This is a genomic window from Telmatobacter bradus, assembly GCF_048629425.1.
In the GTDB taxonomy this organism is placed as follows: domain Bacteria; phylum Acidobacteriota; class Terriglobia; order Terriglobales; family Acidobacteriaceae; genus Telmatobacter; species Telmatobacter bradus.
The window spans coordinates 1321168-1436011 of the sequence record NZ_CP184532.1; the positions used below are offsets into that span (position 1 = coordinate 1321168).

Annotated in this window: 102 protein-coding genes, 3 tRNA genes and 1 pseudogene (2 of these 106 running past the window's edge); 49 read left to right on the plus strand and 57 right to left on the minus strand. The window is 59.0% G+C overall.

Annotation, left to right across the window (positions count from 1 at the left end; translation table 11 throughout):
* On the plus strand, positions 1-1422 hold the 3' portion of the coding sequence (gene uvrC / locus ACOBR2_RS05565; protein WP_420239057.1) for an excinuclease ABC subunit UvrC. 471 nt of this gene lie to the left of the window's left edge; the window shows 1422 of its 1893 coding nt (coding positions 472-1893); its start codon lies beyond the left edge, outside the window; it ends in the stop codon at positions 1420-1422.
* 87 nt (positions 1423-1509) lie between these two features.
* On the opposite strand, the gene ACOBR2_RS05570 is transcribed toward uvrC, so the two are convergent.
* Positions 1510-2070 (minus strand): hypothetical protein, encoded by a 561-nt coding sequence (locus ACOBR2_RS05570; protein WP_420239058.1) that lies wholly within the window; start codon positions 2068-2070, stop codon positions 1510-1512.
* Between the two features lie 69 nt (positions 2071-2139).
* Between ACOBR2_RS05570 and ACOBR2_RS05575 the strand changes: the two genes are divergently transcribed.
* The gene (locus ACOBR2_RS05575) at positions 2140-2520 is read left to right on the plus strand and encodes an RNA-binding S4 domain-containing protein (protein ID WP_420239059.1); all 381 of its coding nucleotides are present in this window, start codon (positions 2140-2142) and stop codon (positions 2518-2520) included.
* A gap of 100 nt (positions 2521-2620) precedes the next feature.
* Here ACOBR2_RS05575 and trxA read toward each other — a convergent pair whose 3' ends face one another.
* From trxA to ACOBR2_RS05595, 4 genes are all read right to left on the minus strand, one after another.
* Positions 2621-2953 carry a thioredoxin gene (gene trxA / locus ACOBR2_RS05580; RefSeq protein WP_420239060.1) on the minus strand — a complete coding sequence of 111 codons (333 nt, stop codon included), beginning with the start codon at positions 2951-2953 and terminating at the stop codon, positions 2621-2623.
* Between the two features lie 446 nt (positions 2954-3399).
* Positions 3400-4332, minus strand: a complete 933-nt coding sequence (gene thrB / locus ACOBR2_RS05585; RefSeq protein WP_420239061.1) for a homoserine kinase — start codon at positions 4330-4332, stop codon at positions 3400-3402.
* A complete protein-coding gene (gene thrC, locus ACOBR2_RS05590) occupies positions 4329-5684 on the minus strand; it encodes a threonine synthase (protein WP_420239062.1) in 1356 nt (451 codons plus the stop codon). The genes thrB and thrC overlap by 4 nt, the downstream gene beginning before the upstream one ends.
* Positions 5685-5987: 303 nt before the next feature.
* Entirely contained in the window at positions 5988-7040 is a 1053-nt protein-coding gene (locus tag ACOBR2_RS05595; RefSeq protein ID WP_420239063.1) for a UDP-N-acetylmuramate dehydrogenase, read from the minus strand.
* Between the two features lie 143 nt (positions 7041-7183).
* Here ACOBR2_RS05595 and ACOBR2_RS05600 point away from each other — a divergent pair, with 143 nt between their 5' ends.
* Together ACOBR2_RS05600 and ACOBR2_RS05605 are read left to right on the plus strand one after the other, a co-directional pair.
* Positions 7184-8335: an acyltransferase family protein gene (locus tag ACOBR2_RS05600; protein WP_420239064.1), complete on the plus strand. Its 1152-nt coding sequence runs from the start codon at positions 7184-7186 to the stop codon at positions 8333-8335.
* A 51-nt stretch (positions 8336-8386) separates the two neighbouring features.
* Positions 8387-8815, plus strand: a complete 429-nt coding sequence (locus tag ACOBR2_RS05605) for a BrxA/BrxB family bacilliredoxin (protein WP_420239065.1) — start codon at positions 8387-8389, stop codon at positions 8813-8815.
* Positions 8816-8880: 65 nt separating this feature from the next.
* Here ACOBR2_RS05605 and ACOBR2_RS05610 read toward each other — a convergent pair whose 3' ends face one another.
* From ACOBR2_RS05610 to ACOBR2_RS05630, 5 genes are all read right to left on the minus strand, one after another.
* Positions 8881-9069, minus strand: coding sequence for a hypothetical protein (locus ACOBR2_RS05610; RefSeq protein WP_420239066.1), 189 nt, complete (start codon positions 9067-9069; stop codon positions 8881-8883).
* Between the two features lie 223 nt (positions 9070-9292).
* A complete protein-coding gene (locus ACOBR2_RS05615; protein WP_420239067.1) occupies positions 9293-10813 on the minus strand; it encodes an amino acid permease in 1521 nt (506 codons plus the stop codon).
* 37 nt (positions 10814-10850) lie between these two features.
* Complete coding sequence (locus ACOBR2_RS05620; RefSeq protein WP_420239068.1) at positions 10851-12395, minus strand: APC family permease; 1545 nt, start codon at positions 12393-12395, stop codon at positions 10851-10853.
* A 165-nt stretch (positions 12396-12560) separates the two neighbouring features.
* Positions 12561-13031: a lysozyme gene (locus ACOBR2_RS05625; RefSeq protein WP_420239069.1), complete on the minus strand. Its 471-nt coding sequence runs from the start codon at positions 13029-13031 to the stop codon at positions 12561-12563.
* A gap of 240 nt (positions 13032-13271) precedes the next feature.
* Positions 13272-13348: transfer RNA gene (locus ACOBR2_RS05630), tRNA-Arg, on the minus strand.
* Positions 13349-13601: 253 nt separating this feature from the next.
* Between ACOBR2_RS05630 and ACOBR2_RS05635 the strand changes: the two genes are divergently transcribed.
* On the plus strand, positions 13602-15257 hold the full coding sequence (locus tag ACOBR2_RS05635) for a ribonuclease J (protein ID WP_420239070.1): 1656 nt from the start codon (positions 13602-13604) through the stop codon (positions 15255-15257).
* Positions 15258-15480: 223 nt separating this feature from the next.
* Entirely contained in the window at positions 15481-16479 is a 999-nt protein-coding gene (locus tag ACOBR2_RS05640) for a hypothetical protein (RefSeq protein ID WP_420239071.1), read from the plus strand.
* A gap of 196 nt (positions 16480-16675) precedes the next feature.
* Here the strand turns inward: ACOBR2_RS05640 and ACOBR2_RS05645 are convergent, their stop codons facing one another.
* The 4 genes from ACOBR2_RS05645 to ACOBR2_RS05660 all read right to left on the minus strand — a co-directional run bounded on the left by ACOBR2_RS05645 (position 16676) and on the right by ACOBR2_RS05660 (position 20483).
* Positions 16676-17170 (minus strand): hypothetical protein, encoded by a 495-nt coding sequence (locus ACOBR2_RS05645; RefSeq protein ID WP_420239072.1) that lies wholly within the window; start codon positions 17168-17170, stop codon positions 16676-16678.
* Between the two features lie 237 nt (positions 17171-17407).
* A complete protein-coding gene (locus ACOBR2_RS05650) occupies positions 17408-17755 on the minus strand; it encodes a hypothetical protein (RefSeq protein WP_420239073.1) in 348 nt (115 codons plus the stop codon).
* A gap of 604 nt (positions 17756-18359) precedes the next feature.
* Positions 18360-18587: an exodeoxyribonuclease VII small subunit gene (locus tag ACOBR2_RS05655; protein WP_420239074.1), complete on the minus strand. Its 228-nt coding sequence runs from the start codon at positions 18585-18587 to the stop codon at positions 18360-18362.
* A 6-nt stretch (positions 18588-18593) separates the two neighbouring features.
* Entirely contained in the window at positions 18594-20483 is a 1890-nt protein-coding gene (locus tag ACOBR2_RS05660) for a bifunctional homocysteine S-methyltransferase/methylenetetrahydrofolate reductase (RefSeq protein WP_420239075.1), read from the minus strand.
* Positions 20484-20799: 316 nt separating this feature from the next.
* Here ACOBR2_RS05660 and ACOBR2_RS05665 point away from each other — a divergent pair, with 316 nt between their 5' ends.
* Both ACOBR2_RS05665 and bshB1 read left to right on the plus strand, forming a co-directional pair.
* Positions 20800-22275, plus strand: coding sequence for a hypothetical protein (locus ACOBR2_RS05665; RefSeq protein ID WP_420239076.1), 1476 nt, complete (start codon positions 20800-20802; stop codon positions 22273-22275).
* An 18-nt stretch (positions 22276-22293) separates the two neighbouring features.
* Positions 22294-23010, plus strand: coding sequence for a bacillithiol biosynthesis deacetylase BshB1 (bshB1, locus tag ACOBR2_RS05670; RefSeq protein ID WP_420239077.1), 717 nt, complete (start codon positions 22294-22296; stop codon positions 23008-23010).
* 347 nt (positions 23011-23357) lie between these two features.
* On the opposite strand, the gene ACOBR2_RS05675 is transcribed toward bshB1, so the two are convergent.
* The 5 genes from ACOBR2_RS05675 to ACOBR2_RS05695 all read right to left on the minus strand — a co-directional run bounded on the left by ACOBR2_RS05675 (position 23358) and on the right by ACOBR2_RS05695 (position 28226).
* Positions 23358-24065 (minus strand): outer membrane protein, encoded by a 708-nt coding sequence (locus tag ACOBR2_RS05675; protein WP_420239078.1) that lies wholly within the window; start codon positions 24063-24065, stop codon positions 23358-23360.
* 180 nt (positions 24066-24245) lie between these two features.
* Positions 24246-24995, minus strand: coding sequence for a hypothetical protein (locus ACOBR2_RS05680; protein ID WP_420239079.1), 750 nt, complete (start codon positions 24993-24995; stop codon positions 24246-24248).
* A 209-nt stretch (positions 24996-25204) separates the two neighbouring features.
* Complete coding sequence (locus ACOBR2_RS05685) at positions 25205-26233, minus strand: glycosyltransferase family 4 protein (protein WP_420239080.1); 1029 nt, start codon at positions 26231-26233, stop codon at positions 25205-25207.
* A 236-nt stretch (positions 26234-26469) separates the two neighbouring features.
* Positions 26470-27561: a glycosyltransferase gene (locus tag ACOBR2_RS05690; protein ID WP_420239081.1), complete on the minus strand. Its 1092-nt coding sequence runs from the start codon at positions 27559-27561 to the stop codon at positions 26470-26472.
* Between the two features lie 128 nt (positions 27562-27689).
* Positions 27690-28226, minus strand: coding sequence for a shikimate kinase (locus ACOBR2_RS05695; protein ID WP_420239082.1), 537 nt, complete (start codon positions 28224-28226; stop codon positions 27690-27692).
* Positions 28227-28376: 150 nt separating this feature from the next.
* Here ACOBR2_RS05695 and ACOBR2_RS05700 point away from each other — a divergent pair, with 150 nt between their 5' ends.
* Positions 28377-29249, plus strand: a complete 873-nt coding sequence (locus ACOBR2_RS05700) for a GDSL-type esterase/lipase family protein (protein ID WP_420239083.1) — start codon at positions 28377-28379, stop codon at positions 29247-29249.
* A 46-nt stretch (positions 29250-29295) separates the two neighbouring features.
* Here ACOBR2_RS05700 and ACOBR2_RS05705 read toward each other — a convergent pair whose 3' ends face one another.
* Positions 29296-29730 (minus strand): EamA family transporter, encoded by a 435-nt coding sequence (locus ACOBR2_RS05705; RefSeq protein ID WP_420239084.1) that lies wholly within the window; start codon positions 29728-29730, stop codon positions 29296-29298.
* A 96-nt stretch (positions 29731-29826) separates the two neighbouring features.
* Between ACOBR2_RS05705 and ACOBR2_RS05710 the strand changes: the two genes are divergently transcribed.
* Positions 29827-30666, plus strand: a complete 840-nt coding sequence (locus ACOBR2_RS05710; protein WP_420239085.1) for a class I SAM-dependent methyltransferase — start codon at positions 29827-29829, stop codon at positions 30664-30666.
* Positions 30667-30889: 223 nt separating this feature from the next.
* Positions 30890-31912 carry a VWA domain-containing protein gene (locus tag ACOBR2_RS05715; RefSeq protein WP_420239981.1) on the plus strand — a complete coding sequence of 341 codons (1023 nt, stop codon included), beginning with the start codon at positions 30890-30892 and terminating at the stop codon, positions 31910-31912.
* A 67-nt stretch (positions 31913-31979) separates the two neighbouring features.
* Here ACOBR2_RS05715 and ACOBR2_RS05720 read toward each other — a convergent pair whose 3' ends face one another.
* The 3 genes from ACOBR2_RS05720 to ACOBR2_RS05730 form a co-directional block, all read right to left on the minus strand.
* Entirely contained in the window at positions 31980-33311 is a 1332-nt protein-coding gene (locus ACOBR2_RS05720; protein WP_420239086.1) for a DUF1015 domain-containing protein, read from the minus strand.
* Between the two features lie 210 nt (positions 33312-33521).
* Positions 33522-34733, minus strand: a complete 1212-nt coding sequence (locus tag ACOBR2_RS05725; protein ID WP_420239982.1) for a sensor histidine kinase — start codon at positions 34731-34733, stop codon at positions 33522-33524.
* Positions 34734-34888: 155 nt separating this feature from the next.
* Positions 34889-35596: a winged helix-turn-helix domain-containing protein gene (locus ACOBR2_RS05730; protein WP_420239087.1), complete on the minus strand. Its 708-nt coding sequence runs from the start codon at positions 35594-35596 to the stop codon at positions 34889-34891.
* 217 nt (positions 35597-35813) lie between these two features.
* Between ACOBR2_RS05730 and ACOBR2_RS05735 the strand changes: the two genes are divergently transcribed.
* The 3 genes from ACOBR2_RS05735 to secG all read left to right on the plus strand — a co-directional run bounded on the left by ACOBR2_RS05735 (position 35814) and on the right by secG (position 36826).
* The gene (locus ACOBR2_RS05735; protein WP_420239088.1) at positions 35814-36245 is read left to right on the plus strand and encodes a sulfite exporter TauE/SafE family protein; all 432 of its coding nucleotides are present in this window, start codon (positions 35814-35816) and stop codon (positions 36243-36245) included.
* Positions 36246-36379: 134 nt separating this feature from the next.
* Positions 36380-36464: transfer RNA gene (locus tag ACOBR2_RS05740), tRNA-Leu, on the plus strand.
* A 50-nt stretch (positions 36465-36514) separates the two neighbouring features.
* A complete protein-coding gene (secG, locus tag ACOBR2_RS05745) occupies positions 36515-36826 on the plus strand; it encodes a preprotein translocase subunit SecG (protein ID WP_420239089.1) in 312 nt (103 codons plus the stop codon).
* A gap of 689 nt (positions 36827-37515) precedes the next feature.
* Here secG and ACOBR2_RS05750 read toward each other — a convergent pair.
* A pseudogene (locus ACOBR2_RS05750) lies at positions 37516-38543 on the minus strand (IS630 family transposase).
* 680 nt (positions 38544-39223) lie between these two features.
* Here ACOBR2_RS05750 and ACOBR2_RS05755 point away from each other — a divergent pair.
* A complete protein-coding gene (locus ACOBR2_RS05755; protein WP_420239090.1) occupies positions 39224-39406 on the plus strand; it encodes a hypothetical protein in 183 nt (60 codons plus the stop codon).
* Positions 39407-39410: 4 nt separating this feature from the next.
* A complete protein-coding gene (locus tag ACOBR2_RS05760) occupies positions 39411-39929 on the plus strand; it encodes a 3-hydroxyacyl-CoA dehydrogenase NAD-binding domain-containing protein (RefSeq protein ID WP_420239091.1) in 519 nt (172 codons plus the stop codon).
* A gap of 77 nt (positions 39930-40006) precedes the next feature.
* On the opposite strand, the gene bshA is transcribed toward ACOBR2_RS05760, so the two are convergent.
* Both bshA and ACOBR2_RS05770 read right to left on the minus strand, forming a co-directional pair.
* Positions 40007-41152, minus strand: coding sequence for an N-acetyl-alpha-D-glucosaminyl L-malate synthase BshA (bshA, locus tag ACOBR2_RS05765; protein WP_420239092.1), 1146 nt, complete (start codon positions 41150-41152; stop codon positions 40007-40009).
* 93 nt (positions 41153-41245) lie between these two features.
* The gene (locus tag ACOBR2_RS05770; RefSeq protein WP_420239093.1) at positions 41246-42112 is read right to left on the minus strand and encodes a ChbG/HpnK family deacetylase; all 867 of its coding nucleotides are present in this window, start codon (positions 42110-42112) and stop codon (positions 41246-41248) included.
* Positions 42113-42254: 142 nt separating this feature from the next.
* Between ACOBR2_RS05770 and ACOBR2_RS05775 the strand changes: the two genes are divergently transcribed.
* A tRNA-Val gene (locus ACOBR2_RS05775) sits at positions 42255-42331 on the plus strand.
* A gap of 60 nt (positions 42332-42391) precedes the next feature.
* Here ACOBR2_RS05775 and hydE read toward each other — a convergent pair.
* Together hydE and hydG are read right to left on the minus strand one after the other, a co-directional pair.
* Positions 42392-43432, minus strand: coding sequence for a [FeFe] hydrogenase H-cluster radical SAM maturase HydE (gene hydE / locus ACOBR2_RS05780; protein WP_420239094.1), 1041 nt, complete (start codon positions 43430-43432; stop codon positions 42392-42394).
* Between the two features lie 12 nt (positions 43433-43444).
* Entirely contained in the window at positions 43445-44866 is a 1422-nt protein-coding gene (gene hydG, locus ACOBR2_RS05785; protein ID WP_420239095.1) for a [FeFe] hydrogenase H-cluster radical SAM maturase HydG, read from the minus strand.
* A gap of 182 nt (positions 44867-45048) precedes the next feature.
* Here hydG and ACOBR2_RS05790 point away from each other — a divergent pair, with 182 nt between their 5' ends.
* The gene (locus ACOBR2_RS05790) at positions 45049-46503 is read left to right on the plus strand and encodes an aspartate ammonia-lyase (protein WP_420239096.1); all 1455 of its coding nucleotides are present in this window, start codon (positions 45049-45051) and stop codon (positions 46501-46503) included.
* On the plus strand, positions 46500-47732 hold the full coding sequence (gene hydF / locus ACOBR2_RS05795) for a [FeFe] hydrogenase H-cluster maturation GTPase HydF (RefSeq protein ID WP_420239097.1): 1233 nt from the start codon (positions 46500-46502) through the stop codon (positions 47730-47732). The genes ACOBR2_RS05790 and hydF overlap by 4 nt, the downstream gene beginning before the upstream one ends.
* Before the next feature lie 312 nt (positions 47733-48044).
* Here hydF and ACOBR2_RS05800 read toward each other — a convergent pair whose 3' ends face one another.
* Positions 48045-49112, minus strand: coding sequence for a LacI family DNA-binding transcriptional regulator (locus ACOBR2_RS05800; RefSeq protein ID WP_420239098.1), 1068 nt, complete (start codon positions 49110-49112; stop codon positions 48045-48047).
* A gap of 281 nt (positions 49113-49393) precedes the next feature.
* Here ACOBR2_RS05800 and pstC point away from each other — a divergent pair, with 281 nt between their 5' ends.
* The 4 genes from pstC to phoU are packed head-to-tail and all read left to right on the plus strand — an operon-like array spanning position 49394 to position 52819.
* Positions 49394-50479 (plus strand): phosphate ABC transporter permease subunit PstC, encoded by a 1086-nt coding sequence (pstC, locus tag ACOBR2_RS05805; RefSeq protein ID WP_420239099.1) that lies wholly within the window; start codon positions 49394-49396, stop codon positions 50477-50479.
* 12 nt (positions 50480-50491) lie between these two features.
* Positions 50492-51361, plus strand: a complete 870-nt coding sequence (gene pstA, locus ACOBR2_RS05810) for a phosphate ABC transporter permease PstA (protein WP_420239100.1) — start codon at positions 50492-50494, stop codon at positions 51359-51361.
* Position 51362: 1 nt separating this feature from the next.
* Positions 51363-52121: a phosphate ABC transporter ATP-binding protein PstB gene (pstB, locus tag ACOBR2_RS05815; protein WP_420239101.1), complete on the plus strand. Its 759-nt coding sequence runs from the start codon at positions 51363-51365 to the stop codon at positions 52119-52121.
* Positions 52118-52819: a phosphate signaling complex protein PhoU gene (phoU, locus tag ACOBR2_RS05820; RefSeq protein ID WP_420239102.1), complete on the plus strand. Its 702-nt coding sequence runs from the start codon at positions 52118-52120 to the stop codon at positions 52817-52819. Before pstB ends, phoU begins: the two co-directional genes overlap by 4 nt.
* Positions 52820-52996: 177 nt before the next feature.
* Here phoU and ACOBR2_RS05825 read toward each other — a convergent pair whose 3' ends face one another.
* The 6 genes from ACOBR2_RS05825 to ACOBR2_RS05850 form a co-directional block, all read right to left on the minus strand.
* Positions 52997-53911: a tetratricopeptide repeat protein gene (locus ACOBR2_RS05825; RefSeq protein ID WP_420239103.1), complete on the minus strand. Its 915-nt coding sequence runs from the start codon at positions 53909-53911 to the stop codon at positions 52997-52999.
* Positions 53912-54047: 136 nt separating this feature from the next.
* Positions 54048-54785, minus strand: a complete 738-nt coding sequence (gene pal, locus ACOBR2_RS05830; RefSeq protein ID WP_420239104.1) for a peptidoglycan-associated lipoprotein Pal — start codon at positions 54783-54785, stop codon at positions 54048-54050.
* 229 nt (positions 54786-55014) lie between these two features.
* Complete coding sequence (gene tolB, locus ACOBR2_RS05835) at positions 55015-56361, minus strand: Tol-Pal system beta propeller repeat protein TolB (protein WP_420239105.1); 1347 nt, start codon at positions 56359-56361, stop codon at positions 55015-55017.
* 159 nt (positions 56362-56520) lie between these two features.
* Positions 56521-57366: a TonB family protein gene (locus ACOBR2_RS05840; protein ID WP_420239106.1), complete on the minus strand. Its 846-nt coding sequence runs from the start codon at positions 57364-57366 to the stop codon at positions 56521-56523.
* Positions 57367-57456: 90 nt separating this feature from the next.
* Positions 57457-57888, minus strand: a complete 432-nt coding sequence (locus tag ACOBR2_RS05845) for an ExbD/TolR family protein (RefSeq protein WP_420239107.1) — start codon at positions 57886-57888, stop codon at positions 57457-57459.
* Positions 57872-58669 carry a MotA/TolQ/ExbB proton channel family protein gene (locus ACOBR2_RS05850; RefSeq protein WP_420239108.1) on the minus strand — a complete coding sequence of 266 codons (798 nt, stop codon included), beginning with the start codon at positions 58667-58669 and terminating at the stop codon, positions 57872-57874. Before ACOBR2_RS05850 ends, ACOBR2_RS05845 begins: the two co-directional genes overlap by 17 nt.
* 218 nt (positions 58670-58887) lie before the next feature.
* Between ACOBR2_RS05850 and recN the strand changes: the two genes are divergently transcribed.
* Positions 58888-60567, plus strand: a complete 1680-nt coding sequence (gene recN, locus ACOBR2_RS05855) for a DNA repair protein RecN (RefSeq protein ID WP_420239109.1) — start codon at positions 58888-58890, stop codon at positions 60565-60567.
* A gap of 7 nt (positions 60568-60574) precedes the next feature.
* Here recN and ACOBR2_RS05860 read toward each other — a convergent pair whose 3' ends face one another.
* Complete coding sequence (locus tag ACOBR2_RS05860; protein WP_420239110.1) at positions 60575-63064, minus strand: alpha-L-rhamnosidase C-terminal domain-containing protein; 2490 nt, start codon at positions 63062-63064, stop codon at positions 60575-60577.
* Positions 63055-64653 (minus strand): alpha-L-fucosidase, encoded by a 1599-nt coding sequence (locus ACOBR2_RS05865; RefSeq protein ID WP_420239111.1) that lies wholly within the window; start codon positions 64651-64653, stop codon positions 63055-63057. Before ACOBR2_RS05865 ends, ACOBR2_RS05860 begins: the two co-directional genes overlap by 10 nt.
* A gap of 89 nt (positions 64654-64742) precedes the next feature.
* On the opposite strand from ACOBR2_RS05865, the gene ACOBR2_RS05870 reads away from it, so the two are divergent.
* Positions 64743-67199 (plus strand): family 78 glycoside hydrolase catalytic domain, encoded by a 2457-nt coding sequence (locus ACOBR2_RS05870; protein ID WP_420239112.1) that lies wholly within the window; start codon positions 64743-64745, stop codon positions 67197-67199.
* 127 nt (positions 67200-67326) lie between these two features.
* On the opposite strand, the gene ACOBR2_RS05875 is transcribed toward ACOBR2_RS05870, so the two are convergent.
* Positions 67327-68406 (minus strand): hypothetical protein, encoded by a 1080-nt coding sequence (locus tag ACOBR2_RS05875; RefSeq protein WP_420239113.1) that lies wholly within the window; start codon positions 68404-68406, stop codon positions 67327-67329.
* On the minus strand, positions 68403-70502 hold the full coding sequence (locus tag ACOBR2_RS05880) for a beta-galactosidase (protein WP_420239114.1): 2100 nt from the start codon (positions 70500-70502) through the stop codon (positions 68403-68405). Before ACOBR2_RS05880 ends, ACOBR2_RS05875 begins: the two co-directional genes overlap by 4 nt.
* 335 nt (positions 70503-70837) lie before the next feature.
* Between ACOBR2_RS05880 and ACOBR2_RS05885 the strand changes: the two genes are divergently transcribed.
* Together ACOBR2_RS05885 and ACOBR2_RS05890 are read left to right on the plus strand one after the other, a co-directional pair.
* The gene (locus ACOBR2_RS05885; protein WP_420239115.1) at positions 70838-71530 is read left to right on the plus strand and encodes an aspartate/glutamate racemase family protein; all 693 of its coding nucleotides are present in this window, start codon (positions 70838-70840) and stop codon (positions 71528-71530) included.
* Positions 71531-71540: 10 nt separating this feature from the next.
* Complete coding sequence (locus ACOBR2_RS05890) at positions 71541-72779, plus strand: MFS transporter (protein WP_420239116.1); 1239 nt, start codon at positions 71541-71543, stop codon at positions 72777-72779.
* A 121-nt stretch (positions 72780-72900) separates the two neighbouring features.
* Here ACOBR2_RS05890 and ACOBR2_RS05895 read toward each other — a convergent pair whose 3' ends face one another.
* The 5 genes from ACOBR2_RS05895 to ACOBR2_RS05915 form a co-directional block, all read right to left on the minus strand.
* Entirely contained in the window at positions 72901-74187 is a 1287-nt protein-coding gene (locus tag ACOBR2_RS05895) for a four-carbon acid sugar kinase family protein (RefSeq protein ID WP_420239117.1), read from the minus strand.
* Positions 74184-75464 carry a ribulose-bisphosphate carboxylase large subunit family protein gene (locus ACOBR2_RS05900; protein WP_420239118.1) on the minus strand — a complete coding sequence of 427 codons (1281 nt, stop codon included), beginning with the start codon at positions 75462-75464 and terminating at the stop codon, positions 74184-74186. Before ACOBR2_RS05900 ends, ACOBR2_RS05895 begins: the two co-directional genes overlap by 4 nt.
* A 140-nt stretch (positions 75465-75604) precedes the next feature.
* Positions 75605-77332 carry a beta-L-arabinofuranosidase domain-containing protein gene (locus tag ACOBR2_RS05905; protein WP_420239119.1) on the minus strand — a complete coding sequence of 576 codons (1728 nt, stop codon included), beginning with the start codon at positions 77330-77332 and terminating at the stop codon, positions 75605-75607.
* Positions 77333-77455: 123 nt separating this feature from the next.
* Positions 77456-78700 carry a substrate-binding domain-containing protein gene (locus ACOBR2_RS05910; protein ID WP_420239120.1) on the minus strand — a complete coding sequence of 415 codons (1245 nt, stop codon included), beginning with the start codon at positions 78698-78700 and terminating at the stop codon, positions 77456-77458.
* A gap of 410 nt (positions 78701-79110) precedes the next feature.
* Positions 79111-80760 (minus strand): hypothetical protein, encoded by a 1650-nt coding sequence (locus ACOBR2_RS05915; protein WP_420239121.1) that lies wholly within the window; start codon positions 80758-80760, stop codon positions 79111-79113.
* Positions 80761-80790: 30 nt separating this feature from the next.
* On the opposite strand from ACOBR2_RS05915, the gene ACOBR2_RS05920 reads away from it, so the two are divergent.
* A complete protein-coding gene (locus ACOBR2_RS05920) occupies positions 80791-81339 on the plus strand; it encodes a winged helix-turn-helix domain-containing protein (RefSeq protein ID WP_420236305.1) in 549 nt (182 codons plus the stop codon).
* A complete protein-coding gene (locus ACOBR2_RS05925) occupies positions 81252-81824 on the plus strand; it encodes an IS630 family transposase (RefSeq protein ID WP_420236306.1) in 573 nt (190 codons plus the stop codon). The genes ACOBR2_RS05920 and ACOBR2_RS05925 overlap by 88 nt, the downstream gene beginning before the upstream one ends.
* 9 nt (positions 81825-81833) lie before the next feature.
* On the opposite strand, the gene ACOBR2_RS05930 is transcribed toward ACOBR2_RS05925, so the two are convergent.
* From ACOBR2_RS05930 to ACOBR2_RS05945, 4 genes are all read right to left on the minus strand, one after another.
* Complete coding sequence (locus tag ACOBR2_RS05930) at positions 81834-84143, minus strand: carboxypeptidase regulatory-like domain-containing protein (protein WP_420239122.1); 2310 nt, start codon at positions 84141-84143, stop codon at positions 81834-81836.
* Positions 84144-84644: 501 nt separating this feature from the next.
* A complete protein-coding gene (locus tag ACOBR2_RS05935) occupies positions 84645-86030 on the minus strand; it encodes a glycoside hydrolase family 28 protein (protein ID WP_420239123.1) in 1386 nt (461 codons plus the stop codon).
* Between the two features lie 186 nt (positions 86031-86216).
* Entirely contained in the window at positions 86217-86357 is a 141-nt protein-coding gene (locus ACOBR2_RS05940; RefSeq protein WP_420239124.1) for a hypothetical protein, read from the minus strand.
* A gap of 60 nt (positions 86358-86417) precedes the next feature.
* Entirely contained in the window at positions 86418-87632 is a 1215-nt protein-coding gene (locus ACOBR2_RS05945) for a threonine ammonia-lyase (protein WP_420239125.1), read from the minus strand.
* Positions 87633-87787: 155 nt separating this feature from the next.
* Between ACOBR2_RS05945 and ACOBR2_RS05950 the strand changes: the two genes are divergently transcribed.
* From ACOBR2_RS05950 to ACOBR2_RS05965, 4 genes are all read left to right on the plus strand, one after another.
* Positions 87788-87922, plus strand: coding sequence for a hypothetical protein (locus tag ACOBR2_RS05950; RefSeq protein ID WP_420239126.1), 135 nt, complete (start codon positions 87788-87790; stop codon positions 87920-87922).
* 175 nt (positions 87923-88097) lie between these two features.
* Positions 88098-89108 carry a M48 family metallopeptidase gene (locus ACOBR2_RS05955; RefSeq protein WP_420239127.1) on the plus strand — a complete coding sequence of 337 codons (1011 nt, stop codon included), beginning with the start codon at positions 88098-88100 and terminating at the stop codon, positions 89106-89108.
* Between the two features lie 105 nt (positions 89109-89213).
* Positions 89214-89534 (plus strand): hypothetical protein, encoded by a 321-nt coding sequence (locus tag ACOBR2_RS05960; protein ID WP_420239128.1) that lies wholly within the window; start codon positions 89214-89216, stop codon positions 89532-89534.
* 297 nt (positions 89535-89831) lie between these two features.
* A complete protein-coding gene (locus ACOBR2_RS05965; RefSeq protein WP_420239129.1) occupies positions 89832-90089 on the plus strand; it encodes a helix-turn-helix domain-containing protein in 258 nt (85 codons plus the stop codon).
* A gap of 80 nt (positions 90090-90169) precedes the next feature.
* Here the strand turns inward: ACOBR2_RS05965 and ACOBR2_RS05970 are convergent, their stop codons facing one another.
* A complete protein-coding gene (locus tag ACOBR2_RS05970) occupies positions 90170-91093 on the minus strand; it encodes a LysR family transcriptional regulator (protein WP_420239130.1) in 924 nt (307 codons plus the stop codon).
* 199 nt (positions 91094-91292) lie between these two features.
* On the opposite strand from ACOBR2_RS05970, the gene ACOBR2_RS05975 reads away from it, so the two are divergent.
* The 10 genes from ACOBR2_RS05975 to ACOBR2_RS06020 all read left to right on the plus strand — a co-directional run bounded on the left by ACOBR2_RS05975 (position 91293) and on the right by ACOBR2_RS06020 (position 101189).
* Positions 91293-92495 (plus strand): 2-isopropylmalate synthase, encoded by a 1203-nt coding sequence (locus tag ACOBR2_RS05975; RefSeq protein WP_420239131.1) that lies wholly within the window; start codon positions 91293-91295, stop codon positions 92493-92495.
* Between the two features lie 157 nt (positions 92496-92652).
* Entirely contained in the window at positions 92653-93738 is a 1086-nt protein-coding gene (gene leuB, locus ACOBR2_RS05980; protein WP_420239132.1) for a 3-isopropylmalate dehydrogenase, read from the plus strand.
* Positions 93739-93903: 165 nt separating this feature from the next.
* Positions 93904-95325, plus strand: coding sequence for a 3-isopropylmalate dehydratase large subunit (gene leuC / locus ACOBR2_RS05985; RefSeq protein WP_420239133.1), 1422 nt, complete (start codon positions 93904-93906; stop codon positions 95323-95325).
* Complete coding sequence (leuD, locus tag ACOBR2_RS05990) at positions 95325-95936, plus strand: 3-isopropylmalate dehydratase small subunit (RefSeq protein WP_420239134.1); 612 nt, start codon at positions 95325-95327, stop codon at positions 95934-95936. Before leuC ends, leuD begins: the two co-directional genes overlap by 1 nt.
* A 124-nt stretch (positions 95937-96060) precedes the next feature.
* On the plus strand, positions 96061-97803 hold the full coding sequence (ilvB, locus tag ACOBR2_RS05995) for a biosynthetic-type acetolactate synthase large subunit (protein ID WP_420239135.1): 1743 nt from the start codon (positions 96061-96063) through the stop codon (positions 97801-97803).
* Between the two features lie 72 nt (positions 97804-97875).
* Positions 97876-98424 (plus strand): acetolactate synthase small subunit, encoded by a 549-nt coding sequence (gene ilvN / locus ACOBR2_RS06000; protein WP_420239136.1) that lies wholly within the window; start codon positions 97876-97878, stop codon positions 98422-98424.
* Positions 98425-98531: 107 nt separating this feature from the next.
* Positions 98532-99554, plus strand: coding sequence for a ketol-acid reductoisomerase (gene ilvC, locus ACOBR2_RS06005; protein ID WP_420239137.1), 1023 nt, complete (start codon positions 98532-98534; stop codon positions 99552-99554).
* 184 nt (positions 99555-99738) lie between these two features.
* Positions 99739-100176 (plus strand): DUF6978 family protein, encoded by a 438-nt coding sequence (locus ACOBR2_RS06010; RefSeq protein WP_420239138.1) that lies wholly within the window; start codon positions 99739-99741, stop codon positions 100174-100176.
* A complete protein-coding gene (locus tag ACOBR2_RS06015; protein ID WP_420239139.1) occupies positions 100173-100937 on the plus strand; it encodes a DUF1829 domain-containing protein in 765 nt (254 codons plus the stop codon). The genes ACOBR2_RS06010 and ACOBR2_RS06015 overlap by 4 nt, the downstream gene beginning before the upstream one ends.
* A gap of 33 nt (positions 100938-100970) precedes the next feature.
* Complete coding sequence (locus ACOBR2_RS06020; protein ID WP_420239140.1) at positions 100971-101189, plus strand: DUF4926 domain-containing protein; 219 nt, start codon at positions 100971-100973, stop codon at positions 101187-101189.
* A gap of 79 nt (positions 101190-101268) precedes the next feature.
* Here ACOBR2_RS06020 and ACOBR2_RS06025 read toward each other — a convergent pair whose 3' ends face one another.
* The 7 genes from ACOBR2_RS06025 to ACOBR2_RS06055 form a co-directional block, all read right to left on the minus strand.
* Positions 101269-101943 carry a uridine kinase family protein gene (locus tag ACOBR2_RS06025; protein ID WP_420239141.1) on the minus strand — a complete coding sequence of 225 codons (675 nt, stop codon included), beginning with the start codon at positions 101941-101943 and terminating at the stop codon, positions 101269-101271.
* Positions 101943-102800, minus strand: a complete 858-nt coding sequence (locus ACOBR2_RS06030; RefSeq protein ID WP_420239142.1) for a purine-nucleoside phosphorylase — start codon at positions 102798-102800, stop codon at positions 101943-101945. Before ACOBR2_RS06030 ends, ACOBR2_RS06025 begins: the two co-directional genes overlap by 1 nt.
* Before the next feature lie 183 nt (positions 102801-102983).
* A complete protein-coding gene (locus ACOBR2_RS06035; protein ID WP_420239143.1) occupies positions 102984-103823 on the minus strand; it encodes a CheR family methyltransferase in 840 nt (279 codons plus the stop codon).
* 2 nt (positions 103824-103825) lie between these two features.
* Positions 103826-104998, minus strand: a complete 1173-nt coding sequence (locus ACOBR2_RS06040; protein WP_420239144.1) for a protein-glutamate methylesterase/protein-glutamine glutaminase — start codon at positions 104996-104998, stop codon at positions 103826-103828.
* Positions 104999-105001: 3 nt separating this feature from the next.
* The gene (locus ACOBR2_RS06045) at positions 105002-105370 is read right to left on the minus strand and encodes a response regulator (RefSeq protein ID WP_420239145.1); all 369 of its coding nucleotides are present in this window, start codon (positions 105368-105370) and stop codon (positions 105002-105004) included.
* A gap of 37 nt (positions 105371-105407) precedes the next feature.
* A complete protein-coding gene (locus tag ACOBR2_RS06050) occupies positions 105408-105890 on the minus strand; it encodes a chemotaxis protein CheW (protein ID WP_420239146.1) in 483 nt (160 codons plus the stop codon).
* On the minus strand, positions 105887-108154 hold the full coding sequence (locus ACOBR2_RS06055) for a chemotaxis protein CheA (protein ID WP_420239147.1): 2268 nt from the start codon (positions 108152-108154) through the stop codon (positions 105887-105889). The genes ACOBR2_RS06050 and ACOBR2_RS06055 overlap by 4 nt, the downstream gene beginning before the upstream one ends.
* A gap of 307 nt (positions 108155-108461) precedes the next feature.
* Here ACOBR2_RS06055 and cdd point away from each other — a divergent pair, with 307 nt between their 5' ends.
* From cdd to ACOBR2_RS06070, 3 genes are all read left to right on the plus strand, one after another.
* Positions 108462-108890, plus strand: coding sequence for a cytidine deaminase (cdd, locus tag ACOBR2_RS06060; RefSeq protein ID WP_420239148.1), 429 nt, complete (start codon positions 108462-108464; stop codon positions 108888-108890).
* 145 nt (positions 108891-109035) lie between these two features.
* Positions 109036-110424, plus strand: a complete 1389-nt coding sequence (locus ACOBR2_RS06065) for a thymidine phosphorylase (RefSeq protein WP_420239149.1) — start codon at positions 109036-109038, stop codon at positions 110422-110424.
* Between the two features lie 157 nt (positions 110425-110581).
* On the plus strand, positions 110582-111844 hold the full coding sequence (locus tag ACOBR2_RS06070; protein ID WP_420239150.1) for a NupC/NupG family nucleoside CNT transporter: 1263 nt from the start codon (positions 110582-110584) through the stop codon (positions 111842-111844).
* Between the two features lie 90 nt (positions 111845-111934).
* On the opposite strand, the gene ACOBR2_RS06075 is transcribed toward ACOBR2_RS06070, so the two are convergent.
* Positions 111935-113041 (minus strand): Vps62-related protein, encoded by a 1107-nt coding sequence (locus ACOBR2_RS06075; RefSeq protein ID WP_420239151.1) that lies wholly within the window; start codon positions 113039-113041, stop codon positions 111935-111937.
* A gap of 308 nt (positions 113042-113349) precedes the next feature.
* Between ACOBR2_RS06075 and ACOBR2_RS06080 the strand changes: the two genes are divergently transcribed.
* The 3 genes from ACOBR2_RS06080 to mraY form a co-directional block, all read left to right on the plus strand.
* On the plus strand, positions 113350-113670 hold the full coding sequence (locus tag ACOBR2_RS06080) for a type II toxin-antitoxin system HigB family toxin (RefSeq protein WP_420239152.1): 321 nt from the start codon (positions 113350-113352) through the stop codon (positions 113668-113670).
* Positions 113652-114053, plus strand: a complete 402-nt coding sequence (locus ACOBR2_RS06085) for a helix-turn-helix domain-containing protein (protein ID WP_420239153.1) — start codon at positions 113652-113654, stop codon at positions 114051-114053. Before ACOBR2_RS06080 ends, ACOBR2_RS06085 begins: the two co-directional genes overlap by 19 nt.
* A gap of 156 nt (positions 114054-114209) precedes the next feature.
* A protein-coding gene (mraY, locus tag ACOBR2_RS06090) for a phospho-N-acetylmuramoyl-pentapeptide-transferase (RefSeq protein WP_420239154.1) crosses the window boundary here: on the plus strand, positions 114210-114844 show its 5' portion. 505 nt of this gene lie beyond the right edge of the window; only the first 635 of its 1140 coding nucleotides appear in the window; the start codon lies at positions 114210-114212; the stop codon falls past the right edge of the window.

Genomic DNA, 114844 nt, shown 5'->3' on the forward strand with positions numbered 1-114844 from the left:
CGCTATCATCCGCGGGCGTGCCTGGAGCACTATATTCACCGCTGCCTGGGCCCGTGCGTCGAGGGCCTCGTCGCGCCCGAGGCTTATCGAGAGGCGATCCGAGATGCGTCGATGCTGCTGGAGGGCCGTCATGGCGACCTGGAGCGCACCTTCACCGAGCGCATGATGGTTGCCGCCAGTGAAGAACATTTTGAAGCGGCAGCGCGGCTGCGCGATCAGCTGGTGACAATTCAGCAACTGCAAACCCGCCAGCGCGTGGATACCGCCGAGCTGAGCGACGAAGCCGACGTCTTCGGCTACTACTTTGCCGATGGCATGCTGGCCGTGAACCTCTTTCACGTACGCTCAGGCAAGATCGTTGATCGTCGCGAGTTTTTCTGGGAAGAGCTTGCGACCCTCATGGAGACCGACGACGAAGCCGAGGAAGGCGCGGAGATTTCTGAGGAGGGCAGGGAAGAAAAATTTCGTCCCGGCAAGATCTTCAGCGCCCTCGTCAAACAGCTCTACATTGAGCAGCCGTATGTGCCGCGCAGCATTCTGGTGCCTGTGGACTTTGACGACCGCGAGGTGCTGACGGAGTTGCTGAGCGCGCAATCCAAACACAAGGTGGAACTGGCCGTGCCGCAGCGTGGCGACAAGCGCGCGCTCATCGACTTGGTGGGTCAGAATGCCCACCAGTCGCATACCCAGCGCTTTCGCGTGTTGCAGCCCTCGCAGAAGGCCATTCAGGAGGCGCTGGCCGATGCGTTGCTGCTGCCTGAGCTTCCCAAACGCATCGAGTGCTTCGACATTTCGCATATTCAAGGCGCTGAGACGGTGGCTTCGCTGGTCGTCTGGGAAGACGGCAAGATGAACAAGCAGGCCTATCGCAAGTTCAAGGTGAAAACCGTGACCGGAGTGGACGATTTTGCCAGCATGAACGAGGTCGTCACACGCCGCTACAAGCGCCTGCAGGAAGAGAAGAAGGAGATGCCCTCGCTGGTGCTGATTGACGGCGGCCTGGGCCAGTTGCATGCGGTGGGCGAGGCGCTCTCGGCGCTGGGGCTGACGACGCAGCCGCTGGCCTCCATCGCCAAGCGCGAAGAGGTGATTTACGTATACGGCAACGAGGACGAGCCGGTGGTGCTCGACCGCCGTTCGCCGGTGCTGCACCTGATTCAGCTGATCCGTGACGAGAGCCACCGGTTTGCCATCGGCTACCACCGCCAGCGCCGCGCTATGCGCGACCGCGATTCGGAGCTGCTGGAGATTGAGGGTGTGGGCGCGCTCACACGCCAGCGCCTGCTCACCCACTTTGGCAGCCTGCGGGAGGTCAAACAGGCCTCGGCCGAGTCGCTGGCCGCCGTGGTGCAGCAAAAGACCGCGGAAAATATCTGGCGGCATTTTCATGCTGCAGGCAGCGTGGGGCAAGAGGAAAGCTAAAACCACCGCGCGGGATCCGTCCGAGTTTCCAGACAATAGAGGCCATTGCCGCAATTCGCTTGTTGCCGCACGCAGCCTGAACCGGTTTTATTGTGCAGGCTGCATGGCCTTGCGCAGTTGTTCCTCTACCAAGTGGTGGTTAGCCACGCGCTGGAGGATTCGCGCTACACAGCCATTCCCCTGAAAAGCGTTCTCCGGTAACGGACCGACAAAGCGCACAATTCCATCCTGATCGACAACAACGCCCAATGGAAAATCAATCGCCCCAAGATTGCGGGCGGCTTCAGCACCAACGACCAGCGTCGAAGTGCCTTCCAGATCCTTCCAATCTGTCTCGACGGGCTTGCTTTCAGGTACGCCAAAGTCGTCGTGAAAGACCAGAGCATAGGCGTGAATTTTTGTTTCAGTGTTTAAGCGAGCAAACTCAGTGAGCGTCTTTGTCTGTTCACTGCAGCTTTGGCACCAGTCGGGAAAAAGCATCAGTACGGTGGCCATTCCGTAGTCGGAATCAATGCGCGGTTTGGCGTCTGGCTTGAGCAGAGCGCGCTTTACATCGCTGCCGGGAAGTTTTTGCCCTAGCAAACGATAGGCTGTGCGTGCGCGGGCGATGATTGCAGCATCTTCAATGCTCAGTGAACCGGAATTCACCGCCGTATCCAGTGTATTGTTCCTGCCCGGAAGATGCGCAGCCTTTATCGGCTCCGCTACCATAGAAGCATGGAAGCAGTACGCATCGACAAATGGTTGTGGGCAGCGCGGTTCTTTAAAACCCGTGCGCTGGCCGGGCGATCCTGCGAACTCGGTCGTGTGCAGTTGCGCGGCGCCAAGGCCAAGCCTGCCCGCGACGTGCGACCGGGCGATCGGTTGAGGATTGAAAACGAGGGCGGCATCTTTGAAGTGGATGTGGTGGAGCTGAGCGAGATGCGTGGCCCTGCGGCCGTGGCCCAGACGCTCTACAAGGAAACCGAAGAAAGCCAGAAGGCAAGAATGGCTGCAGCCGAGATGCGCAAGGCCATGCAGCTGATTGCTCCGCTGCCGGAAAAGCGCCCCAGCAAACGCGACCGGCGCAGGATCATTCAGTTCCGGGGACGGGAGTAGAAAAGCAGCTTTCAGCCTCTAGCCTCTAGCTCCCAGCTTCTTTTCACAAAGAAAAACCCGGCCACAAGGCCGGGTTTTTACTTTAAGAGCAAGGCAGAAGCTAGGCGAGAACCTTGACGACCTTCTCTTCAATGGTTTCCTGGGGCACGAAGCCGACGATCTGGTCGGCAACCTTGCCATCCTTGAAGAAGAGCAGCGCGGGAATGCCACGGATGCCGAAGCGCGAGGGTGTGGCACCGTTCTGGTCCACGTTGACCTTGGCGACCTTCAGCTTGCCAGCGTACTTGCCGGCGATCTCATCGACGATGGGGCCGATGGCCTTGCAGGGACCGCACCAAACCGCCCAGAAATCGACCAGAACAGGCTGCTCGCTCTGCAGCACCTCCTGCTCGAACGTTGCATCGGTTACTTCCAAAACTCCAACTCCAGCCATGTTCCTCCTTGCGAAACGGCAACCGCTTCAGTATACCGGTGCCTGACAATTATGGGATGCGCGGAAAAGCAGGAAAGTCGCAGGGTTTACTGGAAAAGGCGGAAGGAAAAAAGGAAAATTTTTAATAATTACGAAATTGACGCTTTATTTTCTTAAATTTGCATTTCATTACTATGAAATCAAAGCGCCCGGATCCACAAGGGATCACGGGCGCTAGAGCAGCCCTCCCCCAGAACTGCTCACGCTGCGACTTTAGGTGTTCCGGGGAGGAATAGCAAGCAAACTTAGGTAACAAAAACAAGCTTAACTTTGGTAATTCAATCTGCTAGAAAATGGAATATTTCTGAATCAGTCACGCCTCGAAAAATAAGTTACTACTTGAGTAATAGGATGATTACTCCCGTAGGACGAGAGCCTCTGTGCTTCTCGTCCTACCAGGGGTGTTTCTATGGGATTGAGGTCGTTGCGGCACCGGTACTCGGGAAGCGGCTGGCAAGAATTTCGGTCTGCTGGTTGCAGCTCAAAGTGGATCGTACGGCCGCCTCGGCCTCTGCAAGCTTTCTCTCGCTTTCCACAATCACCAGCACTGAAGGGCCGGCACCGCTGAGCGAGGCGCTAAGGATGCCGTTCTTGCCTGCCAGTCCAAGCAGCGGATTGAGCAGGGGGCAGATGGCGGCGCGGTAAGGCTGATGGATGCGGTCACGTACGGCCAGACGCAGCAGATCTGCGTCCCCAGTGGCAAACGCCAGACCCAGCAGCGAGGCTGACTGGATGTTGGCCACCACGTCGGCGCGGTTGTAGCAATCGGGCAGCACGGCGCGAGCCTTTTGGGTAGAGAGCGGATCGGTGGGCAGTACGACGAGCGCACGCCACTCCTCGGGTGGTTCGACCTGGGCAGCGTAGATCCGGCTGTCCTCGCAGGCGCAGGTGACAAAGCCACCCAGCAGGCAGGCGGCTACATTGTCAGGATGGCCTTCCAGGGCGTAGGCCTCGTCGAGCATCTGGTTTTCATCCCAGTTCAGCTGGCCATAGTGGTTGGCCAACTGGATGGCAGCCACTAGACCGGCAGCCGAACTGCCGCAGCCCATTCCCAAGGGAATGTTGTTCTGCATGCGCAGGGCCAGCGGAACAAGGTTTTTTTGCTCGCGCTCAAGCAGGCGCTGGTAGGTTTCCAGAATCAGGTTGTTCTTGAGCTGGCCGCACTGCTCTACGTTGCGGCCGCTGGCGGCAATCGAGAAGGCTTCGGCCGGCGTGGCTTCGATCTCAAGAGCGAAGTCGAGGGCGATGGCGGCAGCGTCAAAGCCGGGTCCGAGGTTGGCAGAGGTGGCCGGAAGGCGCAGTTTCAGCGCTCCCGGCCTGAGCATGTGAGCTTCGCTCATTGGGTTGCTCCCTTGAGCGCGGCCAGAACGGCGGAGGCGCTGGCGTCGCAGACCACGGCATTGCGGCGGAGGGGGGCCAGCTCATTTTCGTAGCCCTTGCTCTCTTCTTCGTTCAGCAGGTTTCCGCGATGGAAGTCGATAGTGTAATCGGCATCCTTGAGGGTGTGGCCGGTAAGCACCAGCACGACCGTCTCACCGGAGCCGATGAAGCCTTCGGCGCGCAGCTTCTTCAAGCCAGCCAGGGTGACGGCGGAGGCGGGCTCGCAGCCCAGACCTTCGGTGCCCATTTCGGCCTTGGCGATGCTGATCTCCGCCTCGTTCACGTCGATGCAGCGGCCGCCGGTTTCCTGAATGGCGCGGGCAGCCTTGCGCCAGCTGGCCGGATTGCCGATGCGGATGGCGGTGGCGCGGGTATGCGCTTCCACCGGCGTCAGGTGCTCCACGTCGCCTGCTGCAAAGGCCCGTGCCAGCGGATTAGCGCCCTCGGCCTGAATCACGGAGATGCGCGGCAGGCGGGCCACCAGACCCAGTTCCTTGAGCTCGCGGAATCCCTTGCCCAAGGCTGAGCTGTTGCCCAGGTTGCCGCCCGGTACGATCACGTGGTCGGGCACATTCCAGTCAAAGGCCTCGGCAATCTCAAAGGCTGGCGTCTTCTGGCCCTCCAGACGGTAAGGGTTGACGGAGTTAAGCAGATAGATGGGCGATTCCTTGACGATGTTGGTCAGCAGGCTCAGGCAGCCGTCAAAGTCGGTGTTCAGTTGGCAGGTGACCGCGCCGTAATCCATGGCCTGGCTGAGCTTGCCCCAGGCGATTTTGCCTTCGGGAATCAGCACCAGGCTGCGCAGCCCGGCGCGGGCCGCATAGGCAGCCATGGCGGCCGAAGTGTTTCCCGTGGAGGCGCAGGCCACCCACTCGAAACCGCGTTCCTTGGCTACGCTCAGGGCGGCCGTCATGCCGGTGTCCTTGAAGGATCCGGTGGGGTTCATGCCCTGATGTTTGGCGTAGATCTGATCCACGCCCAGGCGCTTGGCGGCGCGGCGCAGATGGTAGAGCGGCGTATTGCCCTCGCGCAGGCTGACCACATCGCCAAAGCTGTCAAGAATCGGCAGCAGCTCGCGGAAGCGCCAGACGCCGGAGTGGTCGATCCACTCATGCGAAGAGCGGCGTTCGCGCCAGAGCCACTTCAGCGCGCCGGCGTTGGGACGATCCGGTCCCTTGCGCTCACTCCAGCCCGGGTACTCGACTTCAAACAGTTCTCCGCAGGCCACGCAGCGAAAGTCCGGCTGCGCCTCTGCGCCGCGGATGCGTGTGCCGCAACCGATACAGCGTAGCTGATGTAAATTCTCGTTCATACCTGATGAAAGCCAACCCAGCGCGAAGAGATTTTTGGCGGCGCGGAAGCCGAACCCCGACCCGAGGTTCACAGGTCCACCCCGACAAATTTTCCGCTGTCCTAGCCATTGTATGCGCTTGAAGTGCAGTTGGAACGCTTTGTCCGCCCGGAATCAGAGCCATTCCGCAGCAAACTGCCGGATCTGGCGTTTGCCGCGCTTCTCTGGGTGCCTCACCCTCGCCACGTCTTTGTTTTTGCGGCTAGGGTGGGAAAGCACGAAAACACTCTTTCTTCACCAGATCAAAGACTGTCGCAGCAGACCCTACGGCAGCGGTTCGCCCGGGAATCCCACCCGCACCGGTTCCATCTCCAGAGGAATGTGGAAGCGCTCCAGAACGCCCGCCTGAATGCTGGCGGCCAGCCGGAGCACTTCGGTAGCCGTGGCTCCGCCGCGATTCACCAGAGCCAGCGTATGACGTGAGTTGATGGCGGCGCGGCCCATCGTAAATCCCTTGGGAAACCCCGCCTGCTCAATCAGCCATGCGGCAGGAATCTTTTCTCTTCCATCCGCCGTGGGGTAGGTGCGCAGGGCCAGACCGTGGCTCTTGGCAAAGCTGCGTACCTGCTCGGCCACGGATGCTTCCACCGTGGGATTTTTGAAGAAGCTGCCGGCGCTCTGGCAATCGGTGTCGCCCTCGATCAGACTCATGGCCTTGGTGCGGCGAATGGCGCGCACGGCCTCGGCTACTTCAACGAGCGAGGGCTGACTGGCGCGGTCTGCAAAGTGCTTTTTCAGGTCGGCGTAATCCAGTTGTGGCGTACCTTGCGGAGTCAGGCGGTAATCGACGCGGGTGACAATGTAGCGGCCACGATCCACGGTGTTGAAACGGCTGCGACGATAGCTGAAGCCGCATTCTGCAGCGCTGAACTCGATGAAGGTGTTGGTTTCAAGATCGTAGGCCCGCACGGATTCAATTGCTGTGCCGACCTCTTGCCCGTAAGCGCCTACATTTTGCACTGGCGTTCCACCCACGGTGCCGGGAATGCCGGCCAAGCACTCAACTCCCGCAGAGCCACGGCTCACAGCCAAAGAAACAAACGCATCCCATTCCATGCCTGCCGCAGCGCGCAAGAGCGAACCCTGTTCTTCCACGCCCTCGAGGGCCATGCGCATCACCAGGCCGTCAAAGCCCGCATCGGAGACGAGCAGATTGCTGCCGCCGCCCAGCACAAAAAGTGGTAGCTGCCGCGCCCGCGCCCAGCTCACGGCCTCCACCAGTTCTTCTTCAGTGCGGATTGCGACCAGCCAACGTGCCGGACCGCCAATGCCGAAGGTGGTCAGCGTGGCAAGAAGGATGTTTTCCTCGATATTCACGTCTTTCAGAGTACACGTTCAGCGGTGGGCTTCAGGCGTGGTCAAAGATTTTCGCCATTCCCGCCCAGCATCTTCAGGCATAATGCTTCCAAGGTTTATTAAAAGTAAATTTCCAATATCGAAAGTCTTCCTATAGGAGCCCTATGAGAATCCGTGAATTGGATGGCTTGCGTGCCCTTGCAATTATGGCGGTCATTTATACGCATTACGTGCCCTGGTTTCCGGCGCTAGGTTCGCGTCTTGGCTGGCTGGGCGTAGACCTTTTTTTTGTACTCTCTGGATTTTTAATCACCAGCATCCTGCTGGAACTGCGCAATGAGCCCGGCTACTTCAGAACATTTTATTTGCGTCGTGCGCTCCGCATTTTTCCGCCCTATTTTCTGGTTTTGTTCTTTTTTATTGCAGCTTCTATCGCAGTGCATCATCCAGGAACAGTGGCCGAGTGGAGCCAATACATCTTCTATTATTCCAGCCTGCTGCCACGTTCTCTGGCTAGCCAGATCTTTGTGGATGCGCATCTGGTGGAACCTATTTCCATCGGTATATGCGTGCTGTGGTCCTTGTCGGTGGAAGAGGTTTATTACACGTTGTGGGCTCCGCTGATTCGTTTTACCAACCGGCGTGTTTTCCTGCTGATTTTGGGAGGAATGATTGTGGGTGCGGCAGGAGCACGCTGGGTTCTTTGCCCGCCCAATATTCTGTGGAACTTCAGTTTCTATACGCGGATGGATGGGTTGGCTTTAGGTTCTCTGTTGGCCATTACGGTGGAGCACTCCAACCGGCATACGGAGTGGTGGCAGAAAAGGAGCATGCTCCTGAATGTTGTTACTTGCTCTCTTTTGGCCGGATCGGCCGTGCTGTGGGCCAGTTATTACAATGCCCAGCAGAAGCCACTGGCTATTTCGGTTGGCCTGAGCATGGTAGACATTTCCTTTGCGCTGGTTGTTTTTGCGGCGATTCGTTACGCCGGGCAACCTGTCTGGTGGGCGCGCCTGCTGCGCACTCGTCTACTTAAACTCATCTCCGACACGAGCTATTCACTCTATCTGATTCACTATTTTGTCTTCGACTGCATACAGCATGCAGCTCCATATGTAGTGCCGTCGTTGCAGGCAGGCAAAAGAACCTCCGCAGTGCTTCAGTGTGTGAGCAGCTTTTTGATCAGTCTTGCCATCAGCATGGCGATGCGGCACTGGATTGAACAGCCGATTCTGCGTCTGAAGGATCGCTTTGCGCCGGTTAGAACAAGTTCCAAGAGCAGAGCCACAAAAAACGTTCCTGTCCTTTCAGCGTAGGGGATCTAACCGTAGAATGGCCTCAGGCAGTTCCCCCTGCCGGAGGTAAACATGTATCCAGAACTGATGACGATTCCCATGCGCGAAGAGTTGGTGCGCATCGGGATTGAAGAGGCCCGGACGGTTGATGCGGTGGATGCCGCTGTCAGCCAGCCCGGAACGACGCTGGTGGTGGTCAATTCGATCTGTGGTTGCGCGGCAGGCAAGATGCGTCCGGGCGTTCGCCTGGCGCTGAATGCTGCCGCTGGCCAGCCGGACCGCAAGATTACCGTCTTTGCCGGGCAGGATCGCGAGGCTACTGAACGGGCTCGCAGCTATTTTGCCGGCAATCCACCCTCATCGCCCTCGGTGGCGATTCTGCGCGATGGTCAACTGGCCTATCTGATGCAGCGCTCTGTTATTGAGCAGAGTACGGCGGAGCAGATTGCCGCCGAACTAGGCCGCGCCCTCGACGAGCACTGCGCTAAGGCTGAAGCATAAACCGCAAAAGAAACCGTGCAAGGCGGCTTTCGAGTATTTTTGGCCTGCAGCATTCCGAAAATACTTCAGTGGTCGCCTTCACCCAGTTCCATGCCAGCAATCTCATCCTCGGTCAGGGCTGTCAGCGAGGCCATCAGAACGCCGTCTACGCTGACCAGGAAGCGCTCACCCGGCGCAAGCTCGTTGATTAAATCTTCAAGCCGGGCCTCGGCTTCACGAATATCCACAATCCGCGTCTCTCGCACTTTGCTCATGCTTTGCCCTCCAGCCCTATTTTCGGCAGGATTGCGGCGTACGGTCTGGGAGTTTCTTGTGAAAAAGCATCTGTTTCCCGAAGCGTTTCACGGTAGTGGCTCCCGGGAACCTGCTTGAGGTGCGTTGGTTCCAGCGTCGGAAGGCTTTGCGAAGATGTTTTTTACGCCTGAAAAAGCGACCCTCCCGGTAGGGAAGGCCGCTCTTTTTTGGCTTTTTAACTGCTTATTTGTTGTTCAGTTGCTGAACCTTGCTGTGGCGCACTGAGTAACCAAAGTAGATGATGAGGCCAAAGGCCAGCCAGCCCAGCATGACTGCCCAGGTGATGAACGGCAGGCGGGTCATGATGAAGACAGCGCTCAGAATGCCGCAGATGGGAACCAGCGGTACCAGGGGCGTTTTGAAGGGACGCACCAGCTCCGGTTGGCGCACACGCAGCACCCAGACTCCGGCGCAGACGATGGTGAAGGCCAGCAGCGTGCCGATGTTCACCAAGTCGGAGAGGAAGTCGATGTCCTTGAAGGCTGGCATGATGGAGACAATCACACCCACCACGATGGTCGAGATCCAGGGCGTGCGGAACTTGGGATGGATGGCCGAGGCCCACTTGGGCAGCAGGCCGTCGCGGGACATGGAGAAGAAGACGCGCGACTGGCCAAGGAGCATGACCAGCATGACCGTGGCCAGACCAAAGACCGCGCCCAGCTTGACCAGGATCGAGCCCCAGCTAACGCCCGTGGCATCAATGCCCAGAGCCACCGGATCGCCCACGTTCAGTTGCGTGTAGTTCACCAGGCCGGTCAGCACGGTGGAAACCAGAATGTAGAGCAGGGTGCAGACCACCAGCGAACCGAGAATGCCGATGGGCATGTCGCGCTTGGGGTTCTTGGCCTCCTGCGCGGCGGTGGAAACGGCGTCAAAGCCGATGTAGGCAAAGAAGATGGACGAAGCGCCTGTGGCAATGCCCATCCAGCCATAGTGGCCATGCGCGTCCACTGGCGGAATGAACGGGTGCCAGTTGTGGAAGGCCAGCGAGGGGTGCTTGAGCAGGAAGAATCCGCCCACCAGCAGGAAGACGCCCACAATGCCCAGCTTGACGATGACGATGGCTGAGTTGAAGTTGGCCGATTCCTTGATGCCGATTACCAGAATGGTGGTGATCAGCAGTACACCGATCATGGCCACCAGGTTGCAGATGGCGGTCACGTGCGGCAGACCGGCCAGCGCCAGACCCTGCGGCAGAGCGTTCAGCGGTTGCCACTTTTCCTGATAGAAGTAGAGCTGAGTGCCCGGAACGGCGGTAAAACGCGGCGGCATATAAATGTGCAGCTGCTGCAGCAGGCTATTCAGGTAGCCGGACCATCCGGCGGCCACTGTGGCTGCGCCAAAGGCATATTCCAGTACCAGATCCCAGCCAATGATCCAGGCCACCAACTCGCCCAGGGTGGCGTAACCGTAGGTGTAGGCCGAGCCGGCGATGGGGATGATCGAGGCAAATTCGGCGTAGCACAAACCGGCAAAAGCGCAGACAATGCCTGCCAGCACAAAGCTCAAACAGACGGCGGGTCCGGCAAACAGGGCGGCAGCCTTGCCGGTCAGCACGAAGATGCCGGCGCCGATAATGGCTCCGATACCGAGCGTAATCAGGTTCAGTGCGCCGAGGGAACGTTTGAGGGTATGTTCGCCCTGGTCGGCGGCCTCCTCAGTCAGCATGGACATGGGTTTAATGCGCAGCAGTCTGGACATCAATCGGGAACTTCCTTCTCAAAAAAGAATCAAAAGCTTACTGGGCCTCGGGAAGAGGCGTTTTTGTCTGTTTGCGCTGCCAGAAGAGATACACGGGTATGCCCAGCAGCACCAGCACCAGGCCCGGCCACGTATATTGAGGCTTATAGCGCAATAATACGATACAGATCCATAAAGCCAGCAGGATGTAAATCGCTGGCAAAACGGGGTAGCCCAGGGCACGATAGGGCCGCGGCGCATCGGGTTTGCGCACACGGAGTACGAACAGCGCCACGATGGTCAGAATGTAGAAGACCAGCTCAGCGAAGATGATGTAGTCGAGCAACTGGTCGTAGGAACCGGAGATGCAGAGCACCACCGTCCACACCGCCTGCACCAGAAGACCGGCCACCGGAGTTTTGTACTTGGGATGCAATTTGCCGACGCTCTTGAAGAAGAGCCCGTCCTGGCTCATGGCATAGTAGACGCGGGCTCCGGCCAGCGTCATGCCGTTGGCGCAGCCGAAGGTGGAAACCAGAATGGCGGCGGCCATCACCCAGGCGCCAGCTGAGTGCAAAATCTGGCCGAGCGCGGCGGTAGCTACACGGTCTTCAGCCGCGTATTGAATGCCACGGGAGAGAATCGTCTGGCCGTTGGGGTCGCCGTGCATCGGCAGCACCAGCAAATACCCCACGGAAACCAGGAAATAAACCGTCAGCACAAAGCCGGTGCCCAGAATCAGCGAGAGCGGCAGGTTGCGCTTGGGATTCTTCACCTCACCGGCGGTGAAGGTGACGTTGTTCCAGGCGTCGGCGGAAAAGAGCGAACCCACCTGCACTACCGCCAGAATGACGAAGAAGTTGACCAGGACCAGCGGTCCGCCTACGCCCACCTGTACGCTGTGCAGATCGTGCCAGCCGCCGCCTGCCCAGAAATTTGCACCGAAGTTGGCGGCGAGAGCGGCCGGATTGCGGCCAAGGGTGAAGGCCAGCAGAATCAGCCCGGCCAGCGCGATGGCCTTGGCCGAGGTGAAGACGTTCTGGATCAGTGCACCCAGGCTTACGCCAAAGATGTTCACCACGGCCAGCAGAACCACGATCACAATGCCGGTCAGATTGGCCGTGCTTACGCCGATCTCCATGTTGCCCAGCACCATGGGGCCAAGCTTAAAGGCCGGAACGTGGGCAATATGCCAGAGCCAGTGGGTGGCGGAGATGGCCGGGAAGAAGACGCCCAGGAATTTGCCGAAGGCCACAGCCACGGCGGCAATGGTTCCAGTCTGAATGACCAGAAAGAGCGTCCAGCCGAAGAGAAAGCCCCACAGCGGACCGAGCGCCTCACGCAGGTAAACGTACTGCCCGCCGGCCTTGGGCATCATGGCAGCTAGTTCGCCGTAGCTGAGCGCGCCAATGATGGTCATCACGGCGGTCAGAATCCAGGCCGCCAGCAGCAGGGCGGGCGAACCCACGCCACGGGAAATGTCGGCGTCGACAATAAAGACGCCCGAGCCAACCATCGAACCGATGACGATGGCGGTCGAGCTGAACAGGCCGAGGCGCTGCTCAAGATGCGTTTCGGCTTCCGGATGCTTGGAGGCGGTCAAAACAGTATCCTGGGTTGGTTTTGTCTGCTGGAGGAAGAACCTTAGCGAGCGCGGATGCGCTCTTGCCAACTATACAAGGGTACAGCTTGGAAGATAAAAATCCCCTGAGGATTGCCAAATGGGCCGGGCAAGCCCAGCCCATCTATATAATCCGGCAGCTCCGGGCTATTGGCCGACCGTGGCAAGCTCCGAAGGATCGGCAGAGCTGTCGAATTCGCTTTGCTCAGCTTCCCGACGCCGCAAAAGCCCGGCCATTACCTGACCGCCGCATTTGTCCCACTTGTCAAACTCCTGCGCGGCAGCCTGCATATCGCCTTGATTGACGAGCGCCAGCAGGTGCGAATGGTCAAAGTTGCCGCAGCCGCAGTTGAAGGTGAAATCCACCAGTGCATCGAACTCGGGCTGTGTGAGCGGTACGGTGACAAGGCGATTGACCTCGGAGCCAGCCCAGGCCACATCCTCATCCAGCCAGGCCCCAGCCTGCGTTTGGGTGCAGACCATTCCGAGCTGCACGCCCTTCGTGTGTCCATAGCCGATGGTCGGCACGTTGTTGCTGTCTGGATACGCTGAGAGCTTGCAGCCCTCAAATTGCTCGGTTAAGTGCAGACCGCTTTGGCTGTATTGCATTTGATCCATTGAACTTTCTCCCTCTTTGCCCCCTGGCCAGCCGGTTTGCGGGCCTGTCCCTGAGGTGCCGATCGCTCGATCCTACCATCGGAAGAGATGCTTGCCCAACCATCCGCCATCCAGGATTCGATAGCCCGGGCGAGTCTGCTCTTTAGCAATATTTATAGGGGAGATGAAAAAGCGGAGGGAGAGACAGAGAGGACGAAAATGCGTCCTGCGGTTTTTAGTTTGCTTGTATCTTATTGATTATGGTGACCCCGGGTAGATTCGAACTACCGGCACGCAGTTTAGGAAACTGCTGCTCTATCCACCTGAGCTACGGGGCCACTTTGATCAGCAACGGCTTGCATGCATGATTTGCCAGGCTGCCTCATTTTAACCCATTTGCAAGTCTTCCGGGGAGGGGTCTGCCCGGCGAAAGGCTTGCAAGAGCTTTCCATGGAGTCGTCTGCAGGATCGGTGTCGCAGGAAGTGCGGGGTTTTCGTGGCGTCCTTTTGGGCCGTGTGAACGGGTCATGAACAAGCGCCTCCTATTTCCGGCGGAATTTCGTCCTCCCGGTGATAGCATCGAAGATGACAATGCAAACCAAGAAGCTGAAGATCATTCCCCTTGGCGGTCTGGGCGAGTTCGGCATGAACTGCATGGCGATCCGCTGGGAAGACGACATCATCGTGATCGATGCTGGCCTGATGTTCCCCGAATCGGAGCTGCTGGGCGTCGATGTGGTCGTTCCCGATATTACTTACCTGGTAGAAAACAAATCGCTTGTGCGAGGAATTATTCTCTCGCACGGCCACCAGGACCACATTGGCGGCCTACCCTGGCTGCTCAGCGAGCTGAAGGTTCCGGTCTACGGCACCGAATTCACGCTGGCCTACGTGGAGGGAGCGCTCGACGAAAACGGCCTGCTCGACGAGACCGAGCTGATCGAGATTGCGCCCAAGGAGCGTTTTAGCCTGGGCCCGTTCACCATTGAGCCGATCCGCGTGACCCACTCCATGGCCGATTGCGTGGCGCTGGCCATCGAAACGCCGGTGGGTGTCATCATCCACACCGGCGATTTCAAGATCGATCTTGCGCCGCTCGACGACAAGGCATTTGACCTGCATACTTTTGCCGAGTACGGCAAGCGCGGTGTGCTGGCCCTGCTGCAGGACTCCACCAACGTGGAGCGCCGCGGCTATACGCCGAGTGAGCGCAGCGTGATTCCGCGTCTGGACGAGGTCTTTTCGCACACCAAAAAGAAGCTCTTCTTCAGCTGCTTCTCCTCATCGGTCTATCGCATCAAGATTGCGTTGGAACTGGCCCGCAAGCACGGGCGCAAGGTGGCCGTCATTGGCCGCTCGATGAACGAGAGCACCGAGATTGCGCAGGATTTGGGCTATCTGGACATTCCGCCGGGCCTGATCATCAACACGGGGCAGATCCGCGACATTCCCGCCAACGAGCTGATGGTGCTGATTACCGGCACGCAGGGCGAGCCGATGAGCGCGCTCAGCCGTGCCGCGCTCGACAACCACAAGCATGCGCGCATTGAGGCGGGCGATACCGTCCTGCTCAGCTCGCGCGTGATTCCCGGCAACGAGAAGGCTATTTTTCGGGTAATTGATCACCTGAGCCGTCGCGATGCGCACGTGATCTACGATGACGGTTCGGCAGGCCCGATCCACGTCAGCGGTCACGGCAGCCAGGAAGAACTGCGGTTGCTCATCAGTCTGGTGCGGCCCAAGTACTTCATTCCGGTCCACGGCGACTATCGCTATCTGCGCAAGCATGCCGAAATCGCCATGGAAACCGGCGCGGTGGGGCAGACCATCATCATCGAAGACGGTGACGTGCTGGAACTGAGCAAGGACGATGCCCGCAAGACCGACAAGGTACAGGCCGGCCGCATCCTGATCGATTCCGGTTCCAATATCGATGTGGTGGAAGAGCTGATCATTCGTGATCGCCGTATTCTTTCGGAAGACGGCATTGTGATGGTCGTGATGGCCATTAACAAGCGTACCGGCAATATTGAGCAGGCCCCCGAGCTGGTGATGCGTGGCTTTGGTGCTGCGGATATTACCGAAGATGCTCGCATGGTCGTGCTCAAGACGCTGGACGGACTCAACTCCGAACAGAAGACCGATTACGGCCTGGTGAAGGAAAAGGTTCGCGCCGACCTGAAGCGGTATGTGCAAAAGACCACTGGCCGCCGACCCATGATCATGCCGGTGGTTCTGGAGATCTGATTCCGGTAACCTAAGCTAAGAACGAAACGGCCGACAGGGAGCAATCTGTCGGCCGTTTTGCATTTTGCTTGGGTTACTTTAGCAAGGTGAGCGGCCATGGTGTGAGCCGCTATAATCCCTCTATTCGAAGCAGAGTCAGAAGAGTAACAGTCCCCATTGCGCCGGATTGCACCGGCAGGTATTACTTTGAAGGGATACGACTTCTCTGGGTGAGGACGGTGGAATGCGTACAGCTCGCATGGAGCTGAGGACTGGATGGCTGCTGTTACTGGTCTGGAGCATGGTTGCAATGGCATGTGCTGCGCAGGGGCCGGGCATGGGGCCAGCGGGTGCTCTGGCAGGCAATCCCATGGGGGAAGGCCAGCACGATGAAGAGATTCTGAATGTGCTGTACTCGCTCGAGAGCAATGCGACGGAGACGCCGGCACAGGTCAAGGGCATGAACTTCAGCATGAGCCATGTGGCGCAGCACAACTCGGTCACTGGCTGGGCTTTTATTGTGACCCCCGTGCTTTCCTATCGTGTGAACCGGCATTTCTCTTTCGATTCCAGCCTGCCCTGGTACTGGACCGTAAAGAACTATGTACCGGTCACGGTCAAGAGCGTGACGACCAACCAGCTGAAGGAGGCGGAAGACATTATTGGCGACTTCCGCGCTGCCGGCCACGCGCAATTCAGTTTTGGCAACTTCGATTACATGCTGACTGCCTCTGGCGCCTTCCCGACTGGCAACAGCACCTTTGGCCTGAGCGCCAACTCCAATACATACAATCTAAGCAACCACCTGGAGTATGCACTGAGGTCATTCTGTCCGGACATTGAGGCTGGCTTTGGCGATTCGTCGAGCCTGGTTGGGCAGAATGTAAAGAAGACCTACACTGCCATCGGTCCGCTGGCGGACTTTCAGGCCGGATCCCTGGTCAACCTGCCTTTTAAAACCTCGCTGGAGATGGGAGCCTACGAAAACATGCCGGTAGGCGATCAGCGGGTGTGGGGTACGGTCACCACAAAAAACAAGAAGGGAAAGTATGTGACGACACAGGTGCTGGAGGGCTCAGGCGTCGCCGAAGATAATGGCTTCCAGAGCGAACTGGATATTCCACTGTTTTCGCATCTGGTGCTTTCGGGCAATTATGAGCGCAGCTTGCGGCAGAGGACCGATACTATGGGATTCATGCTGATCTGGGTGCTGCGTGCGCCGGGGAAACATGCGGCCAGGTAGGAGATTTTTTGCATAAAAATGCAAACGGCGGAGACGAGTGAACGTCTCCGCCGTTTTTCATCTTTGCGCGAGTTTTTCGGTTCTATCGCGGATTCTTTGTGAAGAGAAGGAAGTTGCTTTTCATGCGAAAACACTTCAAGGTATGCTCTCGGTCTAAAGAAATCCGAGGGGTTTTACGGAAGAGTCAGGCGCTGGCCTAAATGAGCTGCGCGACGGAGGCGGTTGCCAGCGGAGCGGGTTCGCTTTGGGGTCCGTGTGTAACGGCGTGCCGGGGCGAGATCTGCGGCACGGCGTGCCGGGCGATGAATACCTCGCCAAGGTCAATGCGTGCATTGCCCTTCATATCTACGTAAGCAATCCGGTTTTCACGGCAGAGCGACTGGCCTTCGGCCGAGAGAGCAGTGGCAATCAACACCGGCGTAGCGGTCGGATCCAGCATGGAAGCGCCGGTATACAGGTCAAAAATGGCGGAGTCAAGTCCTTCATCGAATGCACCTTGATGCATGGCGCAGACCAAGGTGCGGAGACGTCCCAGCACATGGATACGGGCCAATAGATGGATGCGTGGATCGGTGGTGGGAGCTTCCAGGGCGATGTCGCCTGGACGGATCCATGAAACCTGATGGAGCATGCTGATCAGTGCCTCGGAGGCCTGAGCCGTGAAGGCTGCGGTGGGGGTACGACTCTTCATCTCTGACTCCTTGTGAAATGCATGGTTTCACTCTGTTGAAATGCCAGGAAATAAAAACTCGTGTGCCGGTTCTGCGCCGGTCTGTGTACGTCAGCAGTAGGTGAATGCCGGGACTTAGAGCATTTTCGGAAATGCTCCAGGCTCGATCAGGGTGTGTTTGGGATGATTGCCCGACGATGGACGGAATAGAACGCCACCAGGGAGGCAAGGATCTTCCACAGCCACTCTGATTTCGCTTCAGGCCGAAGCCGTGGTCTGCGGCGTTGTGTTGATACTTCCCGCCAGACTGGAGGCCAGCGGCCCCAGACTGAAGGTGTTTTGCCCGGAGGGAACCATCTCCACCGGAATCGGCGTTTGAAAGCTTTTGTCGTAAAGGTGTTTGGACTTCAGCCATTCTCCCAGGCGCGAATCCTCGATCTCAGGTTTTCCGTCCCAGAATTGCGCCGTCAGGCGGCACTGAATGTGCAGATGGCCAAGATGTAGCTCAACAACTTGAGCGCTGCGAGAAAAATAGCGATCCACGTTGCTGGTTCCAATGTAAAGACCGGCGATGTGGCGGCCCCGGTATTGCGTCGTGACAATCATGAAAAGCCTCCGGACAATGCTGAACAATGAGGCAAGAGCCGATCTGCAGATCGGTATGTGTGGCATTCCTTTGCCAAGCCGACTTCCATGACGCCTGCAGCTAACCACAGGCCAGAAAATTGCGGCCAAACTGCCGACAACCGGCAGTAAGACTGTCCCAAGCCGATCGCAGCCAATGGCCAAGCCGAGGTGGAAAAAAGAGAGAGCACACCCCTGGCGTGTCTATAAAACGACACACTAAATTGGCTTACTGGAAGAGATCAGGCTGGGGAAACAGGAAAAGCGTGCAATTTTGAATCTTGCAGAGACAGATAACCTGTATAGAGGATCTGTCTAATCAACTCATTGCCGTGATAGTGGCGCGGATGGGGATGCTTTGTCAAGCGGATGAGCGAATTTTTCTTGAAGTTTTTCTGGCCGGATTTCTATTCCGATTTTGAGGCGTAAATCAGGTGTAAATAGTCCATTATTTGGCAGTTGCCGCACTTTTTCGTATGTGGAGCGATTCGCTTATCAGGTAAAGCGAATTGGTTGCGGGAAAAGAGCGTGTGGATCTGTGGAAAACAGGTGGCGCGGCGGCTTGGTAAGACGCCGCGCTTTACAGTTAGAAGGATTTTTCCGTCAGAAAAGGTTCCGGCTTGAGTGAGCCGTCCCGCTGCTTGACGAGCTGCTGAACCTTGCCCTCGGCGCTGTCCAGCTCCTGCTTGCAGGCTGCCGACAGTCCCACGCCCTGCTCGAAGAGCTTGAGCGATTCCTCCAGTGCCAGGTCGCCTTTTTCGAGCTGATCGACGATGGTTTCCAGTTTCTTGAGCGACTCTTCAAAGGTAGGCATGTGCGGTTACTCCATGGAATGTGGTAGTACGCCCTGGGGCAGAACGCTGGCGATGACCTCGGCTGCGGCTGAATAGCGGCCAAAGGGTGCGGAAACCTGCACGCCCTGGACGTAGGGGCGGACGGCTTCGAGCATCTCCTGAGCGATCTTGATGCCTTCCTGGCGAGCGGCTTCAGGGGTTTCGGCTTGCGCCATGCGGAGCATGATCTCCTCCGGCATGGAAACGCGGAGGTCGTTCTTCATGAACTCGGCGTTGCGCAGGCTGGTGAGCGGCCAGATGCCGGCAATGACCGGAATGCGGTGGTCCTTGATGCGATCAAGGAAGGCTTCCAGCAGGCGCAGGTCAAAGACGGGCTGGGTGATGGCGTACTCGGCTCCGGCATCGACCTTATAGCGGAAGCGGCTCAACTCGTGCTCAATGTCGGGCACACCCGGATTGGCGGCCACGCCGATGGTCAGGTTGGTGCTGGCACCAATTGAGTTAGATCCGATGTCGAGGCCGTTGTTCAGACGCCGGACAATATTAACCAAGCCTATTGCATCCACGTCAAAGACAGCGGTGGCGTCGGGGTAGTTGCCGAGCTTGGGCGGATCGCCGGTCAGGCAGAGGATGTTCTTCAGACCGATGGAGGAAGCGCCCAGCAGGTCGGACTGGATGGAGAGCAGATTGCGGTCGCGGCAGGTGTAGTGCAGGATCGTCTCAATGCCGGTGTGCTGCTGAATCTGGATGCAGAGGCATTGGGCGCTCATGCGGGCCGAGGCGCGGGGCGAGTCGGGCACGTTGATGGCATGCACGCCGAGCCGGGCCAGAAAGGCCGCGCCTTCAATCTCTTTGGAGCAGTCGATGCCCTTGGGGGGCACGATTTCGACCATGGTGACGAATTTTTTGTTGGCAATCAGCGCGCCGATCTTGGAGCGGTCGGCGAGCGGCGCGGGGGGCGTTTCCGCGCTGATGACCGGGGTGACGCCGGTGATTTCAACGCGGGCCTGGGCGTCGATGGCGCGCATGGCCGAACGCATGGCGCGGATGTGGTTGGGCGTGGTGCCACAGCAGCCACCTACCAGCTGTACGCCGGCGTGGATGGCCTTGCGGGCAAAGCTGGCCATGTACTCAGGGGAGCACAGATAAATGTTGCGGCCCTCGACGGCGCGGGGCATGCCAGCATTGGGCATGGCGGCCAAAGGTAGCGAGGTGGCCTTGCGCATGGCCTCAATGGCGGTGAGCACCGTGGTGGGGCCGGTGGAGCAGTTGACGCCAATGGCGGTGGCACCCCATTCAGCGAGCAGGCTGGCGGCCTGCGCGGCGGATGCACCATCCAGGCAGTTGCCCTCGTCGTCTACGGTGACCATGACCAGTACGGGCAGCTGGGGCGCGACGGCGCGGGCGGCTTCCAGAGCTTGATGAGCCTCGTTGAGGGCGGGCATGGTTTCCAGGATGAGCAGGTCAACATCGTTGCCGCCTTCGCCGGTCAGATAGCCGATTTGTTCGGCAAAGGCCGCGCGGGCTTCGTCGAGTCCGGTTTTGCCGAGGGGCTCCAGGCGTACGCCGAGCGGGCCGACCGAACCGGCCACCCAGGCGTCACCGGCCTGCTTTTCCTTCAGGTGATTGGCAGCCTGACGGGCAATGCGCACACCGGCCTGATTGATTTCCTTGACCTTGCCGGCCAGCCCGTGGCGGGTGAGGCGGAAGCGGTTGGCACCGAAGGTATTGGTTTCAAGAATTTCCGCACCGGCCTGCAGATACTCCTCATGGACCGACAGAATCAGGGCCGGATCAGAGAGGTTCAGTTCGTCATAGCAGCGGTTGATGAAGATGCCGCGCGAGTAGAGCACGGTTCCCATGGCGCCATCGGCGAGCATGGGGCGGAGAGCGAAGGTTTCGGCAAACTGGCTCATTCTGATGCCATGCTATCGCATTTTCCTGCCCTTGCTGCGGTAAGCTGCTGGCGGAAAGGGAATTCGGCTCCTATTCTGGCGACGGAAGCAAAACGGAGTCCGATGAGAATGCACCAAGGAGGCGGCTCGCTTTGTTATACTTCGGGAGTCTAATGCTCTGGGATGGCCGGTAGCCCTCCAAGCGTGTGTTTGGCTCTTTTTGGCCATGCAGAGGCTGCCCGGTTATAGCCCTCAAGCTACTTCTGGGAATGCAATTTCGCGGCCCGCTCCGCGCTGTCAATCGAGGTAAGGGATTTTGAAACTAAGAAGTCTTTGGATGTGCGCTTTTGCGGCGCTGACGGCCGCCATGGCACTGACGGGCTGCGGTGGGACTACGTATACGGATAACCGTACGCTTCCCCCCAGCGGGATCACGAATCGTGTTTTGATCGCAATCCAGAATCCCAGCACATTGAGCAAAGGCGCGCTGGAGATTGTTGACGCGTATTACGACATTCGCAGCAGCTATAACGGCGCGACGGCCAGCTTCTGGATTTCTGGTTATGGCGCGGCACTGCCGTCCAGCATTCAGAACATGCCGGACGAGCAGCTCGGTGCTGTATATGGTTCGGGCGACGGTTCGCTGACCCTGATCAACTATCAGACCGAGAAGACGTCGGGATCGATTTCCGGGCTGAATGGCCTTTCGACCAGCATCTTTGTTACCAGTAATGACAAGTATGTGTTTGCCGCCAGCAACGCTTCGGAAGTGCTGACGGTGGTGGACCAGACTTCGGGCTCCTCCTATCCGCTGAGCCTGCCGGGTGTTTACCGGGTAAGCGTGAACCCTAGCGGCACGGTGGCCATGGCCTTCGTGCAGAATTCAAATTATGTGTATTACGCGCGTCAGCTAACCACGGCAGAGACGGCGACCTACTCCAACGGCTCGACGAGCTGGCCGAAGGCCGCTGTGGATTGCGAACCGCAGACCGCGCCCGGCTGGTGCCTCTTCCAGGCCCAGAGCTCGGACGCGACGGATTCGACGGGCAACTATTACGGCGCTCCGCTGGCCTTTGATCATCCGGTCAAGGCGCTCTTCAGCTCGGATGGTTCGACGGCGTATGTGCTGAGTTGCGGTGCCGAGTGCGGTGGTTCGGCGGCTTCAGTTTCTCTGCTGCCGACTGCTCCCATGATCTTTAGCAAGGGTCTGTGGTCGGGCGTGATGCCTTGTAGCAGCACCGCAACCAGCTGCACCAAGACGAGTGCTTCGCCAATGACTAGCATTAGTGTGGTTGGGGCTAGCAATGCCTTGATTAGTGGAACCACCATGTATGTGGTGGGTCAGCAGAAGCTGTCGGATGGCTATTGGGGCGGCTATTTGACGCGCCTGAACCTGAGCACCAACGCGGTGGTGGCCACGACGACGGCATCGCCCAACCCGGTTTCGATCAGCGACGGCACGCCTGGTCTTTCCAGCCGCATGGTTCTGGCCGACGACAACACGTTGTGGATCGGCATGCAGGGCTGCGATTCCGGCGAACGTGCCTACAAGAATGAGTCATACGGCTGTTTGACGATGTATAACACTTCGTCGAACACGGTGACCATGCTGGAGTCTTACGAGGGCAATGCGACGGGCATTGCTGCCGTGACCGGTCTGCACAAGATCTACACGGCTGAGGGCGGGCAGGTTTACATCTACTCGACCACCTCAGGCGACGCCATCGACAACCAGTACGTGACGGTGACCGGTACAGCCTATGACGTAGCCTACATGGACGCCACCACCGATACCGACAATACGGTGTACTAGAGCATGACGGAGGCGGCGATGGACTACCAGGCGGATGTTCTGGCCATCGCCGCCCACCGTGACGATGTGGAGCAGACCTGCGGTGGAACTCTTCTGCGCATGGCTGCGCGGGGATTGCGGACCGCGATCCTTGATTTGACCCAGGGCGAGGCAGGTACCCGCGGCACAGCCGCTGAGCGAGCCGCCGAAGCCATGGAAGCCGCCCGCCTGCTGGGCGTGGGCTGGCGCAAGGCACTTAGTCTTCCTGACGGAAACGTCGAAAATACCCTTGAAAACCGTATGCAGATTGCTGCCGTGGTGCGGCAGTTGCGCCCCCGTGTGGTGATTCTGCCCTATTGGCAGGCGCGCCATCCGGATCATGCGATTGTGGCTACGCTTGGCTATCAGGCGTGCTTTGTGGCGGGGCTGGCCAAGGTGGAAACCGCTCACGCGCCGCATAGGCCCTTCAAGATCGTCTATGCCAGCCTGTACGCCGACGTACGGCCCAGCTTTGTGGTGGACGTTACGCCCTTTATCGAGCAGCGCCACGCGGCCCTGATGGCCTACCAATCGCAGTATGCGGATCAGCCTACGGGCAGTGCGCTGTTTGTGCCGGAAGAAGAGATTCGGGAGCGCACCTTTGCCGAGGCTCGCCATTACGGGCTGCTGGCTGGAGTGAAGTACGGCGAACCCTTTGTGCAGAAAGAAGTGGGGCTGGTGGACGATTTGACGCTGCTTCCCGTGCAGTCCATCTGAGAGGGGCTGAATTGGTTGCGGAAACTATTTCTGGAGGGAGCGGGGGGATTTATGCCCCCGAGGTTGGCGGGCCGAGGAATGTGCCTTCAGGCACGGGTATTTCCTCTGAAATCAAAATTTTCGCAGCAACATAGGCTATGAAAAAAGGCCGAATTCATGCAAAGTAGAGCTGAATTGTCCCAGGGCTGAAGCCTTTGCGCATGTGGCTGGACTTTTGCGAGGGTTAAAACCCTCGCCTCCCTCCGAAATGAGTTTCCGCATCCGGTGAAGTCCGGATGCACCAGCAAACACAGAAAAGGGGCGCGGCCTGAGCCGCGCCCCTTCTCTGTGTGCTTAAACCAGCGTTACTACTTGCCGAAGCGGTAGCTGATGCTGGTGGAGAAGCCCCGGTTGGCCTGTGTGGTGGAACCGAATCCAGTCACGAAGTACTCAGGCGAGAGCTTGAAGCTTACAGTCGGGGTCAGGTTGTATTCGGCACCAACGCTGGCGCTCAGGGCGTAGCTGCTGCCATCGGGGTACAGGCCCAGCTTCTGGGTGCCATAGCCATTGGTGTCTGCCGAGAAGTTGCCGTAGGCATAGCCGGCCATCACACGGCCCGAGAAGGAGTACTTGGGTTGCGCATAAAAGCGATAGGTCGGACCAGCCTGCACGGCGTAGGTGCTGATGGCGGGACGGGTAAGGGCATAGCTGTTCAGCCCGACGTAGGCGGTGCCAAAGTAGCCACGGCCGTCCACGGTCACACCCAGGCGCTCGTTGTAATTGCGGGTTACGCCCATGTCCCATCCGTACATGGTCACGCGTTGCTGCTTGGGCCCCGGCACCATGCGCATGTAATCCATTCCCATGAAGGTCTCATAGCGATGCGAATAGGCGTCGTGAATGGCGGCGGCGCGGCGCTGCTCACGACGGGCGCGAATGCGTGCCTGCACGCTCAGGGCGGGGGCTGTGGCATTCGGCTGGGTCGGAACGACGCTCGATGAGCTTTGAGCCTGCAGGCCAGTTGCGGCGCAGGCGGCCAACGCCATCAAAAGGGCAATACGGCGAAATGAATCCATCGGTCTTGGGTTTCCTCCACGGGAGTACGGAAGCACGTCTCTGCGGATCGCGTGGCTCCCCCCATTAGGTATTGAATCACATTGGGGGGAGCCTTGTGCGCACACTCTGAGCTTTGGACGCAGGGAAGACCGATTTGCCCTGTGCAAAGCAGGGTTTTTCTAAGGCAAATCCGGTTTGCTTTACTGGATCTGCTTGAGGTCGGCCAGTAGTTGCGCCTGATTGAAGCCGGCCGGCGAGCTTTGACCCTCCAGCCAGCTTTCGTCCAGCAGGGCGTGGGCCTCGTCCACGTACTGCTGCCAGAAGGCCACGGTCATGGTTTTCAGTTGGCCCCAGGTAATGCAGGTCAGGCTGTTCTGGTCATAGGCGGCAACGTAGACGCAGTGGCCGCCCCAGCTGCCGCTGGCGGCGTCGTTGCCACCACCGGGAACCAGATCCCACACATCCTGCTTTTGCGCCGTCAGGGGCAGCTCCAGGCCAATGTAAATGCCGCCGAAGAGGGCAATGGCCTGACGAATCTCCGTCAGGTTGGTCACATCGGCATCGGCAAAGGCCAGCAGGCGATTGCCGGCAAAGCCATGCTGCCGCCAGTCCTTGAGCACATCCAGTTCCACGCCGCCATTGTCGGTGGAGTCGTCGCCGGAAACATAGCCATCCCACTGCTCGTAGTAGCGTTCAATGACAGCGTCGGCCACGGTCTGCAGGGTGCCGCTGTTGGCGGTCCACACCTGCACAGCATGGCCGACGCCGGCGATGGTGCAACAGCCCAGTGTGTCGTTCAGCATCATGCCCCAGCTGGTTATGCCGTCGGTCCAGTCCTTGGTGGAGGGAGGAGCGGGCAGCGAGGGCGTCAGATAAGCACCCAGCGCCAGTGTGCGGGCGTCATGGCGTACCGCGCGCCGGCCCAGCTTCATTGCGGAATGATCTGCCATGGGGAGACTCCTTACCGTCGCTGCGTTGAATGGAAAGCATTGCGACGGATCGAAATCAATGTAGCGCAGAGTAGGGAAATTGCCTGCAAGCCATTGATCCTGCCAATAAAGAGTGTTTTCGTGCTTTTCATCCTGTCCACAAAAAACAAGGTGTGGCGAGGAGGGGGCACCCCAACAGGAACGGTCTTTATGCAGGATCAATAGGGGTGTTATTTTGTCAATAATGCGGTTTCATAGGCCATGGCCACGGAAGTGGGATGATATTTACGCAGATGTTCCTGGGCCTTTTCCTGCAGTTGTCTGCGCAGTGGTTCCGACTCAAGCAGACGCAGAATTTCAGTGGCCAGCATGTGTGGATTTCCTTCTTCCACCAGCAGTCCGCCGGGTCCAACGGAGTCTGCCATGCCTCCGCAGAGGCTGGCCACGGGCACGCATCCGCAGGCCATGGCTTCGATGGGCACCACGGGGCAGATTTCCGGAGGTTGTGAGATGGAGGGTACGGCCAGCACTTTATGCTGGTTCATGATGCCTGCCAGTGCTTCTCCGCGCATGGAACCCAGAAAGCTCACCTTTTCCTGCAGTCCCAGTGCGCTGGCTTGGCGTCGCAGGGCATCTTCTTCTTTTCCAGAGCCGACAATGGCCAAGCGTGTTTGGGGACGTGCCGCCAGAATTTGCGGCATGGCCCGCAGGAGCACTTCGCATCCCTTGGCCTTGACCAGCCGACCGACGAAGAGCAGATCACTTTCTCGCGTCCCACTCTCTTGGCGGCGGAAGACTTCCGCATCATAGGGATTGTGCAGGACCTGGCAGTGGGGATGGATGCGACGCGCCATTTCTGCGCTGACAGAATAAAGCCGGGCGCGGCTCAGCAGCAGGCGCTTGAAGCGGTCCCGCAACAGCAAGCGCCCGCTGGTTTGCTGCACCTGGCCGTGCATGACAAGCAGGAAAGGTTTGAAGGGAAACAGAAGCCAGAGTGGCCAGCCCATCTTCAGGGAGAAATGGGATTGCAGAACCAGATCGGCGCGGAATAATTCCCGGACCAACTGCCAGACGCTCTTGCTGCGCAGCACGCGGAATGGTTCATCGGGCTCGGGACCGTTGCTCGGGGTGCGGGTGAGCACCGTGACCTGAAAGCCGCGTTGGGCCAGGGAGCGTGCCACCAGAAGACTGACGGTCTCAATGCCTCCAATGCTGGGGGAAAAGACGTAGGACAGCAGGATCAGTTTCTTCTTTGACATCTTGTATCTTTCCTTTATCTGTACTGTATGTTGCATGTTTTTTGTGGAGTAATTTTGGTGGAGAACAGGCAACGTGCAAGGTAGATTTTTGTAAGGCTTTATCCGGGTTCAATCGCGAAGAAATTACTTGACGCTCAGCTTTTCTATGGCCTCATCCTAGCACAGGGTGTTGAAGAATTCTTTTACAGGCAGGGTGGTTTCTATCCTGGCCTCAGCATGCCGCGCTTTGCATCTCTTCAGAGAGAAGCTGTTTTTTCTGCTTCACGGTTTGTTGCTTTGCTCCGCAGTTTGCGCAGGCAGAACTTGACCAGATCCAGCGCTTTGAATCGGACGGTATAAGAAAAGGTCAGAAGAAATCCCAGCCTGAGCCTGGAAAGGAAGAGGGAAAAGTCCAGGGCAGGGCAATCGCCCAGGATGTGCATGCGTGTTTTGAGGTGAGATTTTTCTGTCTGGCTCAAGAGCGGAGAATCAAGCACGCAGACAAAAGAAATTGCGCGGCTGCGTCGGTACTTTTTCAGCAGGTTGGTCTTCCAGCCCCGACGCAGGTACTCCGGCTCAAGGGTTTCACTGTAGATTTTGATCATGCTTTCGAGCTCACCAGCGCTGCGGCGGAAGCGCGACTGCAGTTCATCGTCCCAGACGCGATAGCTGGCGAGCGCAGCGGGTGCGTAGACGTTACCCCAGTCGTGAATGGCCAGACGCAGGCATAGGTCCCAGTCTTCGGCGCTCTTCCAGCCTTCGTTGGGGTGGTAGTAGTCAGCCTGGCGGAGCGCTGCGGAACGATAGAGGATGCAGTTGGCCGCCACTCTGTAGCCGGAGGCGCTGCGGCGCAGGGATTCGTCGGGGGATTCGTATTCCGCTGTTCTGCTCAGCCGCCGCACCCGCAAAGGCTTGCCGCTACTGTCGATTTCGTGAATGTCGCAGTGGGCGTAGCCGGCCTCGGGGTGAAGGCGCAGCAGTTCGGCTAGGGTGGCTATGTAGTCGGGTTCGTAACGGTCGTCGGAGTCGATGCGGCCAATCAGGTCGGTGGTGGGCTGCGCCAGCACCCAGCTGAGATTGCCGGCAATGCCCAGGTTGCGGGGCTGCCGGTAGTAGCTCACCGTGGGGTAGAGTTTGCAGAGCTCCGCCATGACTTCGGGGGTATTATCGGTGCTGGCGTCGTCGGAAACCCAGACCTCGTGAACCGGATAGCTTTGGGCAAAAATCGACTCAATGCACTCGCGCAGATAGGGGCCCTGATTGTAGGTGCCCACGCAGACGGCTACGGTCAAAGCTGGGGCGGTGGGTGCGGCTGCAGGGCGTTCGGTTTCCAACTGCTCTATCTTCATGGGACGTTCCTTCTATTTCTATAAAGCGCTTAGTAAAGTCTGCTGCGGATCTATCTTGTCATAATTGTCTGTTGCGGTGCGGCTGGTTGTAAACCATGAAGTTTCCGCTGGGGGTACTGCGGCGCGGTTCAGAGACCGGCTGCAATTGTCTCGACCAACTGGACAGGCGTGGCCTGATTGGCGTTGAGGTTGATGTGCGCTAGCCGGTAGAGCGGCAATCTGCGCTCGTAACGGGCCTTGAGGTTGGCATGATCGGCAAAGACCGGGCGATCGCCTTCGGTGCCATGGCAGCGGAGCAGCGTGGTTTCAAGCGTGACCTCAAGGTGGATCAGCCGCGTGGCCGGATCGCTGAGTAACAACCTGCGGGTGGCTTCGGTTTCAATGGCACCACCGCCCAGGGCCAGCACGAGCCGGTCTTCGGCGGCAAGGCGGGCGATGGCTTTGTGCTCGAGGTCGCGGAAGGCTGCTTCGCCCTGGGTGCGGAAGATCTCGGGGATCGCCACGCCAGCCTGTTGCACAATGGCGTCGTCGGCATCCACAAAACGCCAGCCCAGCGTGTGGGCCAGCTGCGGTCCCACCGTGCTTTTGCCCGATCCCATGAAGCCGGTGAGCACAATGCGGCGGATGGTCTGCGGCGGGTTGGAAGAAAAGGTTGCGGAGGTCACGGAATCAGTATAAGGGGTCAGGGATCAGGGTGCGGGGAACAGGGAGCGTAGGACTGTCGCCCCTCGTTAAAATGGAGGGACTGGTTCCAATGCGCAGTGGTCGATTTTTTGAGGCGGGTTCATAAGCCCAACAAAAGAGGATAAGAGCCAATGCTGAATTTTCCTGTTGTTTCGCTGGAATTGTTAGATAGCAAAAATCGGAAGTTATCTATGCGTGCTATGAAGAAGACTCCGCCGGTAAGTCAATCGCTCTGTATCGGAATTTGTGCTTTATTCTTGTTTTTACTTTCTACTGCAAAGTTGCCTGCGCAGGCAGTGGCAGTACATGAGCCAACCCCTATGGCTCGCTTGCAATCTGATTGGTGGGCAGAACGGCATCAGGCCGTGCTTGAACGAGTAAAAGCTTGTCCAGAGGCGCAGCTTCTGCTCCTCGGCGACTCGATCACCAATAACTACGAAAAGAACCATCTTCCTGACGAGAATTTTCAGCCAACTTGGAACCAGTTCTATGCGCCGCGAAAGGCGATTAATCTTGGCTTCAGTGGTGATACGACCTCCAATGTGCTGTGGCGCATCGATCACGGAGAGCTGGAAGGTCTGCATCCAAAGGTCGTAATTCTGCTGATTGGCACAAACGATACTAGTATTGGTCATGAAACAGCAGAAGAAACAGAGGCCGGGATTCATGCGGTTGTTGCTGATCTTGAACAGAAGTTGTCAACAACCCATATATTGCTGCTTGGTATTTTGCCTAGCAACATCTCTCCAGAGAAAACAGCAGTGGATCAGGCAGTAAACCTCTATCTGAGCAGTCACTATGCGAAGAATCAGCGTGTCACATTTCTCGATATTGGAGCTATTTTCTATCGGAACGGCGTCCTCGACACGCAACTTTTCTATGATCCGCGACTGCCGCAGCCCCGACCGGCACTACACCCGGACACCAAAGGACAGCGGAGGATGGCAGAGGCAATTGAACCAACCCTGGTGGCGCTGATGGGAGAAATTCCAAAAACAATGTGATCGGTTTTGGGTTGCTGGAGCTACGTCTCTTCGTCTCTGGCGTTCCTCACCCCAGCGCAATCACCACGGCTCCGGCGGTGATCAGCAGGCCGCCGCAGAGGGTGACCAGAGTGAGTTTTTCACCCAGCAGCAGCCACGCCAGGACGATGGTGAGCGGGACGCTGAGCTTGTCGATGGGGGCAACGCGCGAGGCCGGACCCAACTGCAGGGCGCGAAAGTAGCAGAGCCAGCTGAGCCCTGTGGCCAATCCGCTCAGAACCAGAAAAAGCACGGCGCGGCGGTCAAGCGTGTGCATCAGGTTGTGCTTGCCGAGGGCGATGGCAATGCCCCAGGCAAAAACGAGTACGACAGTGGTGCGCAGGGCCATGGCCAGATTGGAGTCAACCCTTGCCACGCCCACTTTGGCTAGCAGTGCCGTGGCCGAGGCAAAAACAGCCGATAGCAGAGCCCAGGCAATCCAGTTCGTGTTCCAGTTCGCCATGCAATAGTCTCCTTTTTTAATGCTACGCCTCTGGATGTGTACTGCATTCCGCCAAGGATTGAATGGCGCGGCGCAAGAAAAATTACACTGAAGAAGATGAGAAATGGAAAGGCCAGCAAGACGGCGCTCAGGGTAGCCATTCGGCGGGCGGCACATCAGTTGGTGGATCCGCCAGCGGTGCTCGTGGACCCGGTTGCGGTTCAGTTGATTGGCACAGATTACGCGCGCGACATGGAGCGGGCGCAGCATACGGTGGCGCGGGATTTCCGCGCTTTTTTGGCGGCGCGTTCGCGTTACACCGAGGATCGTCTGGCCGAGGCCGTGCAGGCTGGCATGCGGCAGTATGTGGTGCTGGGCGCGGGGCTGGATACGTTTGCCTACCGCAATCCATGGCCGCAGCTCCGCGTCTTCGAGGTGGATTTTCCTGCCACCCAGGCTTGGAAGCGCGATCTGCTGGAGCAGAAGGGAATTGCCGAGCCAGAAAACCTGACCTTTGCGCCGCTGGACTTTGAACATCGGACGCTGCCGGAGGGGTTGCGCGAGGCGGGCTTCGATTTTTCCCAATCGGCCTATGTAAGTTGGCTGGGCGTTGCGCCTTACCTGACGCGGGAGGCCTTTCGCGCCACGCTGGCTGCGGTTGGGGCGCTGGGGGCGGGTTCCGTGCTGACCTTTGACTTTGTATTTGCGCCTGAGACGCTCAGCCCCGAGCGGCAGGTGATCTTTGCCCGTCTACATAAAAAACTGCTGGAGGCGGGCGAGCCGATGCGGCTGTTTTTGCAGCCCGAGGAGTTGGGCGCAGAGCTGGAGCGGGCCGGCTTCCAGAGCTTTGCCACCGTGGACGCCGAGCAGTTGAACGCGCAGTATTTTTGTGACCGCGCCGACGGGCTCAGGCTATCGCCGGTGCGCATCGGCATGCTGGCCACGGCACGGGTGTGAGGCGGAACAGGCAGCAGGCAGCGGGATCGTCTGCGACCCTTGCTTGGCATGGAACCTCTTACGCTTCGGCCTCTGTTTCCGCCGTTGCGGTTGGCGTAAAGTGTAGGGTAGTCCACTCGACGGAGAGCGGAGTTTGCCGTTCTCCGCAAAGGTACGTATGCAACCGAGCCTTCGCGTTCTCTCGCTTCGCTTCCGGAAGCCGCACCGGCTGCTTTCTTTGTCCGTGATACTGCTGATGGCGTTGGGCGCGGCACATGCGCAGCAGCCGGCAACCTCCCTGCCCGACTTCAGCCAGGCTCCCTCGGCGGAGCACGATCCTGTACGCTCACCGGAGGGCGATCAGCCCGCCACCAACGTTCCCGTCAAGCATCCCGAGGGCTATGTGCTGCGTACCGACGTGGAAGAGGTCTCGCTGAATGTGACGGTACTGGAGGGCACCCGGCTGGTGCAGGACCTGAAGAAGGAAGACTTCAAGATTATGGAAGACGGCGTGCGGCAGAGCATCGTCAGTTTTCAGCACAACGATCTGCCGGTTTCAATTGCGCTGGTGGTGGATAATTCCGGCTCGATGTACCGCAAGCGTCCGGCGGTGAACAAGAGCACGCTGGATCTGATTTCTGCCTCGAATCCTGAAGACGAGGCCTTCGTGGTGAACTTCTCGGAAGAGGCATTCATCGACCAGGACTTTACCTCTGACGTGAGTAAATTGCGCGCAGGTCTGGCGAGGATTGATGCGCGTGGCGGCACGGCGCTTTACGACGCGGTGGTGGCCTCGGCCGACAAACTGGCCGCCGACGCCAAACGGCCCAAGCAGGTGCTGATCCTGATTACCGACGGCGTGGACGACGCTTCAACGCTCAACCTGGAACAGACCATCCGCCGCGTGCAGGAGCTGGGCGGTCCGGTGATCTATTCGATTGGGCTGCTCTTTGGCGATGAGATGAGCCACAGCGATATCAAGCATGCGCGGAAGGCTCTGGAGATGCTCTCGACGGAGACGGGTGGCGTGGCCTTCTTCCCGAAGTCGATTGAGCAGGTGGACGAGATTGCCGCCGACGTGGCGCGGGACATTCGCAGCCAGTACACCATCAGCTACCACTCCAGCCGGCCGAGCAGCGAGCCCGGATTCCGGCGTGTGCAGGCTGCGGTGGAAGGCCGGGGTAGGCTGACCGTGCGCACCCGTACGGGATACTTTCCGGTGGGCCATGTGGCCCGGCAGGGCAGCGTAGCCAGGAACGCAAAATAAAACTGCGGCATGGCATTTTCCTAAGGGAGGATGCCATGCCGCAGTTTTATTTTGCTTCTAAAAATCTTTAGTCGAGCGAGTAGATGGCCAAGCCAGTGAGCAGCTTGGGGAAGAAGTCGGTGGACTTCTGCGGCATGACGTCGCCGGCAAAGGCCACCTGACGCAACTGCTCCATGCTGACCGGATTGGTGAGGAAAGTGATGTTGGCCTCGCCCTTTTTGGCCTGCTCAACGGCGCTTTCGGCCGAGCGCAGGTAGCGAATGTTGGTCTGCTCGCGCACCTTTTCCTCGTCCAGACCCAGCAGCTTGTCAAGAATGATCGAGTGCAGGTGGGTCAGGTCAAGGTCGCGGGTGTGGGCGGGCAGACTGGCCAGTGCGGCGTTCACGGCTTCGGTCTTGGACTTGAGCAGCGTTGCACCCTGGGCCGTGACGGCCACAAAGGCTACGCCGGACTGCGCCTTGAGCGTTGCTTCGTACTCGGCAGCGGTGGCCGGAGCCAGCTTTTCCACCGTGAAGAACTCTTCCGCAGCCTTCAGGAAGGCGGCTTCGTCAAAGCTGGTCAGCGAGTGCACCACACGATGCGTGGGCAGAACCACCAGACCGTCGGAATCCATATTCACGAAGGACATCATGACGGCAGCCTCGGGATACGGAGGTTGCGGCAACTGCGTTGCGGCCAACTCTTTGGACGAGCTCTGCGACTGGGTGGGCGTGTGTTCCTTCGAGTAGTTCAGGGCCGTCTCGTAGCGATGGTGGCCGTCGGCAATGATCAGTTTCTTATCGTCCATGGCGGCAACCAGCGTCTTGATGACGGCCGGATCGCTGACCTTCCACAGGCGGTGCAGCACCTCGTACTCGTCGGTGACTTCCACGTCGGGCTGGCCCGGATTGGCGTAGAGGATCTGATCGACGGAGCCGGCCGGGTCGCTATAAAGCATGAAGATCTGGCCGAAGTGGGCGTGGGTGGCCTTGAGCAGGTTCAGGCGGTCGCCCTTGGGCTTGCTGAGGGTCTGCTCGTGGCGATAGACGATCTTTTCAGCGTAATCGTGCACGTGGCCGATGGCGATAAAGCCGCGGCGTTCCTTGACGATCTGGGTGCCGGGAACCTTGAACTGCTGCGAGTAAGCAAAGATACAGGGCTCGGCTTCCTGCTTCAGAACGCCTGTCTTCTGCCACTCCTTGAGGGAGGCGGCGGCGCGGCTGTAAACGGTCTGGCCGGTCTGGGCGTCGTCTTCCTGCGGCAGGCCCAGAATCACGCGCACCAGATTGTAGGGGCTGCGGTCGTAGTAGGCCTTTTGCATGGCCGGAGAGATCTTGTCGTAGGGCTGGGTGACGACATCGGCGGGGTTGACCTGCTCGGGGTTGTACCGCCAGGCGCGAAACGGATAGATACGGGCCATGAAGCTATGTTCTCCGGTCTTTTAAGGTGGGGTGGGGCCGCCGTGCGCAAGGAATCCAGTCAAGGAATCCTGTCATGGACAGGCGCGGTGGACTTGTACTTATTGTAGAACAGCTGTGCTTTCCCACCCTAGCCGCAAAAACAAAGACGCGGTGAGGGTGGGGCACCCGAAGATTTTTGCTATGGATTAGCGGGATGAATAGGAGTTCAATTACTCGATGGGTTCCCGGGATGTGTCCACGGTGGGAGCCAGCGGCAGGGTGAAGTGGAAGGCTGCGCCCTTGCCCAGCTCGCTTTCCACCCAGACATGGCCGTCGTGGGCTTCAATAATGTGCTTGACGATGGCCAGCCCGAGTCCGGTGCCTCCCGACTCGCGGGAACGGGCTTTGTCCACCCGGTAAAAACGCTCGAAGATGCGGTCCAGGTGCTCGCTGGCAATGCCGGGGCCGAAGTCCTGCACGGTGAACTCGACTTCGGTGGGCAAGGCGCGTGCGCCAACCTTGATGCGGCCACCCTCGCCGGCGTACTTGAGCGAGTTTTCAATCAGATTGCCGAAGACCTGATTCATCTTGTCGGAGTCGACCAGAACCAGCGTGTCGGGTCCACCGGCATTGATCAGTTCGATCTCGCTGTCCATGATGATGCCGCCCAAGTAGGCCACCGCGTCGTGAATCAGCATGCTGGCCCGCATGGGGTGCATATGGAGCTGATTGTCGGGGTTTTCCACGCTGGCCAGGGCCAGCAGGTCCTCGGTCAGGCGGTTCATCCGCGTGGCATTTTTGAGGATGATGCCCAGAAACTCCTGGGTGGTTTCCGGCGAGGGGTTGGGGTCCTCGATCAGCGTTTCCACGTAGCCCTGAATCGAAGTCAGAGGGGTACGCAGCTCATGGCTGACGTTGGCCACAAAGTCGCGGCGGGATTTTTCCGCCCGCTCGATGCGGGTTACGTCATGCAGAACGGCCAGGGCTCCGCCAGTGGGCAGGGGTACGGCATTGATTTCAAAGATGCGGCCATGGGCAAGAGAGCAGGCCCGTCCCACCGAGACTTCGCGTTTTTCGAGCGCGTCCTTGACGCAGGAGAGCAGCTCGGGATCGCGCATGGAGTGGATCAGAGGTTTGCCGGCATGGATCTGCGAGCCCGCCACCCGCTGCATTACGGAGTTGGACCAGCGGACAATGCCTGCCGGGTCAACGGCCACAACCGCTTCCTGCATGGCATTGAGCATGGTGGCCAGCTCATGGCGGCGGCTTTCCAGCTCCTCAAAGCTCTGGCTGACGCGCTCGGCGGTCAGGTTCAGGGCTCGTTCAATCTCGGCCAGCTCATCGTTGCTGTTCATTTGCAGCCGTGCGCTCAGGTCGCCGCCCGCAATCTGGCGGGCAAATGCGCCCACCCGGCGGATGCGACCGGCCACGCGGTCGGCCATCCACAAGGCAGCGGGCAAAGAGATGAGAGCACTGGCCAGAATGGCCCACAGAGGGGTGTGCGCGGACTTCAGGCGCAGCAACAAAGCTGTTGCCGCGCCCTGAAAAAGCACCAGCAGAAAAAAGAGCCCAAAGAGCTTGACGAAGGCCTTTGGCTTCAAGACTGAACCTCACCCTTGGGCAGTTCGAAGCGGTAGCCGGCTCCGCGCACGGTCTTCAGATAGCGCGGATTTTCGGCGTCGACCTCGATCTTTTCGCGGATGCGGCGGACGTAAACGTCGACCGAGCGCGGGGTGACAAAACGGGCGTCGCCCCAGACTGCGTCGAGCAGGTGATCGCGGCTGAAGACGCGGCCCGGATGGCGGGCCAGGTAATCCAGCAGACGGAATTCCGTGGCGGTGGTCGTGGTCAGCTCGCCACGCACCTTCAGCTGCATGGCCCCGGCGTCGATCTCGATTTCGTCAAAATGGATGACCGAGGGCGATGTGGGACGCTCAAAGCGGCGCAGCACGGCCTTGACGCGGGCTACCAGCTCACGGGTGGAAAATGGCTTGGTAATGTAGTCGTCGGCACCCAGTTCCAGACCCAGAACGCGGTCGTTTTCACCGGCGCGGGCCGTCATAAAGATGATGGGCGTGGCCGATAGGCCCTGATGGTTGCGCAAGCGACGGCATACATCCAGACCGTCGCCGCCGGGCACCATAATGTCCAGCATGAACAGGGCCGGAGCCTTGCGTTCGGCGTCGGGAATCAGATTGGTGGGAGTGTGAAAAAGACGGACTTCAAAACCTGCTGCTTCCAGATGGTGTTGCACCAGCCGGGCAATATCTGCATCGTCTTCCAGGACAAAGATGGTTTGGCTCAACCTGTCAGCCCTCATCCCGCGCCTGCGTTTCGAGTAATTCCGATGGGGTGGGCGGGAACTATGAACAGAGTAATGCAGTCAGGCAAACAGATTGCAAACTTTCTGTGAATTTGTCCCGGAACGGGCTCGCTTGTTTTTGGGAAAAGAGTCCGGCGACGGACGGCAGTTGGCTCATTCAAGGCTGCTCCGAGGGCGGAATCGTGATGCATAGCTCCTGTTGCTTGGGGGAAGTTGTACCCTGTTGCTGGCGCGTTCACAAAAGAAGAAGGCGCGCCGGACGGAGCAATTTTCAATGAGCTGGCTGGCGTTATTGTTGGGCGTGCTGGTGGGAGCCGTTTCCGGCGTGGTGGGCATTGGCGGCGGCATTCTGTTTGTGCCGGCCCTGATCGTCTTTTTTGGAATGAGCCAACACAAGGCGCAGGGAACCTCGCTGGGGGCTTTATTGTTGCCGGTGGGTCTGCTGGCCTTTTTGGAGTACTACCGTAAGGGCAATGCCGACCTGCGGGTGGCGGCGCTGCTGGCGGCGGGGTTTCTGGTGGGCGGGCTGGCAGGTGCTTACTGGGCGCAGGACGTCAGCGACCTTCTTTTGCGGCGTATTTTTGCCGTGCTGCTGGTGGCTTTGGGCGGGTGGTTCTTCTTTCAGCGTTGAAGAATGCAGGCACTTCCTTCAGGGGGGAGCCAGAAGAAAGAAAAATTTGGATTTTCCTCAGCTTGCTTCCCGATTGGGGCTGGGGGGCTCTTCCTCGGAGCAGTTCTTTTGCTATACTTACTAAGTTGCCTCGTGCGGAGGTGGCGAAATTGGCAGACGCACTAGCTTGAGGTGCTAGCGCCGCAAGGCATACGGGTTCAAGTCCCGTCCTCCGCACCATAGATCTTCAGCCCGGCCAGCCCGGGCAGACTTGGAAAGCCGCTTCCAGCATGAACATCCTCTTTTACCTCGTGATCGTTGTCCACGTCATTGTGTGCTTCTTTCTGATCGGCGTGGTTTTGTTGCAGCAGGGCCGTTCGGCCGATCTGGCGGGCGCCTTTGGCGGCCAGGGTTCGCAGACTGCATTTGGTCCGCGTGCCGCAGCCAATGTGCTCACACGTCTGACCACTTGGTCTGCCGTGCTGTTCATGTGCACTTCGCTTGCGCTGGTGATCCTGTTCGTGCGCGGTACCGGCCAGAAGTCGGTGCTCGACGGCACGAAGTCGGCTCCGATCAGTGCTCCGGCTCAGCCCGGCAAGTAGTTCGACAAAGTTTCCGCGAAAGCCCCGCCAATCTGGCGGGGCTTTTGTGCTTTTGGCGTACCTTTGAGTGTGACCACGACTGACTCTTCCATGATTCACGAAGGAGGAAGGTCCACATTTATGATGAGTTCCGTCGTTTGTGCAACGACAGTGGGTTTTTCGCAAGAGTGTTTCAGCCCCAAATAACGGGGAGTGCGACAACGCGTGTCAGTTAGCTCATGCTTTCAATAAGACTGGCGTGTATTCGTTGACCAGCGTCTGCTTTCCTGTTGCTTTCTATGGTGCATCGGCTGCTGGCGCAACGGGAGCCCTTGCCGTGGCAAATGCCCCAGAAGTTTACGCTGCTACAGCCGGGGATTATGCGACATGGTATGGTCGGGCTGTTTCGTGGCTCAGCCGCATGGTGGGAAAGACTCCGAGCGGCGCTGGCACAGCAATAGCCGCAGCACCAGCGGCTATATCGCAGTTTTGCAGCAGTCATTGAAATTGAATGGGGCGTCTTCGAGAGTTCACGGAACATTCGAAGACGCCCTTTTTGGGAGTAACTAGGATGATGGTTAACCCTAAATCGGTGGCGTGTCCTGTATGCTCTGTCGCAATTGAGCTATCGCGGTCTGTATTTCTTCTTGATTTCCGCTGTCCGCATTGCGGCGCGGCACTATTGATTCCTGCATAAATAATGCAATGATTCAGCGCAAAGAAATGGACAACTCGGATTGGGCGATGCAGCCGCGCAGTTTTGCCTGCGAGTTCCGAATTCCGTCAATGGAGCCAAGTATGTCTTCCATCAGTTCGTCCACATCCTTTGGGCAGCTGTTGGCCAGTTCCCGCTTGGCCAATGACCAGACGCCTTCGTCTGGATTCAGTTGCGGGGCATAGGACGGAAAGTGCTCGATGCGCAGCCGGGGATGCTTTTCGAGAAATTGCTCGATAGGCTTTCCCTTGTGCGTCGATGAGTTGTCGAGGAGCAGAATGATCGGGCCGCGCAGGAGGCGCGTCAGTTCGCGCAAATACAGACAGACCTCCTCCTGCCCGATGTTGTCGTAAAAAAGAAGATAGTAGAGACCGAGATGATGTCGTCCAGGGCTGACGGAAATTCCCGAGATCACCGAGATCTTGTCGCGCTGTCCTTGGCGATGGCGGTGGATAGGTGTTTCCCCTTGTGGCGCCCAGGTTCTGACCACGTTGGGAATCATCAAGAAGCCCGATTCATCGGCAAAGACGATGTGGGCGCCCAGCCTTGTGGCGTTTTTTTTATACGCGGCCACTCTTTTTGTTTCCAACGCTCGATCTCTTCTTCGTTGCGCTCCAGAGCGCGTCGTTCCGGCTTCTGCGGAGTCCAACCGAGATCGTGCATCAACCGGCCTATGTGATCCGGGTGGTAGCTCACGCCGAACTCGCTCTCGATCAACGCGGCAATGCGTGCGGTGGTCCACAGATTGGTGCGATAACCCTGAGCCATCGGCCCCTTGAGCAACAGCCGAACAAGCTTCTTGCGCTCAGTAGCACCCAACTTCAGGGGGCGTCCAGGAGAAAAACGGACCTGCAAAGCATCGTCTCCGCGCTGCCGTCGAGCATCGCGCCAGCGCATCACTGAACTCGCGTTACATCCTATCTGTCGTCCGACTTCGTTGAGCGAGCAGCCTTCATCCAACAGCGCTAAAGCACGACGGCGACGGTCTTCCAAAAGCTCGGCACTTGCCTTCAGTCTGGGCATAGGGGTACCGTACCTCTGAAAGTATTATTGCATTATTTATGCAGTAGTCAATAAAAGTATCACCGTTATACATGCGTATACAAGTTCTGTTCAGCGTCCTCGTTGGATATGTTCTTGCCTGGAAGATTGGAACTTACGGTCCGCGCGCCTGCTTTGGTATTCCATGGGGATTTTATCTGCTTTGGATACCAATAGGGTTTGTATTTTTGTCGCTTCTGATTCGGATTGTTCCGTTTCTGGTACGCCCTACCCTTGTCCCTCGGCAGCGTTTTGAAAGTCATTTGACGACGATGAATCTCACGTCTGATCCAAAGGACGATCATCCTCCAGACGAGGGGGCATGATCTAGCCGCAAGCCGTCCTCCGGGGCGGCTTGCTTGCGTCTGGGGTCTCCGTGGGCATCCTCGGCACGACGGGCAGAAGAGCGCGGTGCTTTGCACCGGAATGATCGGGACACGTCTCCCCCAGTTGGGAGCTGCACAGCAACCTTGGGTTGCTCGAGAGCAACTTTCTGGCGGAGATGGTGTTTAGATAGGTAGGACGGCCTCAGACACTTGAGCGAATACCCTGCGCTTTTTAAGCACTCCGGTTTACCGGCAAAGAGCGCGCCTCCGAACCGGACCCGCCACAAACGGCTACAATAGGAAGCGTTCCAATCTTCTGCTCGAGGTCTAATGCACATGCCCCTCTCTGGTGAAGCTATCCGCTTGATGAACTACATTGACGATTGCGCCGTGACGCTGCGCCGCGTGATGGCTACCGTGCCGACGCTGACGGTGGAGGAGCGTGCCCGGGTGGCTGATCACCTGCGTGAGGCGCATCCCAGTGCGGACGACGTTCTGAAGGCTCTCAGCGCCGAGTAAGCGCGTGCTGACTGTCGCCATCATCGGAGCCGGCCCGCTGGGCCGCTGGCTTGCCCGCACCGCGGCGTGCGCCGGCTACCGGGTGTTGCTGGAAGACGTGATGCCCTCCAACCTGCACCATGCGCAGGAGGAGATTCGCGCCCAGCTGAATGCCGCGACGCTGGCTTCGGTATGCTTTGTGCGCACGCTGGAAGATGCGGCGCAACCGGCCGATCTGGTGATTGACTGCGTGCCGGACGAACTGGAATCCAAGCTGGAAATCCTGTGGCTGCTGGACCGCATGGCTCCGCCACGCGCCCTCTTTTTGACGCCCACCATGCATCTAGCCCTGGCCGACCTGGCCGCCTGCACCTATCGCCCGGAAAAAGTGATGACCGTAAATGCCAGCCCGCTCGCGTTTGTGGAGAGCATGGGGCCGCAGATCGCACTCCGAGCTACGCAGGCAACCGCCCCCGAAACCATCGTAGAGATCGAAAATTTCTGGAAGAAACTGGGCTTTGCACCGCAGACGGGGATTGAGTAGGCGCGTTTTTTGCGCCGTCCCTCTGGGACCACCGCAGGTGGTCGCGTGCCACGCGAAGCTTTAGCTGAGAGCTGTTTTTACTTCTGTTGTTCAAGCACCTGCCGGTAATAGTCCACGTAGCGGGGAATCACCTTGGTGGTGCAGAAGCGGGTTTGCGCCGTGATGCGGGCGGCGGAGCGCATTTCTTCGAGCTTGGCCGGATGGGTGAGCAGCTCGATTGCGCCGCGGGCCATGCCGTCCACATCGCCGACGCAATAAAGCAGGCCGGTTTCGCCATCGTCCACCAGTTCCGGCACGCCGCCCACGTTGGTGCTGATGGGCACCACGCGACAGGCCATCGCCTCCAGAGCTGCCAGACCAAAGGACTCCAGCTCGCTCGGCATCAGCATCAGATCGGCCAGGGGCAGCAGCTCGTTTACGCTCTCCTGCTTGCCGAGGAAGTGTACCCGTGTGTGAATGCCGAGGTCGTGCGCCAGCCACTCGGCGGCGGAGCGGTCGGGGCCATCGCCCACCAGGATCAGCTGCGCGGGCACCTCTTTCACCACCTGCGCAAAGATCTTGACCACATCGCAGACGCGCTTGACAGGGCGGAAGTTCGACAGGTGCATCAGAATGGCTTCGTCCGGCTTGGCGAGTTTGCCGCGCAGGCAGGCGCGCCGCTCGGGGTCGCGGATGGGCGTGTATTCGTCGCAGTTGACGAAGTTGGGAATCGTCTCAATGGGCCGCGTAACGCTGAAGTGGCGGATCGTCTCCTGGCGCAGATAGTCGCTGATGCTGGTGACGCCGTCGCTCTCTTCAATGCCCAGCCGGGTGATGGGCAGATAGCTGCGGTCGAGACCGACCAGGGTGATGTCGGTGCCGTGCAGCGTGGTTACAAAGGGCAGGCGGCGGCCACGCTTTTCCAGTATCTGACGGGCCAGCAGCGCGCTGACCGAGTGCGGAATGGCGTAGTGCACATGCAGCAGATCAAGATCGTAGAACTCGGCGACTTCGGCCATGCGCGAGGCCAGAGCCAGATCGTAGGGCGGGAACTCGAAAAGTGGATAGTTGGAGACAGGCACTTCGTGATAGAAGATGCCTTCGCTGCGCCCATTCAGACGGAAAGGCTGCGAGTAAGAGATGAAATGTACTTCATGGCCGAGCTGTGCCAGCTCAATGCCGAGCTCGGTGGCTACCACGCCCGAGCCTCCATACGTGGGATAGCAGGTGATGCCGATCCGCATTGCAAAGTCCTATCGTTGAGGAAGTTATTGATTGGACGCAAAAGCCGGGAGCAAAGATGCAAAGAGCCCACGCCGCAGAAGAGTACGGGCAGTTTACCGGGCGATAGCCGCGAAGGAAGCCAGCTCAACTTGAGGATGTGCAAGCACGCGGGCCAGCGCCGTGCGTTCCTGCTCGCGCGAGGCCAGCAGACGGGTGTTGGCGTGGGCCAGATCGGCGTCGTTATAGCCGGGATGCGAGACCAGTTCAAAGGTTCCAGCGGTGGGCAAAGCTTCCAGCAGGGCGTCGACGGCTGCTTCATCGAGCGTGCCGGTGGCCAGCACACCCAGAGCTCCATCGGTTGTCACAAATCCTTCTTCGCAGACAATGTGTTTGAAGCGGCCTTCGAGCAGGCGCAGGGTATTGACTTCCATGCGGCGCAGCCAGGGGGCGGCGGGTGTGGCGGCCACGCTCCAGGCTGGTTCAAAGGGATTGCGCACCACGCTCAGGCCAGCCCGTTTGGCTGCTCGCAGCACGGGGCGCAGCACAGCCGGAAACATATGTGTGTGCTTGTGGGTGTCGATGTGGCTGAGCCGCACGCCACGCTCCAGCAGGGAGCGGATCTGCGCTTCGGCCTCGGCTTCGATCTGCGCGGCGCGTTGCCGGGCGGTGCTGCCGTCGCGCTCCAGACCATGCAGCCAGCGCAAAAATCCACCCAGTTTGGGGCGAAAGCGGCCAGTGGTGGGATCGGCCAGAATTTTTTCGGCGGGAGAGAGCAGTGGTTCGCCATCGACCAGAACCACATGGCAGCCAACGCCGAGCGTGGGTGTGGTCAGGGCCAGTTGTACGGCCTCATCGGTGGCAAGTGCGCGGGCCATCAGCGTGGTGCTGGTGAGCGCACCGCTGGTGTGCAACCCGGTAATGGCGCGGTTTACGCCGCTCGTCAGTCCAAAATCATCGGCATTTACAATCAGTCTGGCCACAGCATAAGTCTATCAAGCAGACGATCTTGCAGTAGCCCGCAAGAAAATCATCGCAACAAAAGAAATCCACTGTTGGGGCATGCTGCGCGAAAACAGGATCGCTGATAGAATGAATTCAGCCCTTCGTGGTTGCCCACCCAAGGGGCGGTTAGCTCAGTTGGTTAGAGCGCCTGCCTTACAAGCAGGATGTCCGGGGTTCGAGTCCCTGACCGCCCACCAATCCTTACGAAAATATCAAAAGAACTCAGGCAGAGTGTGCGATTCTGTGCGCTTGCATGCTTATGGCCGTGCGCTTCTTCCGCCCGGGCCTTGTCCTACGCTGCGGCCGATGCCTTGAATGCGATGGCGCAGGCAGGTGTTGCATTGTTGCGCATCCTCCTGCACGCAGGCTCTGCCGGGGTAGATCTCATACATCGGACGGTAGGGGGCGGGCGTCAGGATGGGCATGAAGGCATTTCCGCCGCTCAGCAGACCATTTTCGCGGCCGTTTTTGCTGTTGATCGTCGCCAGCGCGGTGGTTGCGGGCAAGTTTGCCTGCGGGCAGACAATGCGCGTAAGCGCCAGCGTCTTCAGCACCATCTCTTCCGTTGCGGGCACCTGATCGGCTGTAGCCAAAGATGCAGCATGCGCCCCCAGAGGCGTTTCGGGATGGGCCAGAAACGGCCCGATGCCAATCATGTCCAGATCGAGTGCGGCAAAGCATTCAATGTCGCGCGCCAGCATCGTGTAGGACTGCCCGGGAATGCCGACCATGACTCCGCTGCCGATTTCGTAGCCCATTGCACGCATCTGCTTGAGTTGCCCGATGCGGTCGCTGGGCATTGCGCCGCGCTGAGGGTGAATGGCTGCATAGAGTGCGGGGTCGGAGCTCTCGAAGCGCAGCAGATAGCGGTCTGCGCCGGCGTTTTTCCAGAGCAATAACTCATCCTGCAGGCGCTCGCCCAGGCTCAGCGTGACGGCCAGAGGCATTTCTGTTTTCAGGGTGCGAATCAGCGCGGCAAGACCCTCGGCTTCGATGCCGAAGTCTTCGCCGGCCTGCAAGACAACCGTGCCAAAGCCTAGGTGCACTGCCTGACGGGCGCAAGCCAGAATCTCTTCGCGGCTCATGCGGTAGCGCAGGATGGTGCGCTCGGCACGCAGGCCGCAGTAGTGGCACTGGCGCACGCAGTGGTTGGAGATTTCGATCAGGCCGCGCAAGTGTACCGCATCGCCCACATGCTCCTGGCGCACTTGATTGGCGCGCGCAAACAGCGCTTCCAGTTGCTCTGGATCGCTTGCGCGCAGCCAGTCAAGAATCTCGTTGTGGGTTAGCTTGGCCATTCGTGTTGTCGCTCAAAAGAACAGATCGCGCTTGCCGTCTTCGATCTTCTTCAATTCCTGCATTGTTTTTTCGCGCACCTGTGGATTGGGAATATCGGCGAGATGCCGCGCGATGGCCTGTTCACCGAGCGTGCGCGTCTCGGGGCTGGCGTAGTCCATCAGATATTCCTTGAGTGTGAGCAGGGCATTGGGTTGGCAGATATTTTGAATTTCGCCGCTGCGGGCCAGCGCCATGAAGCGGTCGCCGGTGCGCCCGGCGCGGTAGCAGGCCGTGCAGTAGCTGGGGATGTGGCCCGACGCGCAGATGTGACGCAGGATTTCGTCGGGGGTACGCAGGTCGTGTACGGCAAATTGCGGCGTGTTGTCAGCGGGCAGCAGGGGCAGGCCACTTTGCATCGCATCGAGACGAGCTTTGTAGCCGCCCACGCCTACGCAGGATCCGGCGCTCATCTGCGAGATGCCAAGGTCAATCAGTTGGTCGCGGAATTCCGGATCTTCGCGCGTGGATAAAATCATGCCGGTGTAGGGAACCGCCAGGCGTAGCACGGCGACAATCTTGCGGAACTGCTGGTCGCTGGGAATGTGCGGGAAGCGCGCGAGGTCAACGCCGCTCGCCATGCGCATTCTAGGCACCGAGAGGGTATGCGGGCCGAAGCCGAATCTGGCTTCCAGATGCTTTACAAACATGATCTGGGCGACGACCTCAAAGCGGTAGTCATATAGGCCGTAGAGAACGCCGGAGCCAACGTCGTCAACGCCGCCCTCGATAGCGCGGTCGAGCGCCGTGGTGTGCCAGTCGTAGTCGCGCTTGGGGCCGCGATGCAACTGGTCATAAGTGGCGCGATGAAAGGTCTCCTGGAAGAGCACATAGGTGCCGATGCCAGCCTCTTTCAGCATGCGGTATTCTTCCACCGTGGTGGCTGCAATCTGCACGTTGATGCGGCGGATGGAGCCGCTTTTTTCGACGGTCGCATAGATCGTCTGCATGGCTTCGAGCAGGTATTCAATGGGCGTACGCACCGGGTCTTCACCCATGTCGAGCATCAGCCGCTTGTGGCCCATGGCTTCCAGCGCTCGGGTTTCTGCGCGAATTTCTTCCATGGTCAGGCGCTTGCGCACGGCATCGCCACTGGCGTGGTAGCCGCAGTAGGCGCAGTCATTCACGCAGTAACTGCTCAGATAGAGCGGAGCAAAAAGTACCAGCCGCTTGCCGTAGATTTTCCGTTTGATGGCCAGCGCAGAGGCAAAAATCCGCTCTAGTAGCGCTTCGTCTTCCAGTTGAATAAGGGCCGCAACCTCGCGTGGTTCAAGGCCCTTGAGCGCTTCTGCCTTGTCGAGGATGCGGCAGATTTCAGATGGTGGAGTTGTGGCTGTTTCCTGCAAATGCGCGTGGATGCGCGGTTCATCGATGAATGCTGTCGTGCAGAGGTCCATGGCAAGCTTCCTTGGCCGCGCACTGCGCTGAACTGGAGCGTGGCAAAAAGAATACGAATCTGCCCGGATGCTACCACCGAAAAAAAGATCCTGGTGTGATGCCGGCTACGCTGCAAACTGGCGTTGCTGCGCCATGATTGCGTCATGACGTGGTGTACTGGATTGGTCCCGAGGAGTCGTTGATGAATCCGTCGCGTGTGGAATCTGATGCTCTGGGAGAGCTTACGCTGCCTGCTGATGCGCTGCACGGAATCCATACGGCGCGTGCGCTGGGCAATTTTTCGCTGGCCCGTCAGCCTCTTCATCGTGCGCTGGTGCATGCCTATGGCGAAGTGAAGCTGGCCTGTGTGCTTACCAATCGTTCGCTGGGCGTCTGGCAAAAGGATTCTGCCAAGGCCGATGCTATCGAGCAGGCTTGCCGTGAATTGAGTGAGGGATTGCTGGACGCTGCAATCGTGGTGGATGCGCTGCAGGGCGGCGCGGGAACCAGCACCAACATGAATGTGAACGAGGTGCTGGCCAATCGTGCTCTGCAATTGCTGGGCAGGCAGCCCGGCGAGTACGGCGTGGTTTCTCCGCTTGATGACATCAATCTGCATCAGTCCACCAACGACACTTATCCGACGGCGCTGAAGCTGGCGGCGATTCGGTTGCTGCGCCTTCTGGAAGGCGCCGTGATCGCGCTGCAGGAGTCGTTTCAGCGTGCGGAAAAGCGCTTTGCGCACGTCGTGAAGGTGGGGCGCACGCAATATCAGGATGCAGTGCTGACCACACTAGGGCGCGAGATGAGCGCCTATGCCGAGGCCGTCAACCGCGACCGCTGGCGCATTTACAAATGTGAAGAGCGGCTGCGCGTAATCAACCTGGGTGGCACGGCCATTGGTACGGGAATTGTGGCTCCGCGGGAGTATATTTTTCGCGCTACCGAACAACTGCGGGCACTTACCGGCATTGGTTTTGCCCGTGCTGAAAATTTTGTGGAAGCGACGCAGAATCTGGATGTTTTTGTCGAGGTTTCCGGCATGCTGAAGGCGCATGCCGCCTCGCTCATCAAGATTTGCGGCGATCTGCGCCTGCTCTCTTCGGGACCCGACGCGGGCCTGGGTGAGATTCGTCTTCCGGTGCGGCAGGCAGGCTCTTCCATCATGCCGGGTAAGGTGAATCCGGTGGTACCGGAGGCGGTGACGCAGGCGGCGATGCTGGTGCTCGGCAATGATCAGGTCATCACCATGGCCTGTGCTGCCGGAAGCTTGGAACTCAATGTTTTTCTGCCGCTCATTGCCCATTGCCTGCTGGGGAATCTGGATCTGCTTGCGGCTGCTGACCGCATGCTGAGTGCGGAGTGCGTGGAGGGAATCGAGGCCGATGAAGCGCGCTGCAGAATGCACGTGGAAAACTCCACGGCGGCGGCCACGGCGCTGGTTTCCGTGCTCGGCTACGCACGGGCAGGCGAGGCGGCAAGTTATGCACGGGCGCAGGGCAAAACGCTGCGTGCCGTGGTGCTGGAAAACGGCTGGATGAGTACTGCGGCCTTCGATGCCTGCATTAGCCCGGAGGCGGTCTGTCGTCTAGGCACACCGGCGCAGGGATGGAGTGAGGGAGGGGAGGAAAAATTGCCGGAAGGAGGCTCGGAATGAACACTGCACCCAAGGGACTGCGCCTGCACATTGGCATCTTCGGTCGCCGCAATGTGGGCAAATCCAGCCTGCTGAATGCGCTCATGCAGCAGCAGGTTTCGATTGTCTCCGTCGTTGCGGGCACAACCACCGACACCGTGGAAAAAGCCTGCGAGTTGCAGCCGCTGGGCCCGGTTCTATTTCTGGATACGGCGGGGATCGACGATGAGGGCGAGTTGGGGAGCTTGCGTGTGGAGAAGGCGCGCCAGGCAATCGAGCGCACCGAGTTGGCGTTGCTGGTGGTGGAACCCGGTGGATGGCAGCAGTCCGAGGAGGATCTGCTGGAGGAGTTTACCTCGAGGCAGATTCCGGTGATCGTTGCCATCAACAAGATGGACGCGGGCTTCCGCGAGGATTCGTGGCAGGAAATGCTGCATGCAAAACAACAACGCATGGTTTTGGTTTCCGCACGCACCGGGCAGGGACTCGGTGAACTGCGTCAGGCGTTGCTCGATCTTGTTCCGGCTGATTTTATCGATAGTCCATCGATTGCTGGCGATCTGGTGGGTCCAGGCGAACTGGCAGTGCTGGTGGTGCCCATCGACAAGGAAGCGCCCAAGGGGCGGCTGATTCTGCCGCAGGTGCAGACGATCCGCGACCTGCTCGACAGCGATTCCATGTGCATGGTGGTCAAGGAGCGTGAGCTGCGTTTGGCGCTCAGCCGGTTGAATGTGCCGCCAAAGCTGATAGTGACCGACTCGCAGGCGTTTTTGAAGGTGGCTGCCGATGCGCCTGCCGCTGTGCCGCTGACCAGTTTTTCTATTCTGATGGCGCGCTTCAAGGGAGATCTTGCCCGCCTGGTGGAGGGCACCATGCAGATCGAAGCGCTGCGTGCGGGCGATCGCATTCTGATTGCCGAGTCCTGTACGCATCACCCCATCGGCGAAGACATTGGCCGGGTGAAGATTCCCCGCTGGCTGACGCAGTACACCGGAGTGAAGCTGGAGTTTGAGCACCAGCAGGGGCACGATTTCCCGGCGGATCTTTCCAGCTACAGTCTGGTGGTTCACTGCGGAGCCTGCATGGGGAATCGTCGCCAGATGCTCGGCCGCATGGAACAATGCCGACAGGCGGGCGTTCCCATCACCAACTACGGCCTGACCATTGCCTATTCGCTAGGGATCTTTGCCCGGGCGCTGGAGCCGTTTCCTGATGCGCTGGAGCAGTACCAAAAGTTTTGCGGTAAGTGAAGCCTGAACTGGACGGTGGAATCTTTCCTCAGGGGCTTCATAGGTTGCGGAAAAACTGCAGGTGCGGAGGGGGCGGGGGTATTCATGCCCCCGAAACTGGCTGGCCCCCCGAATGTGCCTTCAGGTGCGGGTATTTTTCGACACACACAATGCCTGCGAAAAAACAGGCTATGGAAAAAGGTCGAATTCATGCAAAGTTGAGCAGAATTGTCCCCGGGGCTGAAGCCCTGACTCTGCGCCTGAACTTTTGCGAGGGTTAAAACCCTCGCCTCCCTCCGCAAAGAGTTTTTCCGCAGCCGGTGAAGCTGGGGCTTACAGCTTAGCTGCTCCAGTTGACTCGCGTACCACCAGTTCCGGCTGCAGAACGATCTCTGACTCGAAGGGGTTTTCGCGGTTGGCGATGCGTTCCAGCAGAACCTTGGCACCCAGTCGGCCCATCTCGGTGAGCGGCTGGCGTATGGTCGTTAGCGCGGGCGAGAAGTAGCTTGCCGAGAGAATGTCGTCAAAGCCTAGCACGGAAACATCGCCGGGCACGCTCAGTCCCACGTCGCGTAAGGCGCGGATGGCACCGATGGCGGCAATGTCGTTGAAGCAGAAGACGGCGGTGAAGTTGCGGGTTTTATCGAGCAGGGCGCGCATGGGTTTGTAGCCGATTTCCGGGGCCATGGGGTGCACGCCGGTCTTCATGGACCAGCCTGCATCGTCGATGTGGCTGACCAGTGCCGGGTCCAGCTTGAGCCCGAGCGCTGCGGCTACCTTCTGAATCTCATCCCAGCGCACTTCTGAGTCGGGAATGGCCTTGGGGCCACGCATGAAGGCGATGCGTCGATGGCCCAGGTCGAACAGGTGCCGGAGCGCCCGCTCGACGGCAACATGATGATCGACCACGATGTTGGTCACATTCCCGGCCTTGCTGTGCGAGGAGATGGCCACCACGGGCGTAGGAACGTCGATTTTGTCGGCCGGGGTGTTCAGCAGTAGAAAGCCATCCACCGAGCGCTCGACGAACATGCGCGGATACTGCTCAATGAGTTCGCTCTTCCAGTCATGGCAAGCGGTAAAATAAAAGTAGTGGGCCTTGGTCAGCTCATCGACTACGCCACTCATTACGCGGGTAAAGTAGCCTTCGCTCAGGTCGGGAGCGAGCACGCCAACGCTCATCGAACGGCTTTGGCGCAGGGAGCGGGCAAAGTAGTTGGGACGGTAGTTCAGCTTGCGGGCTGCCTCCACCACGCGGTCGCGCGTCTCCTGAGGAATGGAGCGGGCCGAGGGCGAGTTGTTCAGCACCAGCGAAACGGTGGTCTGCGAAAGTTGCAGATGTTCAGCCAGCATCCGCAGGTTGACGTGGCCTGGCGGAGTCGAAAGCTTTCTTGGTCCCATACACGATTTGTAACATGCCGAAGAGTGTGCAGAAAACGAAGAAGTTGCTTTAGTACAGCGATTTTCTTTGATTTTGTGCAGGCAAACGCTTACCGCCGTCAAATTTCCAGCGACGGGCGGCAGGTAGAAGCCTGGAGGGGGAATTTCAGCAGTGCTCCGGAAAAAGCAGAATCGTACGGTTCAGAACCGAAAGTAACCAGATTTTCTTCATTCGCATGATTTGATTTACGGCAGTTGTAACCTCCTGTTCACATATCCCCGGTAGCCTGAAGGGAGTGAGTATGACCGTGCCTGAGATCCGTATTGCCCAGCTTCAAGTACAGCCGGAATCGTCGTCGGTGGAGACGCAATCGGCTCCCCCCGCCGGGCCCGCGCCTGCCAGTGCGGTGCGTCAATTTTTGACCAGCCGAGGCAACTCTGCTTTGGCAGACCGTGGCTTTGCCTGGATGATGATTCTTTGCGCCTTTTCGATTTTTGGCATTGTGGTGCTGATCGCCGGTGAGCTGATCGTTCGCTCGCAGCTGGCGTGGAACAAGTTTGGTCTTTCGTTTTATTACAAAACCATCATCGATCCGTACACCAGCATGCCTACCTACTGGGACCCGGTCAACGAGCACTTCAGCGCGCTGCCGTTCATCTATGGCACGCTGGTCAGCTCGTTTCTGGCCCTGCTGCTGGCCGTGCCGCTGGCCATAGGCGTGGCCATCTTCCTTACGGAGATCTGCCCGAAGCTGCTGCGTGGACCGCTGGCCTTCCTGACCGAATTGCTGGCTGCCATTCCTTCGGTGATCTACGGTTTGTGGGCGTTTTTTGTGCTGGTGCCGCTGCTTCGTGAGCATCTGAACCCGATTCTGATCACAACGCTTGGCTGGACGGGCTTCTTCGGCGACGACAATCCGACCGGCCTGGGCTTTGTGGCTGCCGGCATCATTCTGGCCATCATGATTCTGCCCGTCATCAGTTCGCTGACGCGCGAGGTGATGACGGCCGTTCCGCATTCGCAGCGCGAAGCGGTGTTGGCGCTGGGTGCTACGCGCTGGGAGATGATCAGCATGGGTGTGCTGCGCAACGCCCGCATCGGCATTGTGGGTGCCGTGATTCTGGGGCTGGGCCGTGCGCTGGGCGAGACGATGGCCGTCACCATGGTGATTGGCAACTCGCCGGAGATTCGCCGGTCACTGCTGGCCAACGGCAGCTCCATGGCCTCGGTGATTGCCAACGAGTTTGCCGAAGCTTCTGGTGACATGCACCTGAGCGCGCTGATGGAACTTGGTTTGGCACTGTTCATCGTGACCATCATCGTGAATGCAATCGCCCGCCTGTTGGTGTGGGCCGTTACCCGTGGCGCTCCGTCGCAGGCACACTAAGGAGAACGTACTGTGAGCGCAGCTCAATTTACCATGCGCAGGCGGATGCGGAGCCTGACCGATCATCTTGCAACCGTGCTGGCTGTTGGTTCCACCATTCTGGTGATCGCGCCGCTGGTGGCTATCTTCGTCTACCTGATCTACAAGGGCGCAAGCTCGCTGAATCTGGACTTTTTTACCAAGGTGCCAAAGCCGGTGGGTGAAGCGGGCGGCGGCATGGCCAACGCCATTGTGGGCTCGGGCATTCTGCTGGGTGTGGCCAGTCTGATTGGTGTGCCGATCGGCATTGGTGGTGGCATTTATCTTTCCGAATTTGGCCGTGGCACCAAGCTGGCCAACGCCATCCGCTTTACCGCCGACGTGCTCAACGGCGTGCCCTCCATTGTGATGGGCATTGCGGCCTATTCGCTGGTGGTGGTGCCCATGCATCACTTCTCGGCCTTCTCGGGTGGTGTGGCGCTGGGCATTATGATGATTCCCACCGTCTGCCGTACCTCGGAAGAGATGCTGCTGATGGTGCCGAATATGGTCCGTGAGGCGGCGCTTGGGTTGGGTGTGCCCAACTGGCGCGCGGTGCTTTCGATTACGGTGCGCACGGCTTCGCCTGGCATTATCACCGGCTGCATGCTGGCCTTTGCCCGCGTGGCGGGTGAGACGGCTCCGCTGATCTTTACCGCCTTCGGCAACGCCTTCTGGAGCACGAGTCTCAATCGTGAGATCGCCGCTTTGCCGTTGCAGATTTATCTGTACGCCATCTCGCCCTACGACGATTGGCATCGTCTGGCCTGGGCAGGTGCGCTGGTTCTGATTGTTTTGATTGTGCTTGCCGTCTCGCTGGTGCGCTATGTGACCAGCCGCGGCGTTCTGAAAGGGGCAAACTAACGTGGGCGTCGGCATCGAGGTCGTCAACCTGAATGCGTGGTATGGCTCAAACCACACACTGCAGGACATCAACCTGAACATCCCGGCCAATCACGCCACCGCGCTGATCGGCCCCTCGGGCTGCGGCAAGAGCACCTTTGTGCGCTGCCTGAACCGCATGCATGAGACCAACCCGATTGCCCGCGTGACCGGCATGGTCAAGATGGGCGACCTGGACATTTATGGCGACGCCAAGCCGGTGGAGATTCGCCGCCGCGTCGGCATGGTCTTCCAGCGGCCTAATCCGTTTCCTACCATGTCGATCTACGACAATGTGGCAGCAGGCCTCAAGCTGAATGGCTTCACCAATCGCAAGGCGCTGGACGAGATCGTGGAAAAGAGCCTGCGCAATTCGGCTCTGTGGGACGAGGTGAAGGACGACCTGAAGAAGAAGTCAGGTGCCAGCCTGTCGGGTGGCCAGCAGCAGCGTTTGTGCATTGCCCGCGCGCTCGCGGTTGATCCTGAGGTGCTGTTGATGGACGAGCCGGCCTCGGCCCTCGATCCGGTTTCCACCTCGAAGATTGAGGATCTGATCTTCCAACTCAAGAGCCAGTACACCATCGTCATCGTGACGCACAACATGCAGCAGGCGGCGCGCGTAGCCGAGAATACCGGCTTCTTTTTGAACGGTCGCATGGTCGAGTTCGACACCACACACAAGATCTTTACCAACCCCAGCGACAAGCGCACTGAGGATTACATCACGGGCAGGTTCGGATGACACGCATTCGTTTTCAGCAAAGCCTCGAAGAACTCAAGGAAAAGCTCCTGGTCATGGCCGGATTGGCGGAACAGGCCATTCAGCGCTCTATTGAGGCCTATCGTGTGCGCGATCTTTCCATCTGTGAGCTGGTCAGCCGCAGTGAGATGGCCATCAACCGTCTGGAGCGCGAAATCGATCAGGCAGCGCTTGATCTGCTGGCGATGGAGCAGCCCATGGCCATTGATCTGCGCTTCATTCTGTCGGTGATCAAGATCAATGCCGACCTGGAGCGGGTGGGAGACTCGGCCAAGAGCATCAGCGACCGCGTGCGCACCATGGAGCAGATGGCCGAGGCCGATCTGCCAGTGGATATTCCGCGCATGGCGCAGTTAGCCAGCGAGATGGTGCGCAAGTGTCTGCAGGCCTTCATTGATGCGGACGCCGAGACGGCCCGCCATGTGCTGACCATGGACGATGCCGTGGACGCGATGAATCGTGCGGCCTATAAGTCTCTGACCCGGGTGATGGAGGAGCAGAGCCATCTGGCCCCGCAGGCACTGAATGCGCTGATGATCAGCCGCGCCCTGGAACGCGTGGCTGACCATGCCACCAACATCGCCGAGGACGTGATCTTCTGGGTGCAGGGCGACGATGTGCGTCACCACAAGAGCCAGCTGGCCGGTGGTGACAAGGATCCGCACGCGTTGGGGCAGTAAGAACAGCCTCCAGCTTTTAGCTTCCAGCTTTACGACAACAGCCCGGCATATGCCGGGCTGTTGTCGTTCTTGTATAAGACTTGGACGTTTCTGAATCAAGCATTTTTTAGACGAGAAAGCCCCGCCATAGCGGGGCTTTCTCGTCAGAGCTGGAAGCTAGGAGCTAGAGGCTGGAAGCTACTTGCCAACAATCTTCACGCCCAGGCCGTTCAGCTTGGAGCGGGCGTGCTGGGCTTCGGGGGTTTGCGGATGGCGCTGGATGAGCGAGCGCAGTTCGTGGACGCCGGCATCGTGCTTGTTCAGCGCCAGCAGGGCAAGGCCCTTGTGCAACTGTGCGGCAGGCGCCTGCTTGATGCCGCTGAAGCCTTCCAGAACGTTGTTATAGGCCGTGATGGCGTCCTGGTAGTTCTTCTGCTGGTAGGCGATTTCACCCTCGTAGAACTGGGCTGCGCCGGCCAGATCATCGGTCGGATAGTAGTGCACCACGTCCTGAAATTCGCTGGAGGCCAGCGAGTAACGGGCGGAGTTGAAGTCACGTACGGCCGCCTGATAGGTGTCCTGCAGCGGCGGTGCAGAGGTTCCATTCTGCGCGGCGCTGGCGGCCGGGGCTGGCGTCGCCGGAGTATTGCCGCCCGCTGGAGCGGGTGCGGAGGCGGCTGGCATGCCGGGCATCTGGCCGTTGGCCGGGGGCTGCTGGTTGTTGTTCTGCAGCTGGCCCTGCAGGTCCTGCATGGTTTTATCAAGTTTGGTAATACGCGTCTTCAGTTCGTCCACTGAATCGTTGAGCGACTGGATCTGGCCGCTGACGCCGTCGATCTTGCCGCCGTCCGCATCGTTCAGCGCGTTCAGCTTCTGCTGCAGCGTGCTGATCGTGGTGTTCATCTGGGTGCTCTGGTCCGTGGTCTGCTGGGCCAGATTCTGCAGCACTCCGAACTTGGTGTCCATGGTCGATTGCAACCGCTGGACCATGTCCAGAAGCTGCTGTACCTGGGTTTGCAACTGCACCATTTCCTTGGAGACGGCATGCGCCGGTCTGGGGGCGGAAAAAAGAACGACGGCCAGCATGGCCGCCCAAACAATTCGATTACGCACTGCTCGTCCTGTAAACATATATCACCTGTCTGACCGGCCGCCGGAGCTTCTTCGCATGCGAAGGGCTCAGGCGGCCGTAGGATGGAAGGATTCCGGCACGGCTCAGGCTGTGCCGGTTGAATCAACAATGACTGCTCTAGCGGTCCAGCGTGAAGCCGGCGCGGCGGTTCTGCTGCCAGCACTCTTCGGTTGACTCGGAGCAGAAGGGCTTTTCCTTGCCGTAGCTGATGACGCGGATGCGGCTTTCGGCCACGCCCGCAGCCACCAGGGCCTTTTTGGCAGCGTCGGCGCGGTTCTGGCCGAGGGCCAGGTTGTACTCGTTCGAGCCACGCTCGTCGCAATAGCCGCCGAGCACGACCTTGACGTCGGGATGGCTGGTCAGATAGGTGGCATCCTTGGCCAGAGTGGAGGCAGCATCGCCACGCACATCATAGGTGTCGTAATCGAAGAAGGCATCCTGCACGTTGGCCTTGAATTCTTCTTCGGCGCTCAGGGTGTTGGAGGGCACGACGACGGCCGGCGGAGCATTGACCGTAACTGCCGCCGTGGCGTCGGTCGATCCACCATCGCCACGAGCTACCAGATGATAGGTGGTGCTGACGGAGGGCGTAACCGTCTTGACGCCAGCCGAGGGAACTTCGCCGATGCCATCGATGGAAACCGAGGTGGCACCGGTGGTGCGCCAGCTGAGCTGAACCTGATCGCCCGCGCTAATTACGGCCGGAGTGGCCGTCAACTGCGCGGTGGGGGCCGCAATGGCAACCGGAGGTGCGGTGGGCACAGCCGGAGGCGGCGTCTTCTTCTTGCAACCCGTGACAGCTACCAAGGCAGCAAGAACAGCAACACAAGCAAACATGCGATTCCGTGAGATCAATGAAATGCTCCTTTTGCAATGCGTAAAATGGTGGTTCTTTGGTGCCGTATTTGTTCTTTCCGTCCGGCGGAAGATCACCGGGCGACGGCATCCATATGGTTACTTTTAGTCCAGTCCGTGACCACGGACTGGACTAAAAGCAACACTCAAATGATAGTCCATCCTGAAGCGGCGGAGTCCAGAAACCGGAAGAGCTGTGATCGTAGGCACGATCCCGGCTCTTCTGGTTTTACTTGCTGCTCCAGTTGGGCATAAAGTTGTTGCCGCTGTGGGTCAGCTGGCGTTGGTCGGTGCCGTCCGAGAGCATCGTCCAGATGTCGCTGCGCTTGCCCACGGTGCGCTCGAAGACGATGTGACGGGTATCGGGAGCCCAACTCGGGAAATCATTCGAACCGGACTCGTGGGTAATCTGCAGATAGCTCTTGGTGGCCAGATCGATGACGTGAATATCCACGCCGCCCGGATCGCCGGGGCCGTATTTGCGATTCCAGCTAAAGGCCAGGAACTGTCCGTCGGGCGACCAGGAGGGCGAAACCGCGTAGCCGCCATCGGTGATGCGCTGCACGCCAGAGCCGTCTTCGCTCATGGTGTAGATCTGAGGCAGACCGGTGCGGCCGCTCACCCAGGCAATCTGGGCGTTGGTCTTGGGATTCCAGGTGGGAGCAACGTCGGGTCCATGGAAGGTGGTCACACGGCGCAGATCACCGCCGTTGGCGCTGGCCACATAGATTTCAGGATCTCCGGTGCGCGAGCTGGAGAAGGCGATTTTGCTGCCGTCCGCTGACCAGGCCGGGGAAAGATTGCTGCCGCCGCCTACGCCTGCCGGAAAGCCGATCACGCGGCCCAGTTCCAGCGAATACATGCGGATGGCCCAGCCACCCGAGCCGAGCGAGGCAAAGGCCAGTCGCGTGCCATCTGGCGAGATGCGCGGCGAAAGCGAGATGGTGCCCAGATGCGTGACCTGATGCTGATTCTGGCCGTCGTAGTCCATCGCCCAGATCTCTTTGGAACCAGAGCGCGAGCTGACGAAGTAGATCTTGGTTTCAGCAATGCCGTTGATGCCACCGCCCAGGCGATAGATGATCTCATCGGCAAAGCGATGGGCGACGGTGCGCGCCATCTCTTCGTTAGCGGCCTCGTTATATTGCTTGGCCAGCACCTGGGGATTCTGCGCGTTATGCGTGTCGTCCAGCCAGCCGTAGACGACCAGCCGACCATGATTGGCGGCCAGAGCGCCAAAGGCCACCATGGACGCATTGGCAGGCAGGGCAGACCACTGGCTGATCTGAATTTCCTGCGGCGAACCGGGCATGGCCGTGGGTTGCATGCTCTTAGCCACCATTTTGAAGATGCCGGCGCGATCCAGATCGCCATAAAGTGTGCTGTCAAAGACGGTTTTCAGCGCGGGCGTCAGTGGATCGGCACCCACCGGCTTGAAGTCGGCTGCCGCCAGACTGATGCGCTGATTGCCCTGATTGGTGCCGGTATGCACTTCGTCCTGGGCGTTGAGCCCGGGAACAGCCAAAGCAAGCAAGGAAAATGCAACAAGAGGCAGTACTCTGGAGAAACCCTTCATGCGAAACGTAAGCCCTCCTCTAAGGAAACCCGGTTGAGGACAAAAATACTCTGTAATTTTGTCCTCAACTTGAAAATCATGCGAAGGGTACGGGATCAAGCCCATACAGAAAACATCGACAAAGGAGTAAAGGGCTTTAGTTCCGAAGGGAATCAGGGCCTAATACTCGCAATAATACGAGACCTTCAAAGTGCTTTGATTATAAGCCGGAGGCAGGGAACCAAATGTGTCTATGCGTTGAACGCCGCGCATGCAGGAGCGGTCCAGCGTAGGACTGCCGCTGGACCGATCCAGTTGCACATTGCTGGGGCTGCCGTCGCGATGAATCGTAAACAGGATAAAGACGCGCGTGCCGTGGGGCGTGCGTGGATCCACCTCGTAGCGGTTCCAGGCCTGGCTCATCTTGCTGTTGATCCCGGCAACATAATAGCCGAACATGCTTTGGAAGTCGCTGTCGCCCACCTGCGCCGGTCCGTTGTTGCCGTGCTGTTGCACACCGCGTGGAATCACGCTGCCAGACTGTTCACCGTAGTGCGCCTGATTGTCGCGCACAGGTTTGGGCTGGTTTTTGGAGGCTTTCTGGGCCGTAGACTGCGCTTGCTGCTTGGGCTGTTGTTGTTGCTTCGGCTGAGGCTGCGCCTGCTGTTTAGCCTGCGGTTTGGGCTGCTGCTTCACCTTGGTGGCGATGGGCGTGGCCTTATCGTCCTCAACTTCTTTGGTCTTGGGCTGCGGCGGCGCGGGAGCGGGACTGGGTGTGTCGGTGGTCAGCACGTTCTTGTTCGCCGGCTGATCGTTGGGCAGGGGCAAAGCCGCGGTAAGACTCACCTGCATGTTGCTGCCCATGCCTTTGCTGCCCCACTGATTGTGATGGAAAAGCCCCATGGCCCATCCCCAGCAGAGCACGGTCGCCAACAGGACTCCATGCAGGGTCAACGACCCCGCCGCCGAGACTGCAATGGGCTCCGGGAGCAGTTCCTGTTCGAGTTTTGCGCCGTTTTCGTTCATGGTTTAAAGACTAGGTTCTAGGGGCTAGAAGCTGGTGACTAGAAGCTGCAGGCGAGCGAATAGCACAATCAACCTAGCCACTAGTCCCTTTTACTCGCTATCAGCTTTCTTCGTATCCAGTGGCTGCGTCACGATCGACACATTGGTGATGCCGGCCTGTTTGACCGCGTCCATCACCTGGGCGAAAGCGCCGAAGGGCACACGCTCGTCGGAGCGCAGATAGATAATCTGCTTCGACGGATCGGAGTTGCCCTGATGCAACTTGTCGCCAAGATCGTGAATATTCACCGGCTTGTCGCCCAAAAAGACGTTCTGGTCGCGGTCGATGGTTACCACCAGCCGTTGCTCGGTAATTTCCTTGACCGTCTTCGTCTTGGGCACGTTGACTTCAATGCCCGACTGCAGCACCGGCGCTGAGATCATGAAAATGACCAGCAGCACCAGCACCACGTCCACCAGCGGAGTGATATTGATTTCGGCAAGCGACGACTGGGTGCGGCCGTTGTTATTTGTAAACGCCACGCTCCGCCTCCCGCCCGTAGCCGGAGTTGGGTGCCGGTGCCTGCGGAGCGCGCTGAGGAATTTCCTCAATCGAGTTCAGCAGTTCACGGCAGAAGTCATCAATGGCCGAGGCAAAGACGCGGATGCGAGCCGAAAGCTGGTTGTAGGCCACTACCGCGGGTACGGCCACAAACAGGCCGGCGGCAGTAGTGATCAACGCTTCCGAAATGCCCGGAGCCACGGCATGCAGTGTGGCTGAGCCTTCGGTGCCGAGGCCGTGGAAGGCATCGACAACGCCCATGACCGTGCCGAAGAGGCCGATGAACGGGCTGGCCGAGGCAATGGTGGCAAGCCAGGTCAGGCGGCGTTCCAGGGCTGTTACAGCCTCGCTGGCCGCCGTCTGCGCACTGCGTTCCAGCGGCGCAATGTTGCGCGGTGCGCCCGTGCCGCCTGTCTGGCGCTTGTAGGTCTCGTACACATCTTCGAAGACCTGCGCCATGGGGCTGGCTGGGCAGTCGCTGACCAGGGTGGCAATATCCTGCAGGCGCGTGGCCTTGCGGAAGCTGCGGATAAAGCGGCGGCTGTCCTGAGTAGCGCGGCGCAAGGTGCCGATCTTGCTCAGAATGACCGTCCATGAATAGATACTTGCCAAGGCTAGCAAAAGCAGTACACCGGCAGCGATCGGCCCAATGTTATGCGCCAGATCGACGATCGCGCTGGAGCCCGAAGTCGGCAAAGTTGCCGGCGTCGAGCCGCTGTCGGACTGCAAGAAAAGCAGGAAGAATGCGGTTAGGTTCAACATCTCTTTACATAGACGATACCAGCCAGCCCCCGGTGAGCCCAAGTAACGCTTCGGGTGCGGGGGCAGGTTTGCAGGGCTCCATCCACCGTTTACTATGCACTGACAGTTGATTCCTCTGGCAACTAAAGAGAAGAAAATGCAAAACTGTACTGAGCAATCGTAGGCCTGCCATGCTATGCTGCGCTCGGAATCTACTTGTTTTCAGGACCCTTTGACCCATGCTCGTCGAATTGCGCGCTGAAAATTACGCCGTCATAGATCACGCCATTGCCGTGTTTGGCCCCGGTTTGAACCTTTTGACCGGCGAAACCGGCGCTGGCAAGTCGATTCTGGTGGACGCTCTGGCCCTTTTGATGGGCGGCAAGGCCAGCGCCGACGTGGTGCGCCACGGGGCCGAGAAGGCCATTGTGAGCTGCGTCTTCGAGTCAACGGCCGGAGCCGAGGCCCTGCTGGAGGCCAATGGCATCGACAGCGCGGGCAATGAGGTTTTGCTGCGGCGCGAGGTGCTCAGTAGCGGCAAGGGTCGCGTCTTCATCAACAATCAGCAGGCCACGGTGGGTGTGCTCAAGCAGCTTGCGCCTGAGTTGGCGCTGGTGCATGCGCAGAGTGAGACGCTTTCCAGCTTCGATCAGAATCAGCAGCGCTTTTTGCTGGATCGCTACGCCGGGCTCGCGTTGGACGAAGTGAGTGCCGCCTACTCGCGTTGGAGCGCGGCTCGGGCGCGGCTTAACGATCTGTTGGAAGGTGAGCAGGACCGCCTGCGCATGGTCGATCTGTGGAGCTATCAGACAAAAGAGATTGAGTCGGCACATCTTCAGGCGGGCGAAGACGAGCAACTGGAGACAGAAAAGCGCGTTCTGGCCAACGCGGAAAAGCTCTACGCCGCCGCGCAGAGCGCATTCGAGCAGCTCTATGAAGGTCAGTCAAGCGCCGAGGCCGCTCTGCAGGCAGCGCTGCGCAACGTGGAAGAACTGGCCCGCTACAATGATCGCTTCAGCGATGCCGTGCAGCAGCTGGCCGGTGCGCGGGCAACCATCGACGATGTGGCGACCAGCCTGCGCGATTATGCCGAGACGATCAACGCTTCACCCGAGCGGCTGGAGGAGATTGAAGACCGTCTGGCCCTGCTGGACCGGCTCAAACGCAAGTACGGCAAGACCGTGGCGGATGTGATTGCCTTTGGTGCCGAGGCGGCGCGTAAGCTCAGCGAGGTGGAAGACCGCGACGAACTGCTGAAGACCCTGCGCATCGATGTGGACAAGGCCGCGGAAGCCTATCGCGTTGAAGCCGCCAAGGTCAGTAGCGTGCGTAAGGCTGCGGCGCTCAAGCTGGCCAAACAGGCCGAGGCTGAGATCAACTCGCTGGCCATGAAGGTGCGCTTTGAAGTGGCTGTCGAAGACAATCGGCAGGAATCGGCCTGGAGCGCAACTGGATGGGACAAGGTGGACTACCGGATTGCAACCAACGTCGGTGAACCCGTCAAGCCTCTCATCGAGATTGCCTCGGGCGGCGAAATGTCGCGCGTGATGCTGGCGCTCAAGGTTGCGGTGGAAGAACACTCATCGAAAAGCAGCAAACATCCCACCCCGCGCACACTGGTCTTTGACGAAATCGACATTGGCATTGGTGGCCGCGCTGCCGAGGCTGTGGGCCATAAGCTGAAGGCGCTCAGCCGTGCCCAGCAGGTGCTGTGCGTAACGCATCTGCCGCAGATCGCTGCCTTCGCCGATCAGCATCTGGTGGTGGAAAAGCGCGAAGAGGATGGCCGCACCAAAACGCGCATTCGCACCCTTGACGACCGCGCCCGCACCCACGAAGTGGCGCGCATGCTCAGCGGTGCCAAGGTTACCGACACCAGCTTGCAGCACGCCGCGCAGATGATTGCCGCCAGCCGCTAGGCTGTCCTCAGAGCTGCGGAACGATTCTGTAGCGACCAGCCTGATTAAGTTCTACGGCTCTGCGCGAAGCCTCTTCCGTAGCTTCTGTTTTTACCAGCTTGCCGTTCACAAGCACCTTGCCGTTTGCGGCAGCAACCAGCACCCGCGCTTGCACGTCCGCAGGAAGCTCTATCGTTGTCACATCGGGCAGCAGCTCCACCGCAATCGCTCCTTGTGGCGTAGGAACGCGGCCTTTGGCCCACTTCAGTCCCAGCAGCTCGGGCCGGATCTCCACCTGACGATAGCCGGGCGAAAGCGCCCGCACACCCAGCACATTTTCTTCCAGCCACGCCGCTGGTCCCGCTGACCAGCCGTGCGCCAGACTGACAAAAAAGCCAGTCTTCCCGTCGGCCTGCAGGTACTGGTGCGGATCCGTCTTGGGCCAGTTCAGGTCGTAGGCCTCCCAGAAGCTGGTTGCGCCCTCATCGAGCATGCCGCCCCAGTAGCGTCGTAGCCAGTCGAGCGCTTGTTGCCGATGCTCCATGCGGGTGAGCGCCTCTAGCAGGTACCAGTTGAAGTAGGGCGAAATTGTTTGCGTCTGTTTGTCGTCGGCTTCAATGGAGCGGAACGAATCCTGCCACAGTGCAGGGAAGTCGTTCTTCTGCGCTGCGCCGGAGAGCACGGCCATCGTGCTGAGTTGCCAGCGCGTAGCCTCTTCCGGTGGAATCTGCTTAAGCCGTGTGCGAACGCTGGCGATGCACTGCGCGGCCTGCGCTTTGTATTGCGTGGCAGCCTGCCTGTCGCCGAGTTCTTCCATCAGCCATGCGCCATCTCTGAGCGCCCGCGCAATCTCCATGGCCGTTCCAAGCTGTGCTGCATCATCGTAGGCAAACATCTGCGGAGACCAGTCCACGAAGAGCCAGCGATGTTTGCGATTCACAAAGCTGCCGTCCGGCTCCAGTTCGCCGACCAATTTTTCCAGCAGCGTGTGCAGTTCCTCTTGCCGCGCTGCAAGCTGTCTGCGGTCGCCGTCGCGCCGGTAGATGCTGGCCACGGTCTCGATCCACAGTCCGGTGTACGACGGAATTCCATTCACATGCTTGCCGACAGGTGGTTGCAGATGAGTGAGCGTCTCGTTCAGCAGGCGATTGTCAGCAAACACAGCGTCGATTGCCGCCGTGCTGGCGTCCAGATCGCCCACCCACCAGCCGCGGTCGCGTTTGGGTGCGTCCCACACGCCATCCTGCATGCAAAGGTGCACAGTGTAGGCCGCCGTCTGCCAAATGCGGTTCAGCTTTTCGTCGCTCGATTCAAAGCTGCCCTTGTACTCGACCGGGTAGGCAATCCCTTCCAGCCGAATCTGCCGGAAGGCCACGCGTTCTTCATTTTTGAAGCGCAGCAGCACGTAGCGAAAGCCACTCTTCGGACCGCGTGCAACTTCGTTGGCCGGAGCAAAGATCGGATTCACGCCCAGATAGTTTTTCCCACTCAGCGCCTCGGCCTCCGACTCGCCGTAGCTGATTTCCATCGTCGCATTCTGTCTGGATTCCACCAGCAGTCTGCCCGCAACTTCCTTGCCAAAGTCGAGCATCACTTCAACAGGCCCGCTGGCCGTGGCCTGGACGGCAAAGGGCTGCTCTGCACGGGGTTGAGTGAGTGCGTCCAGATGCTCCACGGCCTGTGCGTTTGGCGTAAGCAGTGTGGCCTTTGCCGGTAGCAGCGTGTAGGTGCGCAAGGCGGGCGAAAGCCCCATGTAGCCAGGCCAATCGTAGAGTCCTGCATCCAGATTCCACTGCCGGAATTCGATTCTGCTTTCGATGGGGCCGAGCGATTGCACGCGTGTCCAACTGCTGTCGTCAAATTCCGGCTTTTGCCATCCATCGCCAGCGGCAAGCGTGCTGCGCCAGTCTGCATCAGTCTTGGCAAGCACTGTGCCAGGCAGGCCGCGCTCTGCCGCGACGATCTTGGCCGTCAGCACTTCACCGAAGGCGACCTGCTGCACAAGGGGCGAATCGCTGGCTGCCACAATGCCGCGCCCGCGCACGGCTTCTATGGCTAGCACGTTTTTGCCCGGTCGCAATGCCTTTGACCCATCCGCGCTGTACACATGCGTATTCAGCGGCGAACTCTCATCGCAGTGCGCATCAAGTACCAACTGCCCATTCAGAAAAACTCGCACGATTCGCGGCCCCGCTATATAAAGTGTGGCTTGTGCGGGGACGTGGGGCAGGTTGAATTCTCTGCGGAAGAAATGGGGCTCTGTCTTCTTCTGCGTGTCGCGATAGGTGAATTTGTCGTGGTCAGGGCGTAGTGCCGCCGCATCGCCTGCGGTCCAGACGAACTCTTCCGTCAAGGTTTTTGCGGCAGGCATCGCCAGCTTTGTCGCATCGGCCGCTGAGTCCAGCAGTGGTTGCTGTGCAAAGGCGTGCGTCGCTGCCAGCAGGGCTGCGGCAAAGAGCACGGGCTTGAGACCACGAGCGTGAATCCAGCGCACAGCTACTCTCTTTACTACTTGCATACGCCGTCTTTCGTCGTGTGAATGCGGAAGGTGAAGGCCGGTTCATCGGTTGCGGCATGCGGCAGCTTGATCGTCAGGCCGTCCTCCTCCTGGCTCCACTCCATCTGCGTTGTCTGCCCCAGCAGATCCACGCGACACACGGTCGTACTCAAGTATGGATTGCCCTTGTAGAGACTCTTCAGCTTGAGTGTGCCATCGCTTGGCCAACCCAGCGCAATGGCATAGAGCATTCCCTTGTTCGTCGTGTAGCGAATGTCGGCGGGCGTGTACTCCTGCTTGTCGCTGTAGAGCGATTGCGAACTCACTTTGGTCGGTCCCTCACCATAGAGCGCGAACGGCCGCGAGCCGTAGATGGCCTCGCCATTCACGTCGAGCCAGTGACCCATTTCCAGCAGAATCTTCTGCGCCTTTTCAGGGATGGTGCCGTCGGCCCTTGGTCCCACATTCAGCAACAGGTTTCCGTTCTTACTCACCACGTCTGCCAGCTCATCAATCAGCGATTTTGCATCGCGATACTCGTCGTTTTCAATGTAGCCCCAGGAGTGCACGCTGATCGACGTGTCGGTCTGCCACGGCAGCAGACGCAGCGCGTCCAGTTTGCCGCGCTCCACGTCCAGCACCGCAGCATTCTCGGGAAAGTCGTACTCTTTGTAGGTCAGCACTACCGGATGTCCACTGGCCGCCGCGTGGTTGTAGTAGTAGGCCGCCAGTCGCTGCAAGTCCGGCTGAAAGGCCGGCTGCCCGATCCACCAGTCCAGATACAAAAACTCCGGCTGGTACTTGTCGATGATCTCTGCAGTGCGCGCCAGCCAGTCGTCGGTGAAGGCCTTGTCCGGTGCCAGCCACTTCTCCAGATGGCGCGGGTCAGGCTCCTTTTTGGATGTGTCGCCGGGCAGATGCTGCGGCATGGCTGGTCCATATAATTCCGCATAGCGCGGGTCATTCACATCGGAGTCAATTTTTCTTCCGCCCTCGTACCACCACCAGTGTTCGGCCCGGTGCGACGATGCGCCAAAGTGCAGCCCGCGTGCCCGCGTTGCCGCTGCAACCTCACCCACAATGTCGCGATGCGGGCCCATCTTCACCGCGTTCCAGGGGTTGATTGACGAGTCGTACATCGAGAATCCATCGCAGTGCTCGGCCACTGGAACCACATAGCGTGCGCCGGAGCGCGCAAACAGATCCACCCAGGCCTTGGCGTCGAACTTCTCCGCCTTGAACATCGGAATGAAGTCCTTGTAGCCAAACTTATTCAGCGAGCCGTAGGTGGCAACCTGATGCTTGTTGGCGTCGTTGCCTTCCAGATACATATTGCGTGGGTACCATTCGTTGGCATAGGCTGGAACCGAGAAAACGCCCCAGTGTACAAAGATGCCGAACTTCGCATCGCGGAACCAGTCGGGCACACGATAGCCGCCCAGCGAGTTCCAATCCGCGGAAAACGGTCCTTTCTGCACGTCCGCATTCACGCGTTGCAGTTGTTGTTCCACGGCAGTGGAATTCTGTTGCGCATGCAGCAGCGTTTTCTGTTCAAGCGTATTCCAACCAAGAAACCAGGCAGCAAAAAGAACCACAATCGACTTGCGCATGGCATCACGCTACCAGAAACAAGAGCGCATGTGTATTGCATTTCGCGCCTGCCTGCGTTATCAACCTCTGGAGGTTCTAAGCTGTGAGGATGCGAATCAAATCTGTTCTGCTGGCTGTTGTTTTCCTTGTCCTGGTTTCCGCTTTTTGGAACGCCCGTTGCCGTGCCCAGTCTGCGGCGACTGGAAAAGATTTTCCCGGCGCGGCCCAGTGGATTGCCGCATACCCCACTGATGCCGAACAGGGCGATGAGCCGTTGCCGCTCTTTCGCCACTCGCTGAGCATCCGCAAGCCCGTGCGCCGTGCCACTCTGCGCATCTCCGGGCTTGGCCAGTACGCTGCCCGCATCGATGGCCGGAAGATTGGCGATAGCGAACTCACTCCCGGCTGGAGCGACTATCGCAAGACCATCTATTACGACAGCTACGACCTTACCCGAGAACTTCAGCGCGGCGATCATGCGCTCGGCATCGCACTCGGCAACGGCATGTATCGCGTGCGCAAAACCAAAGGGCGCTACACCAAATTCGCCTCTGTTTACGGTCCTCCGCAGTGTATCGCCCAGCTTACCATTGAGTATGCGGACGGATCGCACCAGGAGCTGCTCACCGATGCTTCCTGGAAGACGGCGCCCGGACCCATCGTCTTCACCTCAATCTATGGTGGCGAGGATTACGATGCGCGGCGCGATCCGTCCGGATGGGATCGTGCGGGCTTCAACGACTCTGCTTGGAAGCCTGTGCTCACGGTGCCTTCCCCGGGCGGCCAACTGCGCTCTGAACTCAGCGCACCCATTCGCGTAATGAAGTCGTATGCGCCTGCTGCTCCTCGTGCAATCAAGCCCGGTGTGATCGTCTACGATCTGGGGCAAAACATCGCTGGATGGCCGGAGATTGAAGTCAGCGGCCAGCCCGGAGCGACGCTCAAGATTATTCCCGGCGAATTGCTTAAAGAAGACGGCACAGTCTCGCAACGCAGTTCCGGCAGCCCCGCATGGTTTAGTTACACGTTGCGTGGTGAGGGCGTCGAGCGCTGGCATCCGCGCTTCAGCTACTACGGATTTCGCTATTTGCAGGTGGAGGGAGCAACGGTTGCGCCGGACGCTGTGAATCCTCCCGTGCGCCTGCTTGCCTTGCGTGGACAGGCTGTACATTCCTCTGCGCCTGCGGTGGGTAGTTTCGAGTCCTCTGATCCGTTGCTGAACAGAATTCATGCACTCATCCAGCGTGCCATTGAGAACAATTCGGAAAGCATTTTTACCGATTGCCCGCACCGCGAAAAACTTGGCTGGCTGGAGGAGACGCATCTGCTGGCTTCCTCGCTTCTCTACGACTACGATTTCCGTTCGCTCTTTGCTGCAACCTTCCAGAACATTGCTGATGCGCAGCGGGAGAGTGGCGAGAAGGCTGGCATGGTGCCCGAAGTTGCGCCGCAGTACGTCGTCTTCGAGCCTAAATACGACGTCTTCAACGATTCGCCCGAGTGGGGCAGCGCTGCCGTGCTTGCGCCCTGGTACGTCTATCAGCAGACCGGCGATCTGTCCACGCTGTCCAGTAACTATACCGTGATGAAGCGCTACGTGGACTATCTGCACAGCCGCGCACAGAACGGCATTGTGAGCTACGGCCTTGGCGACTGGTACGACATTGGTCCTGCCGCGCCGGGTGTGGCGCAACTTACCTCGCCCGGCGTCACTTCGACGGCCATCTACTATCAGGACCTGCGCGTGCTGGCGTCTACTGCAAAGCTTCTTGGAAAAACAGAAGATGCCGAAGCCAGCGAACGCGAGGCGGCAAGTGTGGCAGCGGCTTTCAATGCGCGTTTTTTTGATGCTTCTGCACATCGCTATGACCATGGAAGCCAGACCGCGCAGGCCATGCCGCTTGCCCTCGGTCTGGTTACTGCCGAGGAGCGTGCCAATGTTCTCGATGTGCTGGTCAGCGATATTCGCGCCTATCAGAATCACGTGACTGCAGGCGACATTGGCTTTCACTACGTGGTGAAGGCGCTCAGCGAGACTGGTCGCGACGATGTGCTGCTCGATATGCTCAAGCGCACCGACGCGCCCAGCTACGGCGATCAGTTGGAAAAGGGCGCAACCGCGCTTACCGAGGCATGGGAAGCGAACCCCACAAGCTCACAGGATCACTTCATGCTTGGCCATGCGGAAGAGTGGTTCTATCGCGGGCTGGGCGGTATCGACGTAGACTTTACGCGCAAAGAGAACGAACGTATTCTGCTTCATCCCTGTGCGCTGGCTGGCCTCGGCTGGGTGCGTACACATTACGATTCCACGCTGGGCCGCATCGATAGCAACTGGAAGCGTGGGGCAGCGCAAACCGACTATGAATTCGTAGTGCCAACTGGAGCAACGGCGACGTTGCAGATTGAAAGCGGTCAACCCGAGGCCATCACGATCAACGGCAAACCCGCCAATCATGCTGCGGGCGTGCTCGGTTCACACATTGAAGGCAAGGCAGTGCGCGTGGTGGTTGGTTCAGGCCACTATAACGTGCTGGCGCGAAATCCCTCGCAGCCAGGTCTCTGATCGCATTCATTTATATCTTGGGTTTGTGCTTTCCCAGGTCCAAAAAGAGGGACCTGGGGCACCCAGCCTGGGTACAAATTCAAACGGTCAAAGACCTAGAATCTAGCCCCTGGAACATGGAACTTCGTTACCACGGTTTCGACTTCGCTACCGCAATGCCGCGCACTTCGTTTGGCCACTTGCCGGAGACGGCGCAATAGAAGTGGTAGAGCGCTCCCTCGTGATAGATCACGGAAGTTTTGTGAGCGAAGGTTTCGTCCACTGTGCCGGGAGCGCCAGTATCTACCAGCACTTCGTCGATCTTGGTGAAGTGGTACGGATCGCAGCCGAGGGCCAGCAATTCGCGCGCCTTGCCCTTGAAGTCGAAGCCGAAGTAGTACATGCCCCACACCTTGCCGTGGCGCACCACGAAAGGATTGCTGGCGAATTTTCCATCCCGCGAATCGGCGTTGCCATTCTGCAGCAGTGGGTTCAGATTCGAACGCGTCCAGGTCTTCAAGTCGCGCGAGGTGGCAACGCCGCTCTGTTCGCGCCATCCTCCGCCCTGGCTCTTGGGCAGCTTGTCGGTCTTGGCGTTGTAGTAGAGGTAATACGTGCCGCGATCCTCCACCAGATTCGGTCGATACAATCCGCCGTGTTCCCACGGTGCGCCATCCTGCGGAAAGAGGATTGGGTCGGTCAGTTCCCAGTGCCGCAGATCGTCGCTCCAGGCAAGGCCAATCACTGCCGCGCCCTCTTCGTAGCCCGCGTTGGGGTACGCATTCCATGCCGCCAGATAGCGCCCATTGACCTTCTTGAGCGTGTTGCCCGAAGTCAGATTGCAGTCGTGCAGAATCGTGCTCAGCGCCACGTTGTATTTGGTGTAGCGCGTGTTAGCGTCGCGATGCGCAATGCAGCCCAGGCGCTCCCAGTCCAGCAGATTACGGGAGCGCGCCAGCCCGGTCTGATAGCCCGTTCCGTCGAAGCCAATGTAGGTCATGTAGAACTGGCCCTCATGGCGAAAGACGAAGGGGTCGTCCACGGCCTTGGCATCAAAACTTGCCGCATCGCCTGAAGCCTTGAGCACCAGCTTGTTCAGCTTGTACGGCGTGCGAAAAGGTACAATCTCAGCTTGCGAAAACTCTTCTGTGTGGCCGAGCAGCGGCCTGCAGAGGGCTGCTGCCGTCAAGCCGCTCACAAAACCGCGGCGTGTCATCCTTATCTTCATTCAAGACCCTTTCCTGTCGTGAGCAGTACGGCAACATCCTGTGCTTGCAGATGCAAGCTGCTCACGGATTTTCCATCCTGTAGCAGATCGCGCATGGGAGCGGCCAGAGTTACATCAGACGCCGTGTTGCCGTGATTGATCACGATGAATACTGTCTTTTGCGTGTTCACGCGTCGGCAGACTTCCACTTGCGCAGGCACTGTGCCGAACTCGGGCTTCAGTTTTGTCGCATCAAGGGCGCGTTGCACGATGTGCTGCATGGTGGCTTCGTCTACTACTGCGCCAAGATAGGCAATCGTGCCTTTTCCCAGAGGACGTTCCACCATCGCCGTTTGATGATCGAGCCAGCCGTTGGCATGGCCGTAGCGCAGCAGAATGCGGACGTCAGCAGTATGCGTGGTCAGTTGCTCGGCCCATTGTGTGGCCTTGCCCATGGAGGATCCGTCTGTAATCTCCACATCTTTGTCGAGTGCGTAAAACTGCTCGACCTGTGCGCCCAGTGCCTCAGCCAATGGACCTGGCTGGCGCGTTTCATTGAGCGCATTCCACTGGTTCTTCAAGCCTGTGCGTGGGCCCAGAATCAGGTGCCCGCCGGTCTGCACATATTCGAGCAGATGTTTGGCCAGAGCTTCTGAAATCAGATTCAGGTCAGGCGCAAAAATCAGCTTGTAGCCGCTGAGCGCAGCTTCGGGCCGCACCACGTCCACTGTCTGTCCTGCCGCACGCAGCGGCGCGTAATAGCCCAGCAGTACTTCAAGCTGATCGTAGTTGTGATTGTGCAACTGTCCATCCAGCGCCCAGCGGCTGTCGTAGCTGTGCAGCAGTGCCACCTGCGCCTGCGGCGTAGTCCCGGCGAGGGCCTGGCTGGCAAGCGCGAACTCCGCGCCTGTCTGCGCTACTTCCTTGTAGACGGGAACTGGTTCACCATCCACGCCGACCAGCGTTCCATGGTACTGTTCCTGCCCGTTCAGCGCGGCCCGCCACTGCCAGTAGAGCACTGCGTCGGCTCCATGACCCACTGCCTGCCAGGCCATCGCCCGCGTTTCGCCCGGTTCCAACATGTTGTTGATCGGCGCCCAGTTCACCATGCCGGGCTGCGTTTCCATCACCCAGAAGTTGGCTTGCTTCCAGCCGCGCACAAAGTCGTGCATAAAGCCATTGCGTGTGGTATTCAGATGGCCCTGACCCACGTAATCGTCCCATGAGGCAAGGTCCAGATCTTCATTGATTGTGTAATGGTCGAAGTTGTCGCTCCAGCCCAGTCCGCCAATGTTGGTCGTGATGAATTGCCGTGGTTCAGCGGAACGGTGGATCGCATCGATCTGCACGCGCACAAAGCTGCGCCATGTGTCGGTGACAAAATGGCGATGCTCAAGCAGCAGCCCTGGATTGCCGCCTGCCGTGGGTAGAGGAATCTCGTCCCAGCGGTCGTAGGTCTGGCTCCAGTAGGCAGTGGCCCACGCGTCGTTCAGTTTGTCGAGCGTGCCATAACGTTGCTTGAGCCACTGCTCGAACTGCGCACGTGTGGCTGCATCGAACGATTCATCGGTGAGCTCGTTACCGATCTGCCAGCCGATTACGTTCGCATCGTGCCCGAAGCGTTTGGCCATTTCGGCAGCGATTGCGGCGCAGAATTCGCGATAGCGCGGATTCGCATAGTTGAACTGCCGTCTGCTTCCGTGTTCCGCAGTGCGGCCTGTGGTGTCGGTCCGTAAAGTTTCCGGATAGGACCGCGTCAGCCACGCCGGGGGCGCGTCGGTCGGTGTGCCCAGAACCACCTGGATGTGATGTTTTTCCGCCAGCCGGATAGCCCGTTCCAGCCAGTCCAGATCGTAGTGGCCTTCGGCTGGCTCCATGCGGCTCCAGGCAAACTCACCCACGCGCACTACGTTCAGATGCGCTTCTTCCATGCGCTCCAGATCGTGTTCCCAGCGCGCCTCGGGCCACTGCTCGGGGTACCAGGCTGATCCCAGAAAAAGCGTGCGGGACTGTGCCCGTGCAACAGTGGGCAGGCCAACCAGAGCAACGAAAACGGCAAAAAGAAGAGCGCGGAACTGACCATCCGGAAGCCTGCGCGTTCGATTCAGTTTCATCATGAGGGTATTTTTCTTTTCTAAATCCTGGCTCTCTTGTACCACATGCAGCGCATGGGTTGAGAGGCCGTTGCAGTGAATTCAGTAGGGCTGGTCATGGTTCCGCAAAGCGAATTCATCCTTCTGGGTTTTTGGAATTCCAGCCTTGTCTCTTCTGTAAAGTTCCTGATTTTTCGTTCCTCATGGCGGAACCTTCGTCCGCTCAAAGTTCCCGGTTTTCTGTTTTCAGCAAACTCTGTACTTTGATCTTGCTTGAAGTTTAATTTCGGACGGATTGCTGTGTAATCTCCCCCGGAGATCCTGTCTTGTGCTGGATTGGCCGGAAGAAAGGTCGAGCTTTGACTACGACACCTCAGCCTGTTTTGGCGCTGATCCACACCAGTCACACGCTGGTACCCATGTTCACTGAGTTATGCAAGAAACATCTTCCTGAAGTTCGCATCTTTCATGTCTCTGACGAAAGTTTGATTCAGGATACGGTTCGCAATGGTTCGCTGCGCCGCATCACCATGCGCCGTATGATCGATCAGATTGCATCGGCCGAGGCTGCTGGAGCGGATGCCGTGCTTACCACCTGTTCTTCGATTGGGGAGGGTGTGGCGTTGGCGCAAAAGCTCTTCGATATTCCTGTTCTGCGTATCGATGAGGCCATGGCCGAGGTCGTTGTGGCCAAGGCTCGCACGGTTGGCGTGCTGGCAACGTTGCGCACCACGCTTGAGCCCACCACCAATTTGCTACGCCAGAAGGCTGCGGAAGCCAGACGTGAGCTTCGGCTGGTAGAGTGTTTGTGTGAAGATGCTTTTCCTGCCGTTTTGGCGGGCGACGTGGAAACTCACGATAACCTGCTCAGGCAGGCGCTGCTGAACGATATGAAAGGCGTCGACGCCATTGTGCTGGCGCAGGCCTCCATGTCACGCGTGGTCAGTTCGCTTGAGCCCGGCTTGCTGCAAGCGCCGGTCTTTTCCAGCCCTGAGCTGGCGGTGAAGAGTGTGCGTGCAAAACTTGGGTTACCTGCCGTGATTGCAGAATAAAGGTTGCCCGTTGAAGCAGCGTCACAAAGTGCTCGGCCTGCTGGCCGTTCTATCCATCATTACCTTTCTGGACCGGCTGGCTGTGGCAGTTGCCGGTCCTGGCATTCAGGCCGACCTGCACATTGACCCACGCCTGTGGGGCTGGGTACTCAGTGCCTACGTGCTGGCCAACGGCATCTTCGAAATTCCTTCCGGCATTCGTGGTGATCACAGCGGCCAACGCGCCGAGCTGACCCGTATTGTCGGCTGGTGGTCCTGCTTCGATGTGCTCACCGGCTTCTGTCGCGGATTCTGGCAACTCATCGTCGTGCGTTTTCTCTTTGGTCTTGGAGCCGCTGGAGCCTACCCGAATGCTGCCGGCGTTGTCTCCCGCTGGTTTCCGCGCGGTGAGCGGGCACGCGCTCAAGGGCTCATCTGGTCGGCCAGTCGCATGGGGGGCGCACTTGCTCCGCTGCTGATCGTTCCCTTGCAGATGTACTTTGGCTGGCGCAGCGTTTTTTGGCTGCTGGGTGCGGCGGGCTTCGGCTGGTCCGCGCTCTGGTGGACGTGGTTCCGCAATCATCCTGTCGAACAGAAGGAAATTACACAGGCTGAAGTCGACGAGATTGGCCAGCCCAACGCAGCGGCGCACTCCGGCGAGTTCGGCAGCCTGTTGCGTTTACCGTCCATTTGGCTGATTGCGCTGGCCTACGCCTGCTATGCCTGCGGCACATGGTTCTATTTCTCGTGGTATCCCACATGGCTGGTGCATGCGGCGGGCTTCTCAATGAATGGCGTGCTGCTGACTTCGTTCCCGTTCATCGTCGGTATGGGCAGCAATCTGTTGGGTGGCGTACTGGGCGACAAACTTACGCATCGCTGGGGCGCGCGTCTGGCTCTGCGCCTGATTCCCTGCGTGTGCCTTACGCTCACCGCCGGCATTCTTGCCGCGATGGCCATGGTGCACGGCAAAGTGGCCGTGGTGGTGCTCTCCACGCTTGGCTTTGGGGTGATGGATCTGATGCTGCCGTCGGTTTGGGCTCTTTGTTTGCTGATCGGTGGCCGCCTGAGTGGTGCGGCTACGGGCATGATGAACACTGCAGGACAGGTGGGTGGTTTTACCTGCACCGTGCTCTTCGGTTACATTGTGCGCGCCACCGGAAGCTACAATGCGCCGCTCTGGTTTATTGCCACAATGGTGCTGATCAGCGCGATACTCTTCAGCCTGATCGATTGCCGCCAACACCTGGAAAGCCAGCACCAGGCCTGACGATTTTTCATCGATCATCGCAATCAAATGTACAAAACCCCAGAACCGTATTGCACGGTTCCGGGGTTTTTCTTAGTGAAGTCGATTGTCTTTGTGTACTCTTCCAACCTAGCTAATTCGGCTAACCCCTCACCTGCGCAAAGAACTCATCTGGACCGATCTGCCCGCCCTTGAGCACAAGCTCCAACCCATCCAACTCCGTGCCGGGAGCATGCGCTTTGCAGAGAGGAGCGCCGGGTGCAAGTGGTGCGGCAAAGGTCAGAGCCTGCAGCCCGAGTTGCTGCACGGCGTGGGTCGATGTATCGCCGCCAGCCACTACCACACGCTTTACATTTGTCCTGAGCAGAAGATCCTTCAGCCGTTCTCCGAGTGTTGCACTGAAGTTCTCGCCATAAGTCTGTGACTCTGGCTGTGGTCCAAGCGCCGTAAACAGCACCACGCTGCGGTTTGCGGATAGCGCGGCTTCGGCCGCTCCGGTCAACTCTTCGGTCCATCCTCGTGCGTCAATCTCCAGCGTTGTAAAGCCCATCTGCCGGGCGCGCAGAATCTGTTTTTCCGTTACCGGGGAGCAGCTTCCGCTCAGCACCACCAGCCTGTCCACAGGTGAGGCGTTCGCCAGATTTGGTGCAGCTTCAATCAAGCCTGCCTCGTGCCAATGCTGCAGCAATCCATACGTCAGCCCCGAGCTTCCTACCGCAAACAGTGGCTTCTTCTGGGCCCGTTTCCACAGAACGCGGGCCGTCTCCAGCGTCATCTGGTCGTCACAGCCGTCAAAGATCACGGCCTCTGCATCGGCACGCAACTCTTCCGCCAGTTGTTCGGCCACGCGCCCTTGTTGGTAGGCGGGCAGGTCTACCGCTCCCATGCGCAACATGGTTTGCCGGTATAAATGCAGGCGCAAATCTGCTTCCCGCATCGGAGTTACTGGGTGCCGGCTCATTGTAGGATGGCGGTCGATGCGGTGCATTGTGCCATGGGCGGCAGCAAATAATTGGCTATAGACTACCGCCCGGCCCAGATGCGGCGCGCCCACCACCACCGGCACAAACTCCGCGTCAAATGCGGCTTTGCCCAGCTCCATTGCCCGTCCGATGCTGCCCACATGCGGTCCGCTGTCAAAGGTCGAGCATACTTTGTAGTGGCACACGGGAGCATTCCACGCACGTAAGAGCGCAAACACTTCAGGCAGATGTTTGCTCATCCATGCAGGCGTCTGGCTGCGACTTTGGCCCGCGATGCCCACGGCACGGCAGGCGCCATAACGCTGCAGTTCGTCGGCCGCGGGCGCATGCGTGAACAGCACGGCAGGCACGCCTTCCAGCGCCAGTCGTTCCAGCACGTCGGTTGAGCCGGTGAAGTCGTCCCCATACCATGTGTAGAGCAAAGCGGGGTGAAATTGCGCGCTCATCCATGCGCTCCATAAGAAGCCAGAGCTCCGCGCAGCTCGCTATGATCTTTGGCGTATTCGCTGAGCGCAACTCCCGCCAGTGCTGCCTCCCACGCCTGATGCAGGCTGTGCACGCCCGCAGCGGGCCCGTCGGGATGCGCGAGGATGCCGCCCCCGCAGGCGTAGATCAGATCCGTGCAACCGAGCGCGGCATAGGTTGCAGCCACTTGCTTGGCGGATTGCCCCGAAGAAAATACCGGCATAATTGTGCAGCCACGACCGGGCTGGTCGAACATCGGCGTCAGGCATTCGCGCGCCGAGGCGATGACCGACTCGTTCGTCTCGCAGAATTTGTTGTCGATCCCGTTCACGTGTACATGATCGATGCCTGCCAGACGCCAGAATTTTTGCCATGCCACAAAGCTCATGCCAATGGCGTGTGAGCGGCCCAACATGCCCCAGCCGTTGCGGTGCCCGTGAATGGCCACCTGCGTGTGTTTGCGCAAGGCCACCAATGCGGGCAGGCCGATGCTGTTCAGGCTGGTCATCACGCAGCTTCCGCCGTGCTTCACTACAAAGTCGTGGCGGCGGAGCATCTCGTCGATCTCGCCGGTGATGTTGGCCGCATACATCACCTTGCGGCCGGTCTTTTCAGCCAGATCGTTGAGCGTGGCCAGCACTGCGCCCACGCGCTCTTCAAACGGACAGTGCGGCCCATCGGCCTGCAACTCGTCGTCCTTGATGAAGTCCACACCGGCTTCGGCTAGCATGCGTGCGCGCTCGGCGGTTTGCGCCGGGCCCATGCCCACGCTCGGCTTGATGATTGTGCCGATCAGCGGCCGCCCGTAGACTCCCGTCAGCCTGCGTGTGCCCTCTACGGCAAACTGCGGGCCCTGATACTTTGACAGAAATTCGTTGGGCAGCTTGATGTCGAGCAGCTTCAGGCCGGAGAAGGGCTTCAGCTCAGAGAGATTGCCTGCGACCGTTGCCATCAGGTTTGGCAGCGACGGCCCCATGTTTTCGATGGGCCAGCTCAGCGTGACTTCGGCCGTGCGCCGCACGACGGGGCCTGCCTGATTCTTTGGCACACCCGAACCGGGCAGCGACGGCGCATCGACCGTGCTCAGCTCTACAATCTTTTCCACCCGCGCCGCATACAGCTCACGCAGCTCATCCGTCTCGCCCGGCACGCGCACAAAGGTTCCCGTCGACTGTTCGCCGGCCATCATCGCTGCCGCGCTCTCCAGTGGATGCGCTGTCTCAATCCAGTAGCGTGCCTCAATCCGTCCCATCGTCATTTCTCCTGATTGCGATCCGTAAAAACAGGTTCTAGGTTCTATGGACTAAGTGTCTGGAGAGCCTTGGCGTCCGGAGTTGATAACGAAGTTTTCAGGATTATGCGACAACGGCACGAACCCCGCTAATCGCGCTGACTTCGCTAGCTCCGCTTCGTGAAGTACGTCGTGTAACTCTCTTCGCGCACAAAGTAGAAGGGCGCATGAACACTCTCTCCGCCGCGATAAAATCCATCGCCAAAGACCGTGCGTTTTTCAAGCGCATCGAGCGGAGAAAGATCGCTGCGCGGATTCATCTCCACATACACCAGTGGTCCACGCAGTACGGCCACCGTCTCCGGATGCTGGTCGTCGATAGCCTCGGTGCGGAAGCGCATCGGCAGTCGCAATTCCACTACATCGCCTGCCGTCCAGCGCCGTTTCAAGGTTGCAAATCCTCGTACCACGTCTGCGTTTGCAGCTTTTCCGTTTACACGAATCTCGGCCTTTTGTTCCAGCCATCCCGGCAACCGCAGCGCCAGCGTGAACTCCGCAGGTGCGCTCGTGTGTACTTCGATGCGCACGTTTTCGTCCAGCGGATAGGCTGTTTTTTGCGTGATTCTTACATCGCTGCCTGCGATCTTTGCGTCCAGTTGCGAGGGCGTATACAGGTTTACCGCGACGCCGCTCTCCATGCGGAAGTAGATGTTCTTTACATAGTTGGCCACGCCCTCGACGAGCGTGCCGGAGCAGCAGGGCCACTTGATTTTGTAGTAGGTCTTGCGCGCCTGCGGTCCATACGTCGAGTAGTACGGATAGTCGCCATCGCTGTCGGGCTCGCGCACGGCCAGCAGTGCGTTGTAGAGCACGCGCTCCAGCCCGTCGCCATACTGCGCCTCGCCGGTTGCGCACATCAGATAGCGTGCCAGCTTGATAGCTGCGTAGCTGCCGCAGGGCGTCTCAAAGTGATCGTCGGTCGAGCGCAGACTCGCGTAGAGTTCGCCGCGATGGGGCGTGATGAAGGTCTCGTTCGGACCCCATCCGCCGGTCGCATATTGTTGCGTGTCGCGCAGCAGGCGAAAGGCGGTCTGCATGGCGCGCAGGTACTTCTCATCGCCCAGCACCAGATGTGCCTTGCCCGCCGAGCTCATCGCAATGGCGTGACTGTAGGCGTGCTGGCCAGGAAACACATCCTCACCCCGCGCCAATGGATCAAAGAGTTCCTTGTCGAGCAGATAAAGCACGGCGCGATCATGGAAGGCCTTGTCGCCGGTTAGCTCCCAGGCTGCAAAGAGCGTCTCTGGCATGATGAAGGTTTCGTCGTAGGGCGGATCTTTCTTGCCGATGCGGTCACGCCCAGCCGCAGGCAGATAGGGCTGTGCTCCGTGCAGGACGCGAGGAATCAGTGCCCGCGCCTCTTCCATACCGCAATACTCATACGCATCCACCAGCCCTTGCAGATGCTTGTCGAGGATGTAGCAGGGCCAGAGCTTTTCCGCATTCGGCCCGGGCAGAACGTTGTCGTCCTTGGCCATGGTTTCGGCCAGCCCACGCACCAGCGCCTGCACCTTGGTCTTCAGTTGCGCATCGTTGCTCGTCTTTGCCAGCCGAGCTAGTCCCGATACATATTGCCCGAAGGTGTGACCAGGCACAAAGCCGTCGCGGTCATACCAGCCGCCCATGCGCTTGCCCGGCGCGGGCAGCCCGGCTCGCTCACGATAGACCTGCAGCAGACGATCATTGTCCAACGCCGCATAATCGGCCGCGATGCGGTCGTACTGCTCTTTGAGCGGTCCGCCCAGCAACTGCACGCTGCCGTATTCGAACTCGGTAAAGCGCGTGCTTCCGCGGCCTGCGGCCCAACTGGCGCGCAATGCTGCGGGTGCGGCCATTACGGCACTCGCGGCACTTATCGCTGCCAGAAACTCTCTGCGTGTCTGCTTCGGCAATCCTTGCTCTGGCAATTCTTGTTCTCCCCCTGCACTCTACTGTCCGATTGCAACGGAATCCAAGAACTAAAGCAGCGCGGTTTCCTGGTTCCGCAGTATGGAACCTTCATCGACGTTTTCCAGTAGCCGTTCCGGGCTCATCTTGCCCCGTCCCGCCCAGCTCATCTGTTTGTCCAACGGGTAGATGAGGTCAACGTTGCGGGGGGTAAGCAACTGATGTTTGACGAACATGGTGGATGGAACCGGCTTCTGGCGCAGAATGTTCAACGCCATCGGGATCAGCTCTTCACCGTAGCGCTCCGGGAAGTAGGCCACCGATCCCACCAGCCGCGTGTTGGGCCGCCGCAGTTCGGCGCGTGCTGCCTTCAGTGCGTTCTGCCCCATCACGGCAATCAGATGCGCCGCGCCAGCCTCTTCGTAGGCGCGCAGAGCAGCCAGTGCGCCAATGTCGTTCACGGCGGCCACCAGCGTGCGTGCCGGACCACGGCGACGCAGAAATTTGCGCATCACGTCGAGCACCTGTTCGAAGTTGCCGCGACCATTCAGGCGTGTCATCGGTGTTTCCACAATGTGCGGCAGTTCCATGCGCAAGCCGTCCACCATGCCTGCCAGCCGCAATTCCAGCAGCGATCCGGCAATGGGCAACTCCACCAACACCAGCTGGTCAACCTCGCCCTGCCAGTTCTCGTTGGCCCAGCGGCCCAGCGCCTTGCCGCCGATCAACCCGGCCTTGTAGTTGTCCGCGCCAAAATACGTCGCACCCGGGTGCGGCACTTCAATCGCAATCACCGGCACGTTGGCCGCCACAAACTTCGAGGCGATCACCGAGGCCACGCGTTCGTAGGTCTGGAACTCCAGCACCAGGTCAACGCGCTCCTTAATCAGCAGGTCGGCGTTGCGCAGGGCCTCGCGCGCGCTATAGCGGTTGTTCAGCGTGATCAGTTGCACATGCTCGCGGGCCGCTGCAGCTTCAATACTGCGCATCACCTCACGGGCAAATTCGGTATCGCCCTGGGAGGCAAAGCCAATGCGGAAGGAGCGTGCCGCCACGGGTACAAAGTTGTTACGATAGACGCCGGCGCTGGCGCGCTCAATCAGTCCGCCGTGAATCAGTGTGCGCAGCAGGCGGAAGGTGGTCGTCTTGGGCAACCCGGTGCGGGCCATCACGTCGGCCAGTTGCAGTTCCTCGCCCACCTGCCGGAAGGCCTTGAGTACTTCGCAGGCACGCAACACCGTCTGCGATTCATTCCGGTCGCTGGTGCGGCCTTCTTCCGCTACTTCAATGTTTTCCTGGGTCTCTGTGTTCTGCATGGTCTTTGGGTGCCTGCTGTCCTTTGTTTGTGCGTTGCGAAGAAAGACTATATTCCGGCTTATGGAATTGGCAAGAGGAGCGAGGCCGGAAAGTTGATTCCACTTCTTGGAGCGTTGCGAATCTGCCCCGGGAAACAACCATGGAGAGCTGGGAGAGGCGGAGACTGGTCAGGCAATCTCCTCTGGAATCGTGCTTTCAAGCCCATTTTCTGACAGGGAGAGGTGGAAGAGTGGAATGCTTTTCTGACCATAATCTAAAGCTGTATAAAAAGATAAAAATTCCGATATGAGGAATTTATTCTGACGGAGGATTGACATTCTGCAACAGAAACAGCAGAGGCCATGCTCGTTGGGAGCATGGCCTCTGCTGTTGAGGGCAGCAGCCGCATGAAAGGCTGCTGCCGGTTGAGTTAGAAGCTGAGGTGGCCGGCAAACTGCCAGTCACGCGGCGCGTACGAAGACGACATGGCGCTGATGGTGCCGTAGGTGCTGGAACCCGAAGCCCAGCTTGCGCTCGGGCTGCCGAAGGTGGCGTGGTTCCACACGTTGGTCACATCTGCTTCAAAGGTGAACTGCGCGTTGTACTTGTGCAGGTCGATCGTGCGGCGCACACCGGCGTCGACGTTCCAGTAGTAAGGGTTACGCATTGCGCTGTATGCGCGGGTGCGCGGCGCATTGCCGATCAGGTACTGCGTGCCGGTGCTTGCCGCGTTGGTTGGCGTGCTGAAGGCGTTCGTATCCAGATACTGAACCTTCGCGCAGCTTCCGCCGATGGCGGCAATGCCCAGGCTGCAGGCAGTGCGTCCTTTGGGGCCGTTGCCGTACTTGTATTGCGTACGGCCGTTGCCCTTGTAGGAGCTGTTCATGTCCGGCATCGCCGTTCCCTGCAGAGGCAGTGTGCCGGTGTTGGTGGTTGTCGGTCCGCTGAAGATTGTGGCAATCGGCGTACCAGAGCTGAACTGGTAGATGCCGGAGATCTGCCATCCGCTGATGATGGGGCTAATCACCGGAAGGCTATTTCCAAGGGCATTCTTGCCGAAGGGAAGCTTGTAGACGCCGTAGGCATGAATGGTGTGCGGCATTGAAAGCGAGGTCAAGCCACGGTCGATGCGGTTCTGTTTGTAAGCCTTGGTGCCGTTGGAGATGGCCGCCGCGGGAATATCGAAGCCGGAACGGAAAGTGCCGTCATCGCCCACGTTCTTGGCGTAGGTGTAGTTGACGTTGTAGGTCAACCCCTTGTGCATGCGCTGGTTCAGGGTCACCTGCAGCGAGTGGTAGCTGTAGTTGCCGGTGTTGCCCCATGTGTCGGTGACGCCCGAGTACTGCGGGAATGCCGTCAGGGCCTGGGCAATTGTGGCGGCTCCAGTGTAAGAGCTTGCACTCGTGATGAAGCTGGGAATGTTTGCCGTCGGGAAGTAGGATGCGACGATGGCCGCATTGGCTGCCGTGGCGGTCGAGGTCAGGATTGGCGCACTGTTGGTGCTGTCCTTAACGCTGCCCAGAACTGCCAGGTATTTCGGGTTTAGCTGGTTGGTCCAGTAGCCGCGGGCATTGGTGCCGGTGGTGCCGGAGTTGACGATGAAATGGCTTTCATTGCCGACGTAGTTCACGCCCAGGGTCAGATCGGGCGTGAGGCTGCGTTCGATGCCGAAGTTCCACAGCTCAATCACTGGTGCGCGGCCTGACAGATACGGATCTGCGTAGCTGACACTGTTGGCTGAAACAGCCTTGGTACCGCTTCCGGAGTAGTAATAGCCGGTATTCAGTTCCTGCGCCGAAACACCAGGCGTAGGAGCCGAAGGCATGGATACGCCACCCAGCAGGGCAGTGTTGGCAATGCCTGCGGATGTGAAAGCCGTGCTGTTGTTCAGGTAGTAGGACGGTCCGGCCGATACGCCCGAACTGATTTCTGTTGCGCCGGTGGCCGACATGTTGAAGCCGGTCTGGCCGGTTCCGGTAGCGCTGCCTGCACGGCCGCCCACGCCGCCAGCCTGCGAATAGACCATGGCTGCGCCGGTGCGGAGGATGGTCTTACTGAACCTCGCATAATATAGTGACAATGTCGGTCGTGTAGCAGTAAGCTATCAGGCATGACACGATCCAATGCGCCACGACGTGACTTCGCAGCCCTGCAAGAACGCCGCCGCCGCGCCGCGCGTCTGTTTGCCGCCGGCAAGCGTTCACAGGCAGAGATCGCCCGTGAACTCCTCATCAGCCGTCAAAGCGTGAGCCGATGGTTCGAGGCTTGGCGTCAGGATAAGCCGGGTTGGATTCGCGGGGCGGGGCGGGCAGGTCGTCGGCCGAAACTGGATGGGGCGCAACTCAAGCAGGTGGACAAGGCGTTGCGTCAAGGCGCGCAGGCCCATGGTTTCGGAACCGATCTGTGGACATTGCCCCGTGTGGCGGCAGTAATCGAACGGACCACGGGCGTTCACTATCATCCCGGCCATGTATGGAAGATTCTTGCCGCTCTTGAGTGGAGTCTGCAACGGCCGGCCAAGCGAGCGCGGGAACGCAATGACGAAGGTCGGCGGCTGTGGATGGCGAAGCGGTGGCCGGCAATAAAAAAAACGCCCGGCGGCGAAGAGCCTGGATTCTCTTCCAGGACGAAAGCGGAGTCTCGGAGCGGCCGCCGGTAAGACGGACTTGGGCGCCGAAGGGAGAGACTCCGGTGTTGGTTTATGCCTTCAACTGGAAGAAGCTGTCGATCAGCGCGGCACTGGGCTATCGCTGGGACGGCAAGCGATGCCGGTTGTGGTTTCAGACCCGGCCAGGCAGCTACAACGACGAACGGCTGACCGTCTTTTTGCGTGATCTGAAGAAACACTTGCGCGGGCAGAAGGTGATTCTGATCTGGGATGGACTGCCTGCACACAAAAGCAGGAAGATGAAGCAGTATCTGGAGAGCCAGCGTAGTTGGCTGCAGGTAGAGACGCTGCCAGGTTATTCTCCTGATCTGAATCCGGTAGAGGACTTATGGAGCAACATCAAAGGTCAGGAATTGGCCAACCGATGTGTTGCCGGACTTGGCGAGGCTGAAGACGGTGTGCGCAGCGGCATGGAGAGAGTGCGCCAATCCATACTGCCGTTTTCTTTCCTGCACCACGCGGGACTCTTTTTTTGATCTATCGTGTCACCATATTACGCGAGACTCAGTAGGATTCAGCTCATAGGCGATGCCTACGCGCGGCCCGATATTCTTCCAGTAGGTGTGAACCGGAGTTTTGCACTGGCAGCTCACGCTTGCGCCACCCCAGTTGCCGGCAAACTGCAACATGCCGTAGCTGTTTGTCAGAGGGTTGGTCAAAGCCGGATTTAGGTAAGTCCAGCGGTCCTTGACCTCGTGGAACGGAGGCAGGTAATCCCAGCGCAGACCGTAGTCGACGGTGAGCTTGCTGCTGACCTTGTAGGTGTCGCGGACGTAGATAGCCAGGGTGTGGTAGCGTCCACCGGTTTCGCTGAGCGGATACAGGGCGACGGAAGGAGCGTAACCGGTGCCCGAAGTTGAACCGGCCACTGCGCCCAGCATGTAGCTGGCAAACGAATAGCCCGAAGGCGCTGCAGATGTTCCCGTGCTCAGAGCGTTGCCGGAGTAATTGGCCGTCGAAAATGCACTATAGGCCAAAGCCAGTTCAGACGAGTAGGCAAGCGGAGCCGCTGTGTTGATCTCTTCCCACAGACGCGAGAAACCAATTGTGATCGAGTGCTTGCCGTGCAGATACTGCAGGTTGTCGGTCAGCGTGAAGGTGTTCGGGTTGACGCGCTGGGTCGAGTAGCTCGTGCTGTTGCCCGTCCAGCTTGTCATCGCAGTGCTATAGGCTGTGGTGGTGGCGAAGGCTGCGCCTGGAAACGTCGTTGCGGCCTGGCCCGTGGGAACGTTGGTGATGCCCATGGTTGCAGGTGTGTACTGCGACATGCCATCAGTGGCCGCACGCTGCGGCTGGATGAAGCGTGTGTAGCTGTACTTCATCTGGTTGACCAGGTTTTCGTTGATCGTATAGACATCTTCGATGATGTAGCTCTTCGGATGGATGTCGGCATAGGTGCCCGTAACGTAAGGAACCGGCATGCCGTTGGAGAAGTTGCGCAGGTAGTTGACCGAGCCCATGGCGCCCACCGAACTGATGCGCTGACGCGAGCTCAGATCGTAGTCCACACGCCAGTCGAGCAGGTGGTTGTCATAACCGGAGGTGTAAGCGTAGAGGTAGTTGTTGGTCAGCGTGCTGCTGATCGTTGGGGCCGGCATGAATGCAGCCATGGCCTTGGCGATCGGCGAGATCATGCTCGACGGAATCACGTTGTAAGTGCTTGCGCCGTTTTTGGTTGCGCTCAGTGGCGTACGGGTGCAGGCGCTGCTGCTCGTACATTTGTTGGAAGTCGGGTCGTAGAGGATGGCCCTGTTGGTCGCGGCAGTGGTACCCGTACCGGACAAGCCACCCGAACCGATGTTGTAGCCGTTCAGTTCGGTAAAGTCTCCCGACAGCATAGCCGTCGTGGGGATCGTGTAGAGCGAGGGGCTGCCGCCCTTGCGGTTGTGATACTTATCGTAGGCCACGAAGAAAAACATCTTGTCGTGGGTCTTCGGCACCACGCCGCTGAAGCTCACCGAAAGTTCGTTCTGGTGTTCGACCGGCTTCGGCGCATACTGCGACTGGTTCTGGGAATTTGTGACCGTGGACCACTTGGAGGTAAAGCCCCAGGAGTCGAAGACCGTGTTGCGAACGTAGTCGGCAATCTTGCCGTGATACTTCAGGCCGCCCGACTTCATTGAAAAGTTCATCGCGCCGGCGCCCATGTACTCGGCAGGCGGAGTGCTGGTCAGCACCTGAAACTGATCGACGGCCTCCACGCTCATCGATAGCGAAACCACGCGGTTGTCGCCCTGCATGTTGACGGTTGTTGCAGGCATGCCTTCCAGGTATAGCTGGCCGAGGTAGTTGCCCGTGCCGCCGATGACCGGCATGCGGGAGCCAGACTGTGCGCCCGGCGTGAGAGAGGCAAATGCGGTAGGATCGCGCTGCTGGTTGCCATTCATCTGCAGCGGAAGGTTGGTGTAGGTGTCGTTTTCAACCGTCAGGCCAAGGGTTGCGTCGGCGGTGTCTAGCACAGGAGGAGCTGCTGTGACTTCGATGGTTTCGGTTTCATTACCAACGGCCATCTGCGGGTTGTACACACGGGCCTGCAGGGCGTCGACCACGACGTTGTCCTGCTGCAGCTTCTGAAAGCCCGCCGCAATGATTTCTACCGTGTAGGTTCCCGGCTGAACGGGAGAAAGAATGTAATAGCCAGCCGAAGACGATTGCGCCTTGCTGGTTATGTTGGTTGCCTTGTTGGTAATGGTTACGCTGGCATTGGGAATTACGGCACCCGACGCATCGGTGACCGTACCCTGCAGCGAACCTTCGCCAGACTGGGCGAAGATCTTTCCGGCTGGAACTCCCATGCAGAGAAGCAGAGTGAGTGCGGCCAAAAATCCGCTTACTCGCCCGATTCCGCAACATGCAAGCAGTCTGTTTTTGTAGGTTGTTCTTGTCATGTGGCTTGCTTTTGTGCCTCCTGTGGCTCAGTTGGATCAGTAAGGCTAGATGCTTGGCACACCTGCCCCAGAAGTGTAGAGATGGGTGTACTAAGGCGATTTAGTCTCGGTAGAGAATTAACGCACCGCCGTTGTGTGAGTGTCAATAGGAAAATATTTTCAGTACTTAAGACTCAGCTAACATGGGAATCCATTGTTGTTATGTATTGGCAATAAAAGCTTTGGCCTGTTATAGGTATGAAATTGCCTGTGTTTGCTCCATTTTTGTGGATGGAAGGAATTACTTGTCGGCACGCTTTGCAAGGCAACCGCATCTGTTTTTTCATCACAAACAAAGCCGCCTTCTTGAAGCACCTGTAGGAGGGCGTTCAGGAAGGCGGTTTTTGTCTCTTTGGATACTTGTTTTTCTTACTTTGGCTCGCCGAAGGGAACATCCTTCGTGTCGGCAAACGAGGTGTCGCTGAACTTCACTGTTGTGCCGTCCGCAGTCTTGATTGTGTTGTCTGAGAGCTTCCAGTTGCGGGCATTGGTGATGGTGCCGGCGGTAGCAGCTTCAATGTCCAGATGATCGATCTGGAAGTTGTCCAGCGTGGCCGTCGGGTAGGCGCTCACGTTGAAGGCCGTCTTCGCTCCGCGGGCCTTGATGTTCCAGATGTGCACGTCGCTGAAGTGGGGCAGTCCCTGTTCATCGGGAACATGCGTGGTCAGTACTATCCAGTAGGGCGGAACGTCCTTGCTGCCCTCGGGCAGAGTGGCATAGCTGTAACTGGGGTTCCAGTTCATGGTCATGTGAATGGGCGTGGCCACACCCTCCAGCGTCAGATCGTGAATGCGAACGTTCTTGGCCCAGCCGCCCCGCGTTTTGGCGGACTTGAACAGCACACCCGAAGGCACTCCGCTGAGCGCCGTCAGATTGTAGGCTTCGATGTTGCGGAAGCCCCCCGAAGTCTCGCTGCCGATGGTCACCGCGGCTGCTCCGTGGCGGATGATCGAGTCGCGCAGAACCACGTCTTCCGTGGGCCGGTTCACGCGCAGACCGTCGGAGTCGCGGCCCGACTTCAGGCAGAGCGCATCGTCGTTCACATCAATGTCGGCGTGCTCCACCAACACCTGGCGCGAGGAATCAATGTCGATGCCGTCGGTCGACGGGCCTTTGCCGCCCTCGTTGTTGCGGATGGTTACGCCGTCAATGTGGATGTTGTTCGAGTAGAGCAACTGGATCGTCCAGAAGCCGGAACGCTTGAGCTGAATGCCGCCGCCAATCTTCACTTCAGACGACGACTGCACCAGCAGCAGGCGCGGCCGCTTCGCATCGTAGTCCGAGGCCCAACGCAGGCCCTTCGGTTCATAGGTTGCGCGCAGGTCCCAGTACGACTTCCACCAGATGGGCCCGTTGCCGTCGATGATGCCCTTGCCAGTGATGGCCACGTTCTTCTGCTCGCGTACATTGACCAGTGCCGCCGGCCAAGTCATTTCAATGCCGGCCACGCGGGTGGGCAGCAGTGGATAGTCCTCGACGTGCTGTGAGCCAAGGATGGTTGCGCCTTCCGGCACATCCAGCGTGACGCCCGACTTCAGAAAGATTGAGCCGCTCAGGTAGGTTCCAGGCTTCAGCGTGACCGTGCCACCCACGGCCGCCGCGGCGTCAATGGTCTTCTGCAGCGCGGCTGTTTCCAGCGTTGTGCCATCGCCCTTGGCGCCAAAATCGTTGGCCACAAAGGTTTTGCTGGCAGCCAAAGCGGGTACGGCCAGCGCCAGCGAGAGAAGCAAAGCAAACAGGGTATTCCGTTTCATGACGAGTCCTTCATCCTTCAGGGGACCGGTAGGCTGGTCCAGTTTTTTTGACCATTTGCAGAAAAATCCTTGCGCATCGATTTATATACGTTAAGTGTCGCATGTGGCAAAGTTTTTCTATTGAAAAACAGCTTCCAGCCTCTAGCCTCAAGCTTCCAGCCTTTTTGTTCTCTGTTCTCTGTGCAGTCATCGTCCATGCACTCCACGGCTGGCCCATACTGCCACCCGCAGCAGAGCCAGCAGAATCGCTACACCCACGCCAACCAGCGTCAGAATCCACTGCAGCGTCGAGGATTTTCCTGTAGAGGGTTTATGTTTTCTGTGCATCAATCTCCAGCCCCCATGCTCTGCACTTGGCACCAAGCACCTAGTCTCTAGAACCTGTTTTCACTGAATCCTCTCGAACCGGAAGCCCGCCTCGTGCAGTGCGTGGTTGATGGCCGTAATGTGCGTTGCGCCGCGCGTTTCAATCGTCACGTCGATCACGGTTTCGCCCAGACTTACACCGTAGTAGGCGCGATTATGCAGCGTCTCCACGATGTTGGCGCCTTCGCGGGCCAGAATCTGGGTGAGCGAAAGCAGTGCTCCGGGGCGGTCTTGCAGGTAGACGCGCATGCGCATCAGGCGGCCATCCTTCACCAGACCGCGTTCGATGATCTTGGCTAGCAGCGTCACGTCGATATTGCCGCCGGAAACCAGCACTGCGGTGCGCCTGCCGCGCAGGTTCGTCTTGGATTGCAGCACTGCGGCCAGCGCCGCCGCGCCCGCGCCCTCGGCCAGCGTTTTTTCCTGCTCCAGAAGCGTCAAAATGGCGCTGGCAATCTCCTCGTCGTCCACCGTGACAATCTCGTCCACGTAGCGCTCTACCAGCGGCATGGTAAGGTCGCCGGCGCGGCGCACGGCAATGCCGTCGGCAATGGTGGCAGCGGCGGCAATGGTGATAGGTTTGCCCGAAACCCGCGCTCGCAGCATCGACGGCAGCTTCTCCGGCTCCACGCCCACCACGCGAATCTTCGAATTGCGTTCCTTCAGCGCGCAGGCAATGCCGCCAATCAGGCCGCCGCCGCCGATGGGCACAATCACGGCTTCCAGATCCGGAATCTGCTCCAGCAATTCCAGCCCGATGGTGCCTTGCCCCGCAATCACCTCAGGATCGTCGAAGGGGTGGATGAAGGTGCGGCCCTCGGCAGAGCAGATTTCCAGCGCATGGGCGCAGGCCTCGTCGTAGCTGGCTCCGTGCAGAATCACCTCAGCCCCAAAGGAGCGTGTGGCCGCTACCTTGACCAGCGGTGTGGCCAGCGGCATCACGATCTGGGCGCGAATGCCCAGGGCCGTTGAGTGGAAGGCCACTCCCTGCGCGTGGTTGCCGGCGCTGGCCGCAATCACGCCCCGCTGGCGTTCCTCTGTGGTAAGCGTCAGCAGCTTGTTCAGCGCTCCCCGCTCCTTGAACGAGCCGGTCATCTGCAGGTTTTCCAGCTTCAGGTGCAACGGCAGTCCCGTCAACTCGCTCAAGTGGTGCGACTGCTGGCAGGGCGAAATGTAGATTGATTCGCCAATGCGCTTCCGCGCGCTTTCAATACGGTCTAACGTGACACGATCCAAGGCATTCTCCTCGTACTAGCCCCTAGCACTTGTCTTAAAAACAAAAAACCACCAGCCGCTCTGCGCGGGTGGTGGCCTGTGGAATCCAACGATGAAACTGGTTCGGTCAGGCGTAGCATCCGCGCAGCATGGGGCACATAATTCGCATAGCTCCCATGGAACGCATCGACGCACGGCTCTCCCACACGCTGTTGCTGGCGTTCTTCACTGCCTGCGTGTTGGAGCTGCCGCCTTGCATGACCTTGCTTTCAGCAAACCAGAGAAGCCCGTGGCTCGTCAAGCCATGCTGAAGAAAGAGGCAAGGGAGAGCTTCAGGCTGAATCGGCTTTGTCGCAACACAGCGTATGGCGTTTTCTAGCGGTTGTTCTGCTCTCAGGCGGCGCATTATTCTTGTAATCAGGCATGCGGAAGCGTAAAGACTGAAAATGTGCGCAGAAGTGCATGCAAGCCAGAGGTCTGACGCAGATGGCAACAATGAATCAGGAACGGAAGCCTTCGATCCTGGCAGTCGCGCTGGCTTTGGCGCTTGGCGCGGGAGTGCATGCTCAATCGCTCGCCCCGGATACTACCGTCAAGCCAGATGCGGCCAATCTTGCCCCGGCCAAAGTGGTCGAAGTCGGCAGCCAGCTCATCAAAATCAAAAAAGGCAGCATTGACGACGTGGATGCCGTGGGCCATCGCGACATTGGCACCAGTCGCTTGGGCAACTGGTACTCAGCCAGCACCGAGGCCAACCTTGGCCACATCTACTCCCAGGAGGTTGAACAGAGCGTCAAGCTGATTTCCGATCCCCTTGTGCAGGAGTATGTGAACCGCATCGGGCAGAAACTCGTCAGCAACTCCGACTGCAAGGTACCCTTCACCATCAAGGTGATTGACGCGAACGAGATCAACGCCATGGCGCTGCCGGGCGGATTCTTCTACGTCAACTCCGGCCTGATTCTGAATGCCGACAGCGAGGCCGAGCTGGCTGGCGCAATGGCTCATGAGATTGCCCACGTCTGCGCCCACCACTTTGCCCGCCAGATGACCCGCACCAACATGGCTCAGGTCGGCATGGCTCCGGCGATGGTGTTGGTGGGCGGCTGGGCGGGTCTTGGTGTTTACGGGGGCGCGCAATTCGCCCTACCTGCTTCATGCCTTCAGTTCAGCCGGGAACTCGAAACTCAGGCCGACTATCTGGGCGTGCAATACATGTATCGCGCCGGCTACGATCCCAGGGCCCTCATCACCTACTTTGAAAAGGTTCAGACACTGGATAAACGCAAGCCCGGCCTCGTCTCCAAAGCCTTTAACCAGCATCCCCAGACCCCCGAACGCATCCAGCGCAGTCAGGAGGAGATTGCCCAAATTTTGCCAGCCCGCGCAGCGTACATCGTCTCTACCAGCGAGTTCGAGGACGTGAAGGCGCGATTGACCCACAGCGAAAGCAAGCGCAATCCGAACGACGAGCAAAATTCCAGTTCTGACAAATAAATACTATCTGGATGCCTGCAGTCCTCTTTTGCGGTTTTCCCCCCTTGAAATGTGCGGAAATCTGCTAATCTGTGCCTTAAAAGGGCATCTTTATAGGGCGTTTTTATGAAAAGTCCAATTCCAGTTACACTGGGCATCCTTGCCGTTGTGCTGATGGTCCTGCTCATGAGCAAGATTGCCAACGATCCACACGTCGGCCAGACGGACAACCACTCCTTCTGGTTGAGCGGGCAGCGTGTTCTGCAGTGTTCGCCCACGGAAATCACGCTGATCGACAATCGCTACGCGCAAACCCACCTGCTGAAGGATGAAAACAGCTGGCCGGACTGCTCCACCTTTGAGGGCAATCAAACGCTGGACCTTTTTCTTTCGCGCGGCGAGCACACCCATTTCATCAAGGCCCAGAAGTCGTCGTGGTGGAACTAATTCTTATTTATCAATGGTTTATTAGGTAAGGTTTCCAGTTCGGGCGGGCCTCGTCCTCCTGCTGTCCGGCATCAAGACCAAAAACAGCCCAACCGGTGGGGTGTGGGTGCCATGGCTCCACAAGCGGCTGAGGTTCTAAGGGAAGTTTGCACCGGGAACGGTTCACGTCCCAAGATGTAAAACGGGAGAAAACTCCCAGAAGACGCGGAAAATCCTTGAACCACCCGCTGATCCCGGGCAAACTACACCCAGCAGAATTTCTCTGCTGTTCGTGGATTTCGCCCCCAAGGAGGCCTTATGCACAATGCCGTCCGCACCAACCTGTTGATGACCGAGGTGCGTGAGGTAATGGACATTCGTCAGGCTTCCGACTATCTGGGGATTTCGCCGGACACGCTCTATAAATACGCTTCCGAGGGTTTTGTTCCTGCCTTCAAGCTGGGCAACCGCTGGCGTTTCAAGCGTTCCCGCCTGGACGAGTGGATGGATCGCCAGTCCGATCTGCAATCCCCTATCGAAGCCACGCAGAAAAAGCCCGTCCGCTCGGCCGGGTGAAGGCTAGGGACCAGACCACTTGGTCCCTAGGGTCTGTTGACGTTCATCTTGAGCGGAGAATAGCTAGTCCCTAGTCCTTATTACTCTGTCTTATCCACATGAAAATAGAACGGCGGTCCCTGCTGTTTGGCCAGATCGCGCAAGCTGTCCAGGAAGGCCTGTGCCGCATAGCTTAGTGTGGCCTGCCGCCGATGGACCAGACGCAGCACCCGGCGCAGTTCCAGCTCGTCGACCGGGATCCGAACCAGCTCCCCTGCCTCAAGTTCATGTGCCACCGTCAGATGTGGCACCAGAGCTACGCCGTTGCCCATGGCCACAAAACGCTTGATGGCTTCGATGGTGGGCAGTTCGATGGGCATATTCAGCGGGGTGCGATAGCGCTCGAAAGTCTCAATCACCTTGCGCCGCAGCGGCGAGGCGACGTTGTGGGCAATGAAGTTCTCCTTGCCCAGCTCGTTGATGGAGACGCGTTGGGCTCCAGCCAGCGGGTGGCTTGCCCCCACGATGAATTCCAGGCTGTCGCCGTAGACGGCAATCGAGCGGAACTGCTCCGGGTCCGGCCGGTAGCTGGTGACGCCCAGTTCATAGGTGCGCAGGTTTAGCTCGTCGGGAATGCGCGAGGCCAGCGTGCGGTTTACCGTGACCGAAACATGGGGGAAGGCGCGGCGGAAGGCGTCAACAGCCGGCAGCAGATACATGCAGGTGTATTCGTTGGCCGCCAGTTGCAGCCGCCCGCGCTCCAGGCTCTTCAGCTCGCCCAGCGCGCTGGTGGCCTCGCGGCGCAGGGCCAGCAGCCGCTGGGCGTAGTCGCGCAGCAATTCCCCCGCCGCCGTCAGTGCACCGTCGCGGCTGGCGCGGTCCAGCAGCACCTCGCCCACGGAGTCCTCAAGTTTGCGAATCACCTGGCTGACGGCCGGTTGGGTACGATGCAGCCGCGTTGCCGCCCGCGAAAAACTCTTTTCCTCGGCCACAGCCAGAAAGGTTTCCAGTTGGCTCAATTCCATCAAGGCTCTCTTTCCGTTTCAGCTTCCAGCCTCTAGCTTCCAGCTTTTAGCTCATGGTTCTCTGTACTCTGCACTCTGTTCACCGTATAAGCAATTGTAATGGCAACCCTAAAAATAATAACTTTGCGTTATGCTGTTTCGTTTGAGACACTAGGCTGAACCGGAAGGAGTCTCCCATCCCTTCCGTGCAGGCGAGTCCATGAGCGTAAATCCAAATCACGTAGTTTTTTTTGATACCACGCTGCGCGATGGCGAGCAATCGCCCGGCTGTAGCATGACCACCCAGGAAAAGTTGACCATGGCGCATGCCCTGGAAGACCTGGGCGTGGACGTCATCGAAGCCGGCTTTGCCATGGCCAGCGAAGGCGATTTTGCCGCTATTGCCACCATCACCCAGGCGATTCGCAAGCCCCGTATTGCGTCTCTGGCCCGGGCCCGCAGCGAAGACATTGAGATGGCGGCCCGTGCGCTGCAGTTTGCTGAGCGCGCTCGCATTCACGTCTTTCTCGCTTCAAGCGATCTGCACCTTGAGTACAAGCTAAAGCTGACCCGTCAGCAGGCCCTTGACCAGTGTGGTGAGTCAGTGCGTTTGGCCCGTTCGCTGGCCGACGATGTGGAGTTTTCTCCCGAAGACGCCACCCGTGCTGACCGCGATTATCTGGTGGAGATGGTGCGCGTGGCCGTTGAGGCTGGCGCAACCACCATCAATATGCCCGACACCGTGGGCTATACCACCCCGGACGAGATTCGCCGCATGTTCCAGGAAGTGCGCGAGCGCATTCCGGCCATCGACCGTGAGGGTGTGATTCTCAGCTCGCATTGTCACGATGATCTGGGCATGGCCGTGGCCAATTCGCTGGCCGCTATCGAGGGCGGAGCCCGTCAGGTGGAGTGCACCATCAACGGCATTGGCGAACGCGCTGGAAACGCCGCGCTGGAAGAGATTGCCGCCGCGCTTTACGTCCGCAAGGATCACTATGGCGTGGAGAACGACATCAACCTGGCGCAGATTTATCCCACCAGTCAGGTGCTCGGCCAGATCATCACCTTCCGTCCCTCGCCGAACAAGGCCATCGTGGGCGATAATGCTTTCGCGCATGAGTCAGGCATTCATCAGCATGGCATGCTGGCCAATCCGCTTACTTACGAGATCATGACCCCGGCGCTGGTGGGTGTTTCCCGCACTCATCTGGTTCTGGGCAAGCATTCGGGTCGCGCGGCGCTCAGGCATCGTTTGGAGCAGCTCGGCTTTACGCTGACCCGCGAAGAGCTGCAGCAGACCTACTATCGTTTTGTGGCTCTAGCTGACCGCAAGAAGAATGTGTATGACCAGGATCTGGTGGGCATTCTTCCCGATGCGATCCGCGAAAAGCGCAAGGAACCGGTTGCTGAGCTGGACTAAGTTGTAAAGGCAGCTATTAGCCGTCAGCTGTCAGATTTTTGTTGAGCCACGCGAAGCAGTTAGCCTCACCGCAGGTGGTTGGCCGCACCGCAGGTGCCGAAGCGGTTAGCCCGACTGCAGGTGGTTGGTGGAAATCTATCAAGGGAAGAGAGCAAGGATGAAGCTGAAAGTTCTGGTAGTCGCCGGAGACGGCATCGGTCCTGAAGTTACCAACGAAGCAGTCAAGATTCTGAAGGAAGTGGCCGCCCTCGGCGGACACGAATTCACCTTTACGGAAAAACGCATTGGTGGTGTGGCCATCGTCAAGGACGGCACTCCGCTGCCGCAGGAGACGATTGATGCCGCGCTGGCTTCCGACGCAGTTCTCCTTGGTGCCGTGGGCGGCAACGAGTTCAACTCGCTTCCGCCGAGTGAGCGCCCTGAAGCTGGTCTGCTGAAGATTCGTTCGGTGCTGGGCGGCTTTGCCAACCTGCGTCCTGCTTATGCCTTCAAGGAGCTTGCGGTCAACAGCCCGCTGCGTCCGGAGATCATCGACGGCGCGAATGTCCTCTTTGTGCGCGAGCTGCTCGGTGGTGCTTACTTCGGCCAACCCCGTGAGTACAACAAGGAAACCGGCGTTGCCTTCAATACCATGATTTACAGCAAGCCCGAGGTGGAGCGCGTAGCCCATGTAGCCTTCAAGCTGGCGCAGACGCGCCGCAAGAAGCTGTGCAGCGTGGACAAGGCGAATGTGCTGGAGGTTTCGCAGTTGTGGCGCGCGGTGGTGAATGAAGTTGCCACGCAGTACCCCGACGTTGAGGTCGAGCACCAGTACGTGGACGCAATGGCCATGCACCTGATGAATCGCCCTAAGGACTTTGATGTGGTGCTGACCGAGAACCTCTTCGGCGACATTCTTTCGGATGAGTCTGGCGTCATCACCGGTTCGCTCGGCATGTTGCCGTCGGCCACGGTGGGCGGCAAGATCAACCTCTTTGAGCCGATTCACGGTTCTGCGCCTGACATTGCGGGCAAGGGCATTGCCAATCCGCTAGGCGCAATTATGACCGGCGCATTCCTGCTGCGTCACACGGCCAAGCTGGAGAAGGAAGCCGCTGCGATTGAAGAAGCTGTGCGTCAGTTGCTGGCTGCTGGCTATCGCACGCCGGATCTGGTTCGTGGCAAGGATCATGGCTTCAAGGTGCTTTCCACCACCGAAGTCGGCGCCAAGGTGCTGGAGTTGGTAAAGCAGATTTTGAAGTAACAGCTTCTAGCCGCTAGCTTCCAGCTTTTTGCAGTAACAGGAAGCGGCGGCTGAAGCGGAGAAGCAAACGATTCGCGTTTTTTTGAATAAGTCAGAACAGCATCCATCAGCAAAAACAGCTAGAGGCTAGCAGCTGGTAGCTAGCAGCTGAAAAGGAACTTTTCAATGAGCAGCGCACCGAAGACATTATTCGAGAAGGTCTGGGAGCAGCATCTGGTGGCAGAGCCCGAGGGCGAACCCGCTCTGCTCTACATCGATCTGCAACTGGTTCACGAGGTCACTTCGCCGCAGGCATTTGAAGGTCTGCGTCTGACTGGCCGCAAGGTTCGCCGTCCGGATCGCACCGTGGCCACCATTGACCACAACATCCCCACGACGACCAATGAGCGGTTGAACATTCTTGATCCCATTGCCAGCCTCCAGATTGGCGCATTGCGTCAGAACTGCGCCGAATTTGGCGTGGAACTCTACGACATTGATACCGGCAAGCAGGGCGTTGTGCATGTGGTTGGTCCCGAGCAGGGAATCACCAAGCCCGGCATGACGATTGTCTGCGGTGACTCACACACGGCCACGCACGGCGCATTTGGCGCGCTCGCTTTCGGCATTGGCACCAGCGAAGTGGAGCACGTTCTGGCCACCCAGTGCCTGCCGCAGAGCAAGGCCAAGAGCTTCCGCATTAACGTCGAAGGCGATCTGCCCAAGGGCGTAACGGCCAAGGATATTATTCTGGCCATCATTGGCGAAATCGGCACCGACGGCGCCACCGGCCATGTGGTTGAGTATGCCGGCTCGGCCATCCGCTCGCTCTCCATGGAAGGCCGCATGACGGTCAGCAACATGAGCATTGAGGCCGGCGCGCGCGCGGGCATGATCGCTCCTGATGAGACAACCTTCGCCTATCTGAAGGGCCGCAATCACGCACCGAAGGGCGCGGACTGGGACAAGGCCGTTGAAGAGTGGAAGAAGCTGAAGACGGACGAAGGCGCGAAGTTCGACCGCGAGCTGACCATCGATGCGACCAAGCTGACTCCGTACGTAAGCTGGGGAACCAGCCCGGGCATGGTGGCTCCCATCACTGCAGTGGTTCCCGATCCTGCCAAGGCTGCAACCGAGATTGACCGCAAGAATCTGGAACGCGCTTTGCAGTACATGGGCCTGACGGCTGGAACGCCGCTGACCGAAATTAAGATCGACCGCGTATTCATTGGCTCCTGCACCAATGGCCGCATGGAAGACATGCGTGCCGCGGCCCGCGTGGCCAAGGGCTACAAGGTGGCCGCGGGCGTCAACGTTATCGTGGTTCCCGGTTCGCAGATCGTCAAGGAACAGGCGGAGAAGGAAGGTCTGGACAAGATCTTCATCGAGGCTGGTTTTGAGTGGCGTGAGCCCGGTTGTTCGATGTGTCTGGCCATGAATCCTGATGTGTTGAAGCCGCAGGAGCGTTGTGCTGCCACTTCGAACCGCAACTTCGAAGGCCGTCAGGGCCGCGATAGCCGCACACATCTGGTTTCACCGGAGATGGCTGCTGCTGCCGCCATTGCCGGTCACTTTGTTGACATCCGGAATTGGGAGGTGAAGGCCTAATGGAAAAGTTCACGACACTCACAGCACTGGCCGCGCCGCTTGCCCGCACCAATGTGGACACGGATCAGATCATTCCCAAGCAGTTTCTGAAGCGCATCGAGCGCTCCGGCTATGGCGACTTCCTTTTCTTCGAGTGGCGTCAGACGGCCGACGGCGCGCCGATTACCGACTTCGTGCTGAACGATGATCGCTACAAAAGCGCACAGATTCTGATTGCAGGCAAGAATTTTGGCTGCGGATCAAGCCGCGAACATGCGGCCTGGGCGCTGAGCGACTTCGGCTTCCGCGTAGTGGTTGCGCCCACATTCGCTGACATCTTCTTCTCGAACGCAGGCAAGAACGGTATTGTGCTGGTTCGCCTGCCGGAAGAGCAGGTAGATGCGCTGCTCAAGAATGCGCAGACCAAGCCCGGTTACAAGCTGACCGTCTCGCTCGCCGACCAGACTATCAGCGATGAGTTCGGCTTCAAGGCCAGCTTCGACATCGATCCTTTCCGCAAGTACTGCCTGATTGAAGGGCTCGACGACATCGGCCTGACCCTGCGTCATGCCGACAAACTTGCCGCCTACGAGGCCACGCACGACAAGGCCGTCTGGCTGCAGCCGAAATAAGCTAGTCAGCGAGTCAGCAAGTCAGCCTTGAAGATGTTGATGCACTTCGGGCTGACGTGCTGACCCGCTGGCTCGCTGACATCCCCAACCGCCGCAGCACACATCATTTCTGGAGGAGAGCACTATGGGAACGCACGCGAATACCCCCGATCACCTGACCACGCCCACCCGCCTGACAGGCGCTGAAATCGTATGGGCTACGCTTGTCGGCGAGGGTGTAACGGACGTATTTGGCTATCCCGGCGGAGCCATCCTTCCCGTGTACGACGCTCTGCGCAAGTTCCCCATCAATCACACGCTGGTGCGTCATGAGCAGGGCGCGGCACATATGGCCGATGGCTATGCGCGGGCCAGTGGCAAGGTCGGTGTCTGCGTTGCCACCAGCGGACCGGGCGCAACCAACCTTGTGACCGGCATTGCCAACGCCATGCTGGATTCGATTCCGGTCGTTTGCATCACCGGCAACGTTTCGTCGAAGGTGCTGGGCACCGATGCGTTTCAGGAAGTGGATATTACCGGCATCACACTGCCAGTGACCAAGCACAACTTTCTCATCACCAAGACGGAAGAGATTGCGCCGGCGATTCGTCAGGCATTCCAGATTGCCAAGGCAGGCCGCCCCGGTCCGGTGCTGGTGGACATCACCAAGGATGCGCAGCAGGCCGAGGCTATCTTCGATTTTGAAGCCGCCAAGCCCAGACCGCATCGCGCGCACCCCATGCTGAAGGTGATTGGGCAGGATCTGGACGAGGCTGCCGAACTGATCAAGAACGCCAAGAATCCCGTGATTCTGGCGGGCCATGGCGTGCTCGATTCGAATGCCATGGAGCAGGTGCGTACGCTGGCCGAGCGTGCACAGATTCCCGTGGCGCTCACGCTGCTGGGCCTGGGCGCATTCCCGGCTTCGCATGAGCTGAACCTGGGCATGATGGGCATGCACGGCGAGTCGTGGGTGAACCAAGCCATTCAGGAATCCGATCTGCTGATTGCCTGCGGCATGCGCTTTGATGATCGCGTGACCGGCACACTGGCCACCTATGCGCCTAATGCCAAGAAGATTCACATCGAGATCGATCCTGCCGAGATTGGCAAGAACATCAAGGTGGACGTGGCGCTGATCGGCGATCTGCGCAATGTGTTGGAAGAGCTGCTGCCGCGCGTTCCCTCGTGCAATCACGCTGCCTGGCTGAAGTCGATTGCCGATAGCAAGGGCGCATCAGCAGTGCTGGACATCAAGAATCTGCCTGACCTGGGTCACCTGTACGCCGCGCATGTGATTCACGACATCTGGCGCATCACCGGCGGCAACGCCATCGTGGTTACCGACGTGGGTCAGCATCAGATGTGGGAGGCGCAGTACTACCACCACGAACATCCGCGTACGCTCATCACCTCGGGCGGCCTCGGTACGATGGGCTTCGCGCTGCCTGCGGCCATTGGCGCCAAGACGGCCCGCCCCGACAAGGAAGTCTGGGTGATCGTAGGCGACGGCGGCTTCCAGATGACCAGCTCGGAGTTGTCGACCATTGCGCAGCAGGGCATTAAGATCAACATCGCCATCATCAACAACGGATTCCTCGGCATGGTGCGGCAGTGGCAGGAGTTCTTCTACGAGAAGAATTACGCATCCACGCCCCTGGTCAGCCCGGATTTTGTCAAACTGGCGGACGCACACGGCATTGCGGGCAAGGCCGTACGCAGCCGCCCCGAGGTTGAAGCGGCCGTCGTCGCGGCTCGCGCTCACGAAGGCGCCTACCTGCTCAACTTCATGGTGGAGAAGGAAGAGGCTGTTTATCCCATGATTCCCGTCGGCAAGGCGCTGCATGAGATGATCCGCCGCCCCGCACGCGAACAGGAGACCAAGTAGACAGAGAGCAGTTTACCGTTCGCAGTTCTCCGTCTTCTGCTCTCTGATTACTGTTCCCAGGAAAGGCCAATTATGCTGCACACATTCGTAGCCTACGTGGAAGATCTGCCGGGCGTGCTTACGCGGGTGGCCTCACTCTTCCGCCGCCTGAATATCAACATTCGTTCGCTGACCGTAGGGCATAGCGAGCGCCCTGGACTCTCCCGCATGACGGTAGTCTGCGAGTCATCGGCGGCAATTGGCCACCGCGTCCGGGCCAGCCTGTTTAAACTGGAGAATGTAGTGGACGTGGATGATATTGGCACGGCCCCCACGGTCACGCGCGAACTGGCGCTGATCAAGGTGGCGGCCACCCCTCAGACCCGCTCCCAGATCTTTGATCTGGTTGAGGTCTATCGGGCGCGCATCGTTGATCTGACCAGTGAGTCGATGATCATCGAGATGACCGGCGTGGAAAGCAAGATCGAAGGTCTGATCGAGGTTTTGCGCGAAGATGAGGGGCGCATTCTAGAAATCTGCCGCAGCGGCAAAATGACCATGCGCCGCGGCCTCCACGTCAGCAGCGTGCTGAGCGCCATGAACGTCGACGCAGACGATGACGCAGCAGGCAAAGCTGAATAGTTCTCCCCGCGCCAGGTTCGGATCGCGTACGGCGCGTACCCATGTTTTTGACGAAGCTTTTTCTTTAACCTCCAACCGCGCAAGCGCACAAAGGAACAAGGAATACCATGGTGAAGACTTACCACGATCACGACGCTGACCTTTCTCTGATCCAGTCAAAGAAGGTAGCGATCATTGGCTACGGCTCGCAGGGCCACGCTCACGCTCTCAACCTCAAGGATTCCGGCGTACATGTGAAGGTTGGTCTTCCGGCCACCTCCAAGTCCATCGCCAAGGCGCAGAATGCCGGCCTCGAGGTCGACACGCCTGCCAATGCGACCAAGTGGGCCGATGTGATCATGATCCTGATTCCGGATCAGCACCAGGCCAAGCTCTACGCCGATGAGATCGCCCCGAACCTGACCGCCGGCAAGATGCTGATGTTTGCCCACGGCTTCAATATCCACTACAAGACCATCGTTCCGCCGGCTGGCGTTGATGTTTCGATGGCTGCTCCCAAGGCTCCGGGCCATCGCGTTCGCGACATCTTCCCCGAGGGCGGCGGCGTCCCGGGCCTGATCGCCGTGCACCAGGATGCTACTGGCAAGGCACATGATCTGGCGCTCAGCTACCTGAAGGGCATTGGCTGCACCCGTGCAGGCGTGCTTGAAACCACCTTCCGCGAAGAGACCGAAACCGATCTCTTCGGTGAGCAGGCCGTGCTTTGCGGCGGCGTCAGCGCGCTCGTCAAGGCTGGCTACGATACGCTCGTTGAGGCCGGCTATGCTCCCGAGAACGCCTACTTTGAGTGCTTCCACGAGCTCAAGCTGATCGTTGACCTGATGTACCGCGGTGGCCTCGCCTACATGCGCTACTCCATCAGCGATACGGCCGAGTGGGGCGACTACGTCAGTGGCCCGCGCGTGATCAACGAAGAAAGCCGCAAGGCGATGAAGGGCATCCTGAAGGATATTCAGGACGGCACCTTCGCCAAGCGCTTCCTCGCCGATCAGGCCAGCGGTCGCAAGGAGTTTCTGGCCTTCCGCGAAGCCGAAGCCAAGCACCCGATCGAGATCGTCGGCAAGGAACTGCGCTCGCAGATGCCCTTCCTCGATCCGGTCACGGTCGAAGAAATCTCCAAGACCCGGTAAGGCGGCTTTTAGCCTTCAGATCAACGGCCCCGCAAAGCTTAGCTTTGCGGGGCCGTTGTGCCTATAGGGAGTTGAATTGCTTGTGTATCTGCAAATCTGTTCTTCCCCTACGTTTAATTGATCTGTAATAGTAAAAGTATGGCTGGGTTTGAAATTAAAGCTCTGAAAATGAGAGGGGATCTGGATGGTCGACCTGACGCAAGCGGAGGCAAATCAACTCCTGGCCATGGAAAAGCAACGAATGAACGATGATCCCCATCGATTCAGTGCGTTCCGGTTGGAAATTCCTCTGAAATCCACAGATCAGCGCGAGAGATTCTTGCTTGACATAGGCAGAGGGCGGATTGATCTTGTGAAAGTAAAATATCAGATGCGGGCAAGGGAGGTAGTCACTCTGGCACGGCTTGATTTTGGTGGAGCGCCGCACCGGAATCCTGATGGACAGGAAATTCCTTCTCCGCATATCCATGAGTACCGTGAAGGGTACGGAACAAAATGGGCTAAGCCTCTGCCGGCACACCTTTTTCCCAATCAGAATGATCCTCAGGAGCTTTTCGAAGATTTCTTGCGGTATTGTCACGTGGTTCTTCCGCCACTTTTTGAACAGGAGTTGTTCGTATGATCGAGGAAATTCAGCACATGATGGATGGTTATGTCACCTGGCTCAGGGACAAGACCAGCCTTCGCGAGGTTGGCGAATGGGTTGAAATCACCACGCCGCTCCTTGATCGTAACAATGACTTGCTTCAGATTTATGTCAAAAGGGATGGTAGTAATTACATCTTGACAGATGATGGCTACACTCTTGATGACTTAGAACAGTCAGGCTGCAAGCTTGATAGTCAGAAACGTCAGGACCTATTACGCGTAACATTGAATGGCTTTGGTGTGAGGCAGCACGAACGTGCGCTCGAGGTTCATGCAACGGTAGATAGCTTTCCTCTAAAAAAACATAGTCTGCTTCAGGCGATGCTTGGAGTTAACGACCTGTTTTATCTGGCAAAACCTCATACCAGCAGCCTGTTTTATGAGGATGTAGTGGCCTGGATGGAGAAGAGCGATATTCGCTTCGTGGAAAATGCTAAATTTACCGGAAAAACAGGGTATGACCATTTGTTTGATTTTGTAATTCCAAAGTCTCGTACTAAACCTGAGCGAATAGTAAGACCTATCAATCACCCGGATAAAAATTCGGTGCGGGATTTTGTGTTTGCATGGGTGGATACGCGGGAAACGCGCCATCCAGACTCACAGGCGTATGCAATCTTAAACGATGCAGAGCAGTTGATTAAGACAGACGTGACAGAAGCTTTAGCCAGTTATTCAATCAAGGCTGTTCGCTGGACAGAGAGAGAGACAATTCGTATGGAACTTGCGTCTTAATAATAATTTCTTTTGCACCTATGCGAGGTTCTTATGTCGCAACTCGAACTGTTGGCTGAGGTCGCTCTGCTGCGGGATCTTTCTGAGCAGGGACTGGTGCGCGGACAAGTGGGTACGGTGGTTGAGCTCTTGTCTCCCAGTGCCGCCGAGGTTGAGTTTGTTGATGACGAAGGCCGCACGTACGCCACGGCCACCATCGTCAGTGACGATCTGGTGCGCTTGCATCACGCCCCGCTCGAACAGGTCGCCTGAGAGTTTCCTGAAGGGCATGAAAAATCGTTGCGTCCCATGGGGGCGCAACGATTTTTTGTCTTGCGGTACGGACGGAAGCTCAGGCTCCGGCAGCGCTCAGCAGGCCCTTGGCGCGCAGGGCGGTCAGTACGCTTTCAATCTTCCAGTCCAGATGGTCGGCACCATCGATCTGCAGGTCGGCGTTCTGGCGGGTGGGTGCAACAAAGTGCACGGCCGAGGGGCGGACGGTGGTTTCGTACTGGAGCTTGACCGACTCGGGCGTACGACCGCGTTCAACTGTGTCGCGGCGCATGCGGCGTTCGTAGCAGAGCGGGTCGGCCGTCTCCATGTAAACGCGCAGATGGTAGAGCGGCAGCACTTCCGCCCAGTAGAGCGCAAACAGTCCCTCGACGATCAGAAAGCGACCGGCCCGGATCGGCTCGGTCTGGCCCTCCACGCGGGTGTGCGTGGCAAAGTCGTAAAAGGGGCGCTGAATCTCTTCGCCACGGGCTAGCGCGGCAATGTGTTCGGTCAGCAGCGGGCTTTCGATCAGCGATGGATCGTCGAAGTTTTGCTGAATGCGCTCGCTGTAGGGCATGTGGCCCAGGTCGCGGTAGTAGTTGTCCAAATGGAAATGGATGCCGCCCAGCGTGTGGGCCAGTTCAGCGGCCAGAGTGGACTTTCCGGAGCCCGAACAGCCGGCAATGCCGACGACGATGGGCGGAAAGGGAAGACGAGACTCCGGAGAATTTGAATCGTACACAACAGAACTCACTACGGTTGGATTGCTCCTGCAATTTTGGGCGCGAGGCGACTGAGCAGCCCGGCCAGACGTGCTTCGACCATGCGGCCGGTTTCAGAGACCTCTTCGTGACTGAGCTGAGAATCGCCCAAACCCGCAGCCAGATTGGTGACGCAGCTCAGGCCCAGCACCTCGATGCCCATGTGGCGGGCCACAATGGTTTCCGGCACGGTGGACATACCCACCAGCGTGGCGCCCAGGGTGCGGAAGGCGCGGATCTCGGCCGGGGTTTCGAAACTGGGGCCAGAGACGGCCATGTAAACGCCCTCTTCGAGCGCAAAACTCTCTTCCCGGGCAGCTTCCTTGGCGAGTGTGCGCAGATTTTTGCTGTAGGCCTCGGTCATGTCAAAAAAGCGCAGACCAGCACCCGGGCGAATGGCAAAGCGCGGCTCGTTGGGGCCGATCAGCGGGTTCCATCCCATGCCGTTGATGTGGTCGCCAAGGGCCACCAACTGGCCCACATGGTAGCCATCCTGAATGCCGCCGGCAGCATTGGTCAGCACCACGGTGCGAATGCCGAGCATGCCCAGCACACGCATGGGAAAGGTGACCTGCAGGGGCGAATAGCCTTCGTAGAAGTGCACGCGGCCCTGCATGACCACCACAGGAACGCCATTGAGCAGGCCAGCAACCAGCTGACCGGAGTGGCCTTCCACGGTGGAGCGGGGAAAGTTGGGAATCTCGGCGTAAGGCACCGTGATTTTGTCGGTCACGGCGTTGGCCACCGCGCCCAGGCCGGAGCCGAGCACAATGCCGAGCCGGGGCTGAAATGCGCCAAAAATGGCTCGCAGCAGCTCAACCGCTTCCAGAACTTCGTCGTAATAGCTCATAAGAAAAATCAGAGAAACGCTCAGAATATTGTACAGGGTTTGCGGTAATGAATCCGTGCCGGAGGGGGAAAGTGCAGGGAAGGCGCGCGGGAGGTGCGGCCAGAGTGCATCCAAAAGAAAACAGGCCAGAAGAAGTTGGGAGGAACTTCTTTTGGCCTGAAAGGAGTGAGTGTTTTTTCCTGTCTATGCAGGCTGACGTGGTTTGAAGTAACAGGTTCCGCCTGCCAGCGTGGCCGTCCAAATTGAAGGGTCGGCCGGTTGTTCGCTGGAGCCGAGGAAGAGGTAGCCATCGGGAGCCAGCACCTTGTGGATGTTGGCGAGCAGCACTTTGCGCGTATCCTGCGCGAAGTAAAGCATGACGTTGCGAAGAAAGATGACGTCAAAGCGATCGCTGATGCGATTGAAGGGCAACTGCGGGCCGCACAGGTTGGCTTGGCAGAAGTTGGTCATCTTCTTGGCTTCCGGTTTCATCACCCAATCTTCCCCAATGTGGTCAAAGTAGCGAACCACAAAGCGTGCGGGAAGGCCGCGGTTGATCTCAATACGGTGATAAGAGCCGCTCTGGGCCTTCTCCACCACCTCGGAGCTGATGTCGGTTCCTTCAATGCGGATGTTCCAGCTGGCCAGCGCAGGAAAGTGCTCAATCATCATCATGGCCAGACTGTAGGCTTCCTGCCCGGTGGAGCAGGCCGCACTCCAGAAGCGCAGGCTTCGTGCGCTCTTGCGGCTTTCAATCAACTTGGGCAGTAATTCGGTCCGCAGCAGATCGAAGGGGCGCGTATCACGGAAGAAGCTGGTTTCATTGATCGTCATGGCCTCGGCCACGGCGCGCTCCAGCGCTGGATCAGGACGGGTGCGAAGATGACGAACCAGTTCTTCCAGGCGGCTCATGCCCTGGTTGCGAAGGACTCTGGAAAGGCGCGTATCAAAGAGATAATCGCGCGACGGGTCGAGCACATTCTGCGAAAGCCCATAGACGAGCTGACGGAGATAGGCATAATCTGCGCTACTTGCCTGTTCCATCGCTAGACCACCAATCTGCGAAGCTCGCGGGCCTCGCTGTTTGTCCGGGTGACGATCCGGAGGATTTCGGGCGCAATGGCCTCAAGGGGAAGGACCTTGTGGGCCAGTCCGGCGTTGGTAACTGCGCCGGGCATGCCCCAGACCGTACTGGTGGCCTGATCCTGGGCCAGCACACAGCCGCCCTGCTCGCGGATCACGCGGCAACCGAGCATACCGTCAGCCCCCATGCCGGTTAGCACCACGGAAAGTACTCCAGAGCCATACAGCTTGGCGGCGGAGCGGAAGAGTACATCGACAGCAGGTCGGCAATGGTTCTCCTGCGGTCCTTGATTCAGATGCAGCGTGGGCGGAGCCCCGGGATGCGCGCCTCCGAGCACTTCCATGTGCCAGTTGCCACGGGCAATGTAGATGTTTCCGGGCAGTACCGGCTGGCCTTGTGCTCCTTCGCATGCCGGAATGCGGCAGCGGGTATTGAGGCGTTCGGCAAACAGTTTGGTAAACAGCTCGGGCATATGCTGCACGATCAGTACGGGTACGGGGAAGTTGGCCGTCAGTTGCGGCAAAACTACATCGAGCGCGGCTGGTCCGCCGGTGGAGACGCCAATGACAAGCACCGTCGGTGTCAGCGTGTAGGGCTGCTGGCGTGGCGGTGGCGCCATGGGCATGACTGCGGTTGAAAACATGGACGCAGTCGAGGACGAGCTTGAAGCGGGTCGCTGGAAGGACGGACCCGGAGGCAGAAGGCTGGGCGGAGTCATGCTTTGAGTAAGAGCATGAATCTTGGGAAGCAGCTCCTGACCAAGGGTCTTGATGGCGACATCGCGACCGGCCTGTCCGGCGGGCTTGGTCACATAATCCGCTGCGCCAGCGGCCAGCGCTTCGATGGTGACTTTGGCGCCGCGTTGCGTGAGTGAACTGCACATGATGACAGGCATCTTAAAGCCTCGCTTGCGCAGTTCCCGGAGAGTTACAAGTCCATCCATTACCGGCATCTCGACATCAAGAAGTATCAGGTCGGGACGTACGGTGGGTAAGGCATTGAGAGCGGAGACACCGTCTGCGGCCGTACCGGCCACTTCCAGTTCAGGGTCTGCTCCAACGACAGTTCGCAGCAGACTACGCATCACTGCCGAGTCGTCCACTACCAGGATGCGGGTTCGACGGGCTACCGCCATGAATTAAGCCTCCATAAGGCCGAGCATGGCCAGCTTCTCGTTCAATGCTTCTCCATCGAAAGGTTTCATCAGATACTCGTCGGCACCAGCATCAAGTGCGCGGACGATAAAGTCGTTCTCGGCCTCGGTGGTGACCATCATGATTTTCAGGTCACTATAGCCCTCGGCACGGGCCTGCTTAAGCATTTCTAGCCCGTTCATGACTGGCATATTCCAGTCCACGAGGGCTAGGTCGAAGTTCTTTTCGCCGTGCAGCTGGTCCATTGCCGCCTGGCCATCCGCAGCTTCTTCGCACTCGATTCCCTTTTCCTGCAACAGACCACGCAGAAATCCACGTACAAATCGGGAATCATCCACAATCAGTGCTCGCATGGTTTCCTCCTTACGGTGTTTCGATCGGGCCAGGAACCTAATTTGCCTGCACGGCGCTCAGCCGCAGGGGGTCCAGCCGTTCCGGGTCCAGCATGACCAGGAGTTTGTCTTTAAGCTTGTAAGCTCCTGCCAGCAGAGCGCGTCGGCGGGATTCAAGCGTGGAGGGGTTCTGCTCAAAATCGGTTGATGAGAGCGTTAGCACTTCGCCAACGGAGTCCACTAGCAAACCGAAGCAGCTTCCGGCTGCCTCCAGAACAAGAATGTCCTGGGGGCCGTCCTTGGGGGGAAGGTCGAGCAGCTGACGGAGGCTGACGGTTGTCAGCACATCACCGCGATAGTGAACCAGACCGCCGACGTAGGCTGGGGCCAGAGGCACGGGTTGTGGCCGTGCCCCTCCGACGATCTCCAGAATGTGGCTGATAGGTACACCGAACCAGGTTTGGTCCACGCGTATCGAACAAACCTCGGCCATCGTTATTGCCGATGCTTCTTTTTTGTGTAATGCCGTTGTTGTGCTCATGCTAATGTCTCCGAGGTGTTGCTCCAGTCCGTATTCTGCTGTTCAATCGGCAGCGGCGGTACGCTGCCCAGATCTACCACTCCGGTCACATGCTCCTTGAGCAGGGTCACGCCGCCAGTCTTCTGCGTTGTGCCAGCTTCGAAGAGCTCGCTTCCGGCTGCCACGTCGAGCACCTGCGAGACTGCAATGCCCACATGACGGTTGGCTTCGCGGCAGACCACCACGATGACCATCTGTTCGATTCCGCCTTCGCCAACCTGCAGAATGCCACCCGAATCCTCCACCGGCAGCAGCTGGCCTTCGAAGTTGATGACCGGCCGGTAGCCAATGTATTCGATGCGGCTGAGGGGCAGCTGTTCGATGCGCAAAACGTCGGCCAAAGGTACTGCCGCGCGGCGTCCAGCCACTTCCACCAGAAGGTATTCCATGCCCTTGAGTGCGGCATCGTCCTCGGCACTGACGGCAGCGGCAGCATCTTCACGGGCGCTCATGGTCACTCCAGACTTCAGGGCAATCGCGCCGGGATCCAGAATCAGCGCCAGATCGGCGTTGCCCAGTACGGTTGCGCCCGAATACAGGCCAATGTCCTTGAGCACGCTCGACAGCGGCTTCACCACAATTTCTTCCGGGTCAGCCAGACCATCGACAACCAGACCGTAACGGCGGCCATCGGCGTCCAGTACGGCAATAAAGTTGTCGCGTTCGTCTGCCTTCTTGTGCTCGCCGTTCGGGGTGAGCATCCGGTCCAGAAAGACCAGCGGCAGCAACTTGCCACGCAGACGGAAGAGCGGCGCTCCTTCGATCCACTCGATCGATGCAGCGGCCTGCTCCGGCGGAACATGGACCAACTCGCTGAGTGCGCCCTGGGGCAGAGCAAAACTCTGCTCGAGGGTACGTACGATCAGGGCCGGGATGATGGCCAGCGTGAGCGGAATGCGCAGCCGCAGCGTGGTGCCCTTGCCGAAGCGGGAATCCACCTCGACCTTGCCACCGATCTTTTCCACGTTGGTCTTGACTACGTCCATGCCCACGCCACGACCGCTTACATTGGTGACGGCGGCGGCCGTAGAGAAGCCAGGCAGGAAGATCAGCTGCAGAAGTTCACGCTCGCCCAGCATCGTGGCGCGCTCGGCTGTTACCAGACCTTTTTCGATGGCCTTGCTGCGGATCTTCTCGGGATTCATGCCCGCGCCATCATCCGAAACCTCGATGATGACGTGGCTGCCTTCATGGCTGGCGCGCAGCTTCAGCGTGCCTTCCGGATCCTTGCCGGCGGCCGAGCGCACATCGGGTGGCTCAATGCCGTGGTCCATCGAATTACGTACGGCATGGGTGAGCGGATCCTTGATGGCCTCCAGCAGACTCTTGTCGAGTTCCGTATCCTGGCCTTCCAGTTGCAGACGGACCTTGCGGCCCAGCGACTGGCTCAGGTCGCGCACAATGCGCGGCATCTTCGAGAAGATGTTGGAGACCGGCTGCATGCGGGCCTTCATCACGTTCTCGCGCAGGTCGGCGGTAACCATGTCCAGACGGCGCGAAAGCATCGTCATGTTCGGATCACTGGCCGTGGCCTGCAGAATCTGGTTGCGGGTAAGCACCAGTTCGCCCACCAGATTCATCATCCGGTTCAGCAGCGTCACATCCACACGCAGCGAGCTTTCCGCCGCGCTGGCAATGCCCTGCGGACGGGCCACTGGAGCCGCCGCTTCCGGAGCCGGAGCCGGAGCCTCGGGTGCTGCCTGGGCTTCCGGAGCTGCCGGAGGAGCCGGTGCCGCAGCTACCGGTTCAGGTGTGGCTGCTGGAGCTGCCGGGGGCGCGGCCGCAGGCGGTGCTGCGGATGCGGCGGCCGCCGGAGCGGCCGCTAGTACGGGCTTTTTCGCCGTGCTGGCCGTTCCTTGCAGCTCTACGATCCGGGAAATCAGCGTACTGTCTTCGCCTTCGCCTTCGTTCCCTTCTGCTTCAATCTGTTTCAAAATCGAACGCAGACCATCCAGAAGTTGAAGAAGTCCGGTAATAATCGGCGGCGTTGCCACAAGCTTGCCGTCGCGCAGCAATCCAAGCAGGTTCTCACCTGCATGGGCCAGCTTTTCCAGGCGTTTAAAGCCCAGAAACCCTGTCGTTCCCTTAATGGTGTGTACGGAACGGAAGATGTCGCCGAGCAGCCCGCTGTCCTGTGGACGCTCCTCGAGCTCCGTCAAACAGCGCTCCATCCGGTCCAGACCTTCCTGGCTTTCGATCAGGAACTCCCTCGTCAGTTCATCCATTGCATTCACTCACTCAGCCGGCCGACTTGGCGTCGGCACAGCTACACTCTTAGCGTTTATCGGTTGCTTGTCTGCCAACTTGAGAAGGATTGGACCACACTGGTACAAATCAGTCCCACGCTGGCCTTGAATGGGCAAAGCTGGTCTTTCGCAGGGAAATGAATTAGCCTCGTAGAGCGCTTCTCCAGAGAGTGTGGAATCCTCAGGTCTGTGCAAAGTGGCTCTTTCTTCAGCAAATAGCCTCTCGGCGACGCGGGCTTTTCTTTACCGTAACTGGAGAACTGCTCGAACTCCGGGAGACTGCATCATGCCCCAGAAGACCGTTGCCGCACCGGTTCAGACCGTGGATTTGAACCATTTATATGAGGCTGCCCTAGCCGCTGCCCGGAACTCCTACAGTCCGTACTCGAAGTTTCGGGTCGGAGCGGCCCTTTTGCTCGCAAATGGTGAGATCGTTACCGGCACCAATGTGGAAAACATCAGCTACGGGCTGACCATCTGCGCGGAGCGCTCGGCGCTGGTGCGGGCCATCTCTCAGTTTGGTCCCCAGGTTCGCATCGAGGCTGCTGCCGTCGCCAACCTGAATCAGGCGGCCAGCCCGCCCTGCGGTGCCTGCCGTCAGGTGCTGGCCGAGTTCATCCGCCCCGATGCTCCCCTGATCTTTCCCGCCGCCAGTGGTCTGTGCACCATGCTCTTCAGTCAGGTGATGCCGCTGGCCTTTGACATGAAGCTGTAAGACTGTCCAAAAACGAGCTACCGGCGGTGGATCGCAACTACATTCCTGCCCCCGGGGAAGCCTGTCTGAGACGTGGCTGAACAAATCAGCCCCCTCTGCGCTAGAATCAATCCTCGTTGTTAGAGTTGTTAGAGGATTCTTGACGATGCCCGCTTTGACGCTTCCTCCCCTGCATACCGTCGACCTGATCCGCAAAAAACGCGACGGCGAGACGCTCGATGAACGCGAACTGACCCATCTGGTGCAGGGAGCGGCCTCGGGCTCGATTCCCCTCGAACAGCTCTCGGCTTGGCTGATGGCCGCTTGGCTGCGCGGGCTTACGCCGGAAGAAGCCCGGGCGCTGACCTTGGCCATGCGCGACTCAGGCGAGAAGTTCAACCCTGAGCGGCTGGGCAAAACCGCTGTGGACAAGCACTCGACCGGCGGCGTGGGCGATAAAACCAGCTTTCTGGTGGCTCCGCTGGCCGCTGCCTGTGGCGTGGCTGTTCCCATGATCAGCGGCCGGGCGCTTGGCCACACCGGCGGGACCCTGGACAAATTGGAGGCCATTCCCGGCTTCCGCACCGCCCTCTCGCTCGATGAGTTCGAAGCCGTCCTCCAGCACTGCGGCGCATCCATTGTCAGCCAGACCCCACGACTGGTTCCGGCCGACCGCGTGCTTTATGCCCTGCGGGACCGTACCTCGACCGTCGAAAGCCCGGGGCTGATCTGCGCATCCATATTGAGCAAGAAGCTGGCCGCCGGACTCGATGCGCTGGTGCTTGACGTAAAGACCGGCTCGGGAGCCTTCCTACGCAGCCGTGAGGAGGCCGATTATCTAGCCGCCCTACTGGTAGCCACTGCGGAAGCAGCGGGAACCCGCACCGTGGCGTTGATGACCGACATGAGCCAGCCGCTCGGCGAAGCTGCTGGAAACTGGATCGAGCTGGTGGAGTCGGTTGCCTTGCTGCGCGGAAAGCGTCCGCCGGAGAGTGAGGATCTGCGCGAGCTCTCGCTGCTTCTGGCCGGATGGATGATCCACCTGGGCGGAGAGGCCAGCAGCGCCGAGGCTGGTTATCTGCGGGCGGAAAAGGCCCTGATGGACGGGGCAGCCCACGCCGTCTTCATGAAGATGATTGCTGCCCAGGGCGGCGATGTGAGCGTCTTTGACAAGACCGGTTTTCACCAGCCCGGTGCAGTCCGCACCGTGACGGCCTGGAAGAGTGGTTTCATTGGCAGCATGGATACAACCGGCCTGGGCTGGGCCGTGCAGCGTACTGGCGCGGGCCGCGAAAAGGCCGGTGCGCCCGTTGATCCTCACGCTGGCATCAGCTTTCACGCCCGGCGCGGTGTCCAGGTGCGGCGCGGCGAGCCGATAGCTACCCTCTACGCCACCACTGCTCCCATGCTGGACGAGGCCGAAGAGCTGCTGCGCCGCGCTATCGAGATTGCCGACCGCCCGCCTGAGCCCGTGCCGTTGGTCAGCCAGATCTTTACCCGGGCCTCGGCGGAGGCGTACCTGCGTCAGGCCGGTCATATTCATCTGGCAGGTTGAGGCTTTCCGCTTCCGGCTCCAAGCTGCTAGCCTTCTCCTATCCCTGAGCTTCGGCTCCGATTTCAGACTCTGCGGGCTTCCTCCCCATGGCAGCCCACACCATCTTCCGCAAGCCCTGGCCGTCGCCCCACGGCCCTGGTTCCTCAAGGAGTTCGTTTTGGCGCGTTTCACCGGATTGTTAGGCATCTTCGCGGTTCTTCTGGCCGCATGGCTCTTCTCCACTGACCGCAGGCGCATTCGCTGGCGCACCATTGTCTGGGGCCTGGGCCTGCAGGTCAGCTTTGCCTTTCTGGTGCTGCGCTTTGACTACGGTCAGAGGCTGATGGCCGCTGCCGGCGACGTAGTGACCCAGCTTTTGGCCTGTACCTTCAAGGGCACCAGCATGGTCTTCGGCCAGCTTGGCCTGCCCGGCGCGGGCGCATTTGGCCAGATGCTGCCGGCAGGCACTTCGGGCGCCATCTTCGCCTTTCAGGTGCTGCCCACCATCATCTTCATCAGCGCCTTTTTTGCCGTGCTCTACCACATCGGCGTGATGCAGTTGCTGATCCGCGCCATGGCCTGGGCGATGCTCAAGACCATGCGCATTTCCGGTGCCGAAAGCATGAACGTGGCCGCCAGCATCTTCATGGGCCAGACCGAAGCCCCGCTCACCATCCGTCCGTTTCTGGCCAAGGCTACGCGCTCGGAATTAATGACCATCATGACCAGCGGCATGGCTCACGTTTCAGGCGGCATCATGGCCATGTATATTGCCCAGGGTGTGGAAGCCCGCCATCTGCTTGCGGCGGTCATCATGACCTCGCCGGGAACCATTTTGCTAGCCAAGATGCTGGTGCCGGAGACCGAAACGCCCGCCACCGAAGGCAAGGTCGTTATCCCCAAGGACGAGCAGCACAAGGACGAGAACCTGATCGGAGCCATCGCCCGCGGCACCATCGATGGCGGCAAGCTGGCCTGGAATGTGGGCATCATGCTGATCAGCTTTATTGCGTTGGTGGCGCTGCTCGATAGCATGCTCGGCTGGACCCATTCGCTGGCTTACATGCACTGGGTTCCCGGTTCGCTCGGCCAGATCCTGGGCTTCGTCTTCGCCCCCGTGGCGTGGTTGATCGGCGTGCCGTGGCAGGATTGTGGCGCCATCGGCAATCTGCTGGGAACGCGCATGGCGCTGAACGAAGTCATTGCCTATATCGGCTTGGGCGCACAGCGGGTCGCGCTCAGCCCGCGCTCGTTTACCATCGGTACTTTTGCCCTGTGCGGCTTCGCCAACCTCGGTTCCATCGGCATGCAGATCGGCGGCATCGGCGCACTGGTGCCGGAGCGCCGCAACGATCTGGCCAAGCTCGGCATCCGCGCCATGCTGGCCGGAACCATGGCTAACCTCATCTCCGCATCCATCGCGGGCATGTTTCTGGGGTAAAGAAAAACCTCCCGCCGTCCTATACGGATGGCGGGAGGTCAGCAACAATTCCGGTGCGGCAGAGACTCTCTCTGCCGCATTTTTCTATGCTTATTCGGACGGTTCCTTGGAGTCGTCCCAGTCCACGGCTTCCGGGCCGTTGGGACCGCTCTCCGCGGTGTAGCTGGAAAGCAGATTCAGGACGCTGGCCGTTTTGGCCAGGGTATAAAGCTCCGTGCGGGCGGCGCTGGGTATGCTGGTGGGCGGATAATCGATGGTTTCGGTCACAGTGGGTCCCCACTGTCCGTTGAAGGCCAGCCATTCGGCGGCAACCGGGTCGCTATCCAGAAGTACCAGGTTGCTGGTGTCGGACCACGGCGTCCAGATCAGGCCATTCGCATAAAAAGTGCTGGGCGTGTGGTAGACCGCGAAGTTGCCGGAGTTGTCGGTAACGTCGACGACCTTGATCCAGCTAACAGGAATGACGCCGGGCGAGTTGAGAATGGTGTCGTTGACCTGAATGCCCGAGGTCGGATAGTTGGCGTGGCTGTTCCAGCCGGCGTAAATAATGGGATGCGTGCCGCTGAACGTCGGGTTGGTGACCCAGGCGCTGTCGTGATGCTCACTGAAAAACACACCCTTGACGGTGGAAAGGTCTTCGCTGAGCCGGACCGTTACGTGTTCCCAGTCGCCGTAGTGCAGGGCGAACTGCGCCCAGTCAAAGTTGTACGGGGTCGTGGTCACACCGGAGAGCACGCCTACACGGAAGGCCTGAAAGCCATTCCAGGTATAGAACATGAAGTACTTGATGTCGACGTAGCTCCCGTAATCGACGACTTTGACGTAGATCGGGGCCGTAACTTTGCCGAGTCCGCTGGTGCCGGAGGCGGCGGGTGCTACTCCGGTCTCGAACTCGTCGGAAGAAGAGGGGTAGACGCCATCGGCGGGAACCATATAGTTGGTCGATGAAGTGTTGGCGGCAAGGATGGCCGGTGTTGCGGTGGCCGCGATGACGTTGCCGCTTGCATCGACCAGGCTGCTTTTGGACAGGAAGGTGAGCACGTCGGTGGGACGGTTGTTTTCGTAGGCGTTTAGATAGATGGTGGGAGCGTACTTCTGAATGGTGGCCACATCGACCGAAGCCGCCGAAGCCGTGATGGCTGAGAATACAAGGAACAGAGCAACTAGGGGGGCGAGTCTCCAGTGGGGAGTCTTCATGAACGGTCCTCTCTGCTTTCAAGTAGGCCGCCGGTAGCATAACCCCTTGATGTACACGTGTTCATCAAGGCTTACATGCACCCAGCGATGGTACGCCCTTAGCCTAATATGGATCGCTAACGTTACGATTACAGCCGCATGGCCATCCGATGACAAATCAGTAAATTCAGTGCTGGCCGCAGCGGGATCTAGCTGTCCGCCGGGCCAGAGCGGGCTGGGATGCAGGAAAAGATCCGGTTCGTATTCTTCTTTGACTCTTCGCAAATTGCGAAGTAGCCTGGAGCCATGCATATCGCACGATCAAGCGATTGCAGCAGGCTGCCGAAGAATACCGTGAGGCGGCCATCGAAATCGGGGCCTGGATCAGGATCGTACGGCTTGTCCGTTGGCAAAACTTCAACGAGTTGCACGCCACTTTTCCTGATGCTGACAATGTGGACGGTTTTGTTGTCTTCAATCTCCGTCACAATCGTTACCGCTTGATCGTTGCCGTGCACTATGCCAAGCAGATCGCGGGAAAGCTGACGCCCGGGCATGTGTTCATCGGCAGATTTTTGACGCACAAGGACTACGACCGCTGGTCGGCAATGACCCCCAAACGGAGGGCGGAATGGCTACAGTTTTATTAGCAAACCCGGCCAGGATGATCGAGCGCGGAGCGCCTCATCTGATCCGCAATGACGAGCAGCTTGCGGCCTACACCAAAGCACTTTTCAAGCTCACCGCAGAGCCCGATCCAACGCCCGCGCAGGTGGAAGCCATTGAGTTGCTGACGCTGCTGATCGAGCGCTACGAGGAAGAGCAGGCCAGATTGCCGGAAGCCGAGCCTGCCGAAGTTCTGCGTTTTCTGCTGGAGCGCCACGGGCTGAAGCAGCGCGATATAGCGGCGGAACTGGGCGGTGAGAGCGTGGTTTCCGAGGTTCTGCGCGGCAAACGCAAGCTGAACGCAACGCATATTGAGCAGCTGAGCCGCCGCTTCAGTGTTTCCCCCGCCGTCTTCTTCGCTGCATGAACGGGTCTCAGCTCGCAGGAGCGGGGTTGCCTTTGCCGCCGCCCGAGCTGAATGCTTCCCCCCAGGCGGGACCGATGCGCCAAATCCACAACATCTGACCGCCTCCGCCTAGTAGAATCAGGGTGATAATCCGCCCCAATCCGGCTTGGAGGCCCCTTGCTTTACTGGCTGCTCTACGAAAAGCTCTTTCCGTTTTTTCATCCGTTCCGCATCTTCCGCTATCTGACCTTCCGGACGGCCTTCGCCTCTCTGACGGCGCTTTTGATCGCGCTGTTCATCGGTCCGTGGGTGATTCAGAAGCTGCGTGAGTTCCAGATCGGCCAGTACGTGCGTGAGGACGGGCCCAAGTCGCATCTGAAGAAGTCGGGTACGCCGACGATGGGCGGCGTGCTTATCTGCATTGCCATTCTGCTGCCCACGCTGCTCTGGTCGGACCCGGCCAATCCCTTCGTCTGGATTACGGTCTTTTCCACGCTTGCCTTTGGCGCGGTGGGTTTTGCCGACGACTACATCAAGGTGGTGAAAAAGCGCAGCCTGGGTCTGACGGCCCGCGCCAAGATGCTCGGCCAGTGTCTGGCAGCCGTGCTGGTGGCCGTTGCGCTCATCGTTCTGGAGCAGTTCCGGCTCTTCTCCACGCAGCTTTCCGTGCCCTTCCTCAAGAACTGGCGGCCGGACCTGCTCTGGCACCTGTGGCCGGCGACGATCCCCGGACTGGGGCTGCTGGCTTTTCTTCCCTTTGTCATCTGGGTGGCCTTGGTGCTGGTGGGCTCGTCGAATGCCGTGAATCTGAC

What these genes read in the sequence shown, in the direction of transcription:
- ACOBR2_RS05575 (WP_420239059.1), top strand. Translation starts at nt 2,140, where the DNA reads ATGGAAGCAGTACGCATCGACAAATGGTTGTGGGCAGCGCGGTTCTTT.
- trxA (WP_420239060.1), bottom strand. Translation starts at nt 2,953, where the DNA reads ATGGCTGGAGTTGGAGTTTTGGAAGTAACCGATGCAACGTTCGAGCAG.
- thrB (WP_420239061.1), bottom strand. Translation starts at nt 4,332, where the DNA reads ATGAGCGAAGCTCACATGCTCAGGCCGGGAGCGCTGAAACTGCGCCTT.
- thrC (WP_420239062.1), bottom strand. Translation starts at nt 5,684, where the DNA reads ATGAACGAGAATTTACATCAGCTACGCTGTATCGGTTGCGGCACACGC.
- ACOBR2_RS05600 (WP_420239064.1), top strand. Translation starts at nt 7,184, where the DNA reads ATGAGAATCCGTGAATTGGATGGCTTGCGTGCCCTTGCAATTATGGCG.
- ACOBR2_RS05605 (WP_420239065.1), top strand. Translation starts at nt 8,387, where the DNA reads ATGTATCCAGAACTGATGACGATTCCCATGCGCGAAGAGTTGGTGCGC.
- ACOBR2_RS05610 (WP_420239066.1), bottom strand. Translation starts at nt 9,069, where the DNA reads ATGAGCAAAGTGCGAGAGACGCGGATTGTGGATATTCGTGAAGCCGAG.
- ACOBR2_RS05615 (WP_420239067.1), bottom strand. Translation starts at nt 10,813, where the DNA reads ATGTCCAGACTGCTGCGCATTAAACCCATGTCCATGCTGACTGAGGAG.
- ACOBR2_RS05625 (WP_420239069.1), bottom strand. Translation starts at nt 13,031, where the DNA reads ATGGATCAAATGCAATACAGCCAAAGCGGTCTGCACTTAACCGAGCAA.
- ACOBR2_RS05635 (WP_420239070.1), top strand. Translation starts at nt 13,602, where the DNA reads ATGCAAACCAAGAAGCTGAAGATCATTCCCCTTGGCGGTCTGGGCGAG.
- ACOBR2_RS05640 (WP_420239071.1), top strand. Translation starts at nt 15,481, where the DNA reads ATGCGTACAGCTCGCATGGAGCTGAGGACTGGATGGCTGCTGTTACTG.
- ACOBR2_RS05645 (WP_420239072.1), bottom strand. Translation starts at nt 17,170, where the DNA reads ATGAAGAGTCGTACCCCCACCGCAGCCTTCACGGCTCAGGCCTCCGAG.
- ACOBR2_RS05650 (WP_420239073.1), bottom strand. Translation starts at nt 17,755, where the DNA reads ATGATTGTCACGACGCAATACCGGGGCCGCCACATCGCCGGTCTTTAC.
- ACOBR2_RS05655 (WP_420239074.1), bottom strand. Translation starts at nt 18,587, where the DNA reads ATGCCTACCTTTGAAGAGTCGCTCAAGAAACTGGAAACCATCGTCGAT.
- ACOBR2_RS05660 (WP_420239075.1), bottom strand. Translation starts at nt 20,483, where the DNA reads ATGAGCCAGTTTGCCGAAACCTTCGCTCTCCGCCCCATGCTCGCCGAT.
- ACOBR2_RS05665 (WP_420239076.1), top strand. Translation starts at nt 20,800, where the DNA reads ATGTGCGCTTTTGCGGCGCTGACGGCCGCCATGGCACTGACGGGCTGC.
- bshB1 (WP_420239077.1), top strand. Translation starts at nt 22,294, where the DNA reads ATGGACTACCAGGCGGATGTTCTGGCCATCGCCGCCCACCGTGACGAT.
- ACOBR2_RS05675 (WP_420239078.1), bottom strand. Translation starts at nt 24,065, where the DNA reads ATGGATTCATTTCGCCGTATTGCCCTTTTGATGGCGTTGGCCGCCTGC.
- ACOBR2_RS05680 (WP_420239079.1), bottom strand. Translation starts at nt 24,995, where the DNA reads ATGGCAGATCATTCCGCAATGAAGCTGGGCCGGCGCGCGGTACGCCAT.
- ACOBR2_RS05685 (WP_420239080.1), bottom strand. Translation starts at nt 26,233, where the DNA reads ATGTCAAAGAAGAAACTGATCCTGCTGTCCTACGTCTTTTCCCCCAGC.
- ACOBR2_RS05690 (WP_420239081.1), bottom strand. Translation starts at nt 27,561, where the DNA reads ATGAAGATAGAGCAGTTGGAAACCGAACGCCCTGCAGCCGCACCCACC.
- ACOBR2_RS05700 (WP_420239083.1), top strand. Translation starts at nt 28,377, where the DNA reads ATGCTGAATTTTCCTGTTGTTTCGCTGGAATTGTTAGATAGCAAAAAT.
- ACOBR2_RS05705 (WP_420239084.1), bottom strand. Translation starts at nt 29,730, where the DNA reads ATGGCGAACTGGAACACGAACTGGATTGCCTGGGCTCTGCTATCGGCT.
- ACOBR2_RS05710 (WP_420239085.1), top strand. Translation starts at nt 29,827, where the DNA reads ATGAGAAATGGAAAGGCCAGCAAGACGGCGCTCAGGGTAGCCATTCGG.
- ACOBR2_RS05720 (WP_420239086.1), bottom strand. Translation starts at nt 33,311, where the DNA reads ATGGCCCGTATCTATCCGTTTCGCGCCTGGCGGTACAACCCCGAGCAG.
- ACOBR2_RS05725 (WP_420239982.1), bottom strand. Translation starts at nt 34,733, where the DNA reads ATGGCCGACCGCGTGGCCGGTCGCATCCGCCGGGTGGGCGCATTTGCC.
- secG (WP_420239089.1), top strand. Translation starts at nt 36,515, where the DNA reads ATGAACATCCTCTTTTACCTCGTGATCGTTGTCCACGTCATTGTGTGC.
- ACOBR2_RS05755 (WP_420239090.1), top strand. Translation starts at nt 39,224, where the DNA reads ATGCCCCTCTCTGGTGAAGCTATCCGCTTGATGAACTACATTGACGAT.
- bshA (WP_420239092.1), bottom strand. Translation starts at nt 41,152, where the DNA reads ATGCGGATCGGCATCACCTGCTATCCCACGTATGGAGGCTCGGGCGTG.
- hydE (WP_420239094.1), bottom strand. Translation starts at nt 43,432, where the DNA reads ATGGCCAAGCTAACCCACAACGAGATTCTTGACTGGCTGCGCGCAAGC.
- hydG (WP_420239095.1), bottom strand. Translation starts at nt 44,866, where the DNA reads ATGGACCTCTGCACGACAGCATTCATCGATGAACCGCGCATCCACGCG.
- ACOBR2_RS05790 (WP_420239096.1), top strand. Translation starts at nt 45,049, where the DNA reads ATGAATCCGTCGCGTGTGGAATCTGATGCTCTGGGAGAGCTTACGCTG.
- hydF (WP_420239097.1), top strand. Translation starts at nt 46,500, where the DNA reads ATGAACACTGCACCCAAGGGACTGCGCCTGCACATTGGCATCTTCGGT.
- ACOBR2_RS05800 (WP_420239098.1), bottom strand. Translation starts at nt 49,112, where the DNA reads ATGGGACCAAGAAAGCTTTCGACTCCGCCAGGCCACGTCAACCTGCGG.
- pstC (WP_420239099.1), top strand. Translation starts at nt 49,394, where the DNA reads ATGACCGTGCCTGAGATCCGTATTGCCCAGCTTCAAGTACAGCCGGAA.
- phoU (WP_420239102.1), top strand. Translation starts at nt 52,118, where the DNA reads ATGACACGCATTCGTTTTCAGCAAAGCCTCGAAGAACTCAAGGAAAAG.
- tolB (WP_420239105.1), bottom strand. Translation starts at nt 56,361, where the DNA reads ATGAAGGGTTTCTCCAGAGTACTGCCTCTTGTTGCATTTTCCTTGCTT.
- ACOBR2_RS05840 (WP_420239106.1), bottom strand. Translation starts at nt 57,366, where the DNA reads ATGAACGAAAACGGCGCAAAACTCGAACAGGAACTGCTCCCGGAGCCC.
- ACOBR2_RS05850 (WP_420239108.1), bottom strand. Translation starts at nt 58,669, where the DNA reads ATGTTGAACCTAACCGCATTCTTCCTGCTTTTCTTGCAGTCCGACAGC.
- recN (WP_420239109.1), top strand. Translation starts at nt 58,888, where the DNA reads ATGCTCGTCGAATTGCGCGCTGAAAATTACGCCGTCATAGATCACGCC.
- ACOBR2_RS05860 (WP_420239110.1), bottom strand. Translation starts at nt 63,064, where the DNA reads ATGCAAGTAGTAAAGAGAGTAGCTGTGCGCTGGATTCACGCTCGTGGT.
- ACOBR2_RS05865 (WP_420239111.1), bottom strand. Translation starts at nt 64,653, where the DNA reads ATGCGCAAGTCGATTGTGGTTCTTTTTGCTGCCTGGTTTCTTGGTTGG.
- ACOBR2_RS05870 (WP_420239112.1), top strand. Translation starts at nt 64,743, where the DNA reads ATGCGAATCAAATCTGTTCTGCTGGCTGTTGTTTTCCTTGTCCTGGTT.
- ACOBR2_RS05875 (WP_420239113.1), bottom strand. Translation starts at nt 68,406, where the DNA reads ATGAAGATAAGGATGACACGCCGCGGTTTTGTGAGCGGCTTGACGGCA.
- ACOBR2_RS05880 (WP_420239114.1), bottom strand. Translation starts at nt 70,502, where the DNA reads ATGATGAAACTGAATCGAACGCGCAGGCTTCCGGATGGTCAGTTCCGC.
- ACOBR2_RS05895 (WP_420239117.1), bottom strand. Translation starts at nt 74,187, where the DNA reads ATGAGCGCGCAATTTCACCCCGCTTTGCTCTACACATGGTATGGGGAC.
- ACOBR2_RS05900 (WP_420239118.1), bottom strand. Translation starts at nt 75,464, where the DNA reads ATGACGATGGGACGGATTGAGGCACGCTACTGGATTGAGACAGCGCAT.
- ACOBR2_RS05905 (WP_420239119.1), bottom strand. Translation starts at nt 77,332, where the DNA reads ATGGCCGCACCCGCAGCATTGCGCGCCAGTTGGGCCGCAGGCCGCGGA.
- ACOBR2_RS05910 (WP_420239120.1), bottom strand. Translation starts at nt 78,700, where the DNA reads ATGCAGAACACAGAGACCCAGGAAAACATTGAAGTAGCGGAAGAAGGC.
- ACOBR2_RS05920 (WP_420236305.1), top strand. Translation starts at nt 80,791, where the DNA reads ATGACACGATCCAATGCGCCACGACGTGACTTCGCAGCCCTGCAAGAA.
- ACOBR2_RS05930 (WP_420239122.1), bottom strand. Translation starts at nt 84,143, where the DNA reads ATGGGAGTTCCAGCCGGAAAGATCTTCGCCCAGTCTGGCGAAGGTTCG.
- ACOBR2_RS05935 (WP_420239123.1), bottom strand. Translation starts at nt 86,030, where the DNA reads ATGAAACGGAATACCCTGTTTGCTTTGCTTCTCTCGCTGGCGCTGGCC.
- ACOBR2_RS05940 (WP_420239124.1), bottom strand. Translation starts at nt 86,357, where the DNA reads ATGCACAGAAAACATAAACCCTCTACAGGAAAATCCTCGACGCTGCAG.
- ACOBR2_RS05950 (WP_420239126.1), top strand. Translation starts at nt 87,788, where the DNA reads ATGGAACGCATCGACGCACGGCTCTCCCACACGCTGTTGCTGGCGTTC.
- ACOBR2_RS05955 (WP_420239127.1), top strand. Translation starts at nt 88,098, where the DNA reads ATGGCAACAATGAATCAGGAACGGAAGCCTTCGATCCTGGCAGTCGCG.
- ACOBR2_RS05960 (WP_420239128.1), top strand. Translation starts at nt 89,214, where the DNA reads ATGAAAAGTCCAATTCCAGTTACACTGGGCATCCTTGCCGTTGTGCTG.
- ACOBR2_RS05965 (WP_420239129.1), top strand. Translation starts at nt 89,832, where the DNA reads ATGCACAATGCCGTCCGCACCAACCTGTTGATGACCGAGGTGCGTGAG.
- ACOBR2_RS05970 (WP_420239130.1), bottom strand. Translation starts at nt 91,093, where the DNA reads ATGGAATTGAGCCAACTGGAAACCTTTCTGGCTGTGGCCGAGGAAAAG.
- ACOBR2_RS05975 (WP_420239131.1), top strand. Translation starts at nt 91,293, where the DNA reads ATGAGCGTAAATCCAAATCACGTAGTTTTTTTTGATACCACGCTGCGC.
- leuB (WP_420239132.1), top strand. Translation starts at nt 92,653, where the DNA reads ATGAAGCTGAAAGTTCTGGTAGTCGCCGGAGACGGCATCGGTCCTGAA.
- leuC (WP_420239133.1), top strand. Translation starts at nt 93,904, where the DNA reads ATGAGCAGCGCACCGAAGACATTATTCGAGAAGGTCTGGGAGCAGCAT.
- leuD (WP_420239134.1), top strand. Translation starts at nt 95,325, where the DNA reads ATGGAAAAGTTCACGACACTCACAGCACTGGCCGCGCCGCTTGCCCGC.
- ilvB (WP_420239135.1), top strand. Translation starts at nt 96,061, where the DNA reads ATGGGAACGCACGCGAATACCCCCGATCACCTGACCACGCCCACCCGC.
- ilvN (WP_420239136.1), top strand. Translation starts at nt 97,876, where the DNA reads ATGCTGCACACATTCGTAGCCTACGTGGAAGATCTGCCGGGCGTGCTT.
- ilvC (WP_420239137.1), top strand. Translation starts at nt 98,532, where the DNA reads ATGGTGAAGACTTACCACGATCACGACGCTGACCTTTCTCTGATCCAG.
- ACOBR2_RS06010 (WP_420239138.1), top strand. Translation starts at nt 99,739, where the DNA reads ATGGTCGACCTGACGCAAGCGGAGGCAAATCAACTCCTGGCCATGGAA.
- ACOBR2_RS06015 (WP_420239139.1), top strand. Translation starts at nt 100,173, where the DNA reads ATGATCGAGGAAATTCAGCACATGATGGATGGTTATGTCACCTGGCTC.
- ACOBR2_RS06020 (WP_420239140.1), top strand. Translation starts at nt 100,971, where the DNA reads ATGTCGCAACTCGAACTGTTGGCTGAGGTCGCTCTGCTGCGGGATCTT.
- ACOBR2_RS06030 (WP_420239142.1), bottom strand. Translation starts at nt 102,800, where the DNA reads ATGAGCTATTACGACGAAGTTCTGGAAGCGGTTGAGCTGCTGCGAGCC.
- ACOBR2_RS06035 (WP_420239143.1), bottom strand. Translation starts at nt 103,823, where the DNA reads ATGGAACAGGCAAGTAGCGCAGATTATGCCTATCTCCGTCAGCTCGTC.
- ACOBR2_RS06040 (WP_420239144.1), bottom strand. Translation starts at nt 104,998, where the DNA reads ATGGCGGTAGCCCGTCGAACCCGCATCCTGGTAGTGGACGACTCGGCA.
- ACOBR2_RS06045 (WP_420239145.1), bottom strand. Translation starts at nt 105,370, where the DNA reads ATGCGAGCACTGATTGTGGATGATTCCCGATTTGTACGTGGATTTCTG.
- ACOBR2_RS06050 (WP_420239146.1), bottom strand. Translation starts at nt 105,890, where the DNA reads ATGAGCACAACAACGGCATTACACAAAAAAGAAGCATCGGCAATAACG.
- ACOBR2_RS06055 (WP_420239147.1), bottom strand. Translation starts at nt 108,154, where the DNA reads ATGGATGAACTGACGAGGGAGTTCCTGATCGAAAGCCAGGAAGGTCTG.
- cdd (WP_420239148.1), top strand. Translation starts at nt 108,462, where the DNA reads ATGCCCCAGAAGACCGTTGCCGCACCGGTTCAGACCGTGGATTTGAAC.
- ACOBR2_RS06065 (WP_420239149.1), top strand. Translation starts at nt 109,036, where the DNA reads ATGCCCGCTTTGACGCTTCCTCCCCTGCATACCGTCGACCTGATCCGC.
- ACOBR2_RS06075 (WP_420239151.1), bottom strand. Translation starts at nt 113,041, where the DNA reads ATGAAGACTCCCCACTGGAGACTCGCCCCCCTAGTTGCTCTGTTCCTT.
- ACOBR2_RS06085 (WP_420239153.1), top strand. Translation starts at nt 113,652, where the DNA reads ATGGCTACAGTTTTATTAGCAAACCCGGCCAGGATGATCGAGCGCGGA.